Source organism: Pseudoalteromonas sp. SG44-1 (genome assembly GCF_014164315.1).
GTDB classification, from domain to species: domain Bacteria; phylum Pseudomonadota; class Gammaproteobacteria; order Enterobacterales; family Alteromonadaceae; genus Pseudoalteromonas; species Pseudoalteromonas rhizosphaerae.
The window spans coordinates 1-115,343 of record NZ_JACJEW010000007.1 but is presented as its reverse complement, the minus strand read 5'-3'; the positions used below and the strand labels follow the sequence as shown (position 1 = coordinate 115,343).

At 40.3% G+C, this 115,343-nt stretch carries 93 protein-coding genes and 2 pseudogenes (1 of these 95 running past the window's edge); 60 read left to right on the top strand and 35 right to left on the bottom strand.

What is annotated here, in order from left to right:
• The 3 genes from H5187_RS05280 to H5187_RS05270 form a co-directional block, all read right to left on the bottom strand.
• Nucleotides 1-414, bottom strand: the 5' end (the start) of a protein-coding gene (locus tag H5187_RS05280) for a sulfotransferase (RefSeq protein WP_182739588.1). Its footprint begins 1,041 nt before the window's first position; only the first 414 of its 1,455 coding nucleotides appear in the window; it begins with the start codon at nucleotides 412-414; its stop codon lies beyond the left edge, outside the window.
• A 107-nt stretch (nucleotides 415-521) separates the two neighbouring features.
• Nucleotides 522-3,098 carry a TonB-dependent siderophore receptor gene (locus H5187_RS05275; protein WP_182797613.1) on the bottom strand — a complete coding sequence of 859 codons (2,577 nt, stop codon included), beginning with the start codon at nucleotides 3,096-3,098 and terminating at the stop codon, nucleotides 522-524.
• A 311-nt stretch (nucleotides 3,099-3,409) separates the two neighbouring features.
• Nucleotides 3,410-3,592 carry an oxidoreductase-like domain-containing protein gene (locus H5187_RS05270; protein WP_182739590.1) on the bottom strand — a complete coding sequence of 61 codons (183 nt, stop codon included), beginning with the start codon at nucleotides 3,590-3,592 and terminating at the stop codon, nucleotides 3,410-3,412.
• 153 nt (nucleotides 3,593-3,745) lie between these two features.
• On the opposite strand from H5187_RS05270, the gene H5187_RS05265 reads away from it, so the two are divergent.
• Both H5187_RS05265 and H5187_RS05260 read left to right on the top strand, forming a co-directional pair.
• Nucleotides 3,746-4,195 (top strand): hypothetical protein, encoded by a 450-nt coding sequence (locus H5187_RS05265; RefSeq protein WP_182797612.1) that lies wholly within the window; start codon nucleotides 3,746-3,748, stop codon nucleotides 4,193-4,195.
• 94 nt (nucleotides 4,196-4,289) lie between these two features.
• Nucleotides 4,290-5,651 (top strand): M17 family metallopeptidase, encoded by a 1,362-nt coding sequence (locus tag H5187_RS05260; protein ID WP_149980098.1) that lies wholly within the window; start codon nucleotides 4,290-4,292, stop codon nucleotides 5,649-5,651.
• Between the two features lie 20 nt (nucleotides 5,652-5,671).
• Here the strand turns inward: H5187_RS05260 and H5187_RS05255 are convergent, their stop codons facing one another.
• Together H5187_RS05255 and H5187_RS05250 are read right to left on the bottom strand one after the other, a co-directional pair.
• Nucleotides 5,672-6,058 carry a VOC family protein gene (locus tag H5187_RS05255; protein ID WP_145236314.1) on the bottom strand — a complete coding sequence of 129 codons (387 nt, stop codon included), beginning with the start codon at nucleotides 6,056-6,058 and terminating at the stop codon, nucleotides 5,672-5,674.
• 55 nt (nucleotides 6,059-6,113) lie between these two features.
• Complete coding sequence (locus tag H5187_RS05250; protein WP_182717829.1) at nucleotides 6,114-7,190, bottom strand: ketoacyl-ACP synthase III; 1,077 nt, start codon at nucleotides 7,188-7,190, stop codon at nucleotides 6,114-6,116.
• Nucleotides 7,191-7,343: 153 nt separating this feature from the next.
• Here H5187_RS05250 and H5187_RS05245 point away from each other — a divergent pair, with 153 nt between their 5' ends.
• The 13 genes from H5187_RS05245 (at nucleotide 7,344) to H5187_RS05185 (ending at nucleotide 21,750) form a co-directional block, all read left to right on the top strand.
• Nucleotides 7,344-8,657: an amidohydrolase family protein gene (locus tag H5187_RS05245; protein WP_182797611.1), complete on the top strand. Its 1,314-nt coding sequence runs from the start codon at nucleotides 7,344-7,346 to the stop codon at nucleotides 8,655-8,657.
• An 8-nt stretch (nucleotides 8,658-8,665) separates the two neighbouring features.
• On the top strand, nucleotides 8,666-9,070 hold the full coding sequence (locus H5187_RS05240; RefSeq protein WP_145236175.1) for a DUF4440 domain-containing protein: 405 nt from the start codon (nucleotides 8,666-8,668) through the stop codon (nucleotides 9,068-9,070).
• 70 nt (nucleotides 9,071-9,140) lie between these two features.
• Nucleotides 9,141-10,382 carry an ATP-binding protein gene (locus H5187_RS05235; protein ID WP_145236312.1) on the top strand — a complete coding sequence of 414 codons (1,242 nt, stop codon included), beginning with the start codon at nucleotides 9,141-9,143 and terminating at the stop codon, nucleotides 10,380-10,382.
• On the top strand, nucleotides 10,379-10,909 hold the full coding sequence (locus tag H5187_RS05230) for a response regulator transcription factor (RefSeq protein ID WP_182717831.1): 531 nt from the start codon (nucleotides 10,379-10,381) through the stop codon (nucleotides 10,907-10,909). Before H5187_RS05235 ends, H5187_RS05230 begins: the two co-directional genes overlap by 4 nt.
• Before the next feature lie 283 nt (nucleotides 10,910-11,192).
• Complete coding sequence (locus H5187_RS05225) at nucleotides 11,193-11,597, top strand: DUF1761 domain-containing protein (protein WP_182797610.1); 405 nt, start codon at nucleotides 11,193-11,195, stop codon at nucleotides 11,595-11,597.
• Nucleotides 11,598-11,640: 43 nt separating this feature from the next.
• A complete protein-coding gene (locus tag H5187_RS05220) occupies nucleotides 11,641-11,892 on the top strand; it encodes a hypothetical protein (protein WP_149980101.1) in 252 nt (83 codons plus the stop codon).
• A 143-nt stretch (nucleotides 11,893-12,035) separates the two neighbouring features.
• Nucleotides 12,036-12,299, top strand: a complete 264-nt coding sequence (locus H5187_RS05215) for a CBU_0592 family membrane protein (protein WP_149980109.1) — start codon at nucleotides 12,036-12,038, stop codon at nucleotides 12,297-12,299.
• Between the two features lie 118 nt (nucleotides 12,300-12,417).
• Nucleotides 12,418-14,394 (top strand): TonB-dependent receptor, encoded by a 1,977-nt coding sequence (locus tag H5187_RS05210; RefSeq protein WP_182718701.1) that lies wholly within the window; start codon nucleotides 12,418-12,420, stop codon nucleotides 14,392-14,394.
• Nucleotides 14,395-14,430: 36 nt separating this feature from the next.
• Complete coding sequence (locus tag H5187_RS05205) at nucleotides 14,431-16,167, top strand: cache domain-containing protein (RefSeq protein ID WP_182718702.1); 1,737 nt, start codon at nucleotides 14,431-14,433, stop codon at nucleotides 16,165-16,167.
• Nucleotides 16,164-17,531 (top strand): sigma-54 dependent transcriptional regulator, encoded by a 1,368-nt coding sequence (locus H5187_RS05200; protein ID WP_145236154.1) that lies wholly within the window; start codon nucleotides 16,164-16,166, stop codon nucleotides 17,529-17,531. The genes H5187_RS05205 and H5187_RS05200 overlap by 4 nt, the downstream gene beginning before the upstream one ends.
• A gap of 228 nt (nucleotides 17,532-17,759) precedes the next feature.
• Nucleotides 17,760-18,722, top strand: coding sequence for a porin (locus tag H5187_RS05195; RefSeq protein WP_145236151.1), 963 nt, complete (start codon nucleotides 17,760-17,762; stop codon nucleotides 18,720-18,722).
• A gap of 11 nt (nucleotides 18,723-18,733) precedes the next feature.
• Nucleotides 18,734-20,209 (top strand): DASS family sodium-coupled anion symporter, encoded by a 1,476-nt coding sequence (locus H5187_RS05190; protein WP_182761813.1) that lies wholly within the window; start codon nucleotides 18,734-18,736, stop codon nucleotides 20,207-20,209.
• 110 nt (nucleotides 20,210-20,319) lie between these two features.
• Complete coding sequence (locus H5187_RS05185; RefSeq protein WP_259398280.1) at nucleotides 20,320-21,750, top strand: coniferyl aldehyde dehydrogenase; 1,431 nt, start codon at nucleotides 20,320-20,322, stop codon at nucleotides 21,748-21,750.
• 40 nt (nucleotides 21,751-21,790) lie between these two features.
• On the opposite strand, the gene H5187_RS05180 is transcribed toward H5187_RS05185, so the two are convergent.
• Nucleotides 21,791-22,516, bottom strand: coding sequence for a tetratricopeptide repeat protein (locus tag H5187_RS05180; RefSeq protein WP_145236141.1), 726 nt, complete (start codon nucleotides 22,514-22,516; stop codon nucleotides 21,791-21,793).
• 533 nt (nucleotides 22,517-23,049) lie between these two features.
• Here H5187_RS05180 and H5187_RS05175 point away from each other — a divergent pair.
• Both H5187_RS05175 and H5187_RS05170 read left to right on the top strand, forming a co-directional pair.
• Nucleotides 23,050-23,916: a DUF6279 family lipoprotein gene (locus H5187_RS05175; RefSeq protein WP_182718705.1), complete on the top strand. Its 867-nt coding sequence runs from the start codon at nucleotides 23,050-23,052 to the stop codon at nucleotides 23,914-23,916.
• 129 nt (nucleotides 23,917-24,045) lie between these two features.
• Nucleotides 24,046-25,083, top strand: a complete 1,038-nt coding sequence (locus H5187_RS05170) for a GGDEF domain-containing protein (protein ID WP_182718706.1) — start codon at nucleotides 24,046-24,048, stop codon at nucleotides 25,081-25,083.
• Here the strand turns inward: H5187_RS05170 and H5187_RS05165 are convergent.
• Nucleotides 25,080-26,024, bottom strand: coding sequence for a LysR family transcriptional regulator (locus H5187_RS05165; protein WP_182718707.1), 945 nt, complete (start codon nucleotides 26,022-26,024; stop codon nucleotides 25,080-25,082). The two genes, H5187_RS05170 and H5187_RS05165, sit on opposite strands and share 4 nt — an antisense overlap.
• A gap of 118 nt (nucleotides 26,025-26,142) precedes the next feature.
• On the opposite strand from H5187_RS05165, the gene H5187_RS05160 reads away from it, so the two are divergent.
• From H5187_RS05160 to H5187_RS05135, 6 genes are all read left to right on the top strand, one after another.
• Complete coding sequence (locus tag H5187_RS05160; RefSeq protein WP_149980115.1) at nucleotides 26,143-27,309, top strand: efflux RND transporter periplasmic adaptor subunit; 1,167 nt, start codon at nucleotides 26,143-26,145, stop codon at nucleotides 27,307-27,309.
• Between the two features lie 8 nt (nucleotides 27,310-27,317).
• A complete protein-coding gene (locus H5187_RS05155; protein ID WP_182718709.1) occupies nucleotides 27,318-30,473 on the top strand; it encodes an efflux RND transporter permease subunit in 3,156 nt (1,051 codons plus the stop codon).
• A complete protein-coding gene (locus H5187_RS05150; RefSeq protein ID WP_149980117.1) occupies nucleotides 30,466-31,842 on the top strand; it encodes a TolC family protein in 1,377 nt (458 codons plus the stop codon). Before H5187_RS05155 ends, H5187_RS05150 begins: the two co-directional genes overlap by 8 nt.
• Nucleotides 31,843-31,859: 17 nt before the next feature.
• Nucleotides 31,860-32,885: a zinc-binding dehydrogenase gene (locus H5187_RS05145; protein ID WP_145236115.1), complete on the top strand. Its 1,026-nt coding sequence runs from the start codon at nucleotides 31,860-31,862 to the stop codon at nucleotides 32,883-32,885.
• A gap of 84 nt (nucleotides 32,886-32,969) precedes the next feature.
• Complete coding sequence (locus H5187_RS05140) at nucleotides 32,970-33,374, top strand: NUDIX hydrolase (protein ID WP_149980118.1); 405 nt, start codon at nucleotides 32,970-32,972, stop codon at nucleotides 33,372-33,374.
• A gap of 41 nt (nucleotides 33,375-33,415) precedes the next feature.
• Entirely contained in the window at nucleotides 33,416-33,739 is a 324-nt protein-coding gene (locus tag H5187_RS05135; RefSeq protein ID WP_145236108.1) for a GNAT family N-acetyltransferase, read from the top strand.
• 102 nt (nucleotides 33,740-33,841) lie between these two features.
• Here the strand turns inward: H5187_RS05135 and H5187_RS05130 are convergent, their stop codons facing one another.
• Genes H5187_RS05130 through H5187_RS05120 form a run of 3 tightly spaced genes read right to left on the bottom strand, consistent with a single transcriptional unit; the run spans nucleotide 33,842 to nucleotide 37,356 of the window.
• Nucleotides 33,842-34,465, bottom strand: coding sequence for a membrane integrity-associated transporter subunit PqiC (locus H5187_RS05130; RefSeq protein ID WP_145236105.1), 624 nt, complete (start codon nucleotides 34,463-34,465; stop codon nucleotides 33,842-33,844).
• The gene (gene pqiB / locus H5187_RS05125; protein WP_182718715.1) at nucleotides 34,465-36,120 is read right to left on the bottom strand and encodes an intermembrane transport protein PqiB; all 1,656 of its coding nucleotides are present in this window, start codon (nucleotides 36,118-36,120) and stop codon (nucleotides 34,465-34,467) included. The genes H5187_RS05130 and pqiB overlap by 1 nt, the downstream gene beginning before the upstream one ends.
• 9 nt (nucleotides 36,121-36,129) lie before the next feature.
• Nucleotides 36,130-37,356 (bottom strand): paraquat-inducible protein A, encoded by a 1,227-nt coding sequence (locus H5187_RS05120; RefSeq protein WP_149980384.1) that lies wholly within the window; start codon nucleotides 37,354-37,356, stop codon nucleotides 36,130-36,132.
• A 197-nt stretch (nucleotides 37,357-37,553) separates the two neighbouring features.
• On the opposite strand from H5187_RS05120, the gene H5187_RS05115 reads away from it, so the two are divergent.
• Nucleotides 37,554-38,282 (top strand): ABC transporter substrate-binding protein, encoded by a 729-nt coding sequence (locus tag H5187_RS05115; protein WP_259398786.1) that lies wholly within the window; start codon nucleotides 37,554-37,556, stop codon nucleotides 38,280-38,282.
• On the opposite strand, the gene H5187_RS05110 is transcribed toward H5187_RS05115, so the two are convergent.
• Complete coding sequence (locus tag H5187_RS05110) at nucleotides 38,271-39,086, bottom strand: thioesterase family protein (protein WP_182797609.1); 816 nt, start codon at nucleotides 39,084-39,086, stop codon at nucleotides 38,271-38,273. The genes H5187_RS05115 and H5187_RS05110 overlap by 12 nt on opposite strands.
• Nucleotides 39,087-39,330: 244 nt before the next feature.
• Here H5187_RS05110 and dnaK point away from each other — a divergent pair, with 244 nt between their 5' ends.
• The 9 genes and pseudogenes from dnaK to H5187_RS05065 all read left to right on the top strand — a co-directional run bounded on the left by dnaK (nucleotide 39,331) and on the right by H5187_RS05065 (nucleotide 54,753).
• Nucleotides 39,331-41,247 carry a molecular chaperone DnaK gene (gene dnaK, locus H5187_RS05105; protein ID WP_182732509.1) on the top strand — a complete coding sequence of 639 codons (1,917 nt, stop codon included), beginning with the start codon at nucleotides 39,331-39,333 and terminating at the stop codon, nucleotides 41,245-41,247.
• Nucleotides 41,248-41,434: 187 nt separating this feature from the next.
• Entirely contained in the window at nucleotides 41,435-42,577 is a 1,143-nt protein-coding gene (gene dnaJ, locus H5187_RS05100) for a molecular chaperone DnaJ (protein WP_145236090.1), read from the top strand.
• 337 nt (nucleotides 42,578-42,914) lie between these two features.
• Nucleotides 42,915-43,148, top strand: coding sequence for a FeoA family protein (locus tag H5187_RS05095; RefSeq protein WP_149980124.1), 234 nt, complete (start codon nucleotides 42,915-42,917; stop codon nucleotides 43,146-43,148).
• Nucleotides 43,145-45,466, top strand: coding sequence for a Fe(2+) transporter permease subunit FeoB (gene feoB, locus H5187_RS05090; protein WP_182718718.1), 2,322 nt, complete (start codon nucleotides 43,145-43,147; stop codon nucleotides 45,464-45,466). Before H5187_RS05095 ends, feoB begins: the two co-directional genes overlap by 4 nt.
• Nucleotides 45,467-45,550: 84 nt before the next feature.
• On the top strand, nucleotides 45,551-46,012 hold the full coding sequence (ybaK, locus tag H5187_RS05085; RefSeq protein WP_145236081.1) for a Cys-tRNA(Pro) deacylase: 462 nt from the start codon (nucleotides 45,551-45,553) through the stop codon (nucleotides 46,010-46,012).
• 309 nt (nucleotides 46,013-46,321) lie between these two features.
• Nucleotides 46,322-48,577 (top strand): acyl-CoA dehydrogenase, encoded by a 2,256-nt coding sequence (locus tag H5187_RS05080; RefSeq protein WP_182740080.1) that lies wholly within the window; start codon nucleotides 46,322-46,324, stop codon nucleotides 48,575-48,577.
• A 222-nt stretch (nucleotides 48,578-48,799) separates the two neighbouring features.
• Complete coding sequence (locus H5187_RS05075; RefSeq protein ID WP_182797608.1) at nucleotides 48,800-50,902, top strand: TonB-dependent siderophore receptor; 2,103 nt, start codon at nucleotides 48,800-48,802, stop codon at nucleotides 50,900-50,902.
• A gap of 465 nt (nucleotides 50,903-51,367) precedes the next feature.
• A pseudogene (locus tag H5187_RS24360) lies at nucleotides 51,368-52,738 on the top strand (FMN-binding glutamate synthase family protein).
• Between the two features lie 302 nt (nucleotides 52,739-53,040).
• Entirely contained in the window at nucleotides 53,041-54,753 is a 1,713-nt protein-coding gene (locus H5187_RS05065; RefSeq protein ID WP_182797607.1) for a thiamine pyrophosphate-dependent enzyme, read from the top strand.
• 292 nt (nucleotides 54,754-55,045) lie between these two features.
• On the opposite strand, the gene H5187_RS05060 is transcribed toward H5187_RS05065, so the two are convergent.
• Nucleotides 55,046-55,222, bottom strand: coding sequence for a DUF6435 family protein (locus H5187_RS05060; protein WP_182718721.1), 177 nt, complete (start codon nucleotides 55,220-55,222; stop codon nucleotides 55,046-55,048).
• 193 nt (nucleotides 55,223-55,415) lie between these two features.
• Here H5187_RS05060 and H5187_RS05055 point away from each other — a divergent pair, with 193 nt between their 5' ends.
• Nucleotides 55,416-56,366 carry an oxidoreductase family protein gene (locus H5187_RS05055; RefSeq protein WP_182718722.1) on the top strand — a complete coding sequence of 317 codons (951 nt, stop codon included), beginning with the start codon at nucleotides 55,416-55,418 and terminating at the stop codon, nucleotides 56,364-56,366.
• Between the two features lies 1 nt (nucleotide 56,367).
• Complete coding sequence (locus tag H5187_RS05050) at nucleotides 56,368-57,339, top strand: Gfo/Idh/MocA family protein (RefSeq protein WP_182718723.1); 972 nt, start codon at nucleotides 56,368-56,370, stop codon at nucleotides 57,337-57,339.
• A 1-nt stretch (nucleotide 57,340) separates the two neighbouring features.
• On the opposite strand, the gene H5187_RS05045 is transcribed toward H5187_RS05050, so the two are convergent.
• Nucleotides 57,341-58,183, bottom strand: coding sequence for an ABC transporter substrate-binding protein (locus tag H5187_RS05045; protein WP_182718724.1), 843 nt, complete (start codon nucleotides 58,181-58,183; stop codon nucleotides 57,341-57,343).
• A gap of 201 nt (nucleotides 58,184-58,384) precedes the next feature.
• On the opposite strand from H5187_RS05045, the gene upp reads away from it, so the two are divergent.
• The 5 genes from upp to H5187_RS05020 all read left to right on the top strand — a co-directional run bounded on the left by upp (nucleotide 58,385) and on the right by H5187_RS05020 (nucleotide 65,195).
• Entirely contained in the window at nucleotides 58,385-59,014 is a 630-nt protein-coding gene (gene upp / locus H5187_RS05040) for a uracil phosphoribosyltransferase (RefSeq protein WP_145236059.1), read from the top strand.
• 2 nt (nucleotides 59,015-59,016) lie between these two features.
• A complete protein-coding gene (locus H5187_RS05035; protein WP_182718725.1) occupies nucleotides 59,017-60,249 on the top strand; it encodes a uracil-xanthine permease family protein in 1,233 nt (410 codons plus the stop codon).
• A gap of 149 nt (nucleotides 60,250-60,398) precedes the next feature.
• Nucleotides 60,399-62,141: an HAD-IIB family hydrolase gene (locus H5187_RS05030; RefSeq protein WP_182767591.1), complete on the top strand. Its 1,743-nt coding sequence runs from the start codon at nucleotides 60,399-60,401 to the stop codon at nucleotides 62,139-62,141.
• The gene (locus H5187_RS05025; RefSeq protein WP_182797606.1) at nucleotides 62,134-63,354 is read left to right on the top strand and encodes a glycosyl transferase; all 1,221 of its coding nucleotides are present in this window, start codon (nucleotides 62,134-62,136) and stop codon (nucleotides 63,352-63,354) included. The genes H5187_RS05030 and H5187_RS05025 overlap by 8 nt, the downstream gene beginning before the upstream one ends.
• A gap of 68 nt (nucleotides 63,355-63,422) precedes the next feature.
• Complete coding sequence (locus tag H5187_RS05020; protein ID WP_182718727.1) at nucleotides 63,423-65,195, top strand: sugar phosphorylase; 1,773 nt, start codon at nucleotides 63,423-63,425, stop codon at nucleotides 65,193-65,195.
• 61 nt (nucleotides 65,196-65,256) lie between these two features.
• Here the strand turns inward: H5187_RS05020 and H5187_RS05015 are convergent, their stop codons facing one another.
• Genes H5187_RS05015 through H5187_RS05005 form a run of 3 tightly spaced genes read right to left on the bottom strand, consistent with a single transcriptional unit; the run spans nucleotide 65,257 to nucleotide 66,325 of the window.
• Nucleotides 65,257-65,556, bottom strand: a complete 300-nt coding sequence (locus tag H5187_RS05015) for a hypothetical protein (RefSeq protein WP_182718728.1) — start codon at nucleotides 65,554-65,556, stop codon at nucleotides 65,257-65,259.
• Nucleotides 65,553-66,095 (bottom strand): substrate-binding domain-containing protein, encoded by a 543-nt coding sequence (locus H5187_RS05010; protein WP_182797605.1) that lies wholly within the window; start codon nucleotides 66,093-66,095, stop codon nucleotides 65,553-65,555. The genes H5187_RS05015 and H5187_RS05010 overlap by 4 nt, the downstream gene beginning before the upstream one ends.
• Nucleotides 66,095-66,325, bottom strand: a complete 231-nt coding sequence (locus tag H5187_RS05005; protein ID WP_182797604.1) for a hypothetical protein — start codon at nucleotides 66,323-66,325, stop codon at nucleotides 66,095-66,097. Before H5187_RS05005 ends, H5187_RS05010 begins: the two co-directional genes overlap by 1 nt.
• Before the next feature lie 148 nt (nucleotides 66,326-66,473).
• Between H5187_RS05005 and H5187_RS05000 the strand changes: the two genes are divergently transcribed.
• Nucleotides 66,474-66,863, top strand: coding sequence for a cytochrome b562 (locus tag H5187_RS05000; protein WP_182797603.1), 390 nt, complete (start codon nucleotides 66,474-66,476; stop codon nucleotides 66,861-66,863).
• A gap of 72 nt (nucleotides 66,864-66,935) precedes the next feature.
• On the opposite strand, the gene ykgO is transcribed toward H5187_RS05000, so the two are convergent.
• Both ykgO and H5187_RS04990 read right to left on the bottom strand, forming a co-directional pair.
• Nucleotides 66,936-67,079: a type B 50S ribosomal protein L36 gene (gene ykgO, locus H5187_RS04995; protein WP_149980141.1), complete on the bottom strand. Its 144-nt coding sequence runs from the start codon at nucleotides 67,077-67,079 to the stop codon at nucleotides 66,936-66,938.
• A gap of 2 nt (nucleotides 67,080-67,081) precedes the next feature.
• On the bottom strand, nucleotides 67,082-67,333 hold the full coding sequence (locus tag H5187_RS04990) for a type B 50S ribosomal protein L31 (RefSeq protein ID WP_145236032.1): 252 nt from the start codon (nucleotides 67,331-67,333) through the stop codon (nucleotides 67,082-67,084).
• A 224-nt stretch (nucleotides 67,334-67,557) separates the two neighbouring features.
• Between H5187_RS04990 and H5187_RS04985 the strand changes: the two genes are divergently transcribed.
• Nucleotides 67,558-67,845 carry a hypothetical protein gene (locus H5187_RS04985; RefSeq protein WP_182740086.1) on the top strand — a complete coding sequence of 96 codons (288 nt, stop codon included), beginning with the start codon at nucleotides 67,558-67,560 and terminating at the stop codon, nucleotides 67,843-67,845.
• Nucleotides 67,846-68,657: 812 nt separating this feature from the next.
• On the opposite strand, the gene tyrS is transcribed toward H5187_RS04985, so the two are convergent.
• The 3 genes from tyrS to H5187_RS04970 all read right to left on the bottom strand — a co-directional run bounded on the left by tyrS (nucleotide 68,658) and on the right by H5187_RS04970 (nucleotide 71,804).
• Nucleotides 68,658-69,914, bottom strand: a complete 1,257-nt coding sequence (tyrS, locus tag H5187_RS04980; protein ID WP_182757622.1) for a tyrosine--tRNA ligase — start codon at nucleotides 69,912-69,914, stop codon at nucleotides 68,658-68,660.
• A gap of 81 nt (nucleotides 69,915-69,995) precedes the next feature.
• Nucleotides 69,996-70,817 (bottom strand): LuxR C-terminal-related transcriptional regulator, encoded by an 822-nt coding sequence (locus H5187_RS04975; RefSeq protein ID WP_182794288.1) that lies wholly within the window; start codon nucleotides 70,815-70,817, stop codon nucleotides 69,996-69,998.
• A gap of 333 nt (nucleotides 70,818-71,150) precedes the next feature.
• On the bottom strand, nucleotides 71,151-71,804 hold the full coding sequence (locus tag H5187_RS04970; RefSeq protein ID WP_145236013.1) for a DUF6058 family natural product biosynthesis protein: 654 nt from the start codon (nucleotides 71,802-71,804) through the stop codon (nucleotides 71,151-71,153).
• A gap of 170 nt (nucleotides 71,805-71,974) precedes the next feature.
• On the opposite strand from H5187_RS04970, the gene dapA reads away from it, so the two are divergent.
• Together dapA and H5187_RS04960 are read left to right on the top strand one after the other, a co-directional pair.
• Nucleotides 71,975-72,895, top strand: a complete 921-nt coding sequence (gene dapA, locus H5187_RS04965) for a 4-hydroxy-tetrahydrodipicolinate synthase (RefSeq protein ID WP_182794289.1) — start codon at nucleotides 71,975-71,977, stop codon at nucleotides 72,893-72,895.
• Between the two features lie 198 nt (nucleotides 72,896-73,093).
• Nucleotides 73,094-74,395, top strand: coding sequence for a DEAD/DEAH box helicase (locus H5187_RS04960; protein WP_145236005.1), 1,302 nt, complete (start codon nucleotides 73,094-73,096; stop codon nucleotides 74,393-74,395).
• A 72-nt stretch (nucleotides 74,396-74,467) separates the two neighbouring features.
• Here H5187_RS04960 and H5187_RS04955 read toward each other — a convergent pair whose 3' ends face one another.
• A complete protein-coding gene (locus tag H5187_RS04955) occupies nucleotides 74,468-76,078 on the bottom strand; it encodes an NAD(P)/FAD-dependent oxidoreductase (protein ID WP_182797602.1) in 1,611 nt (536 codons plus the stop codon).
• A 165-nt stretch (nucleotides 76,079-76,243) separates the two neighbouring features.
• On the opposite strand from H5187_RS04955, the gene fdxA reads away from it, so the two are divergent.
• Together fdxA and H5187_RS04945 are read left to right on the top strand one after the other, a co-directional pair.
• Nucleotides 76,244-76,567 carry a ferredoxin FdxA gene (gene fdxA, locus H5187_RS04950; protein ID WP_145235999.1) on the top strand — a complete coding sequence of 108 codons (324 nt, stop codon included), beginning with the start codon at nucleotides 76,244-76,246 and terminating at the stop codon, nucleotides 76,565-76,567.
• A gap of 134 nt (nucleotides 76,568-76,701) precedes the next feature.
• Entirely contained in the window at nucleotides 76,702-78,933 is a 2,232-nt protein-coding gene (locus tag H5187_RS04945; RefSeq protein WP_182797601.1) for a carbohydrate binding family 9 domain-containing protein, read from the top strand.
• A 102-nt stretch (nucleotides 78,934-79,035) separates the two neighbouring features.
• On the opposite strand, the gene H5187_RS04940 is transcribed toward H5187_RS04945, so the two are convergent.
• The 4 genes from H5187_RS04940 to H5187_RS04925 all read right to left on the bottom strand — a co-directional run bounded on the left by H5187_RS04940 (nucleotide 79,036) and on the right by H5187_RS04925 (nucleotide 81,986).
• The gene (locus tag H5187_RS04940; protein ID WP_182740898.1) at nucleotides 79,036-79,575 is read right to left on the bottom strand and encodes a fused DSP-PTPase phosphatase/NAD kinase-like protein; all 540 of its coding nucleotides are present in this window, start codon (nucleotides 79,573-79,575) and stop codon (nucleotides 79,036-79,038) included.
• Nucleotides 79,576-79,717: 142 nt separating this feature from the next.
• On the bottom strand, nucleotides 79,718-81,316 hold the full coding sequence (locus tag H5187_RS04935) for an AbgT family transporter (RefSeq protein ID WP_182797600.1): 1,599 nt from the start codon (nucleotides 81,314-81,316) through the stop codon (nucleotides 79,718-79,720).
• A gap of 107 nt (nucleotides 81,317-81,423) precedes the next feature.
• Nucleotides 81,424-81,726, bottom strand: a complete 303-nt coding sequence (locus H5187_RS04930; protein ID WP_182740900.1) for a hypothetical protein — start codon at nucleotides 81,724-81,726, stop codon at nucleotides 81,424-81,426.
• A 2-nt stretch (nucleotides 81,727-81,728) separates the two neighbouring features.
• Nucleotides 81,729-81,986: a DUF3081 family protein gene (locus H5187_RS04925; RefSeq protein WP_149980149.1), complete on the bottom strand. Its 258-nt coding sequence runs from the start codon at nucleotides 81,984-81,986 to the stop codon at nucleotides 81,729-81,731.
• 162 nt (nucleotides 81,987-82,148) lie between these two features.
• Here H5187_RS04925 and H5187_RS04920 point away from each other — a divergent pair, with 162 nt between their 5' ends.
• Both H5187_RS04920 and H5187_RS04915 read left to right on the top strand, forming a co-directional pair.
• Nucleotides 82,149-83,048 carry a redoxin family protein gene (locus H5187_RS04920; protein WP_149980150.1) on the top strand — a complete coding sequence of 300 codons (900 nt, stop codon included), beginning with the start codon at nucleotides 82,149-82,151 and terminating at the stop codon, nucleotides 83,046-83,048.
• Nucleotides 83,049-83,114: 66 nt separating this feature from the next.
• The gene (locus H5187_RS04915; protein WP_145235968.1) at nucleotides 83,115-84,395 is read left to right on the top strand and encodes a flavohemoglobin expression-modulating QEGLA motif protein; all 1,281 of its coding nucleotides are present in this window, start codon (nucleotides 83,115-83,117) and stop codon (nucleotides 84,393-84,395) included.
• A 471-nt stretch (nucleotides 84,396-84,866) separates the two neighbouring features.
• On the opposite strand, the gene H5187_RS04910 is transcribed toward H5187_RS04915, so the two are convergent.
• Nucleotides 84,867-87,824: a TonB-dependent receptor gene (locus H5187_RS04910; protein ID WP_182784485.1), complete on the bottom strand. Its 2,958-nt coding sequence runs from the start codon at nucleotides 87,822-87,824 to the stop codon at nucleotides 84,867-84,869.
• Nucleotides 87,825-88,407: 583 nt separating this feature from the next.
• Nucleotides 88,408-88,707, bottom strand: coding sequence for a hypothetical protein (locus tag H5187_RS24565; protein WP_259401707.1), 300 nt, complete (start codon nucleotides 88,705-88,707; stop codon nucleotides 88,408-88,410).
• A 379-nt stretch (nucleotides 88,708-89,086) separates the two neighbouring features.
• On the opposite strand from H5187_RS24565, the pseudogene tnpA reads away from it, so the two are divergent.
• A pseudogene (tnpA, locus tag H5187_RS25165) lies at nucleotides 89,087-89,529 on the top strand (IS200/IS605 family transposase).
• Nucleotides 89,530-89,605: 76 nt separating this feature from the next.
• On the opposite strand, the gene H5187_RS04895 reads toward tnpA, so the two are convergent.
• The 5 genes from H5187_RS04895 to H5187_RS04875 all read right to left on the bottom strand — a co-directional run bounded on the left by H5187_RS04895 (nucleotide 89,606) and on the right by H5187_RS04875 (nucleotide 95,148).
• Nucleotides 89,606-90,430, bottom strand: a complete 825-nt coding sequence (locus tag H5187_RS04895; protein WP_182784487.1) for a transporter substrate-binding domain-containing protein — start codon at nucleotides 90,428-90,430, stop codon at nucleotides 89,606-89,608.
• Nucleotides 90,431-90,512: 82 nt separating this feature from the next.
• Nucleotides 90,513-91,316 (bottom strand): DUF1338 domain-containing protein, encoded by an 804-nt coding sequence (locus tag H5187_RS04890; RefSeq protein ID WP_182734133.1) that lies wholly within the window; start codon nucleotides 91,314-91,316, stop codon nucleotides 90,513-90,515.
• Nucleotides 91,317-91,363: 47 nt separating this feature from the next.
• Nucleotides 91,364-92,845 (bottom strand): succinylglutamate-semialdehyde dehydrogenase, encoded by a 1,482-nt coding sequence (gene astD, locus H5187_RS04885; RefSeq protein WP_182718638.1) that lies wholly within the window; start codon nucleotides 92,843-92,845, stop codon nucleotides 91,364-91,366.
• 18 nt (nucleotides 92,846-92,863) lie between these two features.
• Nucleotides 92,864-93,898: an arginine N-succinyltransferase gene (astA, locus tag H5187_RS04880; protein ID WP_149980153.1), complete on the bottom strand. Its 1,035-nt coding sequence runs from the start codon at nucleotides 93,896-93,898 to the stop codon at nucleotides 92,864-92,866.
• 44 nt (nucleotides 93,899-93,942) lie between these two features.
• Nucleotides 93,943-95,148: an aspartate aminotransferase family protein gene (locus tag H5187_RS04875; protein WP_182797599.1), complete on the bottom strand. Its 1,206-nt coding sequence runs from the start codon at nucleotides 95,146-95,148 to the stop codon at nucleotides 93,943-93,945.
• Nucleotides 95,149-95,353: 205 nt separating this feature from the next.
• Here H5187_RS04875 and H5187_RS04870 point away from each other — a divergent pair, with 205 nt between their 5' ends.
• Both H5187_RS04870 and H5187_RS04865 read left to right on the top strand, forming a co-directional pair.
• Nucleotides 95,354-95,782, top strand: coding sequence for an Lrp/AsnC family transcriptional regulator (locus H5187_RS04870; RefSeq protein WP_145235943.1), 429 nt, complete (start codon nucleotides 95,354-95,356; stop codon nucleotides 95,780-95,782).
• Between the two features lie 266 nt (nucleotides 95,783-96,048).
• Nucleotides 96,049-97,074, top strand: coding sequence for a GGDEF domain-containing protein (locus tag H5187_RS04865; RefSeq protein WP_182740066.1), 1,026 nt, complete (start codon nucleotides 96,049-96,051; stop codon nucleotides 97,072-97,074).
• Here the strand turns inward: H5187_RS04865 and H5187_RS04860 are convergent.
• Both H5187_RS04860 and H5187_RS04855 read right to left on the bottom strand, forming a co-directional pair.
• A complete protein-coding gene (locus tag H5187_RS04860) occupies nucleotides 97,071-97,994 on the bottom strand; it encodes a hypothetical protein (protein WP_182718640.1) in 924 nt (307 codons plus the stop codon). The two genes, H5187_RS04865 and H5187_RS04860, sit on opposite strands and share 4 nt — an antisense overlap.
• A 91-nt stretch (nucleotides 97,995-98,085) precedes the next feature.
• Complete coding sequence (locus H5187_RS04855; protein ID WP_182740065.1) at nucleotides 98,086-99,999, bottom strand: bifunctional diguanylate cyclase/phosphodiesterase; 1,914 nt, start codon at nucleotides 99,997-99,999, stop codon at nucleotides 98,086-98,088.
• Nucleotides 100,000-100,649: 650 nt separating this feature from the next.
• On the opposite strand from H5187_RS04855, the gene H5187_RS04850 reads away from it, so the two are divergent.
• From H5187_RS04850 to H5187_RS04810, 9 genes are all read left to right on the top strand, one after another.
• Nucleotides 100,650-100,949, top strand: a complete 300-nt coding sequence (locus H5187_RS04850; protein WP_182718642.1) for an isoamylase early set domain-containing protein — start codon at nucleotides 100,650-100,652, stop codon at nucleotides 100,947-100,949.
• Nucleotides 100,950-100,959: 10 nt separating this feature from the next.
• The gene (gene malQ / locus H5187_RS04845; RefSeq protein WP_182740064.1) at nucleotides 100,960-102,957 is read left to right on the top strand and encodes a 4-alpha-glucanotransferase; all 1,998 of its coding nucleotides are present in this window, start codon (nucleotides 100,960-100,962) and stop codon (nucleotides 102,955-102,957) included.
• A complete protein-coding gene (gene glgB / locus H5187_RS04840; RefSeq protein WP_182797598.1) occupies nucleotides 102,958-105,186 on the top strand; it encodes a 1,4-alpha-glucan branching protein GlgB in 2,229 nt (742 codons plus the stop codon). It abuts the gene before it with no gap.
• Nucleotides 105,170-107,230 carry a glycogen debranching protein GlgX gene (glgX, locus tag H5187_RS04835; RefSeq protein ID WP_182797597.1) on the top strand — a complete coding sequence of 687 codons (2,061 nt, stop codon included), beginning with the start codon at nucleotides 105,170-105,172 and terminating at the stop codon, nucleotides 107,228-107,230. The genes glgB and glgX overlap by 17 nt, the downstream gene beginning before the upstream one ends.
• Nucleotides 107,220-109,745, top strand: coding sequence for a glycogen/starch/alpha-glucan phosphorylase (locus tag H5187_RS04830; RefSeq protein ID WP_182797596.1), 2,526 nt, complete (start codon nucleotides 107,220-107,222; stop codon nucleotides 109,743-109,745). The genes glgX and H5187_RS04830 overlap by 11 nt, the downstream gene beginning before the upstream one ends.
• A gap of 14 nt (nucleotides 109,746-109,759) precedes the next feature.
• Nucleotides 109,760-111,061: a glucose-1-phosphate adenylyltransferase gene (gene glgC, locus H5187_RS04825; protein ID WP_149980163.1), complete on the top strand. Its 1,302-nt coding sequence runs from the start codon at nucleotides 109,760-109,762 to the stop codon at nucleotides 111,059-111,061.
• 32 nt (nucleotides 111,062-111,093) lie between these two features.
• On the top strand, nucleotides 111,094-112,635 hold the full coding sequence (locus H5187_RS04820; protein ID WP_182797595.1) for a glycogen synthase: 1,542 nt from the start codon (nucleotides 111,094-111,096) through the stop codon (nucleotides 112,633-112,635).
• 118 nt (nucleotides 112,636-112,753) lie between these two features.
• Nucleotides 112,754-113,965: an EAL and HDOD domain-containing protein gene (locus H5187_RS04815; RefSeq protein ID WP_182797594.1), complete on the top strand. Its 1,212-nt coding sequence runs from the start codon at nucleotides 112,754-112,756 to the stop codon at nucleotides 113,963-113,965.
• Nucleotides 113,966-113,981: 16 nt separating this feature from the next.
• Nucleotides 113,982-115,067: a DUF418 domain-containing protein gene (locus tag H5187_RS04810; protein WP_182797593.1), complete on the top strand. Its 1,086-nt coding sequence runs from the start codon at nucleotides 113,982-113,984 to the stop codon at nucleotides 115,065-115,067.
• The last annotated feature ends 276 nt before the right edge of the window (nucleotides 115,068-115,343 follow it).

The following is a 115,343-nucleotide window of genomic DNA, read 5'->3' as shown; positions in this document are numbered from 1 at the left end:
ATAAGCAGTGACAGGATATAAACCAATACTTAGTGCTTGTGCAAAGGTGGTGTGTGCTTTATCTAATTCGCCATGGGTTAAATAATGTTGTGCGAGATAATAGTGTGGCTCTGGGTTATGACTAGCAATGCTTTTTGCGTACTCCAGTACGGTTAATGCATCATTTGGCGAATTAACGCCATTAAATGCATCCGCTAACGCGTGCAGTGGCTCCAACATATTAGGCAGACGTTCACAGCTTCTTTGTAATAAATAAACTGCAGCATCAAAGCGCTCTAAGCGCAGGGCAATACGGCCCAAACCAAATAGTGCCTCGCCATTTTGGGGATCACTTTCAAGCAAGGTTTTATAGTGAAACTCCGCTTCTTGGAGTTTGTTTTCGGCAAGTAGTTGGTTAGCTTTTTTTAGCAACATGCATCACTTTTTTTATTTTTTAGTTACTAGATTTATTATTTGGGTATAGCACGAAAAAGGCGAAATGTCTTGAGCATTTCGCCTATCTTTTCAACGCTTAATTATGATCAAAACGTATAAGTTGCTTTGACATAATAGAAGCCGCCGTTAATACCATATGGCGAAGTTTCATAGTATTTACCACCCCAGTTATTATTAGGTGCCACGGTAAAATCAAGTTTCTCTGCTTCTTGGTCGAGCAGGTTTTGTGCGCCGACTGAGAAACTAATCGAATCATTCAAAAAGTAAGTTACTTCAGCGTCGAGCGTAATTGCTGCATCTGCCGTTTTTGCTGTTTCGTCATAATCTACATGCACACCCTGGTATTCACCAAAATAATTTGCACGAGTAAACATTGAGAAACTTTCCCATTGTTGTGACCAACTAAGCGTACCACGGTGGTTTGGTAAGTCGTTCTCTAAACGGCTTACTTTAAACGGCCCAGTAATATCAGTTGAACGGGTAACCTCAGTTTCATTCCAGTTGTAGGCTAAACTAAATGTTGAGCTACCGCCGAGTAAATCTGTGGCATAGTTTGCTACAAAGTCTATACCTTGAGTGGTGGTGTCAAAGTCATTAGTAAAGAAGCTTACTTGCGCTAAGCTTTGCACGTTTGGCACACCAGCGGCTTCAAGCGTATCTTTATCAGCTTGGCTCAGCTCGATTTTTTCAGATTGACTAATACGGTCATCAACTTGAATATTATAATAATCAATAGTTAGGAATACTTCACCGATGGTGTATACCGCGCCAAAGGTATAACTTTGCGACTCTTCAGGCTCAAGCTCTGTACCGCCTAACTGTACCGCAATTGGATTGGTCGGTGGTAGTAAAGCAGAGTCGACCAATACGCCACTGCTTAGGTTTGTTTGCACGTTACTGACATTGGCTTGACCAACAGTCGGTGCGCGAAAGCCGGAGCTGATTGAACCACGCACGTTTAAATCATCGGTTAAGTGATATTGAGCCATTAATTTATAATTAACCGTAGAGCCAAAGGTATCATAATCTTCATAACGCAGCGCTAGACCCATTAAAAACTCTTCGGTAAATGGGGCTTCAATATCGACATAAGCGGCGTAGTTACGACGAGTATATTCACCAGCGTCAGATGGTTTAAAGCCTGGGAAACCATTTGAACCAATACCAAAGCCTTGCTCCGTTAGTGGGCCTGCTGTAAATGATGCTACATCACCAGAGGTAACTGTAAATGTTTCCTCGTGCCATTCAAGGCCACCGGCTATGTTCACATCGTATGCTAGATCAAAATCAAAGCCTTTAGATAAATCAAAATTAAAGTTTTTCTCTAATTGTGAGTATTTACCTGGGCTAAAATCACGCGGACTATCAGGACCTAATGACGCATTAATAGTGTCGTAGATAAAGTAACGAGATTCATTAAAGCCGACCGTACCACTTAAATCGTAGTATGCACCTTCTAACATACCACCAGTGAACTCGCCTTTAGTTCCTATCGTAAGAGAGGTATCTGTGATGTTACCGCCAAAATTAGGTGTAAAACCACCAGGTAAAATTTCATTGAAGGCAAAACAGTCTGGATTATTAGCTACTTGGTTGATGTAAACTGGGTTATCTAATACGTTGTCATCAATCATGATGTTAGTAGGGCAGTTACCACTCATATCGCCAGTTAAATCGCCAACTAATAATGTTTCACCACCATCGTTTGAATAGGCCCCAGGGCGAGTGTGAGGATTACGATAGTAGAAACCACCACGTACATCACGCTCAGAATAGTTGCCAAACATATAAAATTCGGAGTTTTTAGTCAGCTCAAGGCCAACATTACCAAAAATAGAGATATCGTCATCAACTTCTGGTGCGCCCCATACTTGTGTAATCGGGGCAATGTCAGGAACACCAGCTGCGATAAGGGCCGTAGCATCGGCACGTTGTACAGAGCGGCTAGTAGCGTCAGCCGTTTTGTATTGGAAACTTAAATTTGCGAAGCCATTGTCGGTAAATGGTAGACCAATGTTACCGGAAATCTGTGTTGTATCACCGTCGCCTTCATAGTACTGACCTTGGCGTACTTCGAAACTGCCGCCTTCTGAGGCATCTTTTAGTACAAAGTTGATAACCCCTGCAATCGCATCTGAGCCGTACTGAGCGGCTGCGCCATCTCTTAGTACTTCAACTTGTTTTAGTGCGATACTTGGAATAACTGAAATGTCCGCACCTTGTGCGCCATCGTTTATGCCGCCACCTAAAAAGGCAATAACAGAGGCACGATGACGACGTTTACCATTGAGTAATATCAATGTACTGTCAGAAGGTAGGCCACGTAAGTTAGCTGGACGAACCAAAGATGCTGCGTCACTAATAGGCATCGAATGCACGTTTAATGATGGAATTGCGCCTTTTAATAGCTCGAGCATATCCGTATTACCTGATTTACCAAGTTCTTCACCACCGATGATATCGATAGGTACTGGTGAATCACCAATAGAACGCGGTGCAGAGCGAGTTCCCACTACGGCAATTTTTTCTACATTTTTATTTACTTTAGTGACTTCAGCTTGTTCATCTGCAGCTAAGGCCGTTCCTGAAATAAATAAGCCTGCGGTAGTTGTTGTTAATGCAAGTTTAACGGCATGATTTAATATGTTATTTCTAAATTTCATTCTAATTTCCCCAGTTAGAATTATTGTAATTTCGTAACTATATGATTTTTAAAAAGCCAAATAGTCTATTAAAGTTATACAACTTGTTAAATAATTGTGCAAGGTGTTAAATAGTTTGGTTTTTTTTATGTTTTCTATAGAGGAAATTCGAGATTCACTTACCTGCATGAAAAATAATGATATTTTTAAGGCGGGGATTAGAAATTAAGCATTTAATGTAATTTTTATTGTAAAATAAATCAGAAAAAAAATAATAATTTTGTAAATAGAAGTTTTTAGACTGGAAACTGTTCAGTAAAGTTCAATGGTAATTATTGGTTATCAGTTTGTTCAGGATTTTGTTGTCGCCAAGCTTTTAACGCTTCTCGGTATTCATCCCAAACACATGGGCAACAACTGCCACCACCACAGCACTGATCAGCAGCCGGTCTGGTTGGTTTTGTGTCGTCAACTCGGTTTGCTATATCGGCTGTGTTTTGCGGTATTTTATTCATTACTTATAGGTTTAATAATATGGGCCGTTTATTGGCCAGTGATTATACTTAATCATGGCTTTTTTACTAGCTGAGAAATAATCTGGATCTGTTAATCGGTGATTGTATTAAATTATGCTTTGTGAAGTGTTAAGGCTATGTGAGAATAGCGTTATGCGACTATATAAAGTTATTCATCGTGCCCCAATTCGAGTGGCAAAAATTACTACAAAACGCCAACAGTTGCGTTTCAAGCGCGCTATGGTAGCACTTAAAATTGCACTGGCGCATGAAAAGCAAGAAACCAAAGAAATGCTCACAATTTATCGTCGCTACACCCAAGGAGATGTGAGTAAAGAGGATCTGCAAAAAGCGAATGCCCAGTTTGTTGATATTCTCAAAGGATTGGGTTTAGGTGTTTTTGCTGTTTTACCTTTTGCACCTGTGACTATTCCACTGGTTGTTAAGTTGGGTCAATGGGTTGGGGTTGATGTACTGCCAAGTTCATTTAACATCAATAAATCACTTAAAGATATTGACCAGCAGATCGCTGATGAAGAGCTGCAACACCACCACGCTGAAAAAACGGCAAAGTCAGACGTAAAACCACCTGTAAAAAAATAATGCCATGCAGTTTAAAGGATAGTCTTTGTGCTATACCTTTTATGCTGAGTTATTGATATGCTTGATCATCATATAATTTTAAACGAGTCATTTAATGAGTACATTAATTCGTCATAGTTCTACGGGTATTCCTTTATCTTTTATTGTTAAAAATGACTTAGCTACATGGCAAGCACAGCAGCCAATTTTTTTACAAAACTGGCTAAATAGCTGTGATTTTGCAAAACAAGGTTTAGCCTTGGTGGTCAATCCACAAAGTGGAGCGCTAAGTCAGGTGTATTGTTTAGTTAATAGCGTTGATGACTTTTGGCTCGCGGGTGAATTAGCCAGCAAACTGCCAGCAGGAATTTACCAAGTTCAAGAGTGTGAACAACAATTAGAACAGATTGCTCTGGGTTTTATACTTGGTGGTTATGAATTTAGCGAATATAAAGCCAAAGGTGCTGTAAAAGCACAATTAGCAATAGCCGATGAAGCATTGTTTGCGCGTATTACACGCCAAGCAAATGCGATTAACTTAGTTAGAGATCTAGTTAATACGCCTGCCGCAGACATGATGCCACAGCACTTATCACAAGTGATGGCTGATTTAGCACACACTTACAATGGTCAATTCAATGAATGGATAGGGGATGAATTATTAGAACAAAACTATCCAACTATCCACATGGTAGGCCGCGCCAGTGAAAATAAACCGCGTTTACTTGATTTACACTGGGGCGCTGCAGACGCTCCTTTGATCACCTTAGTCGGTAAAGGTGTTTGTTTTGACTCTGGTGGTTTAGATCTTAAACCAAGCTCAGGTATGCGCAATATGAAAAAAGACATGGGCGGCGCAGCTCATGTAATTGGTTTAGCGCAGTTAATTATGGCGGCAAATTTACCAATTCGTTTACGCGTGTTGGTACCCGCTGTTGAGAATGCGGTATCGCGCAATGCATTTCGCCCCGGCGATGTAATTAAAACACGTAAAGGCATTATGGTCGAAATCGATAACACCGACGCAGAGGGGCGTTTAGTGTTATGTGATGCACTCACGGAAGCACAAAATGACAATCCTGAGTTGATCATTGATTTTGCAACCTTAACCGGTGCTTGTCGTATTGCGTTAGGCACTGAGTTACCAGGGTTTTTCTCAACTGAGCGTGATGTTGCCAATGGCATTATTGACGCCGGTATTGCAGTAAGCGATCCCGTTTGGCAATTACCGCTTTTTGAGCAATATAAAAGTTTATTAAAAAGTGATGTTGCTGATATGGCTAACTGTGCAAGTACCCCATTCGGCGGCGCAATTACTGCCGCACTTTATTTAAAAGAATTTGTAGAGCCAACCACACCATGGGTACATTTTGATGTAATGGCATGGAATATCCGCTCATTACCTGGTCGTCCAGTCGGTGGTGAAGCACTCGGTATTCGTGCCGTATTTAACTACTTACAAAGTCGTTTTAAATAAATTTATTGAGCTTTGTGAGGTTATGCCTCATAAAGCTCAAGCGGTAACCCATCAGGATCTGCAAAAAAGGTAAATTGTTTACCTGTGTATTCATCAGTTCGAATCTCTTCTACTGCCACACCTTGGCTTTGCAAATACACTTTACTTTGCTCAATATTGGCCACTTTAAATGCTAAATGTCGTAAACCTTGTGCTTCTGGGTAACTAGGTCGCTTTGGTGCATTATCAAATGAAAATAGCTCTATTTGGCTACCATCAGGCAAGGCTAAATCTAATTTGTATGAATGGCGATGTTGGCGAAAATGCTCTGCAATTATCGGCAGCTGTAAGATCTGATGATAAAAATGTTTTGAGCGGGTGTAATCGCTGCATATAATAGCAGCGTGGTGAATTCCTAGCAATTGCATCATTTTTAGCTATCTGTGGTAAATGGCGCAGTATAGCTGCGCCATATTGAGTATGTTATTGATCACTGCCTTTGCAAGCTGCTACTGCGGGGGCCACTAACTCTAAACCGGTTTTATCACACGGTGGTAGTGCTGCATCGCTAACGCTGATTGGCGTGACGCGTTCGCCCCATTTTATGTAACTAGCAGCCCAAGTTAATCCGGCACCAAATGCTGCAGACATGATATTAGCATGTGGTTTAATTAATCCTTGCTCAACAGCTTCGCATAATGCGATTGCAATAGTTGCTGCCGATGTATTGCCGTATTCGCCAATGTTAACCATTACTTTTTCATCTGGCACTTTTAAGCGATGTTGAATGGCTTGAATGATACGTAAATTTGCTTGGTGTGGCACAAGTACATCGATATCATCAAGGCTCAAATTTGCTTGTGTGAGCACATCGTCACAGGCTTCACTCATGCCCTTTACTGCGCGTTTAAAGATTTCGCGACCTTCAAATAATAAATCAGATGGCCCAATAGGCACATATTTATTTAAGTCACTACCAAAGTTAGTGATATGCAAGATATCACGGTCTTCGCTATCACAGCCTGTTTTTGTCGCGAGTAAACCCGCTGGCGTGTCTGCTGCTTCAAGTACTACGGCACCGGCGCCATCACCAAATAACACCGCACTGTCACGGCGATCCCAGTTTACATACCAGGTCATACGTTCAGCAGCAATTACTACAGCTTTTTTGATCATACCGGCTTGAATTTGTGCAGTCGCTGCTTGTATTGCATATAAAAAACCAGAGCAAGCTGCATTGGTGTCCATAGCGGCAGCGCCAACTGCACCAATGTTTTTTTGTACTAACGAAGCTGTGTTTGCCACCATAGTAGAGGGCGTACATGTTGCTAATAACACTAAGTCGATGTCTTTAGCATTAATGCCAGCACAGGCTATTGCATGTTTAGCTGCTACAGTGGCAAGCTCTGCAGTACTAACGTGGCTTACTCTACGGGCTTTTATACCAGTGCGGGATGTGATCCATTCATCATTGGTATCAACTAATTGGCTAATTTCATCGTTGCTAATACGCGCTGGTGGGATACATTTACCCCAACCCGTTATGTGTGCGTAGGTCATAGTGTGCTCTCTTTAAGTGGTCAGACATGTGTCATCTATGTTTGATTTATACCAAAAATCCAGTTCTAAGACTAGTTTATAACTTAGCTTACGTCGTAAATAGTGGTAATTAAACGTAATTTAGGCTAATGGTAGTAGAAAAATGAGGTAAACATGAAACAAAAATTAATTACTATCTTGGCTGCATTGGGTACGACGGTATATTCTGCGGCGAGTTTTGCAACACAAACTCAGGTTATTTACGCAGGATCAATGTTAGCAGGTGCTGAACAAACACTAGAAAAGCAACGCACTATTGTTATAGAAGACGCTATCATCACGCGCATCGAAAAAGGCTATGTGAGTGTTATTGATCTAGCATTGCCCGATGCAAAGATCATTGATTTAAAAAATCAATTTGTTATGCCTGGATTAATTGATATGCACGTACATGTTACTTTTGAGCGTGACGCAAGTGCTAATCCACATCGCTGGCTAACAGAATATGAGGCTGATTATGCGCTGCGCTCAGTTAAGTATTTGCAGCGCACTCTTGCTGCGGGTTTTACCTCCGTGCGTGATTTAGGTAGTAGCTATAAAGTGATCTTTCCACTACAGCGTGCCGTTGAGCGTGGAGATATTCAAGGGCCACGTATTTTTGCTGCCGGAGATACAATTACCCCAACAGGCGGGCATGCTGATCTGCACGGTTACCGTAAAGATATTAGTGATGTGATAAGTGGAGGGTTAGGGGTGTGTGATGGTGCTGATGATTGTCGCCGCGCGGTTCGTGAAGTAATTAAATCAGGTGCTGATGTAATTAAAATTACCGCAACGGGTGGGGTGTTAAGTAATACCGCAGCGGGTGTCAATCAGCAGTTCACAGATCAAGAGTTGATGGCGATTGTTGATACTGCACATAACTTAGGGCGCAGCGTAACAGCCCATGCTCATGGTACATCAGGGATCAAAGCGGCATTACGTGCAGGTGTTGATTCAATTGAACATGGCTCTTACCTAGACAAAGAGACTGTAAAGTTATTTAAGCAATACAACGCTTATTTAGTGCCCACGTTATTGGCAGGCCAAACGGTCAGTCAAGAAGTTCTCAGTAACCCAAATATGCCAACAGCTATTGCTGATAAAGTACGCACCGTTGTACCAAATGTTGCAGCTTCATTTAAACTGGCATTAAAAAACAATGTTAATATTGCTTTTGGTACAGATTCTGGCGTATCACGCCATGGTAATAATGCTGATGAGTTTTTATGGTTAGTTAAATATGGCATGACTGAAAAACAGGCTATTATGTCAGCAACAGTTAATGCCGCTAAGTTACTCGGCCAACAAGACCGACTAGGGCAGTTGAGTGTTGGTAAACAAGCAGATATCATCAGCGTTAATGGCTCTCCTCTTGATGATATAACGACATTGCAAAATGTACAATTTGTGATGAAAGCAGGGCAAATATATAAACACCAATTTTAGGATACAGTATGGGCAGCAAAATCAAGGCATCATTGTTTAATCATTTGATTGACGCTGAGCGCCAATTATTAGATCCTGAGATCCGTCAATCTGAGCAGGCATTGGATGCTTTGCTCGATGATGATTTTATTGAAATTGCCGCTAATGGTACTGTATTTAATAAATATCAAGTATTAACGCGGTTACCTACCGAAGTCGTGCCGCAGTTTTACAATCAGCATTTTAAAGGCCGAATGCTTAGTGATGATATTGCCCAACTAAGTTATCAAGCGGCATATCGGCGCTCTGCGCGCGCTGAGTTTAACTATTCGTTACGGATGTCGCTGTGGCGATTAACCGAAGGCCAGTGGAAAATGGTGTTTCATCAAGGAACGCCGTGTGCTGTGTTTAGTATCTCTATGGATGATGATTAGGTTAACCTTCTTTAATTAGGCATTTTTTATTAGGTATTTTTTTGTTAGGTAATTATGTATGGCGTTTTTAATGCGCACTGATCCTGCGATTAGCCGTTTACTGATGTTACGCAGTGGTGCAATTGCAATTCAACTATTGGCCGTTGTAGCAGTCTATTTTTTACTTGAGCACCAAATCCCTTTATTGCCTCTACTGGTAGTGATCTCCCTTGAAGCCGTATTCCAAATTTTAAGCGTGATTGCTTATCGTAATGTCAGTAAAGCGAAAGAACTTGGGATGTTAATGCAGCTTACGGCCGATGTGCTTTTTTTATCGGTATTGCTGTCTTTGAGTGGTGGTGCGACCAATGCATTTGTGTCGTTACTGTTGTTACCAATAATGATTGCTGCGGTGAGTGTCAGTGCTCGCGGCTTAGCTTATATTGCTGTATTAGCGATCACCGCCTATAGCGTGCTGCTATTTAAAATGCCTCAGCACAGCATGCATCATATGCAAATGACCAGTCACTTTGTGGGTATGTGGGTTAACTTTGTGATCAGTGCTAGCGTTATAGCATTCGTTATCGGCACTATGAACCGTGCACTGCATTCGCGAGAGCGCACAATTGCAACTGTGCGAGAAAAACAATTACGAGCAGAGCAGTTAGTCACGCTTGATGGTGCTGCGGCACAAATTACTCATCAATTAGCCAGCCCAATCGCCAATTTACAATTATTGTATGAAGAGCTTCTTGAAGAGCAGCCCGATAATGAGATTGTGAAAGACATGCAGCAGCCCTTGTTGCAATGCGCACAGCAGTTAAAACAGTTTCGTACCCTGTCATCTGAACTACGCACACAAACGGTTGCAGCGACTGTATCGTTAAACGCATTAGCTCAACAAATTAGCGATACAATGCTATTACAGTATCCCGATCAACAGCTTAATTGGCTAAATGCAGCGCCTGCTAGCTCGGTTACTAATGATGCTATGTTACTGCCAGCGATATTAAACTTGTTGCAAAATGCTGCTTTTGCCAATCAACAGGCACAGCAACAAACACTGGAATTGAACTGGCAACAGACTCCAGATAACCCTAAAACAGTGAGTTTAGTTATACGTGATTTTGGTAAAGGATTTAGCGCAGCACAATTGGCAGAGTTAGGGGGTCAGTTAATGCCTAGTGAAACGGGGATGGGGCTAGCAGTTATGCTTTCAAATGTAACATTTGAGCGTTTACAAGGCTCTTTAACATTATTTAATCACCCACAAGGTGGCGCGGTTGCCAAAGTACAATTAACCATTGATGAGCCACAAGTCGAGCCTGTATGAAGCTATTAATTATTGAAGATGATATTAATCTTGCCAATACGTTAGCGCGGCGCTTAACCAAACACGGTTTCGCATGTCAGCTGGCACATAATAAAGCCGAGGCTATCGGTGTAGCTAAAAACTTCGCACCGACACATATTCTGTTAGATATGAAATTAGCTGACGATAACGGTTTAGCTCTTATCGCACCACTGAGAGCCTTACTAACAGACGCACATATTGTATTATTAACAGGCTATGCCAGTATTGCCACAGCGGTAGAGGCTATGCGCCTAGGTGCAAATGATTATTTAACAAAACCCGTTGATATGCTCACGTTATTACGAGCCTTAACAGGCACATGCGAGCCAACTACTGAGTTAATTGCAGATGATATTGTAACTATGTCGCCAGAGCGTCTTGAGTGGGAACATATTCAGCAAGTGCTGCATACCAATCAAGGCAATATTTCAGCAACTGCTCGGCAACTTAATATGCATCGGCGGACTTTACAGCGCAAGCTACAAAAAAAACCAGTTCAGCAGTAAATCCTAGCGCAAGAGTGAGCGTTATTGCGGATCACGGTTTCCGGTTTAGTAATGCCTAGCAAGTTAATTATTGCCTTTTAGGCAATAAGTTTTACCCGGTAAACTAAGTAATACAGTCGCCTGTAGTCACCTTAAATGAAGATCAGGTTACTTTAATGCATTTATATTTGGGCACCAGCCACGCATCATAGATAGTTTTGCAGCTTAGATAGTTGCTGCAATGGCGTTCATTAACTACAGTAAAAATATCATTGTATTTTTTGCATCAGCATAAGTAGTCATTATGGATTTATCACAACTTGATTTTGTAGCCGTATTATTAGCTGCCATGTCTTCTTTTATGTTAGGAGGCGTTTGGTATTCACCTTGGTTGTTTCAACGAGCCTGGTTAGAAGGCTGTGGATTAACGGAGCTGGATTTAAAAGCAACAAATCCAAAATGGGTATTTGGTGGCGGTTTTGTTTTATCTTTATTTATCGCTTTTGGCTTATCACTGTTTTTAGGACCACATCCACATTTAGGGGTTGCAGTCGGTGTTGGCTTTGCTATTGGCGTATGTTGGGTCAGTAGCGCCTTGGGAATGAGTTACATTTATGAACAACGACCACTAAAGCTGTTTTTAATCAATAGCGGTTACCATATTTTACAGTTTACTTTAATGGGCTTAATCTTTGGACTTTGGCCATAAGCTGTTAATCTATTCGCGTGTTTGTAGTAAAAGTAACAAAATAATGGCAAAACCGAATAAAAAAGGCCCTACTAAAACGGTCGATATTTTTTGTAGTCAATGTAAAGCTCCCCTATTCAAATATCGTAAAGGCGGCAAAGGGGCATTGGTTAAATGTTTTATCGAACGGATCAGTCAAGATTTCACCACAATTCCTTGCGTATGCCCCAACTGCTCACGCCCTTTTGCTCGAGAAGCAATTATCCGAGGCGCACCCGCGTATAAAATGATCGGCGGCAAAGTTACGTTTAAATGAACTCGCTAAAGCGGACATTTATCCTGTGCGCTGTTGGCGAGGCTGCTAAACTTACCCGGTTTGCTGTTTCAATGATTGAAAACAACCCTCCCCATGGAATGGGCCAGTTTATTGGGTATTATTAAAAAGGATAGGGGACACCCGTGATTGCGCTTTTATTTGATATTGTTGGTATGACAGGTACGTTTTTAGTGGTTGGCGCGTTTTTTATGCTACAACTGGGTAAAGCTAAACCTACAGGGCTTTTATATAACATGATGAACTTATCTGGCGCTATTTTGTTGCTTATAAGTCTTTGTTATAACTTTAATTTAGCAAGTTTTGTGATTGAAATATTTTGGATCGCAGCCTCATTAATTGGTTTATATAAATACCTAAAAGCTAAGCAGATTTCAGCTGTAGCCTAAATTTATAAATTAATAGAGAAAAACTCTCACGCCGTCGCGTATTTGTATTAATATTGTAAATAGCACGTTACTTATGATGTGCTAACTCCAATGAAAAATATAGGTGTAAAGCGGCGTAATGATTTTAAAGCTAACAGCATGTCTTTTTTTATGTGTTAACACAGCCCCCTTACTGGCGAGCGACGCTGATGATTTATTTGCGCTTAGCTTTGAAGATTTGCTTGACGTTCATGTCGATATTGCCTCAAAAACCTTAGAAACTCTCGCTTCTGCCCCCTCAACTATCACTGTTTTTAATCGCAAAAAAATAGCCTTACTTGGGGTGAATAATGCGTTTGAATTGATGAATTTTGTTCCTGGTATGCAATCTACTCGTGGTGATTGGGTAGGCGCTGTACCAAAAGATCACGCAAGAGGTGTTTACCTTGATAGCGGCAATATCTTAGTGATGATCAATGGTGAACGTTTAAATGAGTCATCATTTGGCAAAGCGTCAGTTTATATGCCTTATATACCTGTAGAAGTTATTGATAAAGTTGAATTTATACGTGGCCCTGGCTCTGCTTTATATGGCAGTAATGCATTCTTAGGGGTGATGAATATAGTGACTAAAAGCCAAAATAATGAAATGTCGCTGGCTGTGGGTAATGTAGGTCAAACCAGCGCTGCATTCTCGGTTAGTCATCAAGTTAATCAGCAAACACATCTATTTGCTAATGGCGCGTATAACCAAAAAAGTGGTAAGCGTTATCCACAAGGGGTAAACGATCCACTGCAATCAGTTTACTTTGAAGCGGGTGTCGATATCAATAAACTGGCTGTGAGAGCGCGTTATAATCATGTTGAACTGAAAGAGTTTTTAAACCTTGGTGGTTATTCTGACAGTAATCAACATCGTAGTGAGAATACTTTCCTATCTGTAGGTTATGATTGGCTTGAAACTGATACACGTACTTTGGCTACAAAAATAGCGTATGCACATCATCAAATACAAAGTGCAGGATTAATCGCACCTGCAGCAACTTTACCTAACGCTAGTTATGATTTTTTTGTTGGTCCTGATTGGCATACAACGGATTTAACAGTCAGTGTAGAGGCCAGTCAGCAATTTAATAATGGTTGGTCAATCAACTCAGGCTTGCAATATAGCCGCGCAGAGCAACATAAAGCGGACTTACGTGTTAATTATTTTGATATTAACAGCGGTGAAATTATTGTTGAAGATCCGTTTTATCAAGGGGGGATTGTTACAATCAGTAATTATGCGCCATTTCAGAGTTTGCAATCGACTTTTGAAACCCGAAGTATTTATGGGCAAATCAAAGTGCCTTTTGCTGAGCAATTGACCTTATTTTTAGGGGCACGTTATGATGATGTTAAAGCGATAGACAGTAAATTATCGCCGCGCATTTCCGCAATCTACTCACCAACTCGCGCGCATACTTTTAAATTACAATACGGTGAATCGTTTCGCACTCCTGTGACGAATGAATTGTATTCAGATGATGATGTGACTAAGGGCAATCCAAACTTAAAGTCTGAATATGTTAAAACCACAGAGCTTGTTTGGCGCTACGAGGGACAAGATTGGCATATTAATTCGGTGCTTTTTTATAATCAACTTGTTGATTTTATTAATCTAGTGCCGAATTCAGCTGCCAATAATCAGTTTACCTTTGAAAACCAATTAGATGACATTAATCGTGGTGTTGAATTAGATAGCATGATCCACATTACTAGTGATTTATCAGTGGAAGCGACTTACAGCGAGTATTTTGATACGCCAATTAAGCCAACGTTTAAGCGCTTTGCTAGTGTGATTGCTAATTATCATCATCAGCAATGGGTGCTGAGCCTCAATAGTGTTTGGCGCGATGCCGTCAGTGGCCCGACAATGACAAGCGACTTTACTCAACCGGCTTACTTTTTGCTCGGCGGGGCTGTGAGTTGGCAATTTTCTGCACGCGGTGAAATTAGTTTTAAAGCCCATAATCTCTTAGATAAGCACTACCGTGTGTACGATCCAAGAGTTACAGATGGCACTGTTGCTGGTGTCGGCAGTGAATACTCGTTACACTATCAAATCAAATTTTAAGTTTTAGGGACGCTCAGGTGTGCCCTTTGGTTGATCATGCTGCGTTTTCCCCGAAAAATATTAATCGCTGTTGCCATTTTAATTAGTGTATTGTTGCTTAGTTTTTTATTTGGCCGACACTATGATTTAAGTCAAGCAAAGCAGCAAGCTGAACTCCAAGTGGGTCAATTGCGTAATTATCTTGATACCGAACTCTCTCGTTTTGCAACTATTCCTCATTTAGTTACTGATAACCAGTTACTCACTGCATTTCTCAGTGATACTGATCAGCCCGTGCAGCCTATTAATAATTACTTGGCTGATATCCAACAAGCCAGTGGTGCATCAGACGTCTATGTCCTTAATCGTGAAGGGGATGTTATTGCATCGAGCAATTGGCAACTTGATTACAGTTATATCGGTAATAACTTTGCATTTCGTCCGTATTTTTCTCAGGCATTGGCGGGTAACAAAATTGCCTATTTTGCTCTTGGTTTACGATCTAAAGAACGGGGTATTTATTTTTCTGAACCGATTTATCGCGATGGCCAAGTAATAGGTGTGGTCACCTTAAAAGTGAATGTATCTAAGTTTGAAACTGATCGACAATTACTGAATGCGTCCCACGCTAGCCATTTTTATTTAAGCTTAGACGATAATATTATTGCTATGTCCGATAGCCCCTCATGGCGACTCAATTCGTTGCATAGCCTCACAGCAGCAGACTATCAACACTTTACGACAAGCCGACGCTACCTAGAGTATGTACCAAAAGTTATCACTGCTGAGCACATTATTAGCCAAGGGATGCCCCTGTTATACGTTAATGATGCGAATAAACGCAGTAAATATATGCCTGCAAGTGCGCCGATTGAGCGACTTAATGCAAAAATAACTGTGCTTGTTGATATATCGTCGGTGAATATTAATCAACTAGGGCGATTGTTTTGGTTGAGTGTGATTTATGCTGGGGGGTTAATGCTTTTTTACAGTTTAATGGCACGTTTTGCCGGCTATAAAAAATTACTTTTTTCTCGTCATAGCCTTGAGCAAGAAGTTATAGAGCGCACCCATGCACTCGAAAAAGCACAAACAGCGCTGGTGCAAACAGCCAAATTGGCCACCATAGGTCAACTCAGCGCGGGTATTAATCATGAGATTAACCAACCCTTGAGTGCAATGAGTACGTATTTGGTTAGTGCTAAACGCTTGATTGCCAAAGGTGATATTGCAAAGGCAGCTGAAAATATTGTTATTGTGCAATCGTTGATCGAACGAGTACATAAAATTGTTGGACAATTAAAGCACTTTAGTAAACCGGCACAAACACAGTTAAGAGAGCAAAGCTTAAACCAGTTACTTAAAAATGCCATGGTGATCGCCTCCGCGCAATTAAAGCAGGATGATGTCAACGTTAACACCGCTGATATCGCTGACACTGTAAAAGTATGGGTTGATGGCATTAAATTTGAGCAAGTATTAGTGAATGTGATCACCAATGCCAGCCAAGCAATGGCTGACAGTACTGTGCGAGAGCTGAGTTTTGAGATAGAGCAGTTTGACGACCGCGTTAAGCTGTCTATTTTGGATACTGGGCCTGGTATCGAGTTACATGCGCTTGGGACTATTTTTGAGCCTTTTTATAGCACTAAATCGACTAATGGCCTTGGCTTAGGGCTATCTATTTCTAAGCAAATTATTAATTCATTTAATGGCTGTTTAAGTGCGCATAATCGCCCTGGCGGTGGTGCTCAATTCATTATTACCTTAGCAAGTACTAAAGGAGCGTTATGAATACGTTAGCAACTGATTGTAAACAGGTCATTGTTATTGATGACGAAGCGATGATCCGCGATTCACTTGACCAATTGCTGACACTCGAAGGCTATCAAGTACAGTGTTTTAGCGATCCAATGAGTGCTTTATCAAAACTTAATCGTCGTTTTAACGGGGTGGTGCTCAGTGATATTAATATGCCGAAAATGGATGGACTGGCTTTTTTAGAACAAGTTCAAGCATTTGATAGCGAATTACCGGTGATCTTTCTGACTGGATTTGCTGATGTATCGGTGGCCGTTAAAGCCATGCAATTAGGGGCTTACGACTTATTTGAAAAACCCCTTACAGAGCAGTTATTAGATTGTATTGCCAGAGCGTGTGATAAGCGTGCCTTGGTAATGGAAAATCGTGCTTTAAAACTAGCGGTAGAAAAAACGTCAGCCCCAGGTGTACGGATCTTAGGGGAAACCGTGCAAATGCAGCAAATGATGCACTTGCTCAATGCGGTGATCGACACTCCCGCAGATGTAATGATTGAAGGTGAAACTGGCACCGGTAAAGAGTTAGTTGCACGCTTTTTACACGACCAAAGCAGCCGTTCAAACTGTAATTTTGTGGCAATTAACTGTGGTGCCATACCAGAGCAACTGATTGAAAGTGAACTATTTGGTGCGGCCAGTGGCGCGTTTACAGGGGCAACACACAGTCGCCAAGGTAAGTTTGAGTTTGCTCAAGGTGGTACGGTGTTTTTAGATGAGATAGAAAGCACACCGGCATCATTACAAGTAAAGTTACTTCGCGTTTTAGAAGAGCGAAAAGTGACCCCCGTCGGCGCTAATACCGCCGTTGACTTAGACATACGTATCGTTGCGGCAACCAAAGTTGATTTATTATCCTTGGTCGAAAAAGGGGACTTCAGAGCTGACTTATATTATCGACTCAATTTAGTGAGGGTAAGTATTCCGGCATTGCGTGATAGGAAAGCTGATATTCCTTTATTATTCAAACATTTTAGCTCTATTGCCGCGACTCGTTTTCATAAACCTCCGGCTCCTCTAAGTAGCGATATATTACAGCGTTTACTTAGTTACCAGTGGCCAGGTAATGTCAGAGAGCTTAGAAACCAAGCTGAACGAGCGGTGCTGCTGGGTGCTGAATTAGCGTTCGCCAATACCGAAAATAATAATGGCAGTGAGTTATCGCCCGATCTGAGTTTGGCGGAAAAAGTGTGCTTTTATGAGCAATCTTTAATCGAAGAAGCCCTTGAGCGCCACCAAGGTAGTATTAAAGAAACTATGAATACCTTACAGATTGCCCGTAAAACCTTGTATGACAAAATGAGTAAATATGGCCTCAATCGTGACATGTTTATTGATTAACCAGAGCTTTGCTTAAGTGATTTACCTGCTCAGCTTAATTTGATGGGTGGAAACGGTGACACAGACGTTTTGATAGTGTGTGGGATCCCGCACACTTTATTGTAAGTATAATTTAATTTTAAATTTAACTATTTGAATATATTAAATTTTACTTTTTTATAAGCAGTTGGCAGTAAACTTGCCTTTATTAGCGGGAACAACAAATGATCCTAATAATAAGGGCACACAATGATAATAATAGACAAAAAGCTAACCCCTGTTTTTGTAGCAACGAGTTTTGCAGCAGCTTGCTTTGGACAAAGTGTTCATGCCGCAGAGTATGACATTTATGGTAAAGCAGAAGTGCAAATTGCTAATACTGACAACGGTGTAATGCGCTATGCTAAAAAAGGAACGCAAATCGATGCGCCTTTTTCACGCATTGGTGTGAAAGGGCAACATGTACTCACTGACTCGTTAAAAGCGGTATTTAAATACGAAGTGCAAGTAAAGGGCTTTGAGCACGATGATACCGATGAGCCATTTAGTGCCCGTAATACATATTTAGGTTTAGCGGGAAATTTTGGTGAAGTTGTAGTTGGTCGAAACGATACACGCTTTAAGTATTCAGAAGGTAAAGTTGATAACTTCAATGAAACTCAAGCCGATATTGCTCAATTACTACCGGGTCAAGATCGCCTTGGTGATACCATAACGTATAGTTCAAAATCATATGCGGGTGCTCAGCTATCACTTACCTATGCTTTGAAGGATGACAGTGCCAATAATGAAGCCGGTTATGCCGCTACGTTAATTTATGGTGACCGTGGTTTAAAAAATAAAAATTATTATGTGGCGATCAGCCATATTGATTCACTCAATAATATCAACGCCAGTCGCATCGTTGGCGCGTGGCAAAAAAATGATTTACAACTAGGTGCTATTTACCAGCACAGTGAGTCAGTAGATGGTACTAAATCAGGAAACGGCTATGTGTTGAGTGCCAGTTATACCATTGACAAATGGCAGCCAAAACTACAATTTGCCAGTGATGACTCAACTATTCGCCAAAGTACTAAGGGCAGCCAGTGGACTGCAGGTGTGGATTATTTATTTGATAAACAAACTACCGCGTACTTATTCTATACTGACTTAGATTTGCAACAGCAAACGGATAGTAGCTTAGCCCTTGGCTTAAAGTATAAATTTTAAAGGGGTTGAATATGAGCACACAAACTTTAGACGATAAACCTGAAAAAAATCCAATGATACAGATGTTGCTGCTGTTATTGGGCCCTGCGGTCATGCTACTTACGTGTTTGATCGATCCTCCTGCTGGCATGAGTACCGCTGCTCTTCGTACTTCAGGATTAGCATTTTGGATGGCATCATGGTGGGTGAGTGAAGTAGTTCCTATCCCAGCTACGGCGCTATTGCCGTTGGTATTTTCTCCGTTGGCTGACATTGCTGCGATAAAAAGTGTCGCTGCACCGTATGCGCACCCCTTAATATTTTTGTTTTTAGGTGGCTTTTTAATTTCCATTGCGATGGAACGTTGGGGCTTACACAAGCGCATTGCTTTACGTACTATGCTCTACGCGGGCTCAAAACCGAGTTTGCAGATATTAGCGATGATGTTAGTAACGGCATTCTTATCAATGTGGATGTCAAATACTGCAACAGCAGTGATGATGTTACCTATTGCTATGTCTATCACCCATTTAGTGCAAAAATCTAATCCAAATAATAATGGTTTTGGTAAAGCACTGTTACTTTCTATTGCTTATGGTGCCAGCATTGGCGGCATTGCAACATTAATTGGTACGCCACCGAATGCATTGATGGCCGCTTATTTATCAGATAGTTATAAAATTGAAATTGGTTTTGCGCAATGGATGATGGTGGGTGTGCCATTGTCACTGACTATGTTGATCATCTGTTGGTTGTGGCTGACCAAGTTTGCTTATAAAGTTGATAAAACAAATGAAAAATCTCAAAAAGTCGACACCAAGTCACTATTTAGCTCGCAGTTAAAAGGTCTTGGCACCATGCAACGCGCTGAGAAAGGGGTGTTATGTGTGTTTTTATTTGCAGCTGTGTGCTGGATATTTAGACCTCTGATCGCTGATTTTTCTGGTTTAAAAATATCGGATACCGGTATTGCCATTGCTGCAGCATTATTATTATTTGTTTTGCCTGCTAATAAAGGCAGTGATGAACGTATTCTTGACTGGCAAAGTGCGGCAGGAGTTCCTTGGGGAGTGTTATTGTTGTTTGGTGGTGGCTTAACCCTAGCGGCACAAATAAAGTCATCAGGTTTGGCTGAATACATAGCTCATATGATTGAAGGCGTCAGCGCCATTCCATTAGTATTGAGTGTATTAGTAATTGCAACCTTAATCACTTTCTTAACTGAGATCACCAGTAATACAGCAACCGCAGCTGGATTTTTACCACTACTTGGCCCTGTCGCTGAGTCAGTCACAGGTTCGCCATTGGTCTGGGTTATTCCTGCGGCTATAGCCTGTAGTTGTGCGTTTATGATGCCTGTAGCGACCCCGCCTAATGCCATTGTGTTTGGCTCTGGGCAAATTCAAATGCGGGATATGATCAAAGCCGGCTTTGCATTAAATATTGTTGCAATTGCGCTGATCACATTTGTCACTATGACCCTTGCTGCATCGGTATTTAATTTTTAAGTAATTCAAAGTTACCCAACCGGAGCGCTATTCGTTTGTTGATAGCGCTCTATATTGCCCCTGCTAAGAAACAAAGTTATAGTGGTTAAATCTTTATTTTGTTTATGAGTATGCTTTTGTCTGACACTGGCACTGTATGTAACCCTGAGCTAAAAGCGCAATTTGATGAAATGCAGCTGCATTTTGATGCCCAGCCATATTTAGCATTATCACAGCGGATCCGTTTATTAAAATCTTTAAAACGTGAACTGTTGGCATTAGAGGCTGAATTGGTAGCTGCAAGCTCGAAAGACTTTGGCTTTCGCACTGCTTTTGATACGATTTTGGGTGATATACTGCCTACGGTCAAAACGATCAGCCACACCATCAAGCATTTACCTAAATGGGCAAAAAATTCACCACGAAAAGCGGGTTTGAGCCTAGCGCCATCAAAAGTTGCTGTGAGCTATCAACCCAAAGGAGTGGTGGGAATAATTTCTCCATGGAATTACCCAATTCAATTATCAATCGTGCCGGTGATAACCGCAATTGCCGCAGGTAATCGGGTATTATTAAAGGTCAGTGAATTTACTCCGCACACCAATCAAGTAATCAAAAAACTATTTATCGGCGAGCTTAGCGAACATTGCGCAGTGATCGAAGGTGAAGCGCAATTAAGTCAACAGTTTAGCTGTTTGCCATTCGCACACTTATTTTTTACCGGCTCTACAGCTGTAGGGCGCCATGTTATGGCCGCTGCGAGTAAAAACCTTACCCCAGTAACTCTTGAGTTAGGTGGCAAATCGCCCGTTATCATTACCGCGCAAGCGGATATAGATAAGGCGGCTAAAGCTATTTTATTTGGTAAAATGACCAATGCAGGGCAAATTTGTGTTGCCCCCGATTATGTTTTAGTGCCGGAAAACTTACAGCATCAGTTAGTCAGAAGTCTCTGTAGCTTATATAAAAAACATTATAACTTAGGTGTCGAGGGGAAAAATTTAACCTCGGTTATTAATCACCACCATTTTCAGCGTTTAACCGATTTATTGGCAGATGCACAGCAACAGGGCGCACAGATAATTAAGCCGTTAGATGAAAACCAAAGCGACGAACATAAGCATCGTCTTGGTTTGCACATTGTGACTGATGTGAATGACAATATGAAGTTGATGCAAGAAGAACTGTTTGGACCAATTCTTGCGATTGTCAGTTATCAAGCTTTACCTCAGGCGATTGCATACATAAATCAACGTCCTCAGCCGTTAGCTTTGTACATAATGGGGCAAGATAAACAAATCAATGAAGGTATTCAACAGCAAACACAAAGTGGTACCTTCGCAATAAATGACACCTTAATGCAGGTGACTGCTGATGATGCGCCATTTGGTGGCTTAGGTCCTTCTGGGATGGGAAACTATCACGGTATAGAAGGCTTTTTAACTTTTAGCCATGCACGTAATACATTGAAAACGGGTGGTTTTAATCCTAAATTGGGATTGTTGCTGGCGCAAAATAAGATATTGATTAAAATACTTAAATGGTTGTACTTGCGGCCATAAATTGGCGTTAAGTACAATCCAATAGCGTTTTAACTGGCAGTTAAAACATCCGATCTTCGCCCGCATACAGCCCAGCTTGGATTTTTTCATACAATGCATCAGCTTTTTCTTTGGCTTCTGCAATTTGCGCAGGCATCAGCTTGCGCTCATCTAGCTTGCGACTGTGACTGGCATCTAAATTACCATTATACTCAGCAACAGTGTTCCAGATGTATGATTTTTCGATGTTTTTTTCGACTCCATGGCCTTCGAAATACATCAGCGCCATATTAAACTGTGCTAGCGTATAATTATTACCAGCGGCTTTTTCATACCATTTAATAGCTTCTTTATAATCTTGCGCAACGCCATCGCCGTTGGCGTACATCACACCCAAGTTAAACTGAGCAGCAGGTAAGTTTTTTGCCGCGGCTTGCTTAAAGAGTGAAACTGACATTTGTTTATCAAGTTTAACGCCTTTACCTTCTTGATAAAGTACAGCTAATGCAAACATTGAGTCGACGTGGTTCTTTTTAACGCCTTGCTGGTAAAGTTCAGCAGCTTTGTGATAGTCGCGCGTTACGCCGTGGCCACCTTCATATAGCTGCCCTAGCTCGTAAATTCCTGGTGCAAAGCCTTTTTCTGCAAGGTAGTTAAACTCTCTAAGTGCATCTTCAAATTGACCTTCATTGGCTGCGCGGATCCCTTCTTCAAGTCCCGCATGAGCAACACCACAGATGCTAAGTGCACCGACCATCAACAATATCTTAAACTTCGGCTGCCACATGACAATACCTCCAATTAGCGTGTTACTGTTTAATTTTAGTCTCAACAACCACAATTGCCCAGCTTCGCACTATAAATGATAAAACTTAGACATAAGATACAGATATTACAGAAAATTTAAAGGAATAAAAAAAGCCCCTGATGGGGCTTTTTGGGTCATATCAACCGTCACCGATATGAGCAATGTAGCAAGTGAGTGTGATCTTTTAATTATATTACTTGGGTCGAGTAAGTAATATGCTCGAAGCGTCACCATCTTCATCAACAACTTTGTACTAAAGGGGCCCAGCATCCTTACTGGTCGATCTTCCCTAGGGCACTGAGGTCGGTACGTTCAATTCTTACAAGAAGCGCAAACCTGTCGTGTTGGGCTGCTTGGTGTTGATGCGATCGATTATTACTTGTATTTGAGTGTGCGTCAATAGCTAAATGATAATTATTTCTATTTGTTCGGTTTTATTTTAATTCCCTCATTTACATAATGCGCTAAGTTGATTAACGTAGTGCTATAAATAATCGTAAGAAAAATAAAAAATGTCGATAAAAAACATGTGCTTGAATTATAAGTTCGCAGTAGTTGGTGTGTTGCTATTAGCTCTGACTGGGTGCTCAGCTACATTTACCTACAATAATATAGGCTGGTTATCGGCGTTTTGGATTGATGACTACGTTGATTTATCGAAGCAGCAAAGCAAACAAGCTAAAGACTTAATTAAGCAAAGTCGGGATTGGCATCGTAAGACGCAATTACCTTTGTATCGACAGGATCTGTTGGCATTACAAAAGCTACTTGATGAAGACCCTTCAGAGCAAGCATTATTAACGTATTTTCAAGGTTTTAAAACACATTGGCAATCGTTAGTTATGTATGTAAGAGACGATCTTATTGAACTTGCTATTGGTTTATCCACGGAGCAAAGAGAAGAATTTGTTGCTGCCATTGCAGAGGATATAACCACAGAAAGTGACGAGTATAATGAGCAAACCCCAACACAGCGTGAGCAAGATCGCCTTGAACGTCAGTTAGATACTTATAAACAGTGGCTTGGTAAACTGAGTGAACAACAAGTGTCTTTGATCACCCAAGCGAACAGCGAATTTCAAGCAACATTTTTATTAAGGCAAGCTTACAAGCAAACTCGGCTGGATAAACTCAAACAGGTATTTTTTGATAGCCAACTTAGCCGCGATCAGTTTATTAGCCAATTATCAGCTGTCATTACTGAGCGAGAGGTGTTTATGAGTGACCAATTAATTCGCTTAGATGCTGAAAATTCAAAGCGCTATGCGCGTTTACTTGTGAGTTTAAGAGCCACGTTGACAGCAAAACAGCGCCAACATGCTAATGCTGAGTTCTCCGATATGTTAGAAGATATAGAACAATTAATTAATGATGAATAGGCTGTTAGTTACTAAGATCTTAATTTTAAAAATTTTTTATAAAAATGAATATATCAAAAACAAATAGAGCTTGTACTCTTTCAATTAACCGTTAGACTGACTTTTTTTCGTTCGAATTAAAGTTAATCAATGGATATCGCAGCCTTAGATAGCGCTCAAGTATTACGTGAAAATTTACTGAAATGGATTTGTTTCTGTTTCGGAATTTTAGCGAGTGTTTTTACCTATTTTAATCTTTTTATTAATGACTTTTACTCATTAGGGATTTTAGAAGGGGTGTTTGCTATTTATTGTTTTTATACTTTTAACTATGCTCGGACACGAAAATTTCAGACTTGGCAGCCGTTATTATTGTGCCTTTGTATTATGCTATTAGTAACCTTAGGAACTTACCTAGCTGCGATGAGGAGCGGTTTGTTCATTTGGACCTTTACCTTACCCGTATTATTTTATTTATTATTAGGATGTAAACGCGGCTATTATCTATCGCTATTATTGGTGTGTATACAAACCGCTGTGTTTACTAGTAAAACCTCTTTAGCACCATTTTTAGACCTTAACCTGTACCTAAATATGAGCTTTAGCTATTTGAGCATTTGGGTCATTGCACATACTTTTGAAGCGAGTCGAGCACAATTTGCAGAACGATTAGAAAACCTTGCCTTGTTAGATCCGCTGACAAACACCGGCAACCGTTTAGCAATGAACCATTACTTTGAAGTTGAGCTGGTAGACAAAATTAATTTATTTATTATGGTGCTAGATCTCGATTACTTTAAAAAAGTAAATGATGAATTTGGTCATGATGTGGGCGATCAAGTTCTGGTCGAAATTGCCACTATATTAAGAGAAACACTTAACAAGGGGCGAGTTTTTCGTACTGGTGGCGAAGAGTTTGCGCTGTTCATTCCTGATTCGAATCAACAGGAGTCTTATCAAATTGCTGAAAATATCAGAGTCGGTTTGCAAAGTACGGCTATCAATGTTGGTGAGCGTGAAATAAGTTTAACAGCAAGTATCGGTTTAGCTGCTTATCGTGATGGCGATAGCCTAAAACAAGCGATTAAAGCAGCAGATGAGCAACTTTATTATGCAAAAAAACATGGTCGAAATAACGTTTATTCTGACTCGCAGCAATACTCAGCAAAACTAGAACAGGTTTCTTAACCTTGATACATGTGCTCGAAACCGGGAATGTTACTTTCCCAAAGTGGTGTTTCTTTACCTAAGTGATCACGTATCGCATCAAAAAATAACCGTGTTCTTACAGGTAAATCACGGTGTGGATATACCGCGTACATCGCACTGTATTCTTGTAATTTGATGTCTGTTAATAAGGGCACTAAACGTCCTTGTTTTATTTCATCATTAATAATAAATGCTGGCGCGAGCACATAGGTTGTTCCAGAAAGCGTTTTATCGAGCAGTACCTCGGCATCATTGGCTCTAAACACACTCTTAATTTTTTGCTCTTGCGGTAGACCATATTGATCTACATAACGAATACCCTCAACGCGCAACGAAGTGCTGGAATAACTGGCTGCGGGTAAATCAATTAAGTCCTCTATTTTACTTGGCAATCCATACGTTTGAATAAACTCAGGTGCGGCTAATATTAGTAATCTATTGCGCGCAATTTTACGTGCGATCAGTGATGAGTCTTTTGGCTCACCGACCCGAAAAGCAAGATCAAAGCCTTCAGATACCAGATCAACTAACTTATCATCGAGTCTTAGTTCAACTTCTACTTGCGGGAAGCGTTTTTGAAAATCATTAATCACAGGTTGTAGATAACGCCTGCCGATAATAGTTGATGAAGTGATTTTTAATACACCGCGTGGCTCTTGGTGATAATTCTCGGCTAAACGTACAGTTTCACCTAGTAGTTGCCTCAACTCACTGGCCTTTTTAATCATTTCGGCCCCTGCAGCTGTCAGTGAAAATGAGCGGGTGGTGCGGTTCAGTAAACGTACTCCTAAATCATCTTCGAGACGACTTATTTGTTTTGAGATCACTGAACGATCAATATTACGGGTTTCTGCTGCTTTAGCGAATGAGCCTCGCTCAACGACTTCTAACAACATCAATAAGCGACTTGTGGTATCCATTAATTACTCACCAATATTTAATTGATGCCATATTGGCATTAATGAATTTAAAAATCTATGGTTTTTGTCCACAACAATGTTCCGTAACATAGAAAAATACACTAAATGGAGCGTCGTCATGAACAAACACTTAATAGCTATTGCAGTTTTAGGGGCATCACTTGCCCTCACCGGTTGTGCAGAAGAGCCTGCTCAACAGAGCAATCAACCACATCTTCAACCAATAGATGTTGCCTCGGTGATCATTAAGCCAGTGCAAAACTGGCACACCTACACTACGCGTTTAGAAGCGCCGGAAGAAGTATCACTTATGCCACGTGTTGCCGGAGTTATTGAGCATATTGCGTTTAATGAGGGCGACGAGGTTAAACAGGGTGACTTACTGTTTAAACTTGACGCTCGCCCATATGCTGCGGTTGTAGCAAGTTTAGAGGCACAAGTAGTCAGTGCTGAAGCCGCTTTATCGCAAGCGCAAAGTGAAGCTAAAAGAGCGGTGCGATTAACCGAGCGAAAAGCGATTTCAACAGAGCAAGCGGAATCACGTACCTCAACGTTACGCCAACGTGAAGCACAACTTGCTGCCTTAAAAGCCCAGCTAATTGCAGCTAATTTAGATTTAGAATTTACAGATATACGTTCACCCATTGATGGTGTGATCTCGCGTGCAAATATTACCAAAGGTAATAATGTGCTTGCAGGGCAAAGTGTACTGACTTCAATCGTATCAAATCAAACTATGTATGCTTACTTTGATGTTGATGAACGTACTTGGAATAGTTCATTTGATGAAGTAACCGCCGCTGCTCATCAGCAAGTAGTCATGCAAAAAGTGGGTCAAAATGGCTTTGCACACACCGGTTATATCGACTTTATTGATAATCAAATCAATGCAGCAACAGGTACTTTGCGAGTGCGTGCACGATTTGATGAAAATACCGCCTTACGCGCCGGTTCATTTGCACGTATTAAGTTAGCGGCCAATGACGTTACAGAGCAAGTTATTGTGCCTGATAGAGCAATTGGCACCGATTTGAAAAATCGCTTTGTGCTCACTGTAGGTGAAGGCAATATTCTCGAATATAAACTGGTTACAACCGGTGAGCGCTATGGCAGTTTTCGCGCTATTACCTCGGGCTTAAAAGCTGGCGATGTGATTGCGGTTAATGGTCCTGCGCGTGTTGGACCTGGCATGCCGATTTCACCTAATACAGTGACCCTAGACACAACTGGTGTTGCTTTTACGTTATCGCCAACGGCGCAGCACACGCTTATGGCTAAGAAGTAGGACGAATAATGAAATTTTCTCACTTTTTTATTCAACGACCGATATTTGCAGCCATGCTGTCATTGGTGATTTTAATCGCCGGTGGTATTTCGTTGTTTCAACTGCCGGTCAGTGAGTATCCTGAAGTTGTTCCGCCGACAGTTGTGGTAACTGCGAACTACCCAGGAGCAAATCCAACCGTAATAGCACAAACTGTGGCTACTCCATTGGAGCAAGAGATCAATGGTACTGAAAACATGTTGTATATGTTTTCCCAGGCGACCAGTGATGGGCGTATGACACTGACGGTAACGTTTTCATTGGGAACGGATTTAGATCGTGCGCAAGTACAAGTACAAAATCGGGTTAACAGTGCTTTGCCGCGACTACCACAAGAAGTGCAGCGCTTAGGCGTCGTCGCTGAAAAATCATCACCGGATCTAACCATGGTGGTACACTTATTCTCACCGGAAAAAACACATGATACGGCGTATCTATCTAACTACGCTGACTTATATGTGAAAGACCAAATTGCACGTTTGAGTGGCGTAGGCGATGTAAAATTATTTGGTGGTGGTCAATATTCAATGCGAGTGTGGCTTAACCCCGATGCATTAGCGGCACGAGAATTAACCGCAATGGACGTCGTCAACGCATTGCGTGCGCAAAACCAACAAGTTGCAGCGGGTAGCTTAGGTGCACAACCTGCTTCAACAGACAGTCAATTTCAAATATTGTTAAATGTAAAAGGGCGCTTAAACAGTATTGAAGAGTTTCAGCAAGTGATCATTAAAGTGGGTGAACAAGGTCAATTAACACGTCTAAGCGATGTTGCTCGAGTCGATTTAGGCCAAAATACTTACTCACTTAGAGCTGAACTTGATAATCAACCAGCACTGGCGATGCCGATATTTCAACGTCCTGGCTCTAATGCGATTGAGCTTTCAGATCAAGTACGCGAAACCATGGCGCGTTTATCGAAAGATTTTCCAGCTGGTGTTGAGTACGACATTGTCTACGACCCTACGGTATTTGTTCGCGGTTCGATTGATGCGGTGATCAAAACGTTACTTGAAGCTATCGCGTTAGTGGTAATTGTAGTGGTGTTATTTTTACAAACCTGGCGTGCTTCGATTATTCCACTTATAGCTGTGCCAGTTTCACTGATTGGTACTTTTGCGGTGATGCAGTGGTTAGGGGTCTCGATCAATACGCTGTCGTTATTTGGTTTAGTACTTGCCATAGGTATTGTGGTCGATGATGCTATCGTGGTGGTCGAAAACGTTGAACGTAACATTGAACAAGGTTTATCACCTCTGGAAGCAACGCGCGTGGCGATGACTGAAGTGACAGGGCCTATAATCGCGATTGCGTTAGTGTTGTGTGCAGTGTTTATTCCTACCGCGTTTATTAGTGGTTTATCAGGTCAATTTTATAAACAGTTTGCGTTAACTATTACTATTTCAACGGTTATCTCAGCATTTAACTCATTAACTTTATCACCGGCGTTGGCGGCACTATTACTTAAAAGCCATGATGCTAAACCGGATGCGCTGACGCGTTTATTAAATCGTTTATTTGGTCGCTGGTTATTTGCACCCTTTAATCGAGTATTTGACCGTGGCGCCAAAGGCTATCAAAAGCTGGTACAAAAACTAATGCGCATGAGCGTGGTAGTGGTGATTGCATACGTGGTTTTATTAGGCGGAACAATTAAGCTATTTGATGCCGTGCCGGGTGGTTTTATTCCTGCACAAGATAAGCAGTATTTAGTTGCGATAGCACAATTACCTGATGCAGCGAGTTTAGACCGTACTCAAGATGTGGTTAGGCAAATGCAAGAAATTGCACTGCAAGTACCTGGTGTTGCAAACACAGTTGCCTTTCCTGGCTTGTCGGTAAATGGTTTTACTAACAGCCCTAATAGTGCCATTGTATTTACACCGCTAGAAGCCTTTAGTGAGCGAAGCGATCCGAGTAAATCGGCGATGGCTATTGCGGCACAGTTAAACCAGCGTTTTAGTGCCATTGATGAAGCATTTGTGGCTGTATTTCCACCGCCGCCAATCCAAGGTTTAGGCACCACGGGTGGGTTTAAACTGCAAATTGAAGATCGCGGTAATAAAGGCTTTGAAACACTATTTAACAGTTTGCAAACGGTGATTACTAAAGCTCAGCAAGATCCTGCGTTAATGGGGCTCTATTCAAGTTTTAGAATTCAAGTACCACAAATGGATATTGATATCGACCGAGAGCAAGCGCTTATTCAAGGTATTCCATTGAATGAAGTATTTAATGCGTTGCAAGTGTATTTGGGCTCAATGTACGTTAATGACTTTAATTTATTTGGCCGTACGTACCAAGTTAATGCCCAAGCTGATGCTGATTTCCGCCTTGATCCAGAACAAATATTGAATCTAAAAGTGCGCAATAATCAAGGGAATATGGTGCCATTGGGCTCGGTATTAACGACAACGCCTACAACAGGCCCTGATCGAGTGATGCATTACAATGGTTACCCAAGTGCAGAGCTTAATGGTAGTCCAGCGCCTGGTTACAGTTCAGATCAAGCACAGCAGGCAATTGAACTGATCTTGGCTGATAATTTACCTACGGGTATTGAGTACGAATGGACCGAAGTTACTTTTCAGCAAATTCTAGCGGGTAATACCATGGTCTATGTATTCCCATTAGTGGTGTTATTAGTGTTCATGGTATTGGCTGCGCAGTATGAAAGCTTACGTCTACCACTGGCTATTATTCTTATTGTACCAATGACAATATTCTCAGCATTAATGGGTGTATGGTTGGTTGGCGCTGATAATAATATTTTCACGCAAATAGCATTGATTGTATTGGTTGCCTTGGCTTCTAAAAATGCCATTTTAATGGTGGAGTTTGCACGCGATAAAAATAATCATGGGTTGAGTCATTTCGACGCTATTTTAGAAGCTTGTCGGATGCGTTTACGACCTATCTTAATGACGTCAATTGCCTTTACTGCGGGTGTTATTCCCTTAGTATTAGCAACGGGAGCTGGAGCAGAAATGCGCCATGCAATGGGCAACGCAGTGTTCTCGGGTATGATTGGTGTAACCGTGTTTGGTTTATTATTTACCCCTGTATTTTATATTTTGGTAACTAAAACCCGTAAAGTGACTACGCAGGAGCAAATTAATGAGTAAGTATAAGTTAACCGCTCTTGTTGTGGCGGGTTTATTAAGTGGCTGCGCCAGTAAAATTGATGAGCAGCAACAGCAAAATCAGCTACAAGAATTTGTTGCAAAAACACAGATCGCTGCACAGTTACAAGGTCAAGACGAACTTAACTGGTGGCAGCAATTAAATTCAACCCAGTTAAATAATCTAGTGCTCAGTGCGCGCGCTAATAATCATGATTTGCACACTAGTCAGTTGCAGTTACAAAGCGCGCTTGCTCGTTTAGGTGGGCAAAAAGCACAGTATCTTCCCCAAGGTGCAGTGGCAGTTGATGCCACTCGCTCAAGTACTGGTAACGTTAACACGCGTCAATCGGAAGCCAATGTTAACCTTGATTGGCAACTTGATTTATTTGGTAAAATAACTGCGCTTGTTGATGCTGCGAATGCAGGGGCAATGAGTCAAGCGGAACAATTACGTGCTTTGCATATTGAAGTTGTTACCTCTGTGGTAAAAGGGTTTGTCAGTTTTCAAGGTAATAAGCAAAAACAGCAGATCATTAACCTACAAATTGAAGCATTAGAGCAAAGTATTGCGGTTCTGCGGGCTCGCGTTGAGGAAGGGGTCGCTAATGAGCTTGATTTAAATCGAACCTTAGCACAATTGAAGCAGCAGCAAGCTTTGTTGCCAGATATTGAATACGCGCAATTTCGTGATCTAGCAACGCTTGCGACATTAACAGGGCAGTTACCTGCTGATCTAACCTTAGTTGATGAGCAAGCGCTGTTTGAGCATGCATTTACTGTAAGTTTAGCCACTCCAAGTGATGCCATTGCACTGCGTCCTGATATTAGCCAAGCATTATTTGAATTTAGCCAAGCTAATTCATTAAGCGTGGCTGCGAGTAAAGCATTATTACCTGATATCAGTTTAACGGCGTTTGCAGGTGTACTGAGCTTAGATAACAACCAGCTTTCTGACACTACGCAGCAATGGCAAGTTGCCCCACGCATTCAGTGGTCATTATTGAGCTACCCTGCGTTATTGGCGCAACGTGATGCTCAGCAATATCTCAGTGAAGCCGCTTACAGCCAATATCAACAAGTGGTGTTGGAGGCATTAGCGCAGAGTGAACTTTCACTGCAGTTATTAGTCAAACAAACTCAACAACTAGGCTATGCCAAAGCACGTTATGAGTTTGCTAATAATGCCTTTTTACAAGCGCAGGCGATGTACCAAGAAGGGCAAATACCTTACTTAGAGTTGTTAGATGCGCGACAGGATGTTTTAATAGCGCAGGAAAATGCAATTGACTCAACGATTTCATCATTACTTGCTAAAGTAGACACTTACCAAGTATTTAATGGTCGTTGGAGTTATGCGTTAGTTAATTAAGTTAAGTTGAGTTTTTGATGCCACATACTGATCTTTTATCAACAATCCCCGCGACAATGCGTGCGATTGCGTTACTTGAACCTAATGAACAGATTAATTTATCTGAGCTTGAATTGCCGGTGCCTGATGTTGTAGACAACGAATTGTTGATAAAGGTTGAGTATGTTGCGTTGAATCCGGTTGATGCGTATTTTGCTAAACAAGGTTTTTGTAAATGGCACTATCCTCATACCCTAGGCCTTGATGCTGTAGGGGTGGTGGTAAAAGCCACTAAAGGGGTATTTCCAAGTGTCGGTACTCGGGTTATGTGGCATGGTAATGTTGGCGACCAAGGGGTGTTATCACAATACGCTAAAGTGCCTAACTTTGCTGTATCGCAAATTCCTGATAGCGTTACGTTACAGCAAGCCGCGACATTACCCTGCGCAGGGATGTCGGCATTAATAGCTCTTGATAAACTGCAATTAACCGAAGGTGATTCACTTTTAATTGAAGCTGGTGCGGGGGCCGTCGGTCAGTTCGCCATTCAATTTGCCAAACAACGTGGTGCTACGGTATTTACCACCGCGAGCAAACGCAACCATAAGCTTGTTAAACAATTGGGTGCTGATGTGGTGTTTGATTACAACGATAAAAAGCTTAGCGATAAAATTCGTAAAGAACTTGGTCCACAAGGCTTTGATGCGGTGCTCGATTCGATTGGTGGTGAAACCACTGTGCGTAATGTTGAATTAATGCGTTTTTGTGGCCGTATTGCGTGCTTAAATCCACTGCCTAAGTTTGAGCAGGAGCTGATGTTCAGACGTGCGCCAAATATAGGTATTGTTTCTTTAGGTGGAGCGTGGTTAGCAAACAGTTTATGTGCTCAGCAAAAAATGAGTTTTATGGGCAATTTATTGCTAGACAATTTAGCCAGTGGCAGTATCAAAATACCGCAGATCATTGAGGTTGAATTTAACGCCAGTAGTATTTCACAGGCGCTGAATAAACAAATTGCTGGTGGCTTTACCGGAAAGCAGGTAGTGAAAATTAGCCATGATTAATTATTAACCGTGATTCATAATCTTTAAGCCTCGCAATTGCGGGGCTTTTTGTTATTGTTTAAGGTTATCAACTTAGGGGGAAAGATGGCATTTACAGATTTTTATCGACTCAGCGCCCATGGGGTGATCACTAATGCCAGCGGGGAGGTTTTGCTGCTAAAGGCAAGCTATGGCGAGCTAAGCTGGGGATTACCTGGTGGCGCCTTAGATGTCGGTGAAACTGTACATCAAGCACTCATACGCGAATGCCAAGAAGAGCTCGGCTGTGAAGTGAAAATTGAACACTTAACCGGTATTTATTATCACAAAGCGTTTAATTCTCATGCTTTTATTTTTAGAGTTAGTTTGTTAAAAGATGCTGTGATCACGCTCAGCGATGAACACTTAGCACATCGTTATTATAAATTGTCGGAGCTTTCCAAGGTTCAACAACATCGTGTCGCAGCCTGTTTAAATTATACCGGTACAGTTGATAGTGCTGCATTTTAATTTAGCTTAAACGATCACTATCATTAATAGGAAAACGAGATATGAATACGCAACGTTTAATTCTTCGCCATGGCCAGCTTAGTGATGCGTCGTTTATCTTGAGTTTATTAAATCAGCCGAGTTTTTATCGTTATATTGCTGATAAAAGCATTTATACCAAACAACAAGCCGAAGATTATTTACAAAAAACCTTTATTGATGGCCACCAACAGCAAGGTTTTGGACCTTATATTGTGGCAAATAAACAAGGCGTTGCCATGGGCATGGTGGGCTTATTCCAACGAGAAGCATTAGCAGTGCCTATGAAGCGGCTGCAAAACTATTACACGCGTATCAAGGTAAGTTCAGCTACATTGCCGCGATAGCCGACGCTGACAATACCGCTTCGCATGGGTTATTAAATAAACTCGGGTTTAGGTATATAGGCAAAGCAGTGCTTAATAATGATGGCACTGCTTTAGTGGTGTTTATTCTTGAATAAGAACACTCAGGGTAGTTGCTACCTGTTGATTAATATTCTGCCAGTTTTGCTCTAAGCTTTCGACGAGGCCTTCGTAATCATCACCAGTTAAAGGGTTAACCTCACTAAAATAATGAATTGTTTTTAAAGAGCGGCCATTTTCAAACGACGTATAATATAGGCGCCACAAACCAGAAATATCGGCATTACCTTGGTTATCACCATTGAAATGATGTAGCTCATATTCTAATTCATAATAACTTTGCTGATCTTTATCTGTTATAACAGGTAATCCTTTGACCACCATCCAGTTATCAAGCGTGGTAAATAATGTTTGATGGGCGCTTGCTGTTAGCATTTGATCTGGCGCTTCACTCCATAAGTGATAATTAGCAGCATTGACCTGATTATTATCCATTTTCATTGCAATACCACGGTTATTTAATGCGCCTCGTAAACTTACTGTATTGATCCGTAATTGAGCTGATGTGTTAGTGCTACTGCGCTGCATTGGTTTAATACTTTGCTCAAACTGGTAGTATTTAACGGGGGCATTAAGTGATTGGCTACATCCTGATAATAACACTACGCCGATAACAGCAAAAAATTGTATACGTAAAAATGTCCGCATTATTGTTTCCTCGGCGTTGGATCGGCAGGCAATGATTTATCAAAAATAAACATATTTGGTTGCTCATTTAAGCCACGCGAGAGTGGCTGTAGTTCTTCACTTAAACGCTTAAACTCTGAGAGCGTTTGTTGTAATTGTTGATGTAATGAGGAACCTTGTTGATAACTGGCCATGGTTTTTTCAAACTGTTTCATAGTGACATCAAATTGCTGCATACTTTTGGTCATTTCAGCAAAATTACGATTAATATCACCGGGTAAATCTTGGGTATCTTGTTTACTTAACAATGTGCGCATTTCATTCGCCAGCGCTTGGTAATCAGCAAACGCGGAATCAATTTGCGCTAAGCTGTCTTCAATTTTTAAGTTTTTTACCTTATTTAATACGTCAGACACTTGATCTGCTAATACGGTAATGCCACTGGAAACACTTGGAAATACTTGATATTGAGACAGTGTTTCTAACTTCGCAGCTGGGGCATCGTGGTAGATATCAAAATCGACATACACAGCACCGGTGAGTAAGTTGCCTGGTTTTAAAGAAGCGCGCATGCCATTTTTGATCCAACCATCAACACTGTTTTGCCAAAATTGTTTGGCTGAGGCATTATCGTGGTAAATGCGGCCATACTCTATTTTTATCAGTACTGGCACAGCGGTATTATCAGTTCTAAAGTGAGCGGGTTTGCCATCGATCATCACATTTGCAGGTGCTTTAACAACAGTACCGACGCGCATGCCACGATATTCAACCGGGGCTCCGGCACGTAAACCTCGAATAGACTGTTCAAACTCAATTAGGTAATAGTCAAAATTATAAAAACGCTCCTCAAGAGCATCTTTGTAGCTGTTACTAAGCGAAAAGCTATGGCCTTCTTGGGCTAAATTACCCGGTGACTGTTGTTTAGGCAAACCAACCGAGATCCCTCCTTTTAATAACCTGCTTAATGAACCTGTTTTTACATTAATTCCATCGGCAGATAAATCAATTTCAACACCCGTATTGACCCAGAAAATAGAATTTAAGGTGATCAGGTTTTGATAAGGTTCGTTGATGAAAATACCATACTTCATCGCTTGATTCTTCCAATCAAATGTCGCTGTTTCAACTTGACCAATTTTATAATTCTTAAAAAATATACCGGTGCCGACATCCATAACCTCAGCATCATAGCTGAGTAATGAAAAGCGACCGCCTTTGACATCTTTATCAATCAGCGCTGGCTCTTCTTGTAATTTAAAATGCTCTTTTGTTTTACTACTTTCACCTGGTGAAAATTCTAAATATACACCCGATAGTAACGTGCTCATACCGCTGATACCCGTTTCATCAATACGTGGTTTTACTACCCAGATGTTGGCGTCTTCCGTGAGTAAGCCATCATAATGTTTATCAATTTGAGCTCGAGCAATCACACTGTTTTTAGTATCAGAGAGGCGAACGTGATCAATTTGGCCGATTTTCACACTACGTACTTTTATTTCAGTCTTGCCTGCCACGATACCCTCAGCATGAGGCATTGAAATATAAATGGTTGCGCCTTTATTAGCTTGGTATTGGTAAAGCATCCACACACCAACGAGCAAAGCTATAACCGGTATGATCCAAATCGCAGAAATAATAGGTTCTTTTTTTATATTAGCCGTTTCACTCATGCTGTTTCTCTAATTTATGGTCTTTTTATCATTGTTTGGCGAATCCCATAATAGCCGAGGATCAAACGCGTGTGCTGCCAACATTTGGCAAATCACCATGATAGTAAAAAATACAGTGCCTAAACCTGGTGTTACCGACATTAAATTCCCAAGTTGCACTAAGGCTACTAGAATTGCGACAACAAATACATCGATCATGGACCATTTACCAATAAACTCAGTTAATTGATAAACTTTAGTATAGCCCTTTGTTTGGCCGTTAGCGGGTTTGCTAACCAAAAAGCATAAAAATGTTAAAATGAGCGCTTTAGCTAATGGTACTACTACACTCGCTAAAAAAATGATTAATGCAATAGGGTATGAGCCAGCTTGCCACAGTGTTATTACCCCACCAATTAATGTTGAGGGGGATTCATCCCCCAAACTAGTGGTGTACATTATTGGCAATAAATTTGCCGGAATATAACAGGCAATTGAAGTTATTAACCATGCCGTTGCTTTTTGTACGCTGTGGGGGTTTCTGATATGGGTTTTGCTATTACAGCGAGAACAGTATTCGCTATCACTAAGTTGATGGCAGACATGACAGGCTCGAATGTTACTATCTATGGCACGATAAGAAAGTTTTGCGGCTGCAATTTCAGCCTGAGGCTGTACTTGATCCCATAATCGAGCACGATTTAAGTGTGCTAATGAGCCAATATAGAAGAGTACAAACGCGGCATAGGCCCAAAAACTAACGCCAAAGCTGACTTCCGCTAGCGACATTATTTTTACCATGCTGACCAATACGCCGATTAAAAATATTTCTGACATGATCCATGGTTCCAGCGCTAAGGTGAATTTGAGTAAGCGTCTGGCAATCGTTTGTGGAAGTACTTTAAGCAAGCCTAAATGCAGTGGGATCAAAATAGTGAGTAATGCCATTGGTAAACCAATAATACTAACATCAATAAAAATGCCTAATAAATCGCTGTCGTAATTAAACAAAATACGAGCGGCATCGGGCAAGGTAATCGTCTGTGTAATGCCATTACTACTAAATGAGATAAAGGGATAAAACATACTGCTTAGCAGCATGAGTAAAGCACTAATACTGAGTGCTACAATACGGCTGTCATAATTTATATTTGCTGCGCATAGTTTACTGTGACAATGTGGACAGACAGCCATTTGTTTTGCAACTATGTGCGGGATATCAATAATCAAGTCACAATTAGGGCAGGCAGTTTGCAAATTAATAACCACTTAGAAGTATCTTAGATCAAGTTTGCATCAATTATATGCTAAATACAAATGCGAAATTGGTTTAACTAGGCTAGCCTAATAAGAAAGTTGTCATGTAATTTTACAGTTGCTAAAAAGCATCTATCTGTGGGTGGTGAATGAAGTATTTTATAGTGTTTTTTTTTGTTTTATATAGCACTTTTGCATTGAGTTTAGCTGCGCCAAAATCTAGCGACATTATTACCGTTGCGGTAAGCCCTTCTTTGCCTCCTTACGTCTTTAGTGAGGATGATACCGGCTTGCAGTTGCAGATTTTAAAATCTGCGTTTAAAGATCAAGGTATAACCAACCTAGATATCGTTTACATGTCTAATAAGCGTGCAGGGCAGTCCTTAGAACAAATGCAGGTCGATATTGCGATGAATTATGCGGGCGTGACGAGCCCTGCTATTTTTTCCAGTCAAAGTCTATTGGCTTATCAAAATGTAGCGGTGAGCCTGCAGAAAAATCATTTTAAAATTAACACTGTGTATGATTTATCGGGTAAGAGTGTTGTCGCCTTTCAAAATGCCACCGAATTTTTGCCGCCACCATTTAAAACATTAACAACTAAACTGAGTTCCTATGAAGAAGTTGTATACCAAGCGGCGCAGGTGGATCATTTAATGAAAGAGTGGGTTGATGTGGTGGTACTAGAGAAACGGGTGTTTTTACATTATTTACAGCAGTATAAAGAATCGCACCCAATTAAGCCTATTACTATACACCCTATATTTCCTGAGGCACCTCGCCCTGCCTACTTTAATAGTAAAGTGCTACAAGAGATTTTTGATACGGGACTTGCCCATATCATTGCAAATGGGCAGTACAGTAAAATTATGGCCTTTGATGGCAGCGATTATGCTCAGGCTGTAGAACCAAACTCAATCAAATAATGCTACTGTTTGGCGGGTAAGCGCAAGCAACTCACCGGATTGTGACCAAATACAGCCATCTTCTAAACCATAACCATCTTTACAGTGGTGAGTTACTGCTTCAAATCCAAGCCACTCGTCGGCTGCCAACTGCGGTGTTTTCACAAACTCTAAATACCACGACATGCTACTGGCGGGCGCTGGTTGGTTAAACATTTGTAATAAAGTAGGCGGCCATGCATCCGTTAAGGCAATAATATGTGCCTCACTTAGTTCTGCTGGCGACTGTTTTAACTTCATCCATCCGCCTAAATGCGACGTTTGGGCTGCTGAAAACGGCATTCCACCTTGCTGAGGGCAAAGCGCGACGTGTTGGAAAAATTCCGGCATGGCACCTGATTTAAATGGCAGTGTGTAACGTTCGTTAACCGGTTTTAGGCTCATTGTTTTTGTCACTGGTACTTCAATGGCTGAATCTCGCGATTTTGCAAAACACGCTTGTACGACCACGCTTACTTGGCCGTCCTGCAACGCTTTTGCCAGTACTTGTGTGCTACTTTTTCCTTCCCGTAAAATTTCAACTGAGAGGGAAAAATCAGTATCTGCTAACAAAGGACCTACAAAATTTGTACTAATAGACAACAAACGACGACTTGGTTCTATTTGTTGACGCATTGCCTGATACAGTAGTGAGGCTGATAAACCGCCAAAAGCAGTTCGACCTTGACACCAGTTTGCAGGAAATTGCATCGTTGCGTGAGCTTGTTCAGAATGGGGCAGCTGGCCTATGAGTGCCGCTTGCTTTAATAGTTGATCAAAATGCATGGTGATCCTTTGAGACATTTTTTAATTATTAGTGATTTTATAACACATAAAAACTCATCAGACCAGATTGTGAAATGGCCCCTAATGATGCAAAAAAAGACAATCCACACATTAATTAGGGTTATTTGCAAAATAAATTACAAAAAAGCACTTTTTTTTCATTTTTACAGTTGAATTAAGTTTGTGGCATCCCTATCTACTAGTCATCGAACGTATTAATGAATTTTGAAGTTGGAGATATTTCATGGGTAAAATTATCGGAATCGACTTAGGTACTACTAACTCTTGTGTTGCAGTACTTGATGGTGGCAAAGCACGTGTTATTGAAAACGCGGAAGGCGATCGCACCACTCCGTCTATTATAGCTTACACGCAAGACGGAGAAACTTTAGTAGGTCAATCTGCTAAACGTCAAGCGGTTACTAATCCGACAAACACATTATTTGCAATTAAGCGTTTAATTGGTCGTCGCTTTGAAGACGAAGAAGTACAACGTGATATCGGCATCATGCCTTTTAAAATTATCAAAGCAGATAATGGTGATGCATGGGTTGAAGCGGGCGGCGAAAAACGCGCTGCACCACAAATCTCAGCTGAAGTTTTGAAAAAAATGAAAAAAACAGCTGAAGACTTTTTAGGTGAAGCAGTAACTGAAGCGGTTATTACAGTACCTGCTTACTTTAACGATTCACAACGTCAAGCTACTAAAGATGCTGGGCGTATTGCAGGTCTTGAAGTTAAACGTATCATCAATGAGCCAACTGCTGCTGCCCTTGCTTATGGCATGGACAAAAACAAAGGCGAAAACGTTGTTGCAGTATATGACTTAGGTGGTGGTACTTTCGATTTATCAATCATTGAAATTGATGAAGTTGAAGGTGAGCACACATTTGAAGTACTTGCTACAAATGGTGACACTCACTTAGGTGGTGAAGATTTCGATAACCGCGTAATCAACTATTTAGTTGCTGAATTCAAAAAAGATCAAGGTTTAGACTTAAAAACTGATCCACTTGCAATGCAACGTGTTAAAGAAGCAGCTGAAAAAGCAAAAATTGAATTATCATCTGCACAATCTACAGAAGTAAATCTTCCGTACGTAACTGCTGATGCAACTGGTCCTAAGCACATGAACGTGAAACTAACACGCGCTAAGCTTGAGTCACTAGTTGAAGATTTAGTAATGAAGTCACTAGAGCCATTAAAACGTGCCCTTGCTGATGCTGATTTATCAGTAAGCGACATTGACGACATCATCCTTGTTGGTGGTCAAACACGTATGCCTTTAGTACAAAAAACAGTTGCTGATTTCTTCGGTAAAGAGCCACGTAAAGATGTTAACCCTGATGAAGCAGTAGCCGTAGGCGCAGCGATTCAAGGTGGTGTACTAGCTGGTGATGTGAAAGATGTACTATTACTAGATGTTTCGCCATTATCTCTAGGTATCGAGACTATGGGCTCTGTAATGACGGCGTTAATTGAGAAAAATACGACTATTCCAACGAAGAAATCGCAAACATTCTCAACTGCTGAAGATAACCAAGCTGCGGTAACTATTCACGTATTACAAGGTGAGCGTAAACGTGCTAGCGACAACAAGTCACTAGGTCAATTTAACCTAGAAGGTATTCGTCCAGCACAACGTGGTACACCACAAATCGAAGTTACTTTTGATGTGGACGCTGATGGTATCTTACATGTATCGGCAAAAGATAAAGATACAGGTAAAGAGCAAAAAATCACCATTCAAGCATCTTCAGGCTTAAGCGATGAAGAAGTTGAAAAAATGGTTCGTGATGCCGAAGCACACGCAGAAGACGATAAAAAGTTTGAAGAGCTAGTTGCAGCTCGTAACCAAGCTGATGCATTAGTGCATGGTACGCGTAAGCAAATCGAAGAAGCGGGTGATGCATTACCAAGCGAAGACAAAGAAGCGATTGAAGCGGCTGTTGTTGAGCTAGAAGCTGCGATTAAGAGTGACAAAAAAGACGAGATTGAAGCAAAAACTCAAGCGCTTGCTGAAAAGTCACAAAAGTTAATGGAAATCGCACAAGCTAAAGCACAACAAGGTGGTGACGCCGGTGCCGAGCAGCAACAATCTGCGAAGAAAGATGACGACGTAGTGGATGCTGAGTTCGAAGAAGTTAAAGACGACAAGTAATTGTTGTTAGCGCTTCGCCTAACTGAAAACACGATGACTGATATCGCAATTTAAGTTAGGATGAACAACTAAGGCGCGCGGGCTAAAGCTTGACGCGCCTTTTGCATGTAAATTAGATGATAAATCGATACGATTTATCGATTTATCCGCAGCAATGCTGCAGTAAGAAAAGAGTAGTGTGATAGATATGTCAAAACGCGATTATTATGAAGTCCTTGGAGTGGCAAAAGACGCCAGCGAAAGAGACGTAAAAAAAGCGTATAAACGCTTAGCGATGAAATATCATCCAGATCGTACCGCAGGCGATAAAGAACTTGAAACTAAATTCAAGGAAGTAAAAGAAGCTTACGAGATCCTCACTGACAGTCAAAAACGTCAAATGTATGATCAATACGGCCATGCTGCGTTTGAACAAGGCGGTGGCGGTGGTGGTCATGGCGGCTTTGGTGGCGGCCATGGTGACTTTGGTGATGTATTTGGTGACGTGTTCGGTGATATTTTTGGAGGCGGTGGTGGCCGTCGTCAATCGCGTCAGCAACGAGGTTCAGACCTACGTTACAACATGGACTTAAGCTTAGAAGAAGCGGTTCGTGGTAAAGAAGTAGAAATTAAAGTACCTACGTGGGTGAGCTGTGAGCCATGTGACGGCAGCGGTGCAAAAGCGGGTTCTAAACCGAAAACATGTACGACTTGTCATGGTGCAGGCCAAGTGCAAATGCGCCAAGGTTTTTTTGCTGTGCAACAAACCTGTCCAACCTGTCAGGGCACTGGTCAGATAATTTCTGATCCATGTAATAGCTGTCATGGTCAAGGCCGTGTGGAAAAAACCAAAACATTATCGGTTAAAATCCCAGCCGGGGTTGATACTGGCGACCGCATTCGTTTATCTGGCGAAGGTGAAGCAGGGGTACATGGTGCACCCGCTGGTGACTTGTATGTGCAGGTATCGGTACGTGAACACCGTATCTTTGAGCGTGATGGTAATAACCTATATTGTGAAGTGCCGATTGGGTTTACAACGGCTGCTCTTGGTGGCGAAATTGAAGTACCGACTTTAGATGGTCGTGCTAAATTGAAGATCCCAGCTGAGAGTCAAACGGGCAAAATGTTCCGTATGCGCGGTAAAGGTGTTAAGTCTGTCCGTAGTGGCGCAGTTGGTGACTTGATCTGTAAAGTGGTAATAGAAACACCCGTTAAGTTAAATGAACGCCAACGCGAGTTATTGCAAGAGCTTGAGCAAAGCATGGGTAAGGATGGTTCTAAAAACCGTCCAAAAGAAAAAGGCTTTTTTGATGGTGTAAAAAAGTTCTTTGATGATTTAACTAAGTAATCACTCATTACTTACAAAATGGCGCTAATTAGCGCCATTTTTTATTGGCTAACAAAAGCTTATTAATCTGACAAAAATAAGCGCTTTGTTGACAACCACGCAGTAATACATATTCATAATGCTACCTTTACAGAGCGATTAGGCTCGTTAATCACCTGTCACTTAACGGCTATTTTATCTTATCAAATGAAATTTCGGCCCCTACCTATATGGGTAATTAAATGCCATTGCTGCTTTATTTTGCATTACTTATCGATATGATAATTAGTCTCACTTGCATGATTGAATAATCGGCGTAAAATCAGCGCCATTGATGTATAAAATGAAATGAGATGGCATGTTAACGTTAGACGAATTAGTAATTGGCCAACATGGCTCTGTTGTAAGCATCGATCCTAATGCGAGTTTGTTGCGCCAGAAATTACTTGCAATGGGTTTAACGCCAGGCGCTCCTGTCCACGTATTGCGCTTTTCTCCATTTGGCGATCCGATGATTGTCAAAGTTCGCGGTACCGTTCTTAGTCTTCGTAAATCCGAGGCAAAATCAATTAATTTGGAACTCGCAGTATGAATCCAAACATTGCCGTAATAGGTAACCCAAACTGTGGTAAAACTACACTATTCAACGCGTTAACCGGTAGCAAACAGAAAGTAGGTAACTGGTCAGGGGTGACCATCGATAAGAAAATTGGTCAATTTAAAGTGGCTGATCAGACTGTCGACTTGGTTGATTTGCCCGGCACTTATTCTTTAGATGTAAATGCACAAACCCCTTTAGATGAAAAAATTGCGCGTGATTATGCACTCAGTGGTGAATCACAACTGATCATCAATATTCTTGATGCATCAAATCTTGAACGCAATTTATACCTCACCGCTCAGCTGCTTGAGATGAAAGTACCTTTACTCGTCGTGCTAAATATGGTCGATGTGGCAAAACGAAATGGTTTAGTAACGGATCCAAAGGCGCTAGAAAAGCGACTTGGATGCCCTGTGATTGCCTTAAGTGCAAATAATAAAACAGACATTACTGGTTTAAAAGAGTTTATTGCACAAGGGCTTAAACTTAAAAAAGTATCAATGCATATCCCTAGTTATGAGCAAAAAATAACGCAAGCGGCCAACAACATTGCAGCCAGTTTTACTGCCAATAATAAACCGATAGAAAACATCGACACTGATTGGTTGTCATTGCGGTTATTAGAGCAAGATGAAAGCTGTTTTGGCTATGCTGATAAACAAACACTGGCAGTGGCAAAAGCTGAATTTGAACAGTTTGCCGATCACCATGAACTTGATGTGCTTTTTGCCAATGGTCGTTATGAGTTTGCCCATCAACTGGCTGTACTTGCTCAAAATACTAAAGGCATCGCCTCTGAAACCATTAGTGATAAAATAGATGCGGTAGTGATCAATCGTTTTTTAGGGATCCCAATATTTTTAGGGATCATGTATTTAATGTTTACTGTTGCGGTAAATGTAGGCGGCGCATTTATAGACTTTTTCGATATTGCTGTAGGTGCGATTTTAGTCGATGGCTTTGGTGAAATATTAACTTCATTAGGCGCACCTGATTGGCTACGCGCATTGCTTGCGGACGGTATAGGTGGTGGTATTCAGCTTGTTGCCACCTTTATCCCGGTGATTGGCTTTTTATACTTTTGTTTAGCCTTTATTGAAGATTCAGGTTATATGGCGCGTGCTGCTTTTATCATGGATAGATTAATGCGCGCCATTGGTTTACCGGGTAAAGCGTTTGTGCCTTTAATTGTTGGCTTTGGCTGTAACGTGCCATCAGTAATGGCAACTCGTACTTTAGAAACCCATAAAGATCGCTTACTGACTATTGCCATGTCACCATTTATGTCATGTGGCGCGCGCTTAAGTGTGTATGCCTTGTTTGTCGCTGCCTTTTTTACCACTAATGGCCAAAACTTAGTATTTGCACTGTATATTTTAGGTATTGTTATGGCGGTATTAACCGGTTTGGTACTTAAAAATACCTTGTTTAGTCCAACGCTTACCCCGTTTATTCTCGAATTACCTGCGTATCATATGCCAACGGCAAAAGGCGTACTTTACAAAGCATGGGAGCGCTTAAAAAGCTTTTGTATGCGCGCCGGTAAAACTATAATTGTGGTGTTTGTTATTTTAAAAATATTAAGCTCCATAGGTACTGATTTTACTTTTGGCAATGACAACACAGATAAATCGATGCTCAGTGAAATTTCAAAAATTGCAACACCGGTGTTTGCTCCTATCGGGGTAGAGCAAGATAATTGGCCTGCAACTGTCGGTATTTTTACTGGCGTATTTGCTAAAGAGGCAGTAGTTGGCACTTTAGATAGTTTATATTCAAATTTAGATGGCGTAGCGGCTGTGAATGAAGAGCCAGTTAATGTCATCGATAAAGTGGCTGAAGCATTCGCGAGTATTCCTGCAAACCTAATAGACGTATTTGGTAATTTACTCGATCCACTGGGTTTAAATGTCACTAATGTGAGCGATCAAAGTAGTGCGGCCATTGATCAAGAAGTGAATGTATCGACCTTCGCAACCATGGAAAACCTATTTAGCAGTCAACTTGCTGCATTCAGTTACTTAGTTTTTGTATTGCTTTATACACCGTGTGTGGCGGTGATGGGCGCTATGTACCGAGAAGCTGGAATGAAATGGATGCTATTTGTTGCAATTTGGTCAACAGGGCTTGCTTACATCACAGCCTCTGTGGTGTATCAAGTGGGTAACTTTAAGCAATCTCCGATGTTTTCGGCATTTTGGTTACTCGGGTGCGCTGTCGTTATTGCATTGGCAATAAGCTCTATGCGTATTTATGGTAATAAAATGGCTGCAAAGAGTCGTTTAATCCCTGTTGTTAATATTATTTAGCCAGTATATATAGTTTAAAAAAGAGTACCTTGGTACTCTTTTTTTGTTAATTTTAAAGCAGTTAACAATTCAATGGAGTTAGTCATGACGCCAGCCACACAATTATTAAAAAAACACAAGGCCACTTTTGAGCTGCTCAGTTATGAGCATAACTCAAGTACACATAGCTTTGGTTTAGAAGCTGTTGAAAAGTTAAATCTAGCCGCTGAGCAGGTTTTCAAAACCTTAGTATTTGAAACCAATGAATTGCAGTTAGTAGTGGCAATTACGCCTGTGAGTCAACAAGTTAACTTAAAGCTCTTAGCAAAAGCATGTGGTGTTAAAAAAGTACATATGGCCGCTGCACAAAAGGTAGAAAATAGCACCGGATATATTCTTGGTGGCGTAAGTCCATTAGGGCAAAAAAAACGCTTAGCAACTTACCTTCATAGTAGCGCAAAGCAGTTTGATATTATTTATGTAAGCGCTGGTAAACGCGGCCTTGAAATTGCACTTGATCCCAATACATTAATAAAACTGTGTAATGGCAAATTAGCTGACTTTTAGTGGTGATTTACAGTGTTAGTTAACAGTCGATAAGCTAACAGTAATACCTTGCACAAACTTTAACATATGTTTATTTTCCCTCATTTTTTTCTATTGTTATTGAGGTTTAATTATTTTAGCGTTTTTTAGTAAAAAAAAATCAACTAAATACTTTTCAGCGTACAAGTGTTAGCTCTTTTTATTCAATGGCTTAGATAGCCTAAAAATAAATAAATTGAAAAAACTGTTAAAAAATTGCTTAGAGTAATTGATCTAAACCATTTTTTATGACGTAATGTAGGTATTATTGTCTGGTCGGATGAGTTGATTATGAGTTTACGTACAAAATTAAAAAAAGTATTACCAAGTATTTCTATCACTGAACAAGAAGCCCTTGATGCGGGTGATGTGTGGTTAGAAGGCTCTATTTACCAAGGTAAGCCTGACTTCAACGCACTTCGCGCAGTCCCTGCTGCTGTATTGAGCGCAGATGAACAAGCATTTATCGACGGCCCATTACAAGAGCTATTGGGTATGATCGACGATACAGAAATTCAAAATGGCATTCATTTACCTGAATACATTTTAGATTTTCTGAAAAAGGAACGTTTCTTTTCACTGATCATTCCTAAATCATTCGGTGGTTTAGAGTTTAGCCCTTACGCAAACTCAACTATCGTTGGCACAATCGCCACTAAAAGTTCTGCTGTTGCAGTAACCGTTATGGTTCCTAACTCGTTAGGCCCTGGTGAGTTACTACTGCACTTTGGTACTAAAGAGCAGCAAGCACATTATTTACCACGCCTAGCCAATGGCCGTGACATTCCATGTTTTGCACTCACAAGCCCAGAGGCTGGTTCTGATGCCGGTGGCATTCCAGATTTAGGTACTGTGACTAAAGGCATGTATAACGGCGAAGAAGTACTTGGTCTTGAGATCACTTGGGACAAGCGTTATATCACCCTTGCGCCAATTGCCACCGTACTTGGTTTAGCATTTAAAGTGGTTGATCCAAATGGCTTGCTAGGTGGTAAAGAAAACCTCGGTATTACGTGTGCACTTATTCCAAAAGAGCACCCAGGTGTTGAACTTGGTAATCGCCATGATCCAATGGGGATTCGTTTTTACAACGGTACTACGCGTGGCAACAAAGTATTTGTACCAATGGACTTCATTATTGGTGGGCAAAAGAACATCGGCCGAGGCTGGCAAATGTTGGTTAGCTGTTTAGGTGCTGGCCGTGGTATTTCATTACCTGCATTAGGTGTTAGTTCATCTCAGGTAGCATTTAAAGGTGCGTCTGAATATGCTGCGGTACGTGAGCAATTTGGCTTAGCAATCGGTCAGTTTGAAGGTATTCAAGAAAAACTCGCTGATATTGCTGGTAAAACATACCTGCAAGAAGCAATGCGTGTACTTACAACCGAAGGTTTAGGCATGGGCTTAAAGCCATCGGTTGTGACTGCAATTGCAAAATATCACATGACTGAAATTGGTCGCGACGTGCTTGACTCAGCAATGGATATTCAAGCTGGTAAAGCAATTCAGAACGGCCCGCAAAATACGTTAGCAAGCGGCTATGTTGCGCAGCCAATTGCCATCACGGTTGAAGGCGCTAATATTCTTACCCGTAACTTGATGATCTTTGGTCAAGGTGTAATGCGTTGTCACCCATATTTACAATCGATGGTTGAATCAATCCACAGCGAAGATAAAAACGCAGATAAAGAATTTAACAGCATTCTACGCAAAACAGTCGGTTATAGCGTAGCAAACAGTTTACGTGCATTTCGTTTAGGCGTATTACCGTTTACTGCCGGTGCTAATTCACCACTTCCAGAAGTACGTGAATATGAAAAAGCAGCTCATAAATTATCAGCTAAATTAGCAGTATATGCAGATTTTTCGTTACTGGTACTCGGCGGAAAACTTAAACAAGCGGAAATGCTATCAGCCCGTTTAGGCGATGTAATGAGCTTCTTATATGCGGCAATGGCATCAATTAAATATTATGAGCAAAAAGTGGCAAGCAGTGAACGCGAGCAAGCAGCGCCATATTTCCACTACGCAACACGTTTTGCATTACAAAGCGCCGAACAAGCATTGCATAAGTTTTTAGACAACTTCCCTGCAAGTGGCACACGTAAGTTTATGCGTTTTATTACTATGAACTATTCGACTAAAATGCCAAAAATTAGCGATGACTTAATTCGCGAATTAGCTACACAGGCGCAACTTGACACGGCATTTAAAAAGCAAATCACACACTTAGTTAAACCTATTGAAGGTGATGGACATTACATTAACGAGCAAGCGTATAAAGCGAAAATGGGCTGTTTAGATTTACTCGCAAAAGTGAAAAAAGCCTTGCGTGCTAAAACAATCAAACCAGGTATTCGTTTTGCACTTACTCTTGATAATGCACTTGTAGCAAATGTAATCACTGAAGAAGAATACGCTAAACTGATTGATTACAACAAAAAACGTGAACGCGCAATTCGTGTTGATGAGTTTGATTTTGATATGAACTTATTAGACGAAAATGCAAAACCGATAAACCCACTGAAAAGTGTTGTTAATCAGTAATATTTTTTAATTCAACAATGTAAGCGTCTGCAGTATAGGCGCTTTTTTTGTGCTAAAAAACTTAGAATCCATATTTATTCGTTAATAAGACAAGTGTTATTCCGCCGGCACAGTAATATGTTATTCAATTGTAAGTCTATAGGTTGTAAAACTTTATGATTGTATTTGCTGTTAAAAAACGTTAATCTAAGTGCAAATTGTTTTTATTTGACTTGAAGGTCCATGTTTAATCCAACTATTTCTTACATCTCTATGGCAGTTACATTAGCAATGTCGAGTGTAGCTTTTGCAAATGAGCAAGGCACAGAAGAAGCAAATATCGAAAAAATCTCTGTGCTAGGGCAACGGTTAGAATATAATACCAGCGCTACAGGCTTAATGCTTTCAGTGCAACAAACTCCTCAGTCTATCTCTGTAATTGATGCGCAAGCAATTCAAGACTTTGCACTGGATAATGTGGCAGATGTCGTGGGGATGGCTGCGGGGATCAATGTTCAAAAAGCAGAAACCAGCCGTTTTTTCTTTAGCGCACGTGGTAATCCCGTTACCAATTTTCAGTATGATGGCTTACCGGTTTTTTATAATAGCTTTTTTTCAGAGGCAGTATCAGACTCCATTCTTTTTGAGCGTGTGGAAGTAGTTAGAGGCGCGACGGGCTTACTATCTGGAGCGGGTGAACCTTCAGCGGCAATCAATTTGATCCGTAAAAAAGCAGGTTTTGAACAACAAGGTTACGTTACTGCGAAAGTTGGTTCATGGCAAAATGTTAGACTTGAAGGTGATTTTAACACGCCACTCAATAGCGATGGCAGTATTCGTGGCCGTGTTGCTGCGAGTATTGATCAAGGTGAAAGCCATGTTGATTTAGCTGAAAAAGATAATCTTCAACTTTATACAACCGTGGGTTTTGATTTAGGCGCGAATACTGAGATGAACATCGGAATAGAGCATGCGAAACGTAGGCCTAAAGGCTCTACATGGGGTGCATTACCTTTATTTTATGCAGATGGCTCCTCTGCTGATGATTTAGCTATATCAAGTACAACGGCAGCAAACTGGACCTATTGGGACCGCGATAATACCAGTGCCTTTGTTAATTTAGCGCATAGCTTTACAAATGGGTGGCAGTTGAGAGCAGAATACGAACGCCGAGATGATAAAATGGATGGCAAACTATTATACTTAAGCGGGCATCCTGATCGAGACACTGGGCTTGGTATGAGTGGTTCGTCAATGATTTATCAAAGTGATCGTACTTTGGATAGTGCGCGCATATACGCAGATGGTCCTTTTGAGTTGTTTTCTCGAGAGCACCGCTTGATTGTTGGGGCTAATTTAAGTGATCAGCATGTCACTTCTGATTCATTTTATGCTATCAGTGGTGATCCCGTTGGAAACTTTTTACAGTGGGATGGCAGTGTATCTGAACCTACTTATGCAGATACGGCTATTACCGGAAAAAATAACGAAGAGCAGGTTGGGGCGTATATTGCTACACAACTGAGTGTAACGGATAAGCTAACCCTTGTTCTAGGGAACCGCTTTAGTCGCTATGATTATGAAAATGAGGTAGACAGTGCTGATAATTACAAACAAACGGGCATTAACACTCCTTATGCGGGACTAGTGTTCTCACCTGTACCTACGGTATCAATTTATACAAGCTACACTGAAATTTTCCATCCACAAAATGCAAAAGACAAAAATGATCAACGTCTTGATCCTGTAGAGGGTAGCAACTTAGAGGCAGGCGTAAAAAGTACTTGGCTTGATGAACGATTACTTGTTACCGCTGCCGTATTTAAGGTCGAAAAAGATAATGTAGCAGTACTAGACCCTTCATTCACAGAACCATTGCCAGATGGTAGCTTTCCATATATCGGGAAAAAAGGTACGCAGAGTAAAGGTTTTGAGGTGGAAGTTTCAGGACAAGTGACTGATTCATTTAATGCTAATTTCAGCTACGCACATACCAAATCTGAAGATGAAAATGGTGATCCTTTTGCAACCCATAACCCTGAACACTTAGTTAAGCTCTCTGGAATGTATGATTATAATGAAGCGTTTAAATTTGGTGTTAATGCACATTGGCAAAATGAAATCTACAATGAAAATGTAGGTCCTAATAATGCTCACCGTGCAGAGCAAGCAAGTTATTGGCTGGTTAATATGATGGCGCGTTACAAGTTTACAGATCAGTTTAGCGGCCAAATGAATATCAATAACGTGTTTGATAAAAAATATTACTCCAGTATTGATTTTTATAACCAAGGCTTCTTTGGCGCACCACGTAATATTGAAGCTTCAGTAAGGTATCAGTTTTAACCACTCTCTATTTATCATAGCTTACCCCGCAAGTTAAAGCGGGTAAGCTATTCCTTCTTAGGTAGTTTACTTGATTAGATCTAATCACTTTTTGTACTTAAAGTGAGTGGGCAATGTCATTGTTGCCAAACACCAATGTAATGCAAAAAGCCATAAACTTGCGAATGAAAGTAAATCAAAGCCGACTATTTTTTAGTACCTTCAGATCCTAGCATACATGTTTACAATATCGCCAACATCTAGCTACAGAGTTTATTCATGTCGCTTTGCGATAAGATTTATTGATTAATCTTTATATGTAAACTCGCCAAACGAGTAAGATAAAATTTTTTGTTGATTATTTAAGGTGGTGTTCAGAAGGTAAATGATAGGGTAAAAATAAGTTATTTACTAAGTAAGCTGCACTCGCACCTAGGAATAGTGTGTTTGCTGTTTTCATTAAAATAGACAAAGGATTATAGTCTCATGAAGCAAGTCATGTCTTTTTTTCATTTAGTACTACGATCTTTTCTACCTATTTGCGCGGCGATAACAGCCTTGTTTCTAATCATTTTTGACTCATATAATTATTGGACACTCAGTTTAATTATTATACTTGCACTTTTATCTTTTCTTGGCGTTAGAGACCGCTTTCAAAAGAGTAATACACTTTTGAGAAATTACCCTGTAATTGCATGGGTGCGCCATATTTTTTATGATTTGCGTCCATTTTTGCGTCAATACATTGTAGAAGATGATTTAGAAGGGACGCCATATAGTTTTGCTGCGCGTAATCTTATTTATAATCGGGCTCAGGGTAAAAGTGACACACAGCCGCTGGGCACTGAGCGAAATGTCCGTGAAGATGGTTATACATGGGTGTGCCACTCAATGGCACCAAGCGCAGAGCCTGATAAAAAACCACGTGTCACGATTGGTAATGAGCAGTCTAGCCAACCCTATAATGCATCTTTATTAAATATTTCGGCCATGAGCTTCGGTGCTTTATCTGGGCGAGCGATAGAGGCTTTAAATAAGGGCGCTTCAATTGGTGGATTTTATCATGACACCGGTGAAGGAGGGCTTAGCAAATATCATAAAAAACACGGTGGCGATATTGTATGGGAACTCGGCACTGGCTATTTTGGTTGTCGTGATAAACATGATCGTTTTGATCCCAAGCAATTTGCTGACCAAGCGCAAATCGAACAAGTAAAAATGACTGAAATTAAGCTAAGCCAAGGTGCAAAGCCGGGTCATGGTAGCATGTTGCCAGGCTCTAAAGTAACCCAAGAAATAGCCAACGCGCGACAAGTGCCTATTCATCAAGATTGCTTGTCTCCCTCAGGGCATTCTGCATTTTCAACCCCGATTGAGCTTCTGGAATTTGCGCAAAATATGCGTCAGTTATCAGGCAATAAACCCGTAGGTCTGAAGCTCTGTGTTGGCATGCCTCATGAAGTGATGGCATTAGGCAAAGCAATGTTAAGTACAGGGATTTATCCTGATTTTATCGTTGTAGATGGTGCCAAAGGCGGCACCGGGGCAGCTCCTAGTGAACTGTCTGATTGGGTTGGTATGCCTTTAGAAGATGGTCTCGTAATGATGCAAAATATGTTAGTGGGCACAGGGCTCAGAAAACATATTAAGTTAGGTGCCAGCGGTAAAATTTATAATGGTATGGGAATGGCAAAGCACATTGCTTTAGGAGCTGACTAGTGTAATGCGGCGCGTGCATTTATGTTTTCGATTGGTTGCGTTCAGGCGCGGCGTTGTGACAAGGGAACTTGTCCTACAGGCATTGCAACACAAGATCCGCAACGTCAACGCTCCTTAGATATTGATATACAATCTTAACGGGCTGCTCGCTTTCATGCCAAAACTCTCTCAGCACTGGCTGAAATTGTAGGCTCAAGTGGTGTTATTCACCCAAGCGAGCTTAACCCGCATCAAATTATTACCCGTGTTAACGCTGCTCAATCTAAGTCGATTATTGATATTCACCCGCTTTTGCCTGCAAATAGCTTGCTTGACGCACCTAAAGATACAGCCTATGGCGATTGGTGGGAGGCGGCTTCACCGGATACATTCAAACCCATTAAAGACATAACACAAGCGATGGGAAAAACTTTATCAGCACATAATAGAGGGCATTATTAATGAGTATTACAGTTTCCGAAGTAATTGCTGACACGCTAATAAAAGCGGGTGCAAAACGTTGTTATGGTATTGTGGGTGATACAATTAACCACTTTACTAATGCAATCAGTAAAACGTCTCTAGAGTGGATCAATGTTCGACATGAAGAAGTGGGGGCATTCGCTGCTGGCGGTGAAGCATATATGACTAGGCAATTAGCTGTGTGTGCCGGCACCTGTGGTCCTGGAAGCTTGCATTTTGTTAATGGTATTTTTGAAAGCCATCGTAACGGATCGCCAGTTGTACTCATTGCTTCAAATGTAGATAGCTCTGAAGAAGGCATGGGGTTTCCACAGGAATTAGACCAAACTAAGATATACGATCAGTGCTCCGTTTTTTGCCAGCGTATTAATCATCCTAGTCAAGCAAGACGGATCGTTGCCCAAGCGGCCCAAGCTGCGTTAACTCATCAAGGTGTCGCGGTGGTTGTAGTGAATGGCGATATATTTAAAAATAAAATTGAAGATGATATCGCTTGGTCGGTACACCAACCACAGCCGTTAATTCGTCCAAATGACGCAGATTTAAACACCTTGGCGGGTATGATCCATAGTGCAAAGCGGATCACGATTTATGCGGGGATTGGCGCACGTGAATCACATGACCAACTAGTTGCGCTTGCTGATAAAATAAAAGCACCTATTGCACACAGCTCTCGTTCAAAAGAGTTTGTTGAACCTAATAATCCGTTTAATGTAGGTATGACAGGTATACTAGGTAATTTGGCTGGCATGCAAGCAATGGATGACTGTGATCTATTGCTATGTTTAGGCTCTGACTTCGCCTATACCCAGTTTTATCCGAAAAATGCACAAATTGTTCAAGTTGATACACAGGCGAAACATTTAGGAAGACGTACACCTATCGATTTGGGGTTGGTGGGTGATGTAGCCAATACAATTGAGGCATTACTGCCTTTACTTGAACAGCGCTCTGATGATTCTCATCTAAATAATGCACTAGAGCAGTGGCACAAGGACAAAAAAGAGTATGCAGGAAAAGCAAGGCATGAGAGTGAGCTCATTCACCCTCAGTATCTAACGCAATTACTCAGTGATAAAGCCGATAGAAATGCCATATTTACCGCTGATGGTGGGAGTCCGATGGTCTGGTTACTACGCCATTTAGAGGCTACAGGCGAGCGTCGATTCTTAACAAGCCTACTGCATGGAACAATGGCAAATGCGTATCCCCAAGCGCTAGGTATTGCAAATGCATACCCACATCGGCAAGTGATTGCGATGTGTGGTGATGGTGGTTTAACAATGTTAATGGGGGATTTGCTGACACTAGTACAAGAGCAAATCCCAGTGAAATTATTGGTTTTCAATAACGAATCCCTTGGATTTGTTGAAATGGAACAACGGGTTGAAGGTCTACTAGATAACTATACGAGTCTGCATAACCCAAATTTTGCTTCATTAGCTGAACAAATTGGTCTGCAGGGGTGGCAAGTCGATACTCCAGAGCGACTCCCAGATACGATGCAAGCTTGGTTAGATCATAAAGGACCTGCATTATTAGAAGTTAAAGTTAATCGCATGGAATTAGTAATGCCTCCTAAAATAGAGGCTAACCAAGTTGCTTCTACTGCCTTATTTGGAGTAAAAGCCGTTCTTAATGGTCGCTCAGATGAAGTGATTTCATTAATCCGAGATAACTTTATTAAGTAACAACGCCTTTTAAAATGGGAGGTATTACGATACCTCCGGTTTTTACTCATAGTGCCTCAACGTTTCTCGCTATGTTAATAAAATTATTCCTTCCCTAACAAGCGCTAGGATGCTCTTTGTGTTCAGGTCATTCAATCTAGCCCAGCACCATTAGGTGTCAGGATAAGTAGTTGAAATAGTGAGGGTGAGTTTGTGTAAAGGGCTGATTTGTATGAATTGACTCAACCACGATTCTCGGGGCTCAATAAAAAGCCCCATTTCATAATTTTAGACTGCGGGCTAAATATTATATTTACTTGTTTTGTTTTTCTATTTCTATTATTTGTTTGTCTATTTGATCTGCTTCAAAGGAAAGTTCTGAGTATTTGCGTATATCGCCATTACGTTGGGCATGCATTGCTTGTTCTAGTTTTATAGAAAGCTGCTTATGTAACTTTTTAGTTGGGTCTTTCTTAAAGAATGAAAACATATATTACTCGTTTAATAACTGGTGCAGATTGATACGTTTCAATCAATGCATTGGTTTACATTATGTTGAAATAGTAAGCTGGCAAAAGATAATGATTGCTAACATGTAGTTAAGTAGTGAGCTGTGTTGCCTGTAAGCGCTTTAATCTTAAAATGTTTATGTCATACTAGGTGTTTTATGAATATTGGTGCGTATGTCTTTTTATCTGCCATTAATTGGTCTTCATTATAAAAATATTAAAATCACTGAAACAATCACTGCTTTATGGAGTGGCTGTGGTGAAATAGTGCGTTGTCGTTTAGACGGTAAAGCCTGCGTCATTAAAGCGATTAGTGTGCCCGATCACATAAATCATCCGCGAATTTCGCAAACTGAGTTTGCAATTAACCGAAAGCGTCACTCTTATGAAGTCGAATTTTATTGGTATCAGCATTATGCGACGCGATTACCATCTAGAGCAGGTGCTTTAAGGTGTTTTAATGCCATAGAACATGAGCAGCACAAAGTCTTAGTGTTTGCTGATTTTACAGAGTGTGGCTTTGTAAACGCAAAACCAATCCATACACATGTTACAGCCATTATTAAGTGGTTGGCGTATTTTCATGCTTTTCATTTTCAAGTCAAAGCTGATGGCTTATGGCCGCAGGGGAGTTATTGGCATTTAGCCACTCGGCCAGACGAGTATGAAAAAATGGCAGATTGTGCTATCAAGCAACAAGCACACAGCATCGATCAAACTATTCGGGCATGTCAGTATCAAACGCTTATTCATGGTGATGCAAAACTTGCGAACTTCGCTGTTAATAGTTCGACTATGGAAGTTTTAGGATATGACTTTCAATATGTTGGCGCTGGAGTAGGTGTTATTGACGTTATGTACTTTTTGGGTAGTTGTTTAAATGAACAGCAATTACAACAAAGAGCTGATGATTACTTAGCCGATTACTTTAAATATTTTGCCAACGCCATGCACATATTTGATAAAAGCGCATATAGCCATGCTGCTATTAACGAATGGCAAACCTTATGGCCAGTTGTATGGGCTGACTTTTACCGATTTTTAATGGGCTGGAGTCCAGAACACGTAAAAATTAATGCTTATATGCAATATCAAATTACAAAAACAAATTTTGGGGTAACGTAGAATGACGAAACAGATCCGTTGGGGAATGATTGGCTGTGGCGCTGTAACCGAGGTGAAAAGTGGCCCTGCGTATAAAAATACGAAAGGTTTTGTGTTGCAAGGCGTTACTCGACGAGATACCGCACTCGCTGAAGATTACGCAAAACGCCATAACGTGCCTATGGTATTTAAAACGGCCGATGAATTGATCGTAAGTTCTGATATTGATGCCGTGTATATCGCAACGCCTCCAGATAGCCATATGGAGCTTGCGCTAAAAGTTGCTGCTGCGGGCAAACCATGTTGTATTGAAAAACCACTGGCGCCTACATTGGCTCACAGTGAAGTTATTCTTGAAGCTTTCAGCAGTAAAAATGTTCCCTTGTTCGTCGCGTATTATCGACGTTCTTTACCGCGCTTTAATAAAGTAAAAAGCCTGATTGACACGGGCGAAATCGGCCAGGTGCGACATATTAATTGGCACTTAAGTAAAGCCTCCAGCGAGCAAGATAGATCAGGTGTTTACAATTGGCGTACCGATAAAACTATCGCACCAGGAGGTTATTTTGATGATTTAGCCAGCCATGGTCTCGATTTATTTGGTTACTTATTTGGTGATTATGAACAAGTGAAAGGACTGGCGACAAACCAGCAAAACTTATATGGCGCTTTTGATGCAATCACTGCGTGTTGGCAGCATAAAAACGGTATTACCGGCTCAGGAAGTTGGAACTTTGGTGGTTTTTCTCGTTTTGATGTTGTTACTTTATACGGTGAAAAGGGCGAGATCAGCTTTAGCGTATTTGATGAGCAAGCAATTACGGTTATTAACGAAAGTGGTCAGCAACAACTGAGCATTGAAAACCCGCCTCATGTTCAACAATATCATGTGCAAAATATGGCCTCGTCATTATTTGAAAATATTACACATCCGTCAACAGGTCATTCGGCCGCACATACTAGTTGGGTGATGGAGCAAATTTTAAACAACTAAATCAGCGTGCAGGTATTGCTACGTTAAAAGCATCTTGTAATGCGTGTAATATCAGCGCCTGCTCCGGCGGTGCAAATATTTGTGTGTGACTACTAATGATTATTTTCTGGATTTCAGGCGTTTGTAATGCTTGATCAAATAATGCAATCACTTGCTTTCCTTGTTCTGACTGCGAGCATGCAATATAGCCAAACACTGTTTGATTCGTGTCGTCTAGGCTGAGATAGCGGATATTTTCTGTGCTTGGATCTGTACCGTGACGAGAAGTAAACACCGATCTGTATTCAATAACGGCATCGAACTTATTTTGAAATAGCATTTGACTAAGGCGATAAGCACCTGTTGTGCCGCCTAAGCTCATAAATGATTTAGGATGCTTGGTAATATAATTATCTATTTCGTGACCATATGAACGCCCTGAAGCAATGCCGATGGTGAGATTATATTTATTTACCGCATCATTTAAACTAATATTTTCAGGCAATTCTGGATGATTATACACCACTAAGCGGTTGGCCGGAAAAGCCATAATTGGGGAGGTACTAAATAATGCATTTTCAAGGCGATCAGGTGTTTTGACTTTATTGTACAAACACACATCTTTCATTGCATGCAATTGTTGCCACTCCCTTAATCTACTCGCTGTGATAAAGTTTAACGCGATTGCACCATTGAGCTGCTTTTCAATATCGAGCAAAAATTGAGTGGCTATGTTAAATGGATCATCATTTTCCTGTGATGCAAAGTCGGTCATCATTTGCACCTTTAATGGTTTTTTAGCCATCGCTAATGAAGGCATTATTGCTAAAATACCAATCAAGAGCCCAATAACAAACTTTGACATAAAACCTATGTGAGCAAATTATTCATAGCTATTATTATAGTGTAGTTGCGTTGAAAATGACAATTATCGGATTAAATGAGATAAAGCGCTGTATTAGGAACATAAAATAATTTTTTTATTGCACTGATCATGCTTTTTTAAAGTCTGATGGAATTTTTTAAGCTAAAATAAGCGCAATTTATTTTTCTTTTAGGCGCTATTATGACTATTCATGTAATTAACCACCCACTTGTTCAACATAAACTTGGCCTTATGCGAGAATATGGCATTAGTACTAAGAGTTTCCGTGAGCTTTCGTCTGAAGTGGGTACATTATTAACCTATGAAGCGACTAAAAACCTGCCACTGGAAAAAGTAACAATTACCAGTTGGGATGGTAATCAATTAGATGTTGAACACATCAAAGGTAAAAAAATTACTGTTGTGCCAATTTTACGTGCTGGCCTTGGCATGATGGATGGTGTTATGCAGTTACTGCCTGCTGCAAAAGTCAGTGTTGTGGGCCTGCAACGTAATGAAGAAACATTAGAACCAATTCCTTACTTTGAAAAGTTAGTAGGCAAAATTGATGAGCGCTTGAGCCTCGTTATTGATCCAATGCTCGCAACTGGGGGCTCGATGATTGCGACTATCGATATGCTGAAAAAAGCGGGTTGTAAAGAAATTAAAGTGATTGTATTGGTTGCCGCACCTGAAGGGGTTGAAAAAACCCTTGCAGCTCATCCTGATGTAGAGATTTTTACCGCATCATTAGACAGCCACTTAAATGAGAAAGGCTATATAATTCCTGGTCTTGGTGATGCTGGCGATAAAATTTTTGGTACTGTCTAACAGTGGATAACTCTACCTTTTCAATCAAAACAATTTTAACTGGGGCGCAAATGTTATTTGTCGCCTTTGGTGCCTTGGTGTTAGTTCCTTTATTAACGGGGCTTGATCCAAATGTGGCACTTTTTACGGCTGGTATTGGTACCTTGCTGTTCCATTTGGTAACTAAAGGTCAGGTGCCGATATTTTTAGCTTCATCATTTGCGTTTATCGCCCCTATTATTGCCTGCGTGCAGCTATGGGGTGTGCCTGCCACAATGGGGGGCTTAATGGCTGCAGGCGGGGCTTATATGTTGTTAAGTCTATTAGTGAAATTAAAAGGTGTAGCTACCCTGCATAAAATATTACCACCAGTTGTGGTCGGTCCGGTGATCATGGTAATTGGTTTAGCACTGGCACCTGTTGCAGTTAATATGGCAATGGGTAAAAGCGGCGATGGTTCAATTCAGTTGATTGCGTACGAGCAAGCCATTTGGGTGGCGGCATTTTCGTTGTTAGTGACGCTAATTTTCGCGGTATGGGGCAAAGGTGTATTTAAGCTGATCCCTATCTTAGCTGGAGTCATCGCAGGTTACAGTTTATCGCTATATTTAGGGATCGTGCAATTTGATGCTGTTACTAATGCACCGTGGTTTGCAATGCCAGCTTTTACTTGGCCTGAGTTTAAATGGCAAGCGGTGTTATTTATGGTGCCGGTGGCAATAGCCCCCGCTATTGAACATATTGGCGATATGATGGCGATTAGCCAAGTCACCAATAAAGACTATTTGAAAAAACCGGGCTTACATCGCACCTTGTTTGGTGATGGATTAGCTACTACTGCAGCGTCTATATTCGGCGGGCCACCTAATACCACCTATTCAGAGGTCACCGGTGCAGTGATGCTTACGCGTAACTTTAATCCTAAAGTGATGATGTGGACTGCCATTATCGCCATTATTTTAGCGTTTGTGGCTAAAATGGGCGCTGGTTTGCAAACCATACCAGTACCTGTGATGGGGGGGATCATGATTTTGCTGTTTGGCTCAATTGCTGTGGTGGGTTTAAATTCGTTAGTGAAAAGTGGAGAAGACTTAACGGCTCCACGTAACCTCAGTATTGTGGCACTCATTTTAGTGTGTGGCATTGGTGGTATGCATATCGGTGGCAACGAATTTAGCTTACAAGGCGTGAGCCTATGCGCTATTTTAGGCATAGTGCTTAATTTAGTGTTACCAAAGGCTGATAAGCCAACGTAATATTTTGCACATTCAGCTAATGATTTGCACCAAAATAGCGCATTTAATATGCGCTATTTTTTTAACTAACTAAAAAATATAAAGTTATAAAACTGGTCTAGTAACTGCATTTACCTCATTAACAGTGTCATACTGATCAGGAGCGTTTAATGCAAGAGACAAATATTGTGGATATCACCCCATTTTTAGCAAAACATCAGCTGCCACTCAAATATCAGTATTTGAGTGAACAGTATTTCGTCCCACTCGCTGAAGATATTCTCCACAGCAAACCAACTGATGGTCCAATGCTGGTGGCAATCAATGGTTGCCAAGGCTCAGGTAAAACGACATTAGCAGATTTTTTAGTTACTTGGATCAACTGTAATACAGCGTTTAATAGTATTGCGATGTCGATTGATGATTTTTATCACAGCCACGCGCATCGTCAACAATTAAGTAAAGATGTACATCCGTTATTTGCAACGCGTGGTGTGCCAGGTACCCATGATACAGCACTTATGCAGCAGACTTTTACCGCGTTACTTGCAGGTGAAGTAGGGGTGCCTTTGCCACAGTTTGATAAACAAACCGATGATCCAGTTACGCAAGCGTTATGGCCTACTAATAAACAGCCTGTTGATATCATTTTTTTTGAAGGTTGGTGTGTTGGTAGCATAGCGCAACAACCTTATCAATTACATCAATCAGTTAATCAATTAGAACAATACGAGGATCCTGAAGGTATTTGGCGACGCTGTGTAAACAGTTGTTTAGCGAATGAATACCAAGATATTTTTGCAATGATTGATTATACCGTGATGCTAAAAGCACCGTCATTTGCCGATGTATATGGGTGGCGATTAGAGCAAGAGCAAAAATTACTGTCGCATAAAGGACGAGGCCAAGGAACGTTCGATGAGCAACAATTAGTGCGATTTATTTCTCATTTTGAACGTATTACGCGAGAAAATTTAACTCAGTTACCAGAGCAGGCCGATGCATTACTGAGCCTAGATAAAGTACGTGATATTAGTGCCATGAAGCTTCGCGCTGATGATGTTGCAATGCCACTTATTTTCACTGATTTAGACGGTACGTTACTTGATCATAACGATTACCAATGTACTGAGATTGCTCCGTTTTTAAGCCAATTGAGTCGCGCAGGTATCGCTGTAGTTTTTAATACCAGCAAAACGTTTGCAGAGGTAATCGCACTGCAAAAATCACTTGGGTTAAACCAGCCGTTTATTATTGAAAATGGCGGGGCTGTATATATTCCAAAAAATTATTTTTCATTAAAACCAATTGGCTGCGAAGAGCTGGATGAACACTGGCGTTATGCGCTGTCGCCAACCAATAAACAGTTGTACAGTGAATTACTTGAATACGGTAGCGAGTTTAGTGCTTATTACCGTTTGTTCAGTCAATTATCAGCGCAAGAAGTCAGTCAGATAACAGACTTGAGCCTAGCACAAAGCGAACTTGCCCGTATTCGTGAATATTCAGATCCGCTTTTTTGGCAAGGCACAGAGCAACAGCTACTTGACTTTTTAGAAGCAATAAAACCGCTTGGTTATGAAGTGTTAATAGGCGGGCGTTTTATTCATTTAAATCGCAGTACCAATAAAGGTAAAGCGCAAAACTGGTTAGTAGAGCAATTTAAAAAACATTGTCGTCATGCTTTCACTACTATTGCACTGGGTGATAGCCAAAATGATATGGCGATGTTGGATGCCGCAGATATCGCGATTTTAATTAATAATCCTGCCAGTAAAGCCAAGGCAAAATTATCCCACAAACCATGGCGTGTTAGTGAACACCCAGCCCCACAAGGTTGGCTCGATGAAGTAGCAGATCTAAGTGTTATCAAAGCGCAATTAGCGTCTAAACAGGAGCAATCACATGGCTGATTTTTACCAAAATGGCATCATAACAACATTACATAATATTGCCGACCGTCCGCTGGCTGATCTAGAAGCTGAACTCGTTAGCTTTTCAAAACAACGGCCAATGGGCTTGATTTTACCCTCGCTGTACAGTGAACTTGAGGGCTCTGCATTACAAAATATTGTGCAAGAATTGAAACATGTTCCTTATTTGTCGCAAATTACGATTGGCTTAGACAGGGCCGATGAGAGTCAGTATCGTCATGCATTACAATTTTTTGCAGAGCTTGGCCAACATCACCGCGTGCTTTGGAACGAAGGGCCACGTTTGCAAGCACTCGATAAAGAGTTGCAAGCGTTAGGCGTCGCGCCGCGTGAACTCGGCAAAGGCCGTAATGTGTGGTACTGCATGGGTTATAAATTGGCAACGGCAAAAGTTGAGTCAATAGCACTGCATGATTGTGATATTTTAACTTATGACCGTAGTTTATTAGCGCGATTAATTTATCCAGTTGCTCACCCGCGCTTTAACTATGAATTTTGTAAAGGCTTTTACCCTCGTACTGCTGATGGCAAGATCAATGGCCGTGTATCGCGTTTACTCGTTACTCCTTTATTGCGTTCATTTAAAACCATTTTAGGCAGCACTGACTACCTTGAATATATGGATTCATTTCGTTATCCGCTGGCGGGGGAATTTTCGTTTCGCCGTGATGTGCTCAACGATATTCGTATTCCTAGCGATTGGGGCTTAGAGATTGGCGTACTGTCTGAAATGTACCGTAACTACTCACACAATCGCTTGTGCCAAGTAGATATTGCAGATAACTATGATCATAAACACCAAGCGCTGTCACTGGATAATCAAGCGGCTGGCTTGTCAAAAATGTCGATAGATATCACCAAAGCGCTGTTTCGTAAGTTAGCCACGCAAGGAGTGACATTTACCACGGAAACCATTCGGTCACTTAAAGCAACTTATTATCGTATCGCACTGGATTTTATTGAAACTTATCATAACGATGCCATGATGAACGGCTTAAAACTCGATATTCATCAAGAAGAAAAAGCAGTAGAAATGTTTGCGCAAAACATTATGAACGCAGGTGAGCATTTTTTACAGTATCCAATGGAAGCGCCATTTGTGCCAAGCTGGAACCGAGTTGCTTCAGCAATGCCAGATGTGTTTGCGCGTTTAGAAGAAGCAGTAGAGCTTGATAATAAAGAGTTTTCATAATAATACTTAAGCAGAGAAGTAATTACAGATAAATAATTAAAAATTAGTATAAACAACGGGGTAGGGTAATGAGTAAAGCGTTATTTGAACAACGGGTTGAACAGCACCTGACGAGTATATATGAGGGTGTTGACTTATGTATGAGTATTGATGCGCTTGCAAGCATGTTGATCACTACCATGTTAAGAGACGACCCGGTTCGAGACCCTACGCCGCATAAAAACCGCTGGGATCAGCAAGATGTAATTTTGATTGCTTATGGCGATTCAATTATGCGTTATCGCGATGCAGATCAAGCAGTTGCGGTACCGAGTGAACCACCGTTACATACCCTTCATCGGTTTATGAAAAACCAGTGTGCGGGAACGATTAACGCGTTGCATATATTACCTTTTTATCCTTATAGCTCTGATGAGGGCTTTTCGGTAATGAACTATGTACAAGTGAATGAATCTCTTGGTAGTTGGGATGATATTCAAGGAATAGCTCAAGATGTAAAGCTAATGGCTGATTTAGTGATCAACCACTGCTCTAGTCGCAGTCGTTGGTTTGAAAACTTTATTCAGGGCAAAGAGCCGGGGTTAAGCTACTTTAAAACAGCTAGCTTAAATGACGATCTATCTGACGTTGTGCGACCAAGAACATCACCGCTACTTAATACAGTGCAAACGGCACTAGGGGAGCGCCATGTTTGGTGCACATTTAGCCCAGATCAAGTTGACTTAGATTTTGCTAATCCATTAGTGCTTAATGAATTTGTAGGTATTATTCGCCATTACTTGGATAATGGTATAAAGATATTTCGCCTTGATGCTGTGGCTTTTTTATGGAAAGAACTTAATACTTCTTGCATTAATTTACCGCAAACACATGAAGTGATCAGATTACTGCGAACGCTAATAGAGCATGTGGAGCCAAGTGCAGTTATAATCACTGAAACAAACATTCCTAATCGTGAAAATTTATCTTACTTTGGTAATGCCAATGAGGCACATTGTATTTATAACTTTTCATTGCCGCCTTTGTTATTACATACCTTGCTCAGTGGTGACAGTAAAGCGCTCAAACATTGGATGATGAGCATGCCGCCAGCGCAAAATGGTACTGCCTACTTTAATTTTATAGCTTCTCACGATGGAATTGGCTTACGTCCTGTCGAAGGGTTGCTTGACGAGGATGAACTAGGGCAAATGGTCAATACGGTTAGTCGCTTTGGCGCAAAGGTGTCAATGCGCACAGCGAATAATGGCACCAGCTCACCCTATGAACTTAATATTGCGTTATTTGATGCCTTACAAGGCACTCATAAAGGCGTGGATAAGTGGGGCTTACAACGTTTTACCTGTGCTCATGCTATTATGTTTGCCCTCGAAGGCATTCCTGGGCTTTATATTCATAGTTTACTTGGTACCACCAATGATTATGAACGCTTTGAAAATAGCCAGCATAACCGCTGTATTAACCGTCATCGTTGGCAAGAGTCGGCACTACTTGAAAAGCTTGCCGATCAATCAAGTCATCATTATCACGTGTTTACTCAAATCAATAATTTACTGGCTATTCGTAAGCAGCAAGATGCTTTTCACCCTAATGCGACGCAATTTACCTTACATTTAACCGGTGCTTTATTTGGTTTTTGGCGTCAAAGTATAGACCGTAGGCAAAGTGTTTTTTGTGTTTATAACATTAGCGATGAGCCTCAGACTCTGCTATTAGCTGATCTGAACTTAATTGATACTGAGCAGTGGTTTGAACTTATTTCTGCTCAGGCAATAGAGCAGGGGCAACAAAGTATTGAACTTGCGCCTTATCAGCCGCTATGGCTATCGAATCGACAATAGTTAGCTATTTTACTGGAAAACGGAGAGTTACTGTAAAGGGCTGTAAATCCCCTTTACAGTGTTATTTATTAAGGGCTTTGACGAGGTTATCTACTGTAAATGGCCTCGGATCTGAGGCTGTTTTACTAAATTGAGCAAAATCAATGTCGGCTAAATCAGTTTCATTTATGTGCTTTACAAGAGGTATGGTTTCAGTAGTAAGGTTACTGAATATGGATAAATATGAATGATTTAGGGGAACTCGAGTATTTTCATTATGATGATCAACTATATTAATAAGTGCATAGGCACCTAATAACACATGGCCACCCAATGTTATATCCAACGCTTTGATACCTTTTGGTACAGAGTCCCAATTCATCCCACCAACAATGACCTTATGTGCACTTGTAATGCTCTTTTTGCACCAAACCCAATTGCATCATTGGCGCACCATATAATATTGATCTCAGGAGCAAACTCCATAAATGCTAAGGTTTTTGTGTAACTTTCCTGTTCAGACCAATTGGCAACCTCTTTTCCTATAAAGTTTATATCTTCATGTTGCTCAACAAATTCAGTTAGGCCTGCAACACGTTCTACCGATGCAGGCGTTGTATAATCACCCATCAGAGCGAGTATATTAGCAGGTTGAGTTGATGTGGTTGTGTGTTTTATAAGTAACTGTTGTGCAAGAGCTTCCCCTGCAGCATAATTATCCGGTATGAGGCTGCCAATAATATTAACGCCAGCTCGTTTTAATGATATAAATTTTCCGATAGCAGGTCGGCTATATAAAAAATAAATAGGGATATTTCTGGTATTTAATTTTGCTAAGTATTTACTGACAACGCTTTTTTCATCTACCACAACTAAATAGTCAGGCTTGTCTTTAATTGCCTTCCTAATAAGTTCTTTCATTAAGATATGATTCGATTCGCGTATTTTATGTGCAAGTTTATATCTAAGTCATCCGCCGCATTAAGCATAATCTTAGATACTTTGAACCAAAAGTTACCCGTTGTGTTTATTTCATCAGATGAATCTGCAAAACCAGGATTTACAAAGATAATATCTAATTTGGCAAAGCTCAGAGGGCTAACAATTAAACACAGTAAGAGAATCCACCATTGCTTTTTCAATCTTCGCATTAATTCTAAACCCGAAACATGTCACATCAACAAAAGCGAATTCTAACACACAATTAGTTTTCACCACATTCACTCTAAGGTTATATTCATTGCCGCTGCGGTGTATAATGATTTTTCATTTTTTTGAGTTGTAACTGTTGGGATTATTATGAAAGTATTTCTGTGTCTTGTGGCACTGTTGTTTGTTCCGAGCTTATTTGCTAACGATGATTTAGAGCTTGAAGCCAACATGAAGAATACAGGACTTGCGTTTAAAAATAGTGTTGAAGCAACACAACTGTCTGAATTTAATACTGCGATCGATGAGTTTATTACATTGGTTAAACGTAGCAAATCCGCCACTTTTCACAAAGCAGCTGAGCAGTCACTGCAAGGTTTAGATAAAGTGATCGCAAAAGCTGAACTTGCAAAAAAATTAGCTAATGAGCAAGGACTCGATGCAGCCAAAGGACCGTTAAAAGCCATTGATGGGCTACGTAAGCAATATCACAAACTGCATGAGCCACCAGGATTTTGGGAGTTGTTGTTCGGTAAATAAGGTTAGATTGTATTTAAGTTTAGCCTTAAAGACTGTACGCCTATATCAAGGTGTACAGTCTATGATAGTTGTTTATTTTCTTCCTTTCTTTTTCATACCTTGCACTGCTTTAAAGCGTGGATTGTCTTTACAGATCACAAAAACGCGTCCTTTGCGTTTGACAATTTGACATCCTGGGCGGTTTTTAGCACTTTTCAATGAACTCAATACTTTCATGATTATTTGCTCCCTAAGTTTTTAAAGCGGCGATTAAACGCAGCAACTCGACCATCTGTTGCAACAGATTTTTGCTTACCGGTATAAAATGGATGTGAGTCACTTGATACATCAATAGGTACGTAAGGGTATGTCTTGCCATCTAACTCAACGGTTCGATCAGTTTTAATTGTTGAACCAATAATAAAGTAGCTATCGGCGGCCGTGTCATGAAAAGCAACCGTTTGGTAATCAGGGTGAATATTAGGTTTCATAAATAGCCTTTTACTGGAAATTAATGTTATGTGATATTATCACTGTAATTTATAGTAAATAAGAATTCTTTGCAAATACTATTTTTGAGTTGTTGGTAAAGTAGCTAATTTGATGCTTATTCACACAAACAAGTTAAAAAATCAGCAGTTGATTTAAAAAAACTAGCTATTGGGAATTAGCCTGTTATAAATAATAAGTAATCAAGAATAGGAGTCAGATTATTATGAGTGGATCAGCCCAGCAACAGCATAGTAGTGAACAAAGTCAGGAAATAGATCAGGGCGTCATGGAGACATTACGTAGTCGTGATCATAGTGTCCTAGCACAACAAATAGACCCATTAAGCTGCACCCATAATGACATTGTTGAATTGCTTGCACAGTATTTGGCATTAAGTGATCAAGACGATGATGAAATTTTTGATGCTTGGTTTGATGGCCTTAGTAAAGCGCAACATACGGTTTTAAAAGTATTTGAAGTATATCGCGGTCAGTTTGAGCATCAAGAGTAACTTTTACATATTGGATAAATTGGTTCAGAGTTAATCTTTATAAGGCAATTTGCATTTCTTGCTATTATAGCTGGTCCAAATGCTGCACAAACTCAGCTTGTTAGTAGGCAAGGTGTAATACCAATCGACTTAAATATTTAACCATTCTAGCGAGCTAACTAAAGCGCTAACTGCGTTATAATTTTTTCAAGTAGAACAACTACATGTCAAAATTTACGCCTTGTTATCACTGTATTTATCTGTCGCTATAAATGGTCAGTAACTTAACACGATTGGTATAAAGTTAAGATAGCTTGAGCTTATTTTAATGCACCTTCGCAGCAGAGCGCGACAAAGAACAAAACCAGTACGGTATCACATAGACCATTTCGACAGCGTAACCCCTTGGACAATAAGCGTGATCTGATGATGGATAATGCGAAAACAATTACAAGCAGCAACAAGTTTTAACGAAAAGAGCAAGGTGTTGTTTGGTGGTTATCTGAGCCATCGAATAAAAACCAGTGAAAATGACGAATAGCTCTATTTTTGATAGGTAGAAAAGTGCCAAAAACGTACCTTCAAGCGTAAATCGTTTCTGCCCCATTCTGAGTTGCGAACGTTCAGCTACTCGGTTCCCTAAAGCGTAATTTGATGTACTCTTCCTTATGTTTAGATCTCTAACTCTATGGCGAAATTTGTTAATCCACTACAAACTACGGTGCAAGATTAGACCTGCAAATATCAGGAATTTTTGGCGTCATTATTTGCCATTGCAATGTTCAATGGCAAATAATCATCTGAGGTAGAGTGTGACCCAAAATAGAAGTGTGTTAATCCACTATACGTCTCACCAAGCAAAAATGCTTTTTACCGCGTTGAAGCAACCAGTACTGGTCGAACAGTGGGTAGTTCAAGTTTGGGTTTTCTGCATCGACTTTATCGCCATTCACACTGATTGCGTTGCTGCCAATCAGTTCTCGTGCAATGCGCTTTGAGTTGGTTAAGCTTGATTCAACTAGTAGTTTTACCAAGTCTTGCTCAGCACTTTGCATGCTAGGTAAGCCATCGAGTTCTAACTGTTTTAGTTCGTTTAAACTCAATAGTTGAACATTGCCGCTAAATAGCGCTTGGGTGATTCGCTCTGCACTAGCTAATCCTTCTTCACCATGGACAAACCGCGTCATTTGCTCTGCTAGGATAAGCTGTGCCCGTGGTTTACCTTTGTTCTCTTTGTCTTGTGTTTCAATCGCAGAAATTTCATTGCAGCTCAAGAAGGTGTAGTAGCGTAGGAAGTTGTAAACATCGGTATCTTCCACGGATAACCAGAATTGGTAGAAAGCGTAAGGCGACGTCTTACTTGGATCTAACCACACTGCACCGCCTTCGGTTTTACCAAACTTAGTGCCGTCAGATTTGGTGATCAAAGGTAGGGTTAGACCAAAGACCTGCTCACTATTTTGACGGCGAGAAAGGTCAATGCCACTAACAATGTTGCCCCATTGATCATTACCACCGATTTGTAGGCGACAGTTGTACTGGCGGTTCAATTCTGCGAAGTCGTAAGATTGCAGCAGAGCGTAACTGAACTCGGTGAATGAAATCCCTTGTTCAGGACGTTTTAAGCGTTGTTTAACGGACTCTCGGCTGATCATGGTATTCACGGAAAAATGCTTACCTATATCGCGGAAGAAATCGATCACGTTAATCTGCTTCACCCAATCAGCATTGTTTACCATGATCATTGGCTTGCTGATTTGCTTATCCATCAACTGTTGAATTTGGCTCGACAGATCTTGCACCCAACCCGATACGGTCTCTTCTGAGTTTAAGCTTCGTTCTGTGGCTTTAAAGCTTGGGTCACCAATCATACCTGTCGCACCACCAATAAGAGCGATGGCTTGGTGTCCTGCGTCTTGAAAACGCTTAAGCATAATCAGTGGCACTAGGTGGCCGATGTGCAAGCTACCTGCGGTTGGATCAAAACCGCAGTACAAGGTTTGTGGCTCACATAGCAATTGTTGAACTTGGTCTAAATCGCTCGCTTGGGCAATCAAACCGCGAGCTTGTAAATCTTCAATTAGTGTCATTGTCTTATCTTTGTCTGGTTTGGTTGTATTCATATTAAAAGGCGATGCGGAATTGAGATATATCCCTAAAGGGACAGTTTGTTACCTTGATTGAGTGATTAGGTGGTTGAGAAACAATTGAAAGAACTCGCTTAATGACGCCACATTCAACTGAGCGTAGATGCGTTTACGGTGATTCTTAACTGTGCCTACTGTGACATCAAGCTGCGTTGCAATCTCTTTGTTGTCATAGCCTTGCGCGATTAATGCGGCGATTTCCTGTTCTCGTTTGGTGAGGACAGTTTCGCCAAAAGATGCCACTGCGGATTCAATTGCTGCACGCATTTTTCCTGAATAAGCGTCAGGGCTGAATACTGGCTCAGCGAGTGTAAACTCAGTCTGTTTCCAGTGCTGTTGGCACAAAGATTGAATAATGGTGAAGTAAGATTTGAGTTTGGTTACTTGAGGTTTGTTGAAGCGTTTTTCATCTTGCATAAATCCTAAGTAGAGCATAACCCAGCGTGTGGGTTCGACTTCGATAAGCATGCTGAGTTCGTCCTTCCAGCCCGTTTGATGGTAAAACTGCTGACAGTAGGCTTGGTACTCGAAAGTGTTACGCGTTACGTCTTTATCTACGACATCTTTGAACGTAAAAATTCCTTGCTCTTTGTTAGCGTTCAGCTTTTTATAAAAGGGGTCGTTTTGAAAAGAGGTGGTGAGATAACGCTGGAACAGAAGATCGCGTTCACTTTCAATCGAATCATATAGGTAGATAGGGTGTTTACCTTCGCGGTAGCCGAGGATAACCGCGCAATCAAAACTCAATATGGAAGCAATCACGCGCATGAGTTTAGGCGTAAAGCTTGGTGAGTTAAGAGCAGAAATTGTCTCTGCAAGTTGAGTGTTGAATGCGTCGTTAGGCATGGGAATTCGCGAGTCAATAAAGATTGAGATAAGCATAACGCAACAGGCGGTTTCCCCAAAGTTATCTATATTGGATAATTGAGTTTGGTTCCTATGCTGAGTGCATGGCTGCAATACTTGAGGCAATCCGAAAAGTTAGAGTGTGTTGTAGTTCGTAACGTATTTCTGTCCAGAAACGCGCTAGAGTGGCCATCTTCATCGCGCTCAAAGTACTCATTCAGTAAGTTTGGTTACAGTACTCTTAAAAATCATCATATTGCGGTTACATTTATGCAAAACTGTGATACGGCACTATTGTTTTTCCTAAAACCTAAAACCTAAAACTTTTTTTCTTCACTTAACCGATAAATCATATTTAAGCACCAGTGCATCAATATAACGGGCACGAAGGGTATGTTGTTTTTCGTGTTCGGCACCATGACTAAGCGCGCGATTTAATAGTTTTAAAGCAGGGTGTAATTTGCTTCGCTCTGCTTGTGTGAGGTTTGGCTTTGTGCGTAATTCGGTTATATCATCTACAACTAAGCGACCAATATCAACGGCGGCGATTTCTTCAATTAAGCCATTTTGAGTTAGCACACCGTATTTACTGCATAAAAATTGTTGCCATACTTGTTGTAGGTGCTCTTCTAATTCACAACCAAATAGCTCTTCGTTAAATTCAAATCCTTGTTGAGCTAACTTCGTTAAACTTGCACTGTATTGCTGTGCAAAGTAGTTGAAGGCTTGACTGGATGAATCAATTTTTTGCTTGGCTAAGCCTTGTCCCCAGTTAACGCATCCTCGTGGATAGAAGTCGTCGTATTCTTCGCATTCATATAAACCAGAGTAAGAGCTACAACTAAGCTGATTTTTAATACAGTAACTGGGTTTTGGAAATAACCCGTTTTGTTGCCAAATTGCAAGAGTATCTTCATCGATTGCTAAGGCATGACAAAGCTCTTCGCTGTGATAAAAATGGGTTGCTAAAAATCGTGATAAACGCATAAAAGTGCACTCAAGGTTAGAAAATAAATATACTGTTTATTTATACAGTTGTTTATTTTGGACTAAGCACCTCTACAACACAAGTAATTTAATTAATTAGTTATGCAACACTCGGAAAACGCCTGCTTTTATGTTACAACTACGGCAAGTTTTTTTAAGATTAATTTTTTATGCGCACCCTAGAACAAATTAAACAAGCAAGCCTCATCACAGCAATTAAAACGCCTTATTTAGCCAGTGGTGAAATTGACTTAGCCACCTATGATTATTTAGTTGAACAGCAGATCGCCGCCGGTGTTGATGGTATTGTGGTCGGTGGAACCACAGGTGAAGGCCAGTTAATGAACTGGGAAGAGCATTTAATGCTGATTGCGCACAGCGTTAATAAGTATGCAGATAAGTTGGTGATTGTTGGTAACACTGGCAGTAACAATACCCGCGAAGCCGTTAAAGCGACTGAGTATGGCTTTGCCAGCGGTATGGACGCAGCGCTACAAATTAACCCTTATTATGGCCGCACATCGATTGCCGGTGTGATTGAACACTTCAAACGAGTGCTGGCAATTGGTCCGGCATTTATTTACAACGTAGCAGGGCGTACAGGACAAGATTTAACCCCTGACATTATTGAGCCGTTGGCACAACATGAAAACTTTATTGGCGTAAAAGAGTGCGGTGGTAATGAGCGCATTAATCACTATGAGCAACAAGGTATTGCCTGTTGGTCTGGTAATGACGATGAAGCACATGATGCTCGCCATACTTATAAAGCGCATGGCGTGATCTCGGTAACCTCTAATTTAATTCCTGGCTTGTATCGTCAATTAATGGACAGCAAAAGCGACGCGCTGAACGCCTCATTACAACCTTTGATCAGTTGGTTGTTCTGTGAGCCAAATCCAATTGCAATTAATACTGCATTGATGATGACAGGTGCAGTCAAGCCTGTATTTAGATTACCTTATGTGCCATTAAATGAGCAGCAGCAAGCGCAAGGGGTTACGTTGATCAATCAACTTGATGATGTTGCTGTTGTAGGTGGCTCTAAAGCCACACCATTAAATTTAGAAAATACAATTATTCTGCCATAATTTAGTTTGGGCTTTAAAAGATCGCCAAACCATTGTTGTTATTGCTTAGCAAAGTATGCTTTGAAAAGGTCAAACACAAAAATGGCTGTAGAAGAGAAAAGGTAATTCTAGTTGGTTTATATATTTAAAAACTAACTGTTTGCCTTAAATTGCTGTATAATTTGCGACCCTTGATAATGTGGCCGCAGGTTATACAGCATGAATTTTAAATCTTTTAGTTTTGCCCCTGAACTTCTTCAGGCGTTAGATGAACTTAACTATCACACCCTTACGCCCATTCAACGTAATGCTATTCCAGCAGTACGTAAAGGCAAAGATGTTTTAGCCAGTGCCCAAACAGGCACCGGTAAGACAGCTGCTTTTGCTTTACCAATTATTCAAAAATTATCTGAAGTTGAATACACAAAAACTAATGCACCACGTGCCTTAGTGCTAGCACCAACGCGTGAGCTTGCAGAGCAAATTGCCAATAATTTTACTGATTTTGCAAAGTACACCAAGCTTAAAACTGTGAGTTTATTTGGCGGTGTTAGTACGGTAGGTCAAGCTAATGGCTTAAAAGCGGGTGTCGATATCGTAGTCGCAACACCGGGTCGTTTACTGGATCATATTCGTTTAGGTAATCTAAGCCTTGCTGACGTACAACATCTTGTGCTCGATGAAGCTGACCGTATGCTTGATATGGGCTTTATTGGTGATATGCAAACAGTGATCAATGGCTGTGCTGAAGATCGCCAAATTTTGTTGTTCTCTGCAACATTCCCAGCGGCAATTAAACAGTTTGCTAGCAAAGTACTCAAGCAAGCTGAAATTGTCCGTGTTGATCAAACCAACAGCACTGCTGCAACCGTTCATCACGTGGTTTATCCAGTTGAAGAGCGCCGTAAACAAGAGCTGCTTTCTGAATTGATCGGTAAGAAAAACTGGCAGCAAGTGTTAGTGTTCGTTAACATGAAAGAAACGGCTGATGAGCTAGTTAAAGAATTAAACTTAGATGGTATCCCGGCTGCTGTGTGCCATGGTGATAAAACCCAAGGTAACCGTCGTCGTGCATTAAGTGATTTCAAAGCGGGTAAAGTACGTGTGCTTGTGGCTACAGAAGTTGCCGCTCGCGGGATTGATATTGATGACCTACCACGTGTAATTAATATTGACTTACCATGGCTTGCTGAAGATTACGTACACCGTATTGGTCGTACAGGTCGTGCCGGTAAACAAGGTCAAGCAATCTCATTTGTTAGCCGCGAAGAAGAAAATATGTTGTTTGAAATTGAAACCTTAATCGGTCAAAAAATTCAGCGTGAATACTTGCCGGGTTATGAAGTAAGTAACCGTGAAGTACTGATTGATAAAATTGGCAAAAAACCATCGCATTTGCGTCGTAGCCATTCAAATAAACCATCAGGTCAAGCAACTGGTGAAGCGCGAGCTAAAAACCGTTCACGTATCTCAAACGTACGTAAAACCCTTAAAGGTGCCAAACTTTCGTTAAAGAAATAATGGTATAAGTTAAGTCATTAACACCAAAAAGCCTCAATAAATGAGGCTTTTTTGTGAACAGTGAAAAAATACTTAGCTATTTTTCTCAAGCATAGATAACGCTAATGCTTCAGCGGCCTTTATACCGTCAATGCCTGCGGAAAGAATACCACCTGCATAACCCGCACCTTCACCGGCAGGGTATAAACCTAGAGTATTGATACTTTGCATGCTTTTATCTCGTTTAATGCAAATTGGTGATGAAGTACGGGTTTCAACGCCAGTTAATAAGCCATCGTTTGATGAAAAACCACGAATTTGCTTATTAAATGCAGGAATTGCTTCACGAATGGCATCAATTGCATATTTAGGTAACACATTTGCTAGATCAGTGAGTTTGATACCTGGTGTGTATGAAGGCTTTACATCGCCTAAGTCACTTGAATCTTTACCTTTTAAGAAGTCGCCAATTAATTGTGCTGGTGCATCGTAATTACTACCACCTAGTTCAAAGGCTTGCTCTTCTAGTTTTCGCTGCAGATCAATACCGGCTAATGGATGACCTGGGAAATCTTCTTCAGGAGAAATCCCCACAACAATGGCACTGTTAGCGTTGCGTTCACTGCGAGAATATTGACTCATGCCATTCGTTACCACGCGACCTTCTTCAGAGGTTGCTGCAACCACAGTACCGCCTGGGCACATACAAAAACTGTAAACAGTACGGCCACTGTGACAATGGTGAACCAGTTTGTAATCTGCAGAGCCAAGGATCGGGTTACCAGCATTATCACCAAAACGGCATTCATCGATCATAGATTGTTTGTGCTCAATTCTAAAACCAACTGAAAACGGTTTTGCTTCAACGTAAATCCCTTTATCGTATACCATTTTAAATGTATCACGTGCGCTGTGACCTACCGCAAGCACAACATGACGGGTATCAAGTTGTTCACCGGAGGATAATTTCAGTCCTGTTACTTTGCCATCATCAAGTAGGATGTCATCAACGCGGGTGCTAAAACGAATTTCACCGCCGAGCGCTTCAATACTTGCACGCATTTTTTCAATCATCGTAACCAGCTTAAAAGTACCAATATGCGGTTTGCTGACATACATAATTTCTTCTGGTGCGCCCGCAGCTACAAATTCAGTGATCACTTTACGACCATAATGCTTTGGATCTTTAACTTGGCTGTAAAGTTTTCCGTCAGAGAATGTTCCTGCGCCGCCTTCACCAAATTGCACGTTTGACTCGGTATTTAGAGTACGTTTTCGCCAAAAACCGAAAGTGTCTTTGGTACGTTCACGTACTTCTTTACCACGTTCTAAAATAATGGGTTTAAATCCCATTTGCGCCAGTATTAAACCAGCAAACAGTCCACAAGGGCCAAAGCCTATTACCACAGGACGTTCTTGAATCGTTGCTGGTGCTTGAGCAACAAATTTATAGCTGGTGTCAGGGGCTGGTTTTACATGTTGGTCTTTAGCAAACTGAATTAATAATTGCGCTTCATTATCAACCTCAATGTCGAGGGTATAAATAAGTAAAATGGCGGTTTTTTTGCGGGCATCGTAACCACGTTTAAAGACATTAAAGCTATGGAGTTGGCTGTTATCAATGCCAAGTTTAGTTATAATTGCTTGCTTTATGGCATCTTCGCCATGATCAAGTGGCAGCTTAATTTCTGTTAAACGTATCATATTTAGTCTCTGTTAGGTGTCTTAGCAATCGCTGACGCGAGTTGCTCACAATAGCGGGCTATTTTACGTTAATTTAAGCCTCGATGGCAGCGATTATTTATTGTATTTTGGCTGTGGTTGGGTATGATCTCCAGCTGTATTAAGATATGTTAGGCAAACGTTAAAATGGCATTTGTAGTCACTGAAAACTGTATAAAGTGTAAATACACTGACTGTGTAGCAGTGTGTCCAGCTGATGCGTTTTATGAAGGCCCTAATTTCTTGGCGATCAGTCCGATTGATTGTATTGATTGTGGTTTATGTGTTCCAGAATGCCCCGCTGAAGCAATTTATCAAGAAGATGAATTACCTGATTCGCAACAAGAATTCACCGAACTGAATGCCGAACTTGCTCTTATTTGGCCGCGTATCACTGATGTAAAACCAGCCCCTGAAGATGCCGATACCTGGAATGGTGTGGCCGATAAATTAAAGTTAATTGAGACCTAAAATCTCAGCTTCTTGTCTTGATTAGTTAATTAAAATAACATTTTTGCAATCAAACTATTAACAAATGTACCTGCGTGAATTACAATTACTACTTATCTTACTCATCCGAGTAACTGAGTATTAAATGGATGTTTATGCAGTATATAAAATTAATAACATTATCTGTCTGGGTTTTAGCTTTCGCTTTATGTAGTACGTTTGCACACGCTGCGCAACAACAATTTAGTTTAGCGCACATTGAGCAAGGTATTGATCTTGATGGGCAGTTGAGCGAACCGCACTGGCAACAAGCCACTTTAATCCCTTTACGCTATCAAAATGAACCCAACGAAAAAGGCACACCACCTGTAAAAACAGACGCTTATATCTATGAAGATGGCAACTATTTATATCTTGGTTTTGTTGCTTATGATAATGATGCCAGTCAAATACGTGCAGCACTTCGAGATCGCGATACATTATGGTCGGATGATAATGTCGCATTGATGATTGATACCTTCAACGATGAGCGAACAGGTTATGAGTTTTACGTAAACCCACTCGGTGCACAAGGTGATATGCGCATGACCGATACCGATGGCTGGACTGAAGACCCATCGTGGGATGCGATTTGGGACAGTGCGGGGCAAATAACTAACCAAGGTTATACCGTAGAGATGCGCATTCCGTTCACTGCATTGCGTTTTCCTAAAAATAAAGCCGATATGACTTGGGGGGTTGCGCTGTGGCGTAATTATCCTCGAGATGTTTTATATCAATTATCCAATGTAGGTTTTGATCGCGACGTGAAATGCAGTTTTTGCCAGTTTGATAAAATAACAGGCTTTAATGCCATGGAACCGAGCAAAAATATTCAATTAACACCGACCTTGACCGCTCTTCGCAATGATGCCAAAGAGGCTGTACCGAGGGATTGGCAAAATGGTGATATTGAGACTGAAGCTGGACTCGATTTACGTTGGGGTATCAGCCAAGATGCGGTTATTAATGCCACCATTAATCCCGATTTCTCGCAAGTAGAGACCGATAGTTTAGAGTTGGATGTCAATACTACATACTCTATTTATTATGCTGAGAAACGCCCGTTCTTTTTAGATGGTGCATCGTATTTCAAAAGCAGTTTATTTGAGCTTTTATATACTCGTACAATTGCCGAGCCTGAAATTGGCGCCAAAATAACCGGTAAAACAGATGCACATAGTTATGCCTTTATGTATGCCGATGATGAAAATACCAGTCTTTTTTTACCGACTAACCAAGGTTCTGGCTTTGCTAATTTAGCTGAAAAATCAAAGTCAGCGGTTGGCCGATATCAATACGACATTGGCGAGCAGGGCACTATAGGGGTGATGAGTACCCACCGTGAAGCGAATGACTATCACAATACCGTACTGTCGGTAGATGGTAGTTATTGGTTTAATCAAACAGATAGTGTGTTGTATCAAGTTGCTACCTCTGATACTAAAAACTCCGCCTTTTTAACTGATAACTATGGCTTGGAGAAAAACCAATCTGATCAAGCTTATAAGCTCGAGTTTTCTCGCGAGAAAAGGGATTATAAGCTACTTGCCAGTTACGAAGATATTGGTGAGGATTATCGTACCGATGTTGGCTATCAAGAAAAAGTGGATTATAAAAAAGCGTTACTAGGCGGCGGGCAAACTTGGTACTTAGACGCAAGTGAGATGATAACCGAATATTCTTATAATGTTGATTGGGACAAAACCTGGGCGCAAGATGGTAGCTTGCTTGAAGAAGAGTACGAAGGGTATATTTTTTTAAAAGGCCAATTACAGTCATCCTTAGAGTTTGGTTTGATCCATCGTAATGAGAGCTATAAAGATGATTTTTATAATCAAAATATCGGCTTTATTTATGGTGGTTTTAACCCAAGCAAAGATTTACGTATTACGCTCTATAGTGAGTTTGGTAGTAAAATAGATTACAGTAATGAGCAGTTAGGTGATTTATTTACTCTAGAGCCAGAACTTACCTGGGACATCAATGATCATTGGCAACTACAGCTTGAACACAGTTATAGCCGTTTAGATAACCCACAAGGTGAAAATGTATTTACAGCGAATCTAACCGATTTACGAATTTATTATAAATTTAATATGCGCTCGATGCTGAAACTGATTTTACAGTTTGAAGATATCGACCGAAATCAAAATGCTTATTACTTTGCTGTAAATCACATCAACCGAGATTATGGCAGTCAGCTTGTTTACTCATATAAAATTAATGCACAAACATTATTTTACTTGGGTTATTCAGATAAAGGCTATCAAGATGACTCATTAAAAAGTATAGAACGCGATCAACGTACTTTCTTTACTAAATTAAGTTATGCATGGCAGCTTTAAATTACATTTAAAAAAAAGCCCTTAGTATTTAACTAAGGGCTTTTTGTTGTTAGATCTATTTAAAGTCATAGTTGAATATTTCAATACATCTAATGTGTTATTTTAATGCTCTTTTATTGCATAGGTTGCTGCTATGGCGTCTCTTACCACAGGTTCAAGACTTTTCAATCCCCACTGTTTACCGGTCTCAATCGCTTTTTCAATTGGTTGGTTAAGCTCTATTGCGTTATAAAGTGCAATCAGTGCCCCAACTCGGTTACCACTTGCACAATGCAGTAATGTTGGGCTCTCAGATGCTTGCGCTAATAATTGCTGCAGTTTTTTTGCATTTTCGATATTGATATCGGCTCTTGATGAAATGGGCAGTGAAAAGTATTGCAGTCCTAAATTGGTCACTAAAGCCTGTTCATCCCAATTATTTTCCCCATCCCCGCGTAAATTAATCACATACTTTATACCTTGCTTTGCAAGCTGCTGAAATTGCTCTTTAGAAGGTTGTCCTGCAGTATAGATGTGTTGTTGCGGGTGCGCATAATTAGTTAATGCAACGGACCTTATATTTACTGATGGGAGTGGCTGCGCATAACTTGTTATGCTGATCAAAGAACATGCTAAAGTGATAATAAAAAATACTATTTTCATGATGTTAGATCTCGTTGAAGTTGCTAATAATGTGACAATTGTATAAGTAGTTACTATTATTAAAGCAGATAGTTTAGTTTTTCAAACACGTTAGAGTCACTTAATAATAATGCCAGCAACAGCTGGCATTATTTATCGGTTATTAAGGTGTGTAATAAATTGGTGAGCCAGGCCCTACTGGCAGACCAAATACAAACACCCACAAATAAAACAGAGCAACCCAACCGACAAAGAAAATCATACTATAAGGCAGCATGGTGGCGACTAAAGTGCCTATTCCCATGTCTTTTTTATATTTAGTGGCAACGGCGAGTATCAAGCCAAAGTAACTCATCATTGGGGTGATCAAGTTGGTGACAGAATCACCAATTCGATAAGCCGCCTGAATGGTCTCTGGCGCATAGCCAATTAACATGAGCATAGGTACAAAGATAGGCGCAGTGATTGCCCATTGTGCAGATGAAGAACCTAAGCTTAGATTAACTAATGCACACATTAATATAAATAACACAAATACTTCAGGACCAGTCAGATTGAGGGCTTGTAACATAGCAGCGCCATTTATGGCTAAAATAGTCCCTAAGTTAGTCCATTTAAAGAAGGCAACAAACTGCGCGGCAAAAAATACTAATACAATGTACATGCCCATTGAGCTCATACTTTTGCTCATCGCGTTGATCACGTCTTTATCATTTTTCATGGTGCCTACTACACGGCCATAAACGAAACCGGGTATACCAAAGGTAATAAAAATAAATACCACAATCCCTTTAGAAAAAGGCGAGTGGGCAAATAAACCTGTTTCAGGATGGCGCAAAATGCCATCTGCAGGCACGATTGTCCAAGCAAGTAGTAGCGATACTAACAATAAAGAAAATCCAGCCCATTTTAAGCCTGATTTTTCTTTAGCAGTTAAGCCTTCTATATTATTTTGCGCCAGATCAGCACTGGCATCGTTGGGGTTGTATTTTCCAAGGCGAGGTTCAACGATTTTTTCAGTCACGAAGGTGCCTAATACGGCAATCAGTAAAACTGAAATCATCATAAAATACCAGTTTGCTTCAGCGCCAACTTGGTAAGTTGGATCAATCATTTGTGCTGCCGGAGTCGTAATACCTGCAAGCAATGGATCAATCGTACCTAACAATAAATTAGCACTGTAACCGCCCGATACACCGGCAAAAGCTGCTGCTAAGCCCGCTAATGGATGACGGCCTAAACTATGGAAGATCATTGCGGCTAAAGGAATTAATACAACATAACCAAGTTCAGATGCGGTATTAGATAATATTGCGGCAAATACCACCATAAAGGTAACTAAGCGTTTAGATGCCCCCATTACCATGCCACGCATTGCAGCAGATAATAGCCCTGAATGTTCGGCAACGCTGACACCTAATAGTGCAACAAGCACAGTTCCTAAAGGGGCAAAACTGGTAAAATTAGTAACAAGACCGGTGACGATACGTTGTAAGCCTTCAGCACTTAATAGACTCACAACTTCGATAACGCCGTCAGGTTCACGACCGGCGGAGCCAATTGGGCGAGGATCAATTGCACTTAATCCAAACCAATCAGCAATACCACTGAAAACAATAATGGCCACACAAAATAGGGCAAACAAGGTGATTGGGTGGGGTAACATATTCCCCAAAAACTCAACCGAGGCTAAAAATCGGTTAAATAATCCCGATTGTTTTTCTTCACTCGATGAGTCGGCAGTGTCGACGGCTTTTGACATAGCAAGGCTCTTAAAATTGAAAAATTTCCGCAATCTATCATTTTTAAACATGATTATCATTAATAAACGGTGGTTTACCAGATGGGTACGATAAACTGTTAATTAGGCTATAGAATTCCTTTGAATAGTAACGGATAGCGGCGTAATCGCTGGCCAATATAGTCATCCGCTAAGATTTGCTGGCAAATATCTTCAATATTATCAGAAGCTTCAAACACCCAGTCGAATCGTTCAATTGCAGTTAAAAATCCTCGCTTTAGGAACTGTTGTTGCCGATACTCCTCGAGATTACCTTTAATTATGGCAAGCTTACTTTCATCGTCGCGTAATTGTTGCACAACCTTGGCTATAAAATCTGTATGTTGGTTGTGCTTATTAGCTGGGCGAATTCGCGGTTTGCTGTTATACACAATTACACCTCATTGATTATATTTTCCAGCTTTTTAAGGAAGTCATCTTTATGCTTTTCATGTTCATAATCGAGATGATAGGTGTTATGAAAACCAAATCTAAGCAACACGCCACTGCCTTTAAGGTAAATGGTATAACCATCAATATCTGAAAATGCGGTTAATCCTTTATAGTGTTTTCCTTCATTATTTATCTCACCATGTTGGATGATCTGCTCATAGACAGCTAATATTTGTTTTCCTTCGATGTCATTTTTCATCACTACTCCAAATGTTGCTTTGATAATTAAATTGATACGAAACCTAACTCTATTTAGTTTATACCATGTAATGATAAATGATCGAAAAGTTCACCGATGTCGCAAAATTACAATCAGCTAAGAAAGCGACCATGCTAAGGTGTATTTATTTTAGGGATAACAATGATGAAGTCTAAATATATTACGCTGTTGTGGGTCTTTTTGTACTTTTCAAGCAGTCAACATTTGTTAGCAAATGAGTCAAATTTGGTTTTAAAAAACCAACAGGGCGAACTGTTCGAGCTGAATAAAATCGTTGGCAAAAAGCCTGTGTATTTAAAATTTTGGGCAACGTGGTGTAAGCCTTGTATGGAGCAAATGCCACACTTTCAGCAGGCCTATGAACAGTATGGAGATACAATTGATACAATAGCGATTAACATTGATCTAAATGATGATCCTACTGCTGTTGCAGCTGTTAAAAAACAGTTTAATTTAACCATGCCTATCATGAGTGATCATACCGCAAAAGTTGCTCAGCATTATCAATTTATAGGCACTCCTTTTCATGTATTACTCGATAAAACGGGCAAAGTGATTTTTCAAGGCCATCAAGCAGATAAAGCACTTGATAATACACTGCGATTATTATCACATGACGGCGTGGTGGCAAAGGCCCGCTTGTTAGATGAAGGTAATAAGCAAGTTGCGACTGCTTTAGTTATTCCAGAGCATGGCTTAAAGGCAATATTATATACGGCAACGTGGTGTGATTGGTATTTAGCTGACACTCGCCCGAAGATGGCAACAAACTGTGCCGCAGCTCAAAAGCAAATCAATTTATTAACCAATCAGGGAATTGATATTGAAGCTAGGGTTAGCCAATTATGGACAGATCAAGCCGCTGTTGATGAATATATCGAAAAATTTAAAGTCATACATCCGGTGTACATTGATCACGGTAATGATTTATTTATTGATAATAAAATCAGTAGTGTGCCTACCTTGGTCATTTATAAAAATGGACACATGGTCAATCGTATCAGCGATTTTTCTAGCCCTGTGAATTTGCAAAGTAAGTAATAATTTGCTTTGAAAATGAGCAAATCTAGCCTATCCTCTAGGCTCATTCATCAGTGAGCTTAGAGCATGATAGATAAGGCGTTATTACTTAAAACTCGCGAATTATCAGATAGATTAATCGCCCTACAAACCCCTATTCGTATTTTAGATGCGATTAATTGGGATAAAAGCATAAAAGAAGAGTTTTTTAGACAAAAATGTCAAAAAAATCCACTGGTTGATAAAGCCTATTATCAGCAACGGGATCTAGGTTTTGTACCTAGCGAGCTACGCCAAGCATTTTCTGATCTAAACCGTAATATCATTAGCCAGCTTGGGCAACTCAATCCTATCGCTCAATATATGAGTAAAATGTGCAGCGAGTACAAAACAGTATTGAGTATGCTTGAATACCGTGGCACTGCTGAATTTCATGATTTATCTGTAGAGTTGTTTGGTCATCCAAAAGATTTATTTCATGCCGGTGAGCCATCGTTATCAGAGCTTGCAAATATGCTTGAGTTACCGCTCAAAAATCTATTGGCGGCCGATATTTTACCAGATGATCCTAAAAATATAGATGCTGATGAAGCCGTTCGAATTCTTGCTGAACAAGTACGTTTAAGCATGCCAGGTATCGATGTTGAAGTGGTTATTAGTGATGGGATCGTCAGTGATGCAGCTGCTGGTGCTAATAATATTAAGCTAAATCAAGACGTAAAGTTTTCTCAACGTGAGCTTGATATTTTAGAAGTACATGAGGGCTGGATCCACGTCGGTACAACCCAAAATGGTTTAGCTCAGCCATACTTAACCTGTTTAAGTAAAGGCACGCCAAGTTCAACAGTGACACAAGAAGGGCTGGCGGTACTAACCGAAATCATCACCCTTAAATCAACCCCTCGTCGTTTAGCGAAGTTAGTAAATCGTATTCAAGCGGTGACCAAGGTAATTGATGGAGCTGAGTTTGTTGATATATATCGTGATTATGTTGCTCAAGGCTTGAGTAAAGATGAGAGCTATACATTGGCCCAGCGAGTATTTCGTGGCAGTACCGCAACAGGCTTGCCATTTACTAAAGATATCGCTTATATCAAAGGGTTTGTATTGGTTTACAATTTAATTCGGGTTGCGATACAACTTGGCCGCATCGATCAATTACCTTTGCTGTTAGTGGGTAAAATCTCGATTGATGACTTTAGACTAATATCGCAATTACATGATTTAGGTGTAATTGAAGACCCTAAGTTTGTTCCACCACATTTTAAAGATTTACGCGGTTTAGCAACGTGGCTTAGTTTTGGCCGTTTTATTGGTGATTTGTCATTTGAACAGTTAGAAAACGACTATAAACCACTATTTATTTGATTTATATAAGTAAAAGACCATTTAAAAAAATGCTTTCTTGAATTACCCTCTGAAAAGGGGGATAAAAGTAACTTTTATATCAATAATTATCTCACTATCCGCTCGAATTTATTTTACACAATACATGTGGAGCATGATAACTATTCAATTGTTGATAAGTGGGGCTTTAGGCGTGAAAAAAGTTCAACCTACAGCTATTTATATTTTTACACAGTACTGTAGCAAGTGCTCAAATGTATCATGTAACTACGTGTCATCTTATTATGTGGTTTATTGACACCCGTTATTTAACTCAATCCACTTTATTGTACTTGGTAAATGATAGTGTGAAAGTCTTGGGAGTATGGGGTTTATCTAATCAGTTTATCTATAAGTATTTCGCAATAGGTATTTGAGTTTAAATAAAATAAAATACCCTTTATCTGATTGAAAAAGGGTATTTAGTATTGCTAATAATTTTAAATTAACACATTAGAATGAAAGGCGTGCACCTAGATAAAAACGGCGCGGTTCTACCCAATCAGTTGCTTCACCAAATGCAAAGTTACCATCACCGCTCGCTAATCCTTGCTCTACTGTAGTGGCTTGGTCATCCAGAATGTTGAAAATATCTAAGAAAAACTCGGCTTTATATTGATCAAAGTCATGAGTATATTTAACTCGGATATCCAATGTTCCGTATGATGGAGTAACCTCACTACCTACAGAGTTATCAGCCACCCAATTAGTTTCATAACCGCCAAATTCATAGGCCTCATCAACTTGTAGTGGTAAATAACGGCCTGAAATCAGTTGTGCTTTACTGTAGCGGGTACCTGAGTTCCAATTATAAACAGCACCGACTTCAAAATTATTATCGAAATAGTACGTACCTAATATCTTAAATTGATGCTCTACATTACCAGGTTGCTTACCGTACATGTTCGGTGCTCTTGGATCTAGAATTTCCCAGTCACCTTGGAAATCAGCATTACCATCTGAGTTAGAGTTACCTTTAGCATCATTATGAGTATAAGACGCTAACATAAACCAGTTATCAGCGCGTAGTTTTTTAAATGTGACCTCAATACCTTCATAATCTCGTTTAGCACCTGCTAGTGTACCAATAACGTAGTTTGAACCTGGATTCTCATCGTAACCAAAATAAGAAAGTGGCAATTCAAGACTTGTACCAGCCATGTAGCCATCTTCAGAATAAATACTCAAGTCATAATCTTCCATAATATCTTTGGTAGTGCGCTTGGTATATGTTACTGATATGTTTGTACTGTCTGTTAAGTTAGTAGAATAACCAATTAAATACTCATCAGTATAAGGGGTTTTTGTACTTGGCGAGAAAAATGCATCTTGCTGTTTTGCACCTCCGCGCGTTCTAAACGTTACCCAATCATCATTAACATAAACTCTTTCCTCTAATACAGATCCTGTTAGGTTACCAGCAAATGAAGTCATATCAGTACGAAGAGGATCGTAGTAACGCCCACCAAATGCCCACACTTTGGAGTCACCATCACCAAAAATATCGTAAATAACACTTAAGCGAGGCGCAACTTCCCAATCAAAAGTAAAGATAGTTTCCCCTGTTGATGCAATATGATCCCATTTCTCAGCTCTTAAGCCTGCTTTTATCGTTACGTTATCAATTGTAAAAGTGTCTTGTAAGAAAGCCATTTTGCCTTTGGTTTCTAATTTTGAAGTAGCTTGCTGAACTTGCTCTATTTGGTATGCATTTACATCACCTGTAGGGTTATTTGCAGTACTGTCAAAAACAATGGCTTTTACTTCATCATCGCTAATAACACCATCATTATTTAGGTCTGCGCCATGTAAGTTACCACTATCATTCAAAGCTTGTGCTACACGAGTATAATCAGCCGCTGCTAATCCTTTCTCACCCGTCCATTGGCCCGTCGCATATGTTTCAAATGTTACGCCACTGTCTGATGCTGCTATTGAATTATATTGAGGTCCACCATTGTAGACACTATTAGAAATATTCTCATTAGTCTCTACAGAATAACCAGCCTCAAAAGTATGATCACCAAAGTCAGTGTCTAAGTAATACGTAAAATCTATGTAAGCAGCTTTTTTATTTCGCTCACGAATTGTATCGGCACCTAAACCACCAATATCTGTTTGTGACTGTGAAGGTGAGGTACTTAAAAAAGCAATATCACTGCGTGTTGATTTATCTAAAGCGACAGTAGAAAACTCCGCTTCGTGCTCCATATACCCAGCATTAATAATAAAGTCATCCCATGAATGAGAGTAGTCTATTTTATAATTGTCACCACCCGTTTTTTGTGTTCTTTGGCGGTTATATACGGTTGTTGTTGAACGTGATCCTGATAAATCTCTTGGGTCATTGAAGTAAGTAAAAACAAGGCGGTCTCTGTCTGTCGCTTGCCAAGTTATTTTACCAAATCCTAAATCTGTATCATCTTCTACAGTATGGCTAAACTCACCCGTTTCTGTATTCGTTATATCGTCTTCGCGGTTTTTTAGCTGGTAAGATGCGAAAAACCATAGTTTATCTTTAATAATTGGGCCGCCAAGCGTGATAGCAGTATCATAGGTCGAAAACTTATTTTTACTTTTTGATTCATTGTCATAATCACCAACAAGGCTATCATTTTGGAAGTAGTAGTTTATTGAACCATGAAATTCGTTACCGCCCGATTTAGTTATAACACGAGATACTAAGCCAGCTCCGCCAGCATATTTAGCTTCAATACCGCCAGTTAAAACTTGCTGCTCTTGAATAATTTCTGAATTTATATTGCCGCCAGCTGTACCGTCCGCATTATCAGTAACATTTACGCCATCAATATAATAAACGTTATCAGATGAACTACCTGCTTCACCGCCTATATCAACATAGTTCACACCCGATTTAGATGATGGATTACCATTTGTTGAAGGTTTAACGCCAGGGACTAACTGTAAGTAGCTTTGAAAGTTCCTGCCTGTTGGGAGTGATTCTGTCATATCTAGCGTTACATCTAGACCTGTAGATGACGACGTTGTATCGATAGCAGTAACTGAACGACCTGAAACAACTATTTTTTCAATGTCGCTGTTACCATTAGCAGCATCAACAGCGTAGTTTAAATTTAAGTTTTTATCAGTAATAACGCGAACATTTTTTGCTTCAAAAGGCTGGATAGATGCACCTGTAATGTCAATTATATATTGACTTGACGGGTCTAAGCCTCGTAATGATACATAACCATTACTATCTGAAACAGCTTGCTTTCCAATTAAACTTTCAGGAGATTTCGCAGATACAGTTGCGCCTGCTATAGGCTGCCCCTGTTTATCAGTCACTCTTATTTTTAAACCACCTGTATCAGCAGCATATACATTACTTGAAATACTAACAGCTGCAGCGACGGTTGCCGCTAGTAATTTTTTGTTGAATTTCTTCATTTATATTTTCCCTAAATATTTTTATTAGAATTGACATTACATGTCATTAATTAAAATAGCACAAATGTTAATAAAGTAAATATTTAGTTTTTATGATTTTTAAGTGTGAATCTATTGGTGTTTTTTTGTTTTGTAGAATGTTTATTGCTGTTGTTTGTTAAATAATAATCATGTCTGGTGAGTAATTATAGTGTCAGGTAAATTGCTAAGTAGCAAAGTTATAACTTTGTATGGCTTTGTTTTTAATAAATAAGTTTAATAAGAAAGGTGTTTTTTTAATCGTCAAAATCAATATTCTAGTTAAGAAATTGACGTTATTGTTTTGTTAATTGGAATGTTGCTATTAATGGCAGTATATTTGAGGTATAAAATTCGCAGTTATATGCAACTGCGGCTTTCGATGTATAGATCCAAGCTAATTTATTTATGACCAAAGAAATAATAGCTTGCCAATTAACTAGTCAGTACTTGGCTGTGAACTTGTGCATTTAATATTACAACTTTTGCACGTTTGAAGAAGTTAAACTCAGCTGCCGTTGCTAGAGAATATGCGCCCATCATATGACTGATGATCAGATCACTATTATTTTGGTAACACAATAGCTTCACTCACAACATCAATGCTGTTTAGGGTTGGACCTACTAATACAGATTCAATAAGCTCTCTGTGTTTTTTTATTGAGTTTATTGGATAAGCTGCTTTATCTAACATTAAACCGCTGAATGAATCATAAATGCCGATATCTAAGTAGTACCAATGTTTGATCTTACGAATAGCTTGATCAATTACTGATAGAGCGCTGGTTACGCAGCTGGCAACCATCAAAGCTTCTGGCTCTACAATTTGCACGTCCCGTTTCTCGTAGCTGTACAAGCGCATCATTAATTAAAGCTCAAGTGCATCACGAATATCCGCATCAGGCTTAATTGGAGGGTATGAATAGTATACTCACTTGTTCCACCTTGGCTGACAACAAAATCAACTTCACAGCTTGTTGCTAAGTCAAAGCTAGACCTTCTTCCAGTAGGACGCAAAAACAGCCGCGTATGATGAGTGCAAAATGTAAGGTAATGCGCAGCTAAGAGCACTTTACTGTTGACGTACAGCTTCACAGTGAAGAACCATTCATGACGCGCCATGATAATAACAGCAGTGTTTACTTTCTAAAATAGAAAGATCAAAAAAGTAAATAAGATTTTTTATTTTAACAGAGCGTAGCGAAAATCTCGGGGGGCTTGTCCCAGTCTGTACTATCGAAAACATGGAACTTCAAAGAAATACGCATCACGTTTTTAGGATAATGTCCCATTTTGTGTGGATATCAAAATATCGATATAAAGTGTTCTCAGAACCTTATAAATCAGAGATGAAAGCAATTATTCAAAAGATTGGTTACGAATATGATATTGATATAATTGAGTTAGAAATACCATAAGATCATATTCATATGGTAGTTCTAAGTGAGCCGAAAATGTCACCTAGTAAAATAATGCAGGTAGTAAAGAGTATTTCGGCGAGAGAATTCTTTCGACTTTATTCAGACATAAAGAGGCGATACTTTTTTGTGGTAAGTTGTGGACTCAGAGTTATTTTGAAGAAATGATAGGAAATGCAAACGAAGGTACGATCAGAGCGTATGTGCAAAACCAGCTAATCGAATTAGATAGTAAAGAAAAGCACGGCGCTCAGTTAGGGCTCATATAAACGTAGTCGCTTGCGGTCGATTCTTTAATAATCATTGAGTTGAAAGTGTTTTTTGCTTTGTTTTCGACAAGTAAAATTAATCTTTATAAATATCTGGTTTATAGTAGGTTTTATAAATAGTCATAATTCGTTCAGCGATTTCAGGAGCAAAATTAGCATAGTGATATTGCTTTATGGGCTGGTGCATTTTAGCACTTTGCATAAGTGTATCTATTTGCTCAATCATTTCAGCGCCAACTTGGGTTCTGCTACAGGCAAAGTAGCCGCTATTAAACTCTGGGTATTCTATGATCTCACGACTATCTAGTTCAGCATATTGCTGCGGAGTTAAAAAGTGTTTAACACTCACGTCATAGTCAATGATCATATCAACACGCTTATGTAGGAGTAGTTTTGCTAACCGGGAAAAATCACCCGAACCAATTATGGGCACAATTTGATGTTGGTACATTGTCAGTATACTATCAAGTTCTTGATAACTAGTAGATGTAAGTATGGCAAAGGTGTGTTTATTTGCGAGTAACTTTGATATTGAAACTTGTTCAGGCAAATCTTTGAGTGTGTCTTTCAGTCCAAATACTCTGCGTTGCAAGAACATGGAAGAGGGCATAGCAGAGAAAATAAATTGTTTTTTGCGCTGAGGTGTTTTCAATATATTAAAACTACACACATCGGTTTGACCAGAGAGCTGCTTTAGCAGGCGAGCAACGTTAGTTGTGTATTGCTCTACTTTAAATTTATGACTGAGTGCTTGTGTAAAAGCAGCAAGGTAGCGCTCATCAGCAATTGATTTCTCTTCTGCAGTGAGAAAATACTCATAAGACAAAAGGGTAACAGCTTGCTTTGCATAGGCAAGGCTCGGCAGCATAAAAGCACAGAAAATGAGTAGCAGAATTTTCATACAAGTTCCTTTTTGTTATTATTAAAATAACAAGAAACTTTAATTTTGTCTTTTAAAAAAAGCCCTTGCGGGCTTTATATAATTAACGTGCATTGGTGCTTTCAAAAATTTTATCGGCCGATGCAGCAACGAAACCGGTATATAGTTCACCATCAGGTTTCGCATAACGCAGGGCAAACTCATAAAAACAACTAGGTACGCTCATCGTCGTGTCACTAAACTCTACGGCAAAGTCATCGGCAAGGGTTGATGATTGCTCAAGTAATACCTCAGGTGAGCCTTTTACTTCCCCGCCTGAAATATTAAGGGCAAAACCGGCATCTTTAAGCGCTTGGTTAACGTCTTCAATTTTATCAAATTTGGCAAGTTCATTAATGTTCACGGTGAAATGATTAGCACGGTAACCCCATGCTGACATCCACGCTGCATATTCGCTTTCAGCCAGTAACTGTTTATAAGTTTCAGAGCTTACTTGCCAATGGGTGCCTGAGTATAAGAAGTTTTCTGCGGTTACGGCATCTGCATCTATGCTGGCAACCAGCTCATTAACGATGGCTTGCAGTTGCTCAGAACATTGCTCTACAAGTAATTCAGAAATAAATACTTTTGGTTGCTTTGGATCGGTATGCTCATAATGTTTAGCATACAATTTTTTAGCTTCAAAATGATATTCACCACATTCTTTATAACCGACGGCTAAGAAATGGGCGGCTAACTTTTCCAGACCAATTTTTTCATGATTGAAAGTGCGTAGTGCAATATGGTCGTTGATCACATCATCTTGTTGTGTCGAGCCTAGTAGCTCATGAACTTTTACAGCTGACGGTGTTACCGCTAGGTAGTTTTGCCATAAGTTGTCAAAAAGGGCATTTACATCTGTGTGCATTTTTAATTCCTTAATTTAATTTCTGCAGCCGTTAAGCTGCAGACTGATTATTCAATAATTAAGCCAGGCGCAAGGGTACTTGGTAAACTAACGCTTGGTGCTTCAACAGAGGCTACTGGGTATGAGCAGTAATCTGCGGCGTAATAGGCGCTCGCTCTGTGGTTACCACTGGCACCAATACCACCAAATGGCGCGGCACTTGATGCACCGGTAATTGGGCGATTCCAGTTAACAATACCGGCGCGAATGTGCTTTAAGAAGTGCTCATAATCTTCACTTGAGTCACTTAAAAGCCCAGCCGATAAACCAAATGAGGTATTGTTCGCTTCCACAATTGCACTGTCAAAGTCGCTATAGCGATAAATTTTAATTAATGGGCCAAAGTGTTCTTCATCTGCGATGCTGGCCACATTTGTTACATCGATAATACCAGGGCTTACAAAACCGGTGCCTGGTTTTAAGTGTTTTAGTTCAACTAAAGGTTCAGCTCCCATATCAATCAATTGTTGCTGAGCGGCGACCATCCCAAGCGCGGCTTTTTCGCTGATCATAGCCCCCATGAAAGGTTGTTCTTCGCTAAAGCTGTCTGCAACTTTAATACTTTTAGTTGCGGTGATCAGCTTTTCTAAAATAGCATTACCATTAGCTGTATTTGCAATAAATACCCGACGGGCGCACGTACAGCGCTGACCAGAAGTTATAAAGCCGGATTGGATAATGTCATGCACGGCAGCATTTACGTCAGCCACATCTTTAATTATGAGCGGGTTATTTCCCCCCATTTCTAGCGCTAAAATTTTACCTGGATGTCCAGCAAACTGCTTATGTAATAAATGACCTGTGTTTGAGCTGCCAGTAAAAAACAAGCCATCGGTATCTTGGTGACTAGCAAGTGCAATACCGGTGTCAACTTCACCCTGAACAAGGTTGATCACCCCAGCTGGCAGGCCTGCTTTTAACCATAACTCAAGTGTGTATTGAGCAACAAGAGGGGTTAGCTCTGATGGTTTAAAAACGACGGTATTACCCGCTAAAATTGCCGGCACAATATGACCATTAGGGAGGTGGCCTGGGAAATTATAAGGGCCAAAAATAGCCACTACGCCATGCGGCTTATGACGAATAAAAGCTTTAGCGCCGGGCATTGGATTTTCAGTAGTGCCTGTTCGTTCATTATGAGCTTTTATTGAGATCGCCACTTTGCCTGTCATAGCACCCACTTCGGTGCGTGTTTCCCATAGTGGTTTACCTGTTTCGCGGGCAATGATAGTCGCAAACTCTTCGCTATTTTCTTTTAGCTGGCTGACAAAACGCTCAAGAACCGCAATACGCTCTGTAATTGGGGTATTTGCCCATGTAATGTGTGCCTGACGAGCTGATTTAATCGCTGCGTCTACTTGTTCTTTACTTGCCGCTTTACCTTGCCAAACAATATCACCGTTACTTGGGTTTATTGAACTGAAATCATGACCTAAGCCAGTTTGCCATTGGTTATTGATTAGTTGGCTGTTGTGCGTATTAACGCTCATAGAAACTCCTACAGAGGTTTACAGACGGAAAAACCGCGCTGCATCTCCTTGTTTTAATTTAAGTGCTTTTGCAACTTCACTACTAATAATCAAGGTATGTTTAGCATGATTATAATGTGCATGTTTTGTGAAAGTGGCTCTGAAGTCATTCACGCCTTGATTACAAATAGCTAAGGTGTCGGAACTTTGTTGATTAATATGATCAAGTTCACCTATGGTAATAGGGCATACTTGAGATTCACGGATGCTACGTATATTGCCAAGTTTGGCTTCAACTGTTGGCCCAGCATCAAATAAATCAACGTAACCTCGATGCTCAAAACCTTCTTTTTCAAGCAATTTTAGTGCAGGTTTAGTGTGCTCGTGTACTTTACCAATTACAGCTTGCGCTTTTTTGCTTAACAGGTTGGCGTAAATAGGGTACTTGGGCATTAATTCACTAATAAATACTTTATCGCCTAAGCCGACTAAATGATCGGCTAGTGGGAATTCAATACTGAAAAAATGTTCTTCAAGCCATTGCCAAAATGGAGAATGGCCGTTTTCGTCACTAACGCCACGCATTTCTGCAATGATGGTATCGGCAAAACGCTCACTGTGTTGAGCCATAAACAAAAAGCGTGAACGCGATAAGAAACGTCCTGTTAGCCCTTTGCGGCTATCTTCACGTAAAAACAGTGTGCATATCTCTGAGCAGCCGGTGTAATCATTACACATACTGAGAATATCAACGGTGTTATATACGTTAAGAGTGCGAGAATGATGAACCGTTTTACCTAAATGATAGTGATACAAAGGAACGTTCATACCGACCGCCGCTTCAATCGCGGTAGTGCCGACTACTTGACCTGTTTCACTGTCTTCTAATACAAATAGGTAGCCCTCGTCTTGAGGCTTATTAATGTTTTTTGCAAAGCTCCTTTCTGCTCGTTCAATTTTCTCTAGCAACAAGGCATCATCAACAGGTAATGATGTAAAACCATGGCCTGACTCTATTGCTATTTGTTTTAGTGAGTCAAAATCATTTGCGGTTATAGGACGTAATACTTGCATTTAAAAGTGCTCCATTAACGCCCTAAACAGGGCGTTAAATTAGGTTAACCGTTTACAACGTCTGCTACGGCTTTTTCAAAGCGCGCTAGACCTTCTTTAATGTCCTCAAGTGGGATCACCAGTGAAGGCGTAAAACGAATAACATCAGTACCAGCAACTAAGCTCATTAGTCCTTGTTGAGTACTTGCTACCAAGAAGTCGCGAGCGCGCCCTTCAAACTTGCTGTTTAGTACGGCGCCTAATAATAGACCTTTACCGCGTACTTCACTAAATACGTCGTATTTTGCGTTGATCGCTGCAAAACCATCACGGAAAAGCTGTTCACGCTGTTTAACGCCGCTTAGCACTTGTTCGGTATTCACGGTATCAAATGCCGCTTCTGCCACTGCACACGCTAACGGGTTACCGCCATAGGTTGAACCATGCGTGCCCACTTTAAGATGTGCTGCAATATCAGTCGTGGTGATCATCGCACCAATAGGGAAACCGCCACCTAACGCTTTTGCTGTTGTTAAAATATCTGGTGTCACGCCTAATTCTTGGTATGCGTATAGTGAGCCTGTACGGCCTACACCCGTTTGTACTTCATCAAAAATAAGCAATGCATTGTGTTTATCACACAAAGCACGCACACCTTTGATAAATTCATTATTTGCAGAGATAATGCCGCCTTCACCTTGCAGAGGTTCCATCATTACGGCACAGGTTTTATCGCTGATCAGTGCTTCAAAAGCTGCTAAATCATTGTAGTCACAATGATCAATTGCGGCTGGTTTAGGACCAAAACCGTCAGAATATGCGGTTTGGCCACCCACAGTTACGGTAAAAAAGGTACGACCATGAAAGCCTTTGTTAAATGCGATTATTTGGCTTTTATCAGCACCATGTACATCCAATGCGAAACGACGCGCGAGTTTTAGCGCTGCTTCATTTGCTTCTGCGCCTGAGTTTGCAAAGTAAACTTTGTCTGCAAATGTTGCGTCGGTGATTTTTTTAGCTAATCGAAGTGCTGGCTCATTAGTCATGACATTGGATAAGTGCCAGATTTTTTCGCCTTGCTCTTTTAACGCATTAACAAGGGCCGGGTGACAGTGGCCTAAACAGTTGACCGCAATACCGCCAGCAAAGTCGATATATTCTTTATCGTTTTGATCCCAAACACGAGAACCTTGGCCACGCAACGGAATAACCTCTGATGGGTTATAGTTAGGGACCATTACGTCGTTGAATAATTCTCTTGTTACTTGCATTTGTTACACCTAATTCTGACTTAATATGAAAAAAAACAAATTGCATTTGATGGGTTAATCAAGCCGTTATTACCCTGCAATAATGTGCTTTAATGATTTTTCTTATTTACTACCGCTATTATCTGAGTTCAAAGCTTAAATTTGCAGTGCTATTTTGTGAAAAATGATTAAAATAAAACACAAAATGACGAGGTTAATAATCAATATGATAACTATACAAGACGAAAAGCTACTTTCTATACTTCGCACGAATGCCAGAGCGAGTATTTCTGATCTTGCCAGGGCACTTAACTTATCGCGCTCAACTGTACAAAGTAGGATGTTAAAGCTAGAAGAAACTGGGGTGATAAAGGGCTACAGTGTTGACTATGGCGATGCGTACTTAAGTGCCATGGTATCGGCCCATGTATCAATTAAGGTAAAGCAAAAACTAACCACTAAAACTAACCTTGAACTCAAGCAGATTGATGCTATTTCACAATTGTATGCTATTAGTGGTGAGTTTGATTTGATAGCCGTTGTACAAGCACAAAATTTAGAAAAACTCAGCCATTTACTCGATGACATTGGTAACTTAGATGGGGTTGAACGTACAACTTCCTCTGTTATTTTAGAAACAAAGTTTAAACGCTAAATTGACCACAAATACAGAATGTCATACTTTATATATATTATTTTTTGCTGCGTAGCGTATTGAGGTTAAATTATTTTCTATCTTTACGACTAAACAAAACAGTATTTACGCACTACACTTACGACTAGCGCTGGGTTTTTTACTCGTTAATGTAATTATGCTCCCTAATTTTATTGGCGTTTTTATTTGGTTTATATTTTCTAGAACTTATGTTCGGGTAATTAATCATAATTAAGAATCTTCAGTTATTTGAATATAGGATCCCTATGGAAGAAAACTTATTAAATTCTGTTATTAAAATAACTAAAAACCGTGATGTAGATTCATTAGAATATAGCTTGATCTCGACGATCCAAGAATTTGTTGGTTGTACAGAAATTGTAGTTTATAAGGATTTAGACGTACACACTGATTTAACGATTGAGCGCAGCATATCGTTAAAAGTAATTAATGGTAATCAGTTTGAATGGGCACAACGTAAAGTAGTCGATTCACCAGAGCCAGAACTGTTGTCATGTTTGCGCTCAGCATGCATTATTACTGTACAATCAGCGGATGGCATTGAGAAGCGTTGGTTACCAATTTCTTTGCAAGATAAGCCGATAGGCGCTATTGCGGTTGTATGTAAAGATTTAAAAAGTGCGGATCAAGTGTTGCTTAATGCCTTTTGCCGTATCTATGAAAATTATTTATTTATCTTGCATGAAAATGAACGGGATCAACTCACAGGTCTGTTAAATAGACAAACATTTGATAAAAAAATAAAGCAGCTAATTGAAAAGCAAGTAATAAAACAGCATAAAACAGCAAAAATGGATAACAATCGCAAGCGTAGGCTCAGCTCAACATCTTGGCTGGCAATGCTTGATATTGATCACTTTAAAAAAATAAACGACAGCTTTGGTCATGTTTGTGGTGATGAAGTTTTATTGCTGCTTGCACAAAAAATGCGCCACTTTCTACGCTCAACCGATTTGATTTTTCGCTTTGGTGGAGAGGAATTTGTGATCGTGTTTGAACCCACCAATTTTGAGTCGATTGAAAAGAAAATGAATGAGTTTATGGAGATGATCAGAGAAACTCATTTTCCATTTGTTGAAAATATGACCGTTAGTATTGGCATGTGTCGCATCAGCCCTTACGACTTTCCTATTAATGTGTTAGAAAATGCGGACAAGGCACTTTATTACGCAAAGGAAAATGGTCGCAATAGGCTGTGTTTTTATGAACAGTTAATGGAGAACAACTTGATTGACTCAAATGATAAAAGCACGGATATAGATTTATTTTAATCTGACGCCTTTGGTATTTTCTTAATGATAGTTTTTGTTACTTCATCAAGTTTAATGACATAAGCGTTACCGCCAATTCCTTTAAATTCTTCATCGGTAAATACAATGGTATTTTCATCATAGAAAGTAATCGCTTCTTTTTGAGTCACAATCCCCAAATCTATTCGTGATACGTCCCCTGAGAAAAACTTATCACCAGTAAAGTTTTCAAATAACCAAATGCTTGTTGAATCTAATAATACTAACTTTGTACGATCGGGGCTCAGTGCTGCAGAGGTTATCCAGCAAAGCTTTTCCATTGTTGTACAGGTTTTAAATGAATCTATTAACTGCGCATCAAAATTAGCTGCATGATCGCCAACTTTATAAACATTAGTAATGCCATCAAACGGCTCAGTACGGTTTTTAGTAAACAAATATAAGTGACGGCCAAAGGCAACAAATGCTTCTAGATCAAAGTTTCGCTTATCTGGTGTGATAGGGCTACCGTCAAGTTCTGGATAAGTAAACTTGATAATTTCAGCTTCGGTGGTATCAGTTTTGATGTCGATGGGATTTTCTATTTTATAAATAGTGAGCCACTTACGTTCTTGTTTATTATTACCAAAGTCACCTAAAAAGAAGTGCCCAAAGTCATTCTGAGTCATATCTTCCCAATCAATGTTTTTCGCATTAGTAACAAGGACCTCTTTGGCGATAGAGCCATCTTCGTTGAGGCGATAAAGTTTTGGATCATCACCGCTGTCATTTATTGCCCACAAGCGCTTGAATTTATCAAATTCGATCCCCGATATTTCTTTGAGTTTAGGATCAACACTGAGTTTCTTTTTGCTGTATAAGGTATAAATTGAAATGCTGGTAAGTACAATACTCACCAAAATGATGATTGAGATTAATGAATAAATACTTTTTTTAAGCATGGAGGAAGTAGAATCTGATACTAAGTTATTGAGTATTATTATCTATTTTAAGGTGAATTTCCATGCCAATAAGACTATAAATGAATAATCGTTAAGTTTCGAGGCTCCATACGCCAGTGCCTGTCGCCGCGATATGATTAACATTTCCTTGTAGTACTTTGCTGCCAACATTCACAGATGACTGCGGACGACTGACCAAATACCCTTGCACGCAGCTAATACCCATACGCTTCACTAATTCAAACTGGGCGATTTCTTCCACCCCTTCAGCAACGATTTTAAGGCCGAGCTTCGAGCCTAACTCACTGATTGAATTTAATATTTCATTATACTTCGGGTTTTCATTAGCTTGGGCTATGAATAATCTATCAATTTTGATCACATCAATAGGTAGATCAGCTAAGGTGCTTAAAGAACTAAAACCGGTACCAAAGTCATCAATTGCGATAGTGACGCCTTCTTTTCGTAATTTTTCTAATTCATTAATAATAGTGTGACTTGCGGTGATCAATGTTGATTCGGTGATCTCTAACATCAAAGAAGTAGGCGGGAGACCCGTTTTTGCGAGTTTTTTCATTACCCATTCGTGAATAGGGCGATGTTTGAGTTGAATGCCTGAGACATTAACTGAGATTTTAACTTTGCGCATACCAGCATTATGCCAAGCTGCCATTTGTCGACATGACTCTAGCATTATCCAATCACCAAGCTCTAATATAAGGTTTGATTCTTCGGCAATCGGAATAAACTCTACTGGAGAAATAGCCCCTTCAACAGGATGATCCCAGCGCACTAATGCTTCGAAGTAATCGATGGCGCAATCTTCAACATGCACAATAGGCTGAAATGATAAATGAAAATTATGACACGCAATCGCTAAACGCAGCTCTTCGAGTAAGTAGTGGTAGCGACGCATTTTATTGCCCATTTCTGGCGAATAGACTTTAAAAATACCACGTCCATCGGTTTTAGCACGATACATAGCCACATCCGCCATTTGCAACAAAGCATGGGGAGTTGATGCACTCTCAGGATAAACCGCAATACCGACACTGGCACTGATCTTAATTAGTTTATTGCCTAGTACAAAGTCTCGCTCTATTTCGTTTAATACATGCTGTGCAACATCCAAACTTTTAGAACTGGAATCAATGTTATTAATAAAAATAGAGAATTCATCGCCCCCTAAACGTGCTAGATTTTGCTCTAGCAGACTGGTGGGATTGATATCATTAAGCTTGTGATGGCGTAATACGCTTGCGAGGCGTTCGGCTACTTGAATCAATACTTCATCACCAAAACTGTGACCAAAAGAGTCATTTACTTGCTTAAAACCATCTAAATCAATAAATAACAAGGCACAGTGAATGTTTGTGAGTTCAGCACCACTGAGTTGACGGTCTAAGTGCTCAATATAAGCGTGACGGTCAATTAACAAGGTCAATTTATCTTGGCAAATACTGGTTTGAGTTTCACGAGCATAATTGGCTACATGGCTGGTTAAGGCATTAATTGCTTGGCTTAAGCGGGTAACTTCTGTTGCATGCTCAAGCTCAGGAAGTTGAATGTTAAATGACTCGATTACTTTTTTTGTTTGTGTATTAAGTTGTTCTATTAATTGTTTTTCGCGTTTAATGTTTAATTGCTTACCAAAATACCACGTTAAAAATAAACCTATTAAAATCAATAAAATAAAGTTTATGGGTGACAAAATAGTGGCATTGAGCATTGATGACACTTGGGCAGTAATAAATTGTGCGTCTGTTGCTTTAATAAGTAAATAATCCGTACCATCTTTGCGAACAATATAATGGCCATTTAATATAGGATTATACCAAGAGGGCATCGTTAGTTGGGTGGTAGCAGTATCAAAAGCGCGAGTGGCAATACTAGATTGTTGCGGGTTAATGGTATTGACTTGCTTGGTCAATAAAATATTCATGCCGTAGCAAAAAATAAACATAGCAATAAAGGCAATACTGAGTAAGCGAAAAAATTTAGTCATTCCATTAAACCATTTTATCCCAATTATATGAGTTTTTTATTAGGTATTACATAATTTTATCAGTATATAGTTTGTCAGAGTCACTGACAAAACATTTCTTTTACAATAGTCTTGTAAAAGCAACCCTTTTCCTGTTAAGTGTTATTTTATCGATGTTTGCCGAACTTTTACTCAATTTAATCATTAAATAAATTCACTTTACCAGCGGTTATTTGTTAACTACTTTAAAGGTCATAATTCAGACCGTGATTAAACTTGGTTTAGTTCTTGCTCTCATTTAATTGGTGATAATGAGGTGAGTGTTTTGTGTTTTATTTGCACATATTTGGTGCGATATTTTTTTAATTGCACTGTCATAAAGCATAAATATAACTTTGTTTAACTAGGGTGTGTTTATTTTTCGAGGTTACTTTTACTGCAGTATGTTTGATTGTTAGGCAAATCAGAGCACATAGTAGTGTTTTATCTACATAGATTGTGCGATAACGTAGCATAACGACCAAGCGCAGTCTGAAAGTTGAACAAATTTCAAGCTTGAAAAGTTACACGCCCTAATAAAAATACATTTTACAGCCCTGCGTATGTTGAGTAGTTGAACGCACTTCTGTGGCAAGGATTAATTGACCTTAAGGTTTAGTTTGGAGCCCACTATGTTAAGTAAACGATTTTTTAAAACTAAAAATGAAGCTGAAGTTACATTTGAATTTCAGCATCCTCAGGCTGAGCAAGTTCAGTTAGTTGGTGAATTTACTGATTGGCAACCTGTTACTATGAAGTTTAATAAAAAAGAGCAATGTTTTAAGTTAAAACAGCGCTTACCGAACGATCAACAGTTTCATTTTCGATATTTAGTTAATGGTACTATTTGGGATAATGATCACCATGCTGATGGATACATAGCAAACAGCTTTGGTACAGAAAATAGTATAGTCAATACACAACGTATTTAAGGCGCGGTAAATGGAGTCTCTTTCACAGCTTTTTTATCTACATGGTATTGGCTATGAATACACCAAATATACCGGTGAACACGTGGTTTTTAGCGATGCAACCCGCAGTGCGGCACTCAGTTGTTGTGGTGTTGATGTTACAGATCACGCTCAAATAGCGCATTTAAATATCAGCTTAGATGCCAATAAGTGGCTGCAACTAGTACCAGAGTGTAGTTTGGTATGTGCTGAACAACCAGCCGTTAAAGTGCGTATTGATAGGCGTATGCTAGGGCAACAATGTACCGTATCATTTGCACAGCTTGATTTGCCCAGCATTACTCACCAATTAGCTGATTTGCAATGCAGTGGCGATTATTTATTTAACGACGTCACTTATTTAGAGCTTATTTTTCCGCTTCCATTATTGCCAATTGGTTATCATGATGCGCATATTAGCGTTGCAGGTTTAACGGCGACAACTCAACTGTGGGTGACACCTAAATATAGTTTCCAAGTGACAGATAAAAAGCAAAGCGGGCTTTCAATTCAACTTTATAGTTTAAAAAATAATGCAGCACTAGGGATAGGCGATTTTGCCGATTTATTATCGCTGACCGAGCAAGCAGCAAGTCATAAACTGGATTATATTTTACTCAATCCACTGCATTTATTATTTTCTGAGCAACCAGAGCGAGCAAGTCCCTACAGTCCAAATAATCGCGCGTTATTAAACCCACTCTATATATCAATTGATTTATGCGATGACAGCATTAATAACCCCGATATCACTGCGTATTTACAAAGCAGCTATGCGAGTGACTTTAAAAAGCGGACTCTGCAGTCGCAGTATATTAATTACAGTGCAGTGAGTGAATTCAAATACGCAGCCTTTAACTTGCTATACCAGCATTTTTGTATGCATGGGAGTGAGCACCGCAAACAACACTTCAGCGATTTTTGTCAACAGCATGGTTCGACACTTGCGACCTTAAAAGTTACTGACAGCGACTTTGCTTACTACTTGCAATGGCTAGCATATGTGCAATTAAAATTATGCCAAACTACCGCCCGAGAGCAGGGAATGAGTATTGGTTTGATCAATGATTTAGCGGTGGGTTGCGCCGGTGATGGCAGCGAGTTTCTCAATCAACAATCGTTGTTTACCGATTCTGCTTATGTAGGTGCACCGCCTGATCCATGGGCAGAGCATGGCCAGAACTGGGGATTGCCAGCATTGAATCCGATTAAGCTCAGCGATAATAATTTTAGCTACTACCGAGCATTGATCCGTGCCAATATGGAAAACGTTGGTGGCTTACGTATTGACCATGTTATGGCTATCCGCCGTTTATGGTGGTGTTTTGAGCATCAACAGCAACAAGATGGTTGCTATGTGTATTATCCATTTGAGCATTTATTAGCGGTACTGACAATAGAATCCCATTTGAATCAATGTATTGTCATTGGTGAAGATCTTGGGGTTGTTCCACCAGAGGTGAAAGCTGCACTTGCAGATAAAGCAATATTTTCAAATAGCTTATTCTATTTTGAAAAAGATTATCATGGTGAATTTTTAGCGGCTCAGTCATTTGCGCCACAATCATTGTTAATGGTTGCAAACCATGATGTACCGCCTTTCTTTGGTTGGTGGCAGGGGCTTGATCTTACTTTGAAATTAAAATATCAATTAATTGATGAACAACAGTTAACTCAACTGCATGCAGACCGAGAAATTGAAAAACAACGACTACTGCGTTTTCTGTCAGGATGTGCAGAGCACTCCTTGTTTGTGGACAGTACAGCAAGTGATGTTTATCAGGCGCTGACCTTAGGCTTGGCCGCTGCACCAGCGCGGTTATTTACTATTCAGCTCGATGATTTAGATGAGCAAACATTACCTGTAAACATTCCTGGAACGGATCAAGAATACCCTAATTGGCGTCGGGTATTAACGCATTCAAGTGAACAAATATTAACTCGTCACAGTGCATTTCTCAGTGCTATTAATTCCATAAGGACTAATTAAATGAACAGTATTGTTCGTAAAACCGCAAAGTCACAGCACTATGATCAACAAGTTAATGCTTTAAAGCGCGGCTGTTTTAAAGATCCGTTTAGTTTTTTAGGCGTACATGCAATTACTGACACGCACAGTGAAATACGCTGTTATATGCCCGGGGCAACAAAATTAACGATTAAACTGCCTCAGCAAATGATTGTTAGCATACGCTATGGTGATTCAGATTTATTTATAGCACAGCTTAGTAATCAAGATATTTCAGCTTATCAGCTAGTGGTAGATTACAGCGATTGTCAGGTTATTTGTGAAGATGTGTATAGTTTTGATAGCAGCCTAGATGATAGTGCAATGTACTTATTTAATGAAGGCACATTAGAGCATGCATATCGCCATCTTGGTGCCCACTTTATTGATTTTAAAGGTGTTGCAGGTGTGCGTTTTAGTGTTTGGGCACCTAATGCTAGCAGTGTTTCAGTTATTGGCGAATTTAATCACTGGCAGCAAAGCCAACACTTTATGCGTTTTAACCCTGCGTCTGGAGTCTGGGATTTATTTATTCCAGAGCTCAGTGAAGGTCAGTGTTATAAGTTCTCTATAACAACTCTCAGTGGCGAAGTGCTCGAAAAGGCTGATCCATTTGCATTTAAAATGCAGCAAGCACCAGGCACTGCTTCAGTACTTCAAACTCGGCCCACAGCAATTAAACTAACTGATAAAATGCAACGTCAGCGTGTTAAACGCAACGCGATTGATGCACCTATCTCTATCTATGAAGTGCATTTAGGTTCTTGGCAGCGAGAAGAGGGAGATCGTTATTTAACTTATCAAGAATTAGCACAGCGGTTAATTAATTATGTCACTGAGCAAGGCTTTACGCATATCCAACTTATGCCGATCAGTGAATTTCCATTTGATGGTTCTTGGGGGTATCAGCCAGTTGGCTTATTTGCACCAACGAGTCGGTTTGGCGGTTTGGATGATTTTCGTTATTTTGTAGAGCAATGCCACCAAGCTAACATTGGTTTACTCATTGATTGGGTTCCAGGCCACTTCCCAAGTGATCCACATGGCTTGCATCGTTTTGATGGCACACATTTATTTGAACATGCCGATGTGCGTCAAGGTTTCCATCCAGATTGGAATACCTATATCTACAACTATGATCGCCCAGAGGTTCGCAGCTTTTTAGTTGCTAATGCAATGTATTGGTTAGAAGAATTTGCCATTGATGGATTACGTGTCGATGCTGTTGCCTCAATGCTATACCTTGATTACAGTCGTGAAGATGGACAGTGGATCCCGAATAAGTTTGGCGGACGCGAGAATCTTGGTGCTATTGAGTGTTTAAAACAAGTTAACTTACGTTGTTATGCTAATAACCCCGGCATTATGATGGTGGCTGAAGAGTCAACGGCGTGGCCTGGTGTTACCCGTCAGGTGAATCATGATGGCTTAGGGTTTGGTTATAAGTGGAATATGGGCTGGATGAACGACAGCCTTCACTATATGCAACGCGATCCTTTATATCGCCAACATCATCATCATGAATTAACGTTTTCGATGGTGTATGCCTATAGTGAAAATTATATTTTACCTTTAAGCCATGATGAAGTGGTGCACGGTAAAGGCTCATTTATTGAAAAAATGCCTGGTGATGATTGGCAAAAATTTGCAAATTTACGCGCGTATTATGCATTTATGTGGGCGCATCCAGGCAAAAAATTACTGTTCATGGGTGGTGAGATTGCCCAGCGTAGCGAGTGGAATCATGATCAATCAATTGATTGGCATTTGCTTGAGCATCTATCGCATCAAGGTGTGCAACGAACTATCGCGCAGCTCAATAAAGTATATCGCGATGTTCCAGCTTTACATCAGCTAGATACCGAACCGTCAGGTTTTAGCTGGATCGATAATCAAAATGCCCAACAGAGTATTTTTAGTTTTATTCGCTTTGCTAAGAAAGCCAGTGATTACGTGGTTGTGATAAGTAACCTCACGCCAACAGTTTATCATGATTATTGTATTGGTGTACCAAGCTCAGGTGAATTTGAAGTCATTTTAAATACCGATGACGAACAGCTATTTGGCTCGGGAGTACAAGTGTGTGGGCAATCAGCTAAAACAACCAGTACAGTAACTCCATGCCACGGGCATCAACATAGTATTAAGCTCTCACTGCCAGCGCTTGCGACGGTTTATTTAAAAAGGGTGGCTGATGAGTTTATCGATTGAATTAAATAAAGGGCAAACTTTTCCGCTGGGAGCCAGTGTCTTAACAAACGGTGTAAATTTTGCCGTTTATGCGCCATTGGCTAAACAGTTGTATGTGTGTTTATTTGATGCCAGTGGTCATACCGAAGTTTTAAAGTTAGCAATGAATAATAATGAAGGGGGGATATGGAGTTTACATATAACCCCACTGGCTATGGGCACTTTATATGGTTATCGCGCAGAAGGTGAATATCAACCTAAAAAAGGATTGTTTTTTAATAGCCAAAAATTGTTAATTGACCCCTATGCAAAAGATTTATTTGGTGAGTTTACCTGGAGTGAACGCCACTATGGGCAAATGCCTAAAGGTACTTTGAGTACGGTAAACAACGCCATTGATATCCCTAAATCTAAAGTCACACAGCTGCAGCCTTATCAAGGTAAAAAACCGAGCCATAGTTGGGGAGAAACGGTTATTTATGAATGTCACGTTAAAGGCGCCACAGCACGACATCCCTCTATTCCAAGTCAGCTACAAGGTACCTATTTGGGCTTGAGCCATCCCAGTTTTATAGAGCATTTACGTACACTTGGCGTAACCACTTTAGAATTGTTACCGGTACATAGCTTTATTAGCGAACAGTTTTTAACCGCCAAAGGCCTGCAAAACTACTGGGGTTACAATACATTAAATTTTTTTACACCAAATAAAGATTACTTAGTAACTGATGAAATTGGTGAATTTCAACAAATGGTTACTAAACTTCATCAAGCGGGTATTGAAGTGATTTTAGATGTGGTTTACAACCACACCGCAGAGGCTGGTAGCGACGGTCCTTTGTTATCTTGGCGCGGCCTAAATAACCCAGGTTATTACCGTAGTGTTAACGATAACCCTGAAGTTTATATCAATGACACTGGGTGTGGTAATACCTTAAATATAGACGACCCATTTAGCTTGAAAATGGTACTCGATAGCTTACGTTATTGGGTAGAAATAATGGGTGTTGATGGTTTTAGGTTTGATTTAGCAACTATTCTTGGACGGACGCCGCATGGCTTTAGCCAAACCCATAGTTTTTTACAAGCAATCAATCAAGATCCAGTGTTAAGCCAAGTGAAATTAATTGCTGAGCCTTGGGACATAGGCCCTGGTGGTTATCAATTGGGAGCATTTCCTGCGCCTTGGCGTGAGTGGAATGATAAATACCGTGATGTTGTTAGGCGCTTTTGGCAAGGGCAGCACAATATGCTGGCTGATCTTGCAAAACGTTTACATGGCTCTTTTGATTTGTTTGATCATAATCACCGTGGGCCATTAAATAGTATTAATTTTATAACCAGTCATGATGGCTTTACTTTAACCGATTTAGTGAGTTACGAACAAAAGCATAACGAAGCAAATGGTGAACAAAACCGCGATGGGCACAGTGCTAATTATTCGTTTAATTGCGGTGTTGAAGGCTTTACTGATGATTTAAAAGTTACCTCCATGCGGTTACAACAACAAAAAAACTTTTTACTTACCTTACTACTTTCCAAAGGGGTGCCTATGCTGTCATCAGGCAGTGAAATGGGCCACTCGCAAGGAGGGAATAACAATGCTTATTGTCAAAATAACCGCACTAGTTGGCTGGCATGGAAAGACTCGCAGCGTAGCCACAGCCTCATTCGTTTTATTGACGATGTATTGACCTTACGAAAGCAACACTGTGTGTTTAAACACAGTGTATTTTTACACGATAGCGATAAGCGATTTAGTGTTGATTGGTATACTGAGCAAAGCCAAGCCATGCAAGAAAGTGACTGGCATGATGGTTCAAAACAGTTTTTGATGTACAGCTTAAAAGATACACAACTAAATACGGCATTACTCATTATTTTGAATGCCAGTAATGTGGCTGTTAAATGTCAATTACCCGCGAATCACGATTTATCGGTATGGCGTTTAGCGATTTCAAGTGTTGATCAAGCAATGGTTAAAAATACAGAAAAGTTTGAGGTTGCTGCACAAAGCAGTTGGGTTTTTACAGCCAATTTAGAGGACGAATGTAATGGCGAATAATGGTGAACAAATATGTGTTGCTAAAGGTTGGCAAGATGCCCCTTTAATAGATGAAAGTACCCTTGAAGATGATTTATCACGCCATTTCTATTATACCCTTGGGCGCGATAAGGTCGGAAAGTCTCAACTGTATTTGTATAACGCACTAGCGTTGACAATTCGTGATCGATTAGTCGCTCGTTGTCGAGCAACAAAACAGCAAATGCACAGTGAAAAGCGTCGAAAAACGGCTTATATATCACTTGAGTTTTTAATGGGCCGAGCACTAGGTAATGCCATTTTAAATTTAGATTTAGAAGAGCAAGTCAAACTTGCACTTAATAATTATTGCGCTCACATTGAACATGTTGCGCAAGCAGAGCATGACGCTGGGTTAGGTAATGGTGGTTTAGGCCGCTTAGCTGCGTGTTTTCTAGATAGTTGTGCGAGTTTAGCATTACCTGTAACCGGTTATGGTATTCGTTATGAATACGGCATGTTTAACCAGTCAATCGAAAATGGCCATCAAATAGAGCAGCCTGATAATTGGTTACGTGAAGGGCATCCATGGGAGCTGAGCGCACCAGAGCAAGCCAAGCGGGTTAAGTTTTTTGGCCATGTTGAAAGTTATACTGATAAGAACGGACGCATTCATCGACAATGGTTAGACACTGAAGATGTATTAGCTGTCCCTTATGATGTGCCGATCCCAGGTTATAAAAATGACATAGTTAACACCCTCAGACTCTGGAAATCAGAAGCCACTGATGAGTTTGATTTAGGTGAGTTTAACGCCGGTAGTTACTCAGAAGCCGTCGCGCATAAAAACCTTGCCGAACAAATCACCATGGTACTTTATCCTAATGACAGCAGCGAAAATGGTAAAGAGCTACGTTTAAGGCAGCAATACTTTTTATCGTCGGCGAGCTTACAAGATATTGTTGGTCTATGGGTATCACAGCATGGTGAAAAGTTTAGTGATTTTGCTGATTTTCATGTTTTTCAACTTAATGATACCCACCCAAGTATTGCTGTTGCAGAGTTAATGCGATTGCTGATTGATGATTATGACTTGGATTGGGATGCTGCATGGCAGATCACCACAAAAACCATGGCGTATACTAATCATACGTTACTTCCAGAAGCGCTCGAAAAATGGTCTGTATCATTATTTGCGCGTTTATTACCGCGTATTCTTGAAATAATTTATGAAATAAATGCACGTTTTCTTGCTCAAGTTGCGTTGGCGTGGCCGGGGGATGTTGCAAAACAACAAGCGTTGTCTTTAATTGAAGAAGGCTCAGATCCACAAGTAAGAATGGCGTATTTAGCCATTGTTGGCAGTTTTTCAGTTAATGGCGTAGCAGCATTGCACACAGAATTACTTAAAGAAGGTTTGTTTAAAACTTTTTATGAATTGTGGCCTGAAAAATTCAACAATAAAACTAATGGTGTAACGCCAAGGCGGTGGATAGCTCATTGTAACCCCAAACTAACACAGTTGATTGGTGAAAAAATTGGTCAAGATTGGGTGAGGGATTTTGCGCAAATTAGCCAGCTGCGTCGCTATTATGATGATGTTAAATTCCATAAACAATGGCAAAGCGTCAAACTTGAAAACAAACAACGGCTAGTTGATTTAGTCAAAGAGCGTTGTGGTGTTGAATTTGACACTAGCATGCTATTTGATGTGCAAGTTAAACGAATTCATGAGTATAAGCGCCAATTACTGAATGTATTACACATAATTCACTTGTATGACCGGATCCGTCGTGGCGATACCGCCAATTTAGTGCCACGCTGTGTATTACTAGGAGGAAAAGCTGCACCGGGGTATTACATGGCTAAGCGCATTATTAAGCTAATTAATAATGTTGCAGATGTGATCAACAAAGATCCGCTTGCTCAGCCTTATTTACGGGTGGCATTTTTACCAAATTATAATGTTACAGCAATGGAAACGATTTGCCCCGCAACAGACTTGTCTGAACAAATTTCAACCGCAGGTAAAGAAGCATCTGGTACCGGTAATATGAAGTTTATGATGAATGGGGCGTTGACGATTGGCACTTTAGATGGTGCTAATATAGAAATTCGCGATGCAGTAGGGGCTGATAACTTCTTCTTATTCGGCGCACAAGCGGAACAAATTGAGGGAATAAAACAAAGCTACAACCCATTACACATTATTCATAATACGCCTGACTTACTAAGTGTTATGCAATTACTTGAAAGTGGGCACTTTAATTTATTCGAACCTGGTTTATTTGACGACATTATTGGTGCAATCAAAAGCCCACATGATCCTTGGTTGGTTGCCCACGATTTTGATAGTTTTGTACAAGCACAAAAGGCGGTTGAACACGCTTTTCAAGATCAACAGCATTGGACGCAAATGAGTATTTTAAATACTGCGGCCAGTGGTACTTTTTCAAGTGATAGAACGATCAGCCAATACAGTGATGATATTTGGCATTTGGAAGCATTAACAACATCTAGTTCGGCCGACACAGCCGTAAGCAACAGCAAAGATTAATACGGAGATAAATTATGCCAAGTTATGCAAATCGCTACATAAGTAGTCTGACACGAGAAACCTACGCACTGATTTTAGCAGGGGGCAGAGGTTCACGCTTACATGAATTAACAAACTGGCGGGCCAAACCGGCAGTTTATTTTGGTGGCAAACATCGTATTATCGATTTCCCGCTATCAAACTGTATTAATTCAGGTATTCGTCGTGTTGGGATTGCCACACAGTATAAATCGCACTCGCTGATCCGCCATGTCAACCGTGCATGGGGCCACTTTAAAAAAGAACTGGGTGAATCGGTAGAGATATTACCGGCATCACAGCGTTATGGTGACGAATGGTATTGCGGCACTGCAGATGCGGTGTTCCAAAATATGGATATTATTCGTCATGAGCTACCTAAGTATGTAATGATTTTATCTGGCGATCATGTTTACCGTATGGATTACGGCGGCTTATTGGCAAAACATGTTGAAACAGGTGCAGACATGACGGTGTGCTGTATTGAAGTTCCTTGCGAAGAAGCCGCAGAAACATTTGGTGTGATGACGGTAGATGAAGAGAAACGAGTACGTCGTTTTGATGAGAAACCGAAAATGCCAAGTTCAATTCCTGGTCGTCCGGGCACTTGTTTAGCGTCAATGGGTAATTATGTATTTAATACTGAGTTCTTATTTGAACAACTAAAAAAAGACGCAGAAAACGAAGGTTCAGGCCGTGATTTTGGTCATGATATTATTCCGGCAATTATTGAAGAGCATAATGTATTTGCTTTTCCATTTCGAGAGCCAGGTCATGACGGCCAACCTTATTGGCGTGATGTGGGTACACTTGACTCATTCTGGGAAGCAAACATGGAACTGGTGATGCCAGAGCCACAGCTGGATTTATACGACCCAACTTGGCCTATTTGGACTTACCAAGAACAACTGCCACCGGCTAAGTTTATTTTTGATAATGATGACAGACGTGGCATGGCTGTAGATTCAACCGTATCAGGCGGCTGTATTATTTCAGGCTCGGTGGTTCGTAAATCACTGTTATTCTCTAATGTACATATTCGCTCATACTGCGTCATTGAAGAGTCGGTGATATTACCAGGTGCGATTATTCAACGTAATTGCCGTATTCGCCGTGCTATTATCGACCGTGGATGTGAAGTGCCAGCCGGTGTTGAAATCGGTTTTGATCGTAAAGCAGACGAAGAAAATGGTTTCAGAGTATCTAAAAAGGGTATTGTGTTAGTGACCCGTGAAATGCTCACAGAACTTTCCAAAAAACTTGAGCGCCAAGAGCGTGAGAGTAAACAATTAGCTTAAAATATCATACAGTTGTAGGAAGTAAGAAAAAGATGCATGTATTAATGGTTGCGGCCGAAAATGACGCTTTACCAAATGCCAAAGTGGGTGGTGTTGCAGATGTACTACGAGATTGTCCCAAAGCATTAGCGGAGCTTGGCTTAACCGTTGATGTGGTTATTCCAGATTATGGTTTTACCACGTTAGAGCGTGTGCAATTAGGCACGCTCCATGTGCCCTTTGCCGGATATATCTATGATGTTCAAGTGTGGCAAGTATATGTTGATCAGCAGCAAGTCAGGCAATTAGTACTATCACATCCGTTATTTAGTCAGCACCATGGCGCTGTATACTGTAATGATGATGGTGACCGACCTTTTGCCACTGATGCCACTAAGTTTGCATTATTTAATGCTGCAGTGTGTGAAGCGCTATTGCAAGGTGTGATCACTCGTCCTGATGTGTTGCATTTGCATGATTGGCACAGCGCGTGTGTGGCGGTATTGTTAAAGTTTGATCATCGGTTTGCATCTTTTTCTTCTTTGCGCAGCGTATTTACAGTACACAATATTGCACTGCAAGGGATCCGCCCATTCAAAGGAGATGATTCAAGTTTAGAAGCATGGTTTCCGGCGTTAAGTTATAACGGCGAGATATTATGCGATCCGCGTTATCCTCATTGCTTTAATCCGATGCGCAGCGCTATCAATTTAGTTGATAAGATACATTTAGTATCTCCAAGCTACGCACAAGAAGTATTGCAAGCCAGTGAACCGCATAATGGTTTTTTTGGTGGTGAAGGCTTAGAGCGCGATTTGAATAATGCGATGGCGAACAATAAAGTCGTCGGAATATTAAATGGCTGTGAGTACACTGAGCATAATGCACAGTCAACCAGTACGCTATCACAATTATACTTTGAGATAGAGCAGGCATTGTTTGTTTGGATGGCTAAAGAAGTAAACCTGCAAAGCAGTTACTATATAGCTCATCAACGGTTACAGCAGTTCATTGAGCAGCCAGTTAAAGGGCCTTTAGTCACCAGTGTTGGACGCCTAACCGATCAAAAAGCTTTGTTACTGCGCCAACCCTACGAAAACCAGCAAGTGCTTGATGCATTGTGTGAAAAGTTAAATGAACAGCAAGGACGTATGATCATTTTAGGTTCCGGCGATACAGCCCTTGAAGATGTTATAACAACTGCCATGGCACGAAATAGTAACTTATTATTTTTAAAGGGTTATGGTAATAGCGTTGGCGAATTACTGTATGAGTTAGGGGACTTATTCTTGATGCCTAGCTCCTTTGAGCCATGTGGTATTAGCCAAATGCTTGCTATGCGGGCAGGGCAGCCTTGCTTAGTACATCAAGTCGGTGGTTTAAAAGATACTATCACTCATTTGGAAAATGGTTTTAGCTTTAGTGGTGACACATTACAAACACAAAGCGAGGCGCTGGTAACGTGTTTTGCTAATACTCTTACTCTGAGACAAGAACAACCCAAACAATGGGATGAAATTGTCAGCAATGCTAAGGCTGCTCGCTTTACATGGTCTTATGTAGCAAAGGACTATATCAGTAAACTTTATAATTAATACTGCTATTTATCATCTTACTAGCTATAATGGATTGCAATAACATTATGATTTAGTTACTTAGTATTGTGTTTTATTTCGTAACTGACCATCAATAGTCGAGTTTAAGGGTGAAAAAGTGCAAGTATTTGTTGCGCGCCAAGCAATATTCAATCGTCAACAACATGTAGTTGCCTATGAATTATTGTTTCGTAATAGTACCAATAATTGTTTTCCAGATATTGACGAAAGCGTCGCAACAGCAAAACTGATCATGGAAAATCAGCTTAATTTCGGCACTCGACATATTACTGCTGGTAAAAAAGCACTGATTAATATCGGTCCTGATTCTTTAAAAATGGATTTATGTGCATTTTTGCCTTCGCAGGATGTGGTACTTGAGTTGCTCGAAACAATTGAGCCGACTGAAGAAAACTACCAGCTATGTCGTGCGCTGTTTCATAAAAATTTTGTGTTAGCACTTGACGATTTTGTATATGAGCCTAAGTGGGAAAGGTTTTTAAAACTTATTAAATTAATCAAATTTGATATTCAAATAACTCCTTTACAGCAAATTGAACCGTTGATAAAAAGGCTGCAAAAATACAAAAAGCTAAAGTTGCTTGCCGAAAAAGTCGAAACTATTGATGATTTTAAAATAGCTCATAAGATGGGCTTTGATTATTTTCAGGGTTACTTTTTTGCCAAGCCGGTAGTCATTCAACAAAAAGACATTGATATAAACTATGCATTAGCCTTGACCATCTATGCACAAGTTATGAAAGAGCATCCTGATATCAATGCGATTGCGCGATTGTTTCAATTAGATACAGCGTTAGCATTTAAGTTATTAAGATTGATCAACAGCGGTGTGTTTCCTGTCCAAAAAGAAATAGAGTCACTCAAACAGGCTTTAGTTTATTTAGGTCATGATCATATAAAGAAGTTTGTTAGTTTGATTATTACCGCTCACGTTGCACAAACGAAACCTAACGAATTGATCAAAATGTGTATCATTCGGGCGCGATTTTGTGAGCTGATAGCGAAAAAGATAGCGCCTTCACAAGCGAATAGTGCCTTTTTAACCGGTCTTTTTTCGTTGTTGGATGCAATATTAGACCGACCAATGGAGCAATTACTGCTTCGTTTACCATTTCCAGAACCAATCAAAGACGCTCTAATGGAAGAAAAAAACACCCTGTATTATATCCTTGCAACAGTAAAAGCGTATGAATCAGGTAGCTGGTGGGCTATGGAGCAAGCAGTTGTATTTATTAACATAAATAGTGATTTACTGCCGAAGTTTTATCGAGATGCGCTAGACTGGTCAAACATACATAAGCACAACTAATAAGTCGAGCTCAATAATGCGTAATCAAAATATGGATGTTATCCGTGGTCTTGCTGTGCTTGGTTTAATGTACATGAATGCCTATTCCTTCGGTTTATTTGAATTTGGTTACGTACCATTACAGTCCCCGCCTTTTTCGGATCATGTTATTCAATGGGTGAGCCTTAGTGTTATTGACGGCCGCTTTCGCAGCTTATTTTGCTTACTCTTTGGTGCTGGCTTATATATTCAGTGGCAGCGTTACCAGCAGGTTGAGCAATTGCAAAAACGCTTAAAAGTATTGGCCGTGTTTGGTTTACTACATGGCTTTTTGTTGTGGGCTGGTGATATTTTGTTTATCTATGCATGCGCAGGGTGGTTGGTCATACAATACCTTGACGCGAGTGACGAGATGTTATTAAAACGCGGTTGGCAATTTCTATCACTAGCCGCAGCGATAACTTTTTTGATAGCCTTAGTTGACCCCACACTGACTATCTATCGAGATTCGGCCGATTTTTTAGCAAGTTATAATGCTTCACAAGGATCGGCATTAACTATTTTTGTCAATAATAGTGTGATGTTTATCGTGATGCTCATTGCACTTCCGCTGATCACTTTGTGGATGGCTGCAGGATTAATGCTATTCGGTATTTATGGCTATAAAAATAAACTGTTTGAGACTGGTTTAACTAAATTAAGCAAAATCAGAGTTTTGTCAATTGCGCTACTGTTAAGTGCGATTAGGATCAGTTTTGAATACCAATCTAGCTTATTTATTAGTGCATTAAAAGAACCCGTAAGCTGGTTTGCAGCATTATTCACAGCCCTATTAATTATTCATTTTGTGGTAATGCTGATGACAAAACATGACTTTCACTTTATTGCATTGCAGCGTGCAGGAAGGCTCGCATTAACTTTATATCTAATGCAAACTATTTGCTTGTTATTGTTGTTTAAAGTTTTTTATCCGCACTGGGTGCTAAGCTTTAATCATTTAGAATATTACGTATTAGTGAGTGGTTTAGTTATTTTTCAACTTAGTTTTAGTGTGATTTATTCGCGTTATTTTAAGCAAGGTCCAATGGAATTTATTTGGCGAAAGTATGCAAATGCTGCTTGAGTTGAAGCTACTGTAAATAGTGTGGTAATTTTTCACTGTCACTGCAGGTTAAAATTATCGCAAACCCATATACCGTAAAACAGAGCAATCGTTTAAGTATAAACAAACAGACTAGATGTTTGCTGTGAAAAGGCTAATTGTTGGTTTAACGGCCTAAGGGATCCCCAAAAATAATTATTAAGTTTCAATTACATCACTCACATCCATATTTTTCCAATCGATTTGCACTACTACCTGTACGAAATAGGCTAGTCCTTCCAAATAATCTCGCCGTCG

What these genes read in the sequence shown, in the direction of transcription:
- H5187_RS04955 (WP_182797602.1), bottom strand. Translation starts at nt 76,078, where the DNA reads ATGATACGTTTAACAGAAATTAAGCTGCCACTTGATCATGGCGAAGAT.
- H5187_RS04985 (WP_182740086.1), top strand. Translation starts at nt 67,558, where the DNA reads ATGAGTGGATCAGCCCAGCAACAGCATAGTAGTGAACAAAGTCAGGAA.
- H5187_RS04915 (WP_145235968.1), top strand. Translation starts at nt 83,115, where the DNA reads ATGATAGATAAGGCGTTATTACTTAAAACTCGCGAATTATCAGATAGA.
- H5187_RS05055 (WP_182718722.1), top strand. Translation starts at nt 55,416, where the DNA reads ATGTCTTTTTATCTGCCATTAATTGGTCTTCATTATAAAAATATTAAA.
- H5187_RS05000 (WP_182797603.1), top strand. Translation starts at nt 66,474, where the DNA reads ATGAAAGTATTTCTGTGTCTTGTGGCACTGTTGTTTGTTCCGAGCTTA.
- H5187_RS05195 (WP_145236151.1), top strand. Translation starts at nt 17,760, where the DNA reads ATGATAATAATAGACAAAAAGCTAACCCCTGTTTTTGTAGCAACGAGT.
- H5187_RS05225 (WP_182797610.1), top strand. Translation starts at nt 11,193, where the DNA reads ATGGATTTATCACAACTTGATTTTGTAGCCGTATTATTAGCTGCCATG.
- H5187_RS05235 (WP_145236312.1), top strand. Translation starts at nt 9,141, where the DNA reads ATGCGCACTGATCCTGCGATTAGCCGTTTACTGATGTTACGCAGTGGT.
- tyrS (WP_182757622.1), bottom strand. Translation starts at nt 69,914, where the DNA reads ATGACACTAATTGAAGATTTACAAGCTCGCGGTTTGATTGCCCAAGCG.
- glgB (WP_182797598.1), top strand. Translation starts at nt 102,958, where the DNA reads ATGAACAGTATTGTTCGTAAAACCGCAAAGTCACAGCACTATGATCAA.
- H5187_RS05245 (WP_182797611.1), top strand. Translation starts at nt 7,344, where the DNA reads ATGAAACAAAAATTAATTACTATCTTGGCTGCATTGGGTACGACGGTA.
- glgX (WP_182797597.1), top strand. Translation starts at nt 105,170, where the DNA reads ATGAGTTTATCGATTGAATTAAATAAAGGGCAAACTTTTCCGCTGGGA.
- H5187_RS05010 (WP_182797605.1), bottom strand. Translation starts at nt 66,095, where the DNA reads ATGAAAGAACTTATTAGGAAGGCAATTAAAGACAAGCCTGACTATTTA.
- H5187_RS04925 (WP_149980149.1), bottom strand. Translation starts at nt 81,986, where the DNA reads ATGAAAAATGACATCGAAGGAAAACAAATATTAGCTGTCTATGAGCAG.
- H5187_RS05175 (WP_182718705.1), top strand. Translation starts at nt 23,050, where the DNA reads ATGTCGATAAAAAACATGTGCTTGAATTATAAGTTCGCAGTAGTTGGT.
- H5187_RS05075 (WP_182797608.1), top strand. Translation starts at nt 48,800, where the DNA reads ATGTTTAATCCAACTATTTCTTACATCTCTATGGCAGTTACATTAGCA.
- H5187_RS04820 (WP_182797595.1), top strand. Translation starts at nt 111,094, where the DNA reads ATGCATGTATTAATGGTTGCGGCCGAAAATGACGCTTTACCAAATGCC.
- ybaK (WP_145236081.1), top strand. Translation starts at nt 45,551, where the DNA reads ATGACGCCAGCCACACAATTATTAAAAAAACACAAGGCCACTTTTGAG.
- H5187_RS05170 (WP_182718706.1), top strand. Translation starts at nt 24,046, where the DNA reads ATGGATATCGCAGCCTTAGATAGCGCTCAAGTATTACGTGAAAATTTA.
- H5187_RS04860 (WP_182718640.1), bottom strand. Translation starts at nt 97,994, where the DNA reads ATGCTTAAAAAAAGTATTTATTCATTAATCTCAATCATCATTTTGGTG.
- H5187_RS04870 (WP_145235943.1), top strand. Translation starts at nt 95,354, where the DNA reads ATGATAACTATACAAGACGAAAAGCTACTTTCTATACTTCGCACGAAT.
- dnaJ (WP_145236090.1), top strand. Translation starts at nt 41,435, where the DNA reads ATGTCAAAACGCGATTATTATGAAGTCCTTGGAGTGGCAAAAGACGCC.
- H5187_RS05130 (WP_145236105.1), bottom strand. Translation starts at nt 34,465, where the DNA reads ATGCGGACATTTTTACGTATACAATTTTTTGCTGTTATCGGCGTAGTG.
- dnaK (WP_182732509.1), top strand. Translation starts at nt 39,331, where the DNA reads ATGGGTAAAATTATCGGAATCGACTTAGGTACTACTAACTCTTGTGTT.
- H5187_RS05005 (WP_182797604.1), bottom strand. Translation starts at nt 66,325, where the DNA reads ATGCGAAGATTGAAAAAGCAATGGTGGATTCTCTTACTGTGTTTAATT.
- H5187_RS04850 (WP_182718642.1), top strand. Translation starts at nt 100,650, where the DNA reads ATGTTAAGTAAACGATTTTTTAAAACTAAAAATGAAGCTGAAGTTACA.
- upp (WP_145236059.1), top strand. Translation starts at nt 58,385, where the DNA reads ATGACTATTCATGTAATTAACCACCCACTTGTTCAACATAAACTTGGC.
- fdxA (WP_145235999.1), top strand. Translation starts at nt 76,244, where the DNA reads ATGGCATTTGTAGTCACTGAAAACTGTATAAAGTGTAAATACACTGAC.
- H5187_RS05260 (WP_149980098.1), top strand. Translation starts at nt 4,290, where the DNA reads ATGAGTACATTAATTCGTCATAGTTCTACGGGTATTCCTTTATCTTTT.
- H5187_RS05250 (WP_182717829.1), bottom strand. Translation starts at nt 7,190, where the DNA reads ATGACCTACGCACACATAACGGGTTGGGGTAAATGTATCCCACCAGCG.
- ykgO (WP_149980141.1), bottom strand. Translation starts at nt 67,079, where the DNA reads ATGAAAGTATTGAGTTCATTGAAAAGTGCTAAAAACCGCCCAGGATGT.
- pqiB (WP_182718715.1), bottom strand. Translation starts at nt 36,120, where the DNA reads ATGAGTGAAACGGCTAATATAAAAAAAGAACCTATTATTTCTGCGATT.
- H5187_RS05270 (WP_182739590.1), bottom strand. Translation starts at nt 3,592, where the DNA reads ATGAATAAAATACCGCAAAACACAGCCGATATAGCAAACCGAGTTGAC.
- H5187_RS05265 (WP_182797612.1), top strand. Translation starts at nt 3,746, where the DNA reads ATGCGACTATATAAAGTTATTCATCGTGCCCCAATTCGAGTGGCAAAA.
- H5187_RS04890 (WP_182734133.1), bottom strand. Translation starts at nt 91,316, where the DNA reads ATGCACACAGATGTAAATGCCCTTTTTGACAACTTATGGCAAAACTAC.
- H5187_RS05205 (WP_182718702.1), top strand. Translation starts at nt 14,431, where the DNA reads ATGCTGCGTTTTCCCCGAAAAATATTAATCGCTGTTGCCATTTTAATT.
- H5187_RS04960 (WP_145236005.1), top strand. Translation starts at nt 73,094, where the DNA reads ATGAATTTTAAATCTTTTAGTTTTGCCCCTGAACTTCTTCAGGCGTTA.
- H5187_RS24565 (WP_259401707.1), bottom strand. Translation starts at nt 88,707, where the DNA reads ATGATGCGCTTGTACAGCTACGAGAAACGGGACGTGCAAATTGTAGAG.
- H5187_RS05200 (WP_145236154.1), top strand. Translation starts at nt 16,164, where the DNA reads ATGAATACGTTAGCAACTGATTGTAAACAGGTCATTGTTATTGATGAC.
- astA (WP_149980153.1), bottom strand. Translation starts at nt 93,898, where the DNA reads ATGCAAGTATTACGTCCTATAACCGCAAATGATTTTGACTCACTAAAA.
- H5187_RS05185 (WP_259398280.1), top strand. Translation starts at nt 20,320, where the DNA reads ATGCTTTTGTCTGACACTGGCACTGTATGTAACCCTGAGCTAAAAGCG.
- H5187_RS05050 (WP_182718723.1), top strand. Translation starts at nt 56,368, where the DNA reads ATGACGAAACAGATCCGTTGGGGAATGATTGGCTGTGGCGCTGTAACC.
- H5187_RS05080 (WP_182740080.1), top strand. Translation starts at nt 46,322, where the DNA reads ATGAGTTTACGTACAAAATTAAAAAAAGTATTACCAAGTATTTCTATC.
- H5187_RS05025 (WP_182797606.1), top strand. Translation starts at nt 62,134, where the DNA reads ATGGCTGATTTTTACCAAAATGGCATCATAACAACATTACATAATATT.
- H5187_RS05045 (WP_182718724.1), bottom strand. Translation starts at nt 58,183, where the DNA reads ATGTCAAAGTTTGTTATTGGGCTCTTGATTGGTATTTTAGCAATAATG.
- H5187_RS05135 (WP_145236108.1), top strand. Translation starts at nt 33,416, where the DNA reads ATGAATACGCAACGTTTAATTCTTCGCCATGGCCAGCTTAGTGATGCG.
- H5187_RS04920 (WP_149980150.1), top strand. Translation starts at nt 82,149, where the DNA reads ATGATGAAGTCTAAATATATTACGCTGTTGTGGGTCTTTTTGTACTTT.
- H5187_RS04940 (WP_182740898.1), bottom strand. Translation starts at nt 79,575, where the DNA reads ATGAAAATAGTATTTTTTATTATCACTTTAGCATGTTCTTTGATCAGC.
- H5187_RS05060 (WP_182718721.1), bottom strand. Translation starts at nt 55,222, where the DNA reads ATGTTTTCATTCTTTAAGAAAGACCCAACTAAAAAGTTACATAAGCAG.
- feoB (WP_182718718.1), top strand. Translation starts at nt 43,145, where the DNA reads ATGAATCCAAACATTGCCGTAATAGGTAACCCAAACTGTGGTAAAACT.
- H5187_RS04975 (WP_182794288.1), bottom strand. Translation starts at nt 70,817, where the DNA reads ATGCCTAACGACGCATTCAACACTCAACTTGCAGAGACAATTTCTGCT.
- H5187_RS05095 (WP_149980124.1), top strand. Translation starts at nt 42,915, where the DNA reads ATGTTAACGTTAGACGAATTAGTAATTGGCCAACATGGCTCTGTTGTA.
- H5187_RS05150 (WP_149980117.1), top strand. Translation starts at nt 30,466, where the DNA reads ATGAGTAAGTATAAGTTAACCGCTCTTGTTGTGGCGGGTTTATTAAGT.
- H5187_RS05180 (WP_145236141.1), bottom strand. Translation starts at nt 22,516, where the DNA reads ATGTGGCAGCCGAAGTTTAAGATATTGTTGATGGTCGGTGCACTTAGC.
- H5187_RS04990 (WP_145236032.1), bottom strand. Translation starts at nt 67,333, where the DNA reads ATGAAACCTAATATTCACCCTGATTACCAAACGGTTGCTTTTCATGAC.
- H5187_RS04970 (WP_145236013.1), bottom strand. Translation starts at nt 71,804, where the DNA reads ATGCGTTTATCACGATTTTTAGCAACCCATTTTTATCACAGCGAAGAG.
- glgC (WP_149980163.1), top strand. Translation starts at nt 109,760, where the DNA reads ATGCCAAGTTATGCAAATCGCTACATAAGTAGTCTGACACGAGAAACC.
- H5187_RS05065 (WP_182797607.1), top strand. Translation starts at nt 53,041, where the DNA reads ATGAGTATTACAGTTTCCGAAGTAATTGCTGACACGCTAATAAAAGCG.
- astD (WP_182718638.1), bottom strand. Translation starts at nt 92,845, where the DNA reads ATGAGCGTTAATACGCACAACAGCCAACTAATCAATAACCAATGGCAA.
- malQ (WP_182740064.1), top strand. Translation starts at nt 100,960, where the DNA reads ATGGAGTCTCTTTCACAGCTTTTTTATCTACATGGTATTGGCTATGAA.
- H5187_RS05190 (WP_182761813.1), top strand. Translation starts at nt 18,734, where the DNA reads ATGAGCACACAAACTTTAGACGATAAACCTGAAAAAAATCCAATGATA.
- H5187_RS05220 (WP_149980101.1), top strand. Translation starts at nt 11,641, where the DNA reads ATGGCAAAACCGAATAAAAAAGGCCCTACTAAAACGGTCGATATTTTT.
- H5187_RS05110 (WP_182797609.1), bottom strand. Translation starts at nt 39,086, where the DNA reads ATGCATTTTGATCAACTATTAAAGCAAGCGGCACTCATAGGCCAGCTG.
- H5187_RS05230 (WP_182717831.1), top strand. Translation starts at nt 10,379, where the DNA reads ATGAAGCTATTAATTATTGAAGATGATATTAATCTTGCCAATACGTTA.
- dapA (WP_182794289.1), top strand. Translation starts at nt 71,975, where the DNA reads ATGCGCACCCTAGAACAAATTAAACAAGCAAGCCTCATCACAGCAATT.
- H5187_RS04895 (WP_182784487.1), bottom strand. Translation starts at nt 90,430, where the DNA reads ATGAAAATTCTGCTACTCATTTTCTGTGCTTTTATGCTGCCGAGCCTT.
- H5187_RS04855 (WP_182740065.1), bottom strand. Translation starts at nt 99,999, where the DNA reads ATGACTAAATTTTTTCGCTTACTCAGTATTGCCTTTATTGCTATGTTT.
- H5187_RS05160 (WP_149980115.1), top strand. Translation starts at nt 26,143, where the DNA reads ATGAACAAACACTTAATAGCTATTGCAGTTTTAGGGGCATCACTTGCC.
- H5187_RS04830 (WP_182797596.1), top strand. Translation starts at nt 107,220, where the DNA reads ATGGCGAATAATGGTGAACAAATATGTGTTGCTAAAGGTTGGCAAGAT.
- H5187_RS04810 (WP_182797593.1), top strand. Translation starts at nt 113,982, where the DNA reads ATGCGTAATCAAAATATGGATGTTATCCGTGGTCTTGCTGTGCTTGGT.
- H5187_RS05165 (WP_182718707.1), bottom strand. Translation starts at nt 26,024, where the DNA reads ATGGATACCACAAGTCGCTTATTGATGTTGTTAGAAGTCGTTGAGCGA.
- H5187_RS05275 (WP_182797613.1), bottom strand. Translation starts at nt 3,098, where the DNA reads ATGAAATTTAGAAATAACATATTAAATCATGCCGTTAAACTTGCATTA.
- H5187_RS05240 (WP_145236175.1), top strand. Translation starts at nt 8,666, where the DNA reads ATGGGCAGCAAAATCAAGGCATCATTGTTTAATCATTTGATTGACGCT.
- H5187_RS04935 (WP_182797600.1), bottom strand. Translation starts at nt 81,316, where the DNA reads ATGTCAAAAGCCGTCGACACTGCCGACTCATCGAGTGAAGAAAAACAA.
- H5187_RS04865 (WP_182740066.1), top strand. Translation starts at nt 96,049, where the DNA reads ATGGAAGAAAACTTATTAAATTCTGTTATTAAAATAACTAAAAACCGT.
- H5187_RS05020 (WP_182718727.1), top strand. Translation starts at nt 63,423, where the DNA reads ATGAGTAAAGCGTTATTTGAACAACGGGTTGAACAGCACCTGACGAGT.
- H5187_RS04910 (WP_182784485.1), bottom strand. Translation starts at nt 87,824, where the DNA reads ATGAAGAAATTCAACAAAAAATTACTAGCGGCAACCGTCGCTGCAGCT.
- H5187_RS04945 (WP_182797601.1), top strand. Translation starts at nt 76,702, where the DNA reads ATGCAGTATATAAAATTAATAACATTATCTGTCTGGGTTTTAGCTTTC.
- H5187_RS05255 (WP_145236314.1), bottom strand. Translation starts at nt 6,058, where the DNA reads ATGCAATTGCTAGGAATTCACCACGCTGCTATTATATGCAGCGATTAC.
- H5187_RS05210 (WP_182718701.1), top strand. Translation starts at nt 12,418, where the DNA reads ATGATTTTAAAGCTAACAGCATGTCTTTTTTTATGTGTTAACACAGCC.
- H5187_RS05030 (WP_182767591.1), top strand. Translation starts at nt 60,399, where the DNA reads ATGCAAGAGACAAATATTGTGGATATCACCCCATTTTTAGCAAAACAT.
- H5187_RS05140 (WP_149980118.1), top strand. Translation starts at nt 32,970, where the DNA reads ATGGCATTTACAGATTTTTATCGACTCAGCGCCCATGGGGTGATCACT.
- H5187_RS05145 (WP_145236115.1), top strand. Translation starts at nt 31,860, where the DNA reads ATGCCACATACTGATCTTTTATCAACAATCCCCGCGACAATGCGTGCG.
- H5187_RS05155 (WP_182718709.1), top strand. Translation starts at nt 27,318, where the DNA reads ATGAAATTTTCTCACTTTTTTATTCAACGACCGATATTTGCAGCCATG.
- H5187_RS05015 (WP_182718728.1), bottom strand. Translation starts at nt 65,556, where the DNA reads ATGAATTGGGACTCTGTACCAAAAGGTATCAAAGCGTTGGATATAACA.
- H5187_RS04875 (WP_182797599.1), bottom strand. Translation starts at nt 95,148, where the DNA reads ATGCAAGTAACAAGAGAATTATTCAACGACGTAATGGTCCCTAACTAT.